The organism is Micromonospora marincola, from assembly GCF_056150385.1.
Map to the genome: position 1 here is coordinate 1 of NZ_JAXCFT010000010.1, position 112216 is coordinate 112216.

The following is a 112216-nucleotide window of genomic DNA, read 5'->3' on the forward strand; positions in this document are numbered from 1 at the left end:
AACCACGAGACTCAGCGGTGCCTGCTCCACGCCCACGGACAAACCCCCCCCGCTCCAGCAGGTCAGAACGGATCTCCTGCTGGAGTATTAGGAGGGGCCTCTTTTTATCGCCAGGGCGATAAAAAGGGGCCCCTCCTTATCTCTCGGCGTGCACCCAGAGCGTCAACTCGTCGGGGCGGCGTCGGGCCAGCCGGCGCCGCAGCGTCCGGGTGGGATGCGCCACCACCCGCAGCCGACAGCCCGCGTAGGGCACCCCGCCGCGCAGCCGCCGACCCACCGCCAGCCACGCGCACACTCCGCGTTCCAGCAGCCACATCGGGGCGGCGAGCGTGGTGTGCGCCGGGAAAACCCGGGCTCCGCCGGCCCGTCGCCGGCCCAGCTCCGCCACCGCGACCGTGACCAGCCCGGCCCGCAGCAGCAGCCCCGGGCGTCGGGCGGCGAGCGCGACCGTCGCGGCCGGCAGCACCGCCAGCGCGGCCAGCAGCCACCCGGGTCGGGCCGTCTCGTCGTACGCCTGGCGGACCCGCTGCCCGAGGAAGTGCGCGGTGGTGGGCGGGAGCCGCCGCACGTACAGCCAGGCCGGTGTCGCCGTGCTGCCGCCGTACGCGCGAACGGTCCGGTGCAGCTCCAGGTTCTCGAAGAGCACGTCCGGGTCGTAGCCGCCCATGGCCAGGAAGGTGCTGCGGCGCACCGCCAGGGTGCCCGGCCAGTCCCCGCCCAGCGCCCGGTTCAGCAGCGTCCGGCCGGTGTCCCACCAGGCATGCCAGGGCAGCGGGTCGAAGTGGTTCTGCGGCCGGACCAGGTCCACCCGGTCGAGCAGCTCGTGCACGGCGCGCAGCGCCGGGAGGTCGTACCGGACGTCGTCGTCGGCGATCACCACGTGTTCGTGGCGGGCCAGCGCGACGCCGGTGAGCACCCCGAGCGCCTTGCCGTTGCGGCCACGCAGCGCGGGGTCCGGCGGGACGTGCCGGACCAGTTCCCGCCAGGCGGCGGCGTGCCGGGCGAACAGGTCCGGCGGCGAGCCGTCGACCACCACCACGTCGACCCACAGGCGCAGCTCGCGCAGGTAGCCGGTCAGCTCGTCGAGGTCACTGTCGTCGGCGGCGCGCAGCGGCAGGACGTACGCCATCGGGAGCCGGTCCGGCGCGGACGCGGCGGCGGTCCGGCCGGGGTTCCGCAGCTGGGGGACTGTCGCTCGGGTCACGTCGCCTCCGGTCGGGTCGGATCGGGTCACGCGACTTGCCCGGAATGCGGTCCCTGAAACCGTTTCGGCGGTCCCGCGCCGGGTCGGGGACGGTTGCGTCCGTAGGCGGCGTGACCAGGGCCGGGCGCGGCGGACGGCCGGCTCAGGCGGTCCGCCGGACGCCGTCGACGACCAGGCCGCTGGGCGGCAGCGCCGGCATCGTGCCAAGGTCGAGCGCGAGGTCCTGCGGCGGAACCCGGTAGCTCATCGCGCCGGTCAGGTTGGCCACCGCCCGCTTCATCAGTTCGATCGTGATCCACTCGCCGGCACACCGGTGCCCCGCGTGATGGTCGCCGCCGCCCTGCGGGACGAAGCCGAACGGATCGTCCCGCCAACCGGCGAAGCGTTCCGGCCGGAACCGCTCCGGCTCCGGCCAGAGCCCCGGGTGGTGGTTCGTGCCGTACAGGTCGAGCAGCACCCGGCGGCCCTGCGGGAACGCGTATCCCCGCCACTCGAACGAGCGGCGCACCCGGGCCGCGGTGACCGCGAAGAACGGGTAGTAGCGGCGTACCTCCTGCACGAACTGTTCGGTCGCGGTGTCGTCGCCGCGTAGCCGGTCGCGCCAGCGCGGGTGGTCGTGCAGCGCCAGCGCGGCGAAGACCACGTAGCGGTCCACCGCCACCGTGGGGCGGAGCACGTTGAGCAGTTCCACCGCGGCGATCCGGCGGGGCAGTGGCCGGCCCCGCTCGTCCCGGTGCCCGGCGACGACCCGCAGCGCGCTGCCCTCGGGCGCGGGCAGCGTGCCGGCGCGTACCTCTTCGATCAGTTCGCCGGCCCACCGTTCGGCCCGGCGGCGGGCGAGCAGGCCGCGCCAGTGTTTCGGGCCCAGCACGGCCGGCCCCTCGATCATGGCGTGCATCTCGGCGGTCCGGCGGCTGACGTCGGCCCCGGCCAGCGGCACGCCGGCCCAGGCCCAGACCGCCCGGGTCAGCATCCGGCCCACCTCGTCGTAGAGCACGACCGGGCCGTGCTCCGCCCAGGCCGGGATCCGCGCCTGCCACTCGTCGTCGAAGAGCTCGCCGAGGCGCCCGACGGCGGCCGGCGTCATAATCGACATGAACATCGCCTTGCGGGCACGGTGCGCCGGCCCGTCGAGGCCCTGCACGCCGCCGACCCCGGTCAGCGTGCGTTGCCCGCGCATCGGCATGGCGCCGCGCCGGACGAACCGCTCGTCGTCGTGGAACAGCTCGGCGGCGTCCCGGCCACGCAGGCAGATCGTCGGCTCCAGCAGCAGCCGGGCCTGCACGATGTCGGTGCCGAACCGGTCGCAGCGGGCGCCGACGAAGCGGTAGCCCTCACGCAGGAACGCCAGCGTGCTGTCCGGGCTCCGGTCGCTCGGCATGCTGCTCATCTCGGCTGCTCCTGACCCGGCTCGACGCTCGGTGCGACGTGTGCGCTGCCTACCCGGGGCGACGCGGCCGAATCCTCCATCCCACCAGCTCCACCCGGCCGGGGGAGGGGCCAGCCGGGACGGGCGCTGGCCCCTCCCCGGGCGCGGAAAAGCTGGTTGGCTCGGTGTGCGGATCGGCGGCGACCGGTCCGGCCCCCGCCGGCGCGGCGCCCGGCGGGGGGCACCGACGACGGGGAGGGCACGGATGCGTGACGATCGGGCGACACGACGGCGGCACCGCGACGCGGTGGCCGGGCTGCGCGGCGGCGGTCGCGAGGAGCCGCTGATCGCCGCACCCCGCCGGGCCGCGGCCCGCCCACCGCGGTTCTTCACCGTGCACCTCGGCTTCGCCGCCGCCGACGCCGCCGTCGCGCGGGAGCTGGCCGTGTCGTACGCGGAAGCACTCGGCCTGCTCCGCCCGGAGTTGGCGCTCGGCGCGGCGGCGTTGTCCCCGGCCGACGCCTGGCACCGCGCCGAGCGGCTGTTCTGCGGTGCGGCCGGCCCCGACGGCGAGCGGTGCGCCGACGTGGCCGACCATCCGGGCTTCCACCACGCGCCCGGGCCGGGTGGGCTCGGCTGGGGCGACGGTGACTGACCTCCGGCGCTCAGTCCAGGTCGAACTCGCCGTCCTGGGCGCCCGCGACGAAGGCGTCCCACTCGGCCTGGGTGAAGACCAGGACGGGGCCGTCCGGCTCGGCCGAGTTGCGCATGCCGATCAGGTCGTCGACGAAGGCCACCTCGACCGCGCCCTCGGACGTGTCGCCCTCCGCCCGCTGCCAGATCGCCCGAGAAAGGTCGAAATCGCCCTTGGGGTGCTGACCCATCGTTGTTCCTCCATCGCCACGCGTCACGGGAAGGCCCGTGCGGACCTCATCGGGCAGGATAAGCGGATGCCGAGCCTGACCCGTGCAGAGGCGACCGCGCGTGGCGCGTCGATCACGGTCGAGTCCTACCACGTGGACCTCGACCTGACCGGCGACGCCGAGCGGTTCCGCTCCACCACCACCATCCGGTTCCGGGCCACCCCCGGCGCCGAGACCTTCGTCGACGTCAAGCCCCGCCGACTCCGGCGGGCCCGCCTCAACGACCGTGACCTCGACCCGGCCCTGCTGGCCGACGACCGGCTGCCGGTGACCGGGCTGGCCGCGACGAACACGCTCACCGTCGAGGCCGAGATGGCCTACTCCAACACCGGCGAGGGGCTGCACCGCTTCGTCGACCCGGCCGACGGTGAGACCTACCTCTACGCCATGTCCTTCCTCGACGACGGGCCGCGCATCTTCGCCGCGTTCGACCAGCCCGACCTGAAGGCCCCGATGACGCTGGCGGTCACCGCGCCGCCGCAGTGGACGGTGGCGGCCAACGGCCCGCTCGCCGACCGGCCGGCGCCGGGGCGCTGGGAGTTCGCCGCCACCGCGCCGCTTGCGACCTACTTCGTCTCGCTTGTGGCCGGGCCCTGGCACGTGTTGCGATCCGAGCACGACGGCATCCCGCTCGGCCTCTACTGCCGGCGGTCGCTTGCCGCGCACCTCGACGCCGACGCCGCCGAGATCTTCACCATCACCGGGCAGTGCCTCGACCGTTTCCACGAGCTCTTCGACGAGCGCTACCCGTTCGGCAAGTACGACCAGGCGTTCGTGCCCGAGTTCAACGCCGGCGCGATGGAGAACCCCGGCCTGGTGACATTGCGCGACGACTACGTCTTCCGCTCCGCGGTCACGGACACCCAGCGCGAGCTGCGCGCCACCACCATCGCGCACGAGATGGCGCACATGTGGTTCGGCGATCTGGTCACCATGCGCTGGTGGGACGACCTGTGGTTGAACGAGTCGTTCGCGGAATACCTGGGCACCCGGGTCACCGCCGAGGCGACCCGCTTCGACCAGGCGTGGACGACGTTCGCCAGCCGTCGTAAGGGCTGGGGCTACACCGCCGACCAGCGCCCGTCCACCCACCCGGTGGCGCCCGACGAGGTCGCCGATGCCGCGCGGGCCCTGCTCAACTTCGACGGCATCTCGTACGCCAAGGGCGCCAGCGTGCTCCGCCAACTCGTCGCGTGGCTCGGCGACGACGCCTTCCTCGCCGGGCTGAACGCCCACTTCGCCTTGCACCGGTTCGGCAACGCCACCCTCGCCGACCTGCTGGCGAGCCTCGGCGCGGCAAGCGGTCGCGACCTCGCCGACTGGGCCGAGCGCTGGCTGCGCCGCGCGCAGGTGAACACGCTGCGGATGGAGACCGCGGTGGACGCCGACGGCCGGTGGACCGACGTCGCCGTGGTGCAGACCGCGCCGGCCAGCCACCCGGTGCTGCGGCCACACCGCATCGGCGTGGCCCATCACAGCCCCGGCAGCCCGACGCGCCGGTTCGAGGTCGCCCTCGACGCGGATGCCGACGGTGGCCGCACGCGGGTGCCCGAGCTGGTCGGTCAGCCCGCCACCGGCCTGCTGCTGCCGAACGCCGGCGACCTCACGTTCGCCAAGATCCGGCTCGACCCGGCCTCCGCCGCCGTGGTGCCGACGCTGCTCCCCGGGCTCGACGACCCGCTGGCCCGGGCGCTGCTCTGGGGCGAGGCGCTGGACGCGGTCACCGACGGGGAACGGCCCGCCGCCGCGCTGGCCGGGCTGATCGCCGCGGCGCTTCCGGCCGAGACCGAGGTGACAATCGTCGAGGACGTGCTGCTGCTCAGCCGGCGGCTCATCGACCGCTATCTCGATCCGCTCGCCCGCGAGGCCGCGCTGCTGCGGGTGGCGGGCGCCTGCGAGGCGCTGCTGGCCGGCGCCGCCGCTGGTGGGTCGTTGCAGCTCGCCGCCGCGCGGGGGCTGATCGCCGCCACCACCGACACCAGGCTGCTGGCCGGTTGGCTGGCCGGCAAGGAGGTGCCGTCGGGGCTCGCCGTCGACACCGACCTGCGGTGGGCGGTGCTCCGCCGGCTCGTGGTGCTCGACGCGGCCGGCACGGCGGAGATCGACGCCGAGGCCGCCGCGGACCGCAGCGCCACCGGCGCCGAGCAGGCCGCCGCCTGCCGGGCGGCGCTGCCCGACCCGGACGCGAAGCGGACCGCCTGGGAGATCATCACCCGCAGCACCGAGTTGTCCAACCGGCTTGTCGAGGCGACCGCCGAGAGCTTCTGGCAGCCCGAGCAGGCCGAGCTGACCGCCGGTTACGTCGAGCGCTACTTCACCGACATGCCGGAGGCGGCACGGCTGCGTACCGCCTGGGTGGCCGACTCGATCACGGTCGGGGCATACCCACGGTTCGTCGTGGCGCAACCCACCCGGGAGTTGGCCGCGGCGCTGCTGGCCCGCGACGACCTCACGCCCGGCCTGCGCCGCTGGGTCACCGACCTGGACGACGACATGCGTCGCGCGCTTGTGGCCCGGACGGCGGTGGCCGCGGCGGCGGCCTGACCGGCACCACGCCGGGCGGGTCAGGCGGCCCGCCCGGCGTGGTCCCCGGTGGCTCCCCGGCCGGCGGGGCGCGGCCTAGGATCGCGGAGTGGAGGACGACATCCGGCGGATCGGCATCATGGGCGGCACGTTCGACCCGATCCACCACGGCCACCTGGTGGCGGCGAGCGAGGTGGCCGATCGGTTCGGCCTGGACGAGGTGGTCTTCGTGCCGACCGGACAGCCGTGGCAGAAGGCGGACGAACCGGTCAGTCCGCCCGAGGACCGCTACCTCATGACCGTGATCGCCACCGCCTCCAACCCGCGCTTCCAGGTGAGCCGCGTCGACATCGACCGCGGCGGTCCCACCTACACCGTCGACACGCTGCGCGACCTGCACGCGGAATTCGGCCCGAAGGCGCAGCTCTTCTTCATCACCGGCGCGGACGCGCTGGAGCGGATCCTCTCCTGGAAGGACCTGGGCGAGGCGCTCGAACTGGCCCACTTCATCGGGGTGACGCGGCCCGGGTTCGAGTTGTCCGACAAGCACCTCCCGGCGGACTCGGTCAGCCTGGTGCAGGTGCCCGCGATGGCCATCTCCTCCACCGACTGTCGCGCCCGGGTGGGCCGGGGCGAGCCGGTCTGGTATCTGGTGCCGGACGGTGTGGTGCAGTACATCGCCAAACGGCGGCTCTACCAGCGCTGATCTCGCCCGTTACGTCCCCGTTCATGCCGGTAACCGACCAGAACTGGCAAGTCGCCGCACCGGAGGGTGTGAGAGGCTTGGAGGGTCGCACGGTTGATCGAAGGAGAACGGTGACCACCATTCCGGAACGCGCCTACGAGCTGGCGACGGCCGCTGCCCAGGCTGCGGCCGACAAGAAGGCACAGGACATCGTCATCATCGACGTGGGCGACCAGCTCGCGATCACCGACGCGTTCCTGGTGGCCTCCGCTCCCAACGAGCGGCAGGTCCTCGCCATCGTCGACGCCATCGAGGAGCGCCTGCTGGAGCTGCCGGAGAAGGCCAAGCCGGTTCGCCGCGAGGGCGAGCGGGGTGGCCGCTGGGTGCTGCTCGACTACGTCGACATCGTGGTGCACGTGCAGCACACCGAGGAGCGCGAGTTCTACGCGCTCGACCGGCTCTGGAAGGACTGCCCGCAGATCCCGTTCGTGGATCGCGACCTGGCCGACTCGGCCGCCGGCACCGCCACCGCCGAATGACCCGCCTGATCATCTGGCGGCACGGCAACACCGACTGGAACGCGCAGAGCCGGGTCCAGGGTCAGACCGACGTGCCGCTCAACGATCTCGGCCGCGAGCAGGCCCGCGCCGCCGCGCCGGTGCTTGCCGCGCTGCGCCCCGACGCCATCGTCGCCAGCGACCTGCGCCGGGCCGCCGACACCGCCGCCGCCCTCGCGGCGCTGACCGGGCTGCCGGTCCGCTCCGACGCCCGGTTGCGCGAGCGGCACTTCGGCAAGTGGCAGAGCCTGGCCCTCACCGAGGTCGCCGAACGCTTCCCGGACGAGTACGCCCGCTGGCGGGCCGGCGACCCCGACCCCGGCGCCGGCATCGAGAACCTGGACGACCTCGGCAGACGGCTCGGTGCCGCGTTCCGCGACGCCGCCGACCTGTCCGCCGGCGGCACCGTGGTGGTGACCACCCACGGCGGCGGCGCCCGGCAGGGCATCGGTCACCTCCTCGGCTGGGACCACACCGTGCTGCGCAGCGTCGGCTCGCTTGCCAACTGCCACTGGACCGAGCTGCGCGAAGACGACGTCCGCGGCTGGCACCTGCGGGCGCACAATGTCGGCCTGATCACCCAGCCGGCGCTCACCGACGCGGTCTGAGCCCACCGGCCCCGGCGCGCCGCCGCGACATCGGCTAGCGTGCCGGTCATGCCCGTAGCGGTCGTCACCGACTCCACCGCCTACCTGCCCCCCGACCTGGTCCGCGCGCACCAGCTCACAGTCGTCCCGCTGACCGTCGTGCTCAACGGCGCCGAAGGGCTGGAGGGCATCGAGACCTTTCCGGCCGACGCCACCCTCGCGTTGAGCGCGCGGCGCGTCGCGGTGAGTACCTCCCGGCCCGCTCCGGAGCAGTTCGCTCGGGTCTACCGTGCGCTTCTCGCCGAGGGCGTCGACGGTGTGGTCTCGGTGCACCTGTCCGCCGAACTGTCCGGCACCGTCGAGGCGGCCCGGCTGGCCGCCGCGGAGATCGGCGACGACCGCGTCACGGTGGTCGACAGCCGATCCACAGGGATGGGCCTGGGCTTCCCGGCGCTCGCCGCCGCCTCCGTCGCCGCCCAGGGCGCGGACCTGACCGGGGTACGCGCGGCGGCGCTGGACGCGGTCGGGCGGACCACCATCTTCTTCTACGTCGACACGCTGGAGTTCTTGCGTCGCGGCGGCCGGATCAACGCGGCCGAGGCGTTGCTCGGCACCGCCCTCTCGGTCAAGCCGATCATGCACATGCCGGACGGCGCGATCGTGGTGCGGGACAAGGTACGCACCGCCAGCCGGGGAGTGGCACGCCTGGTCGACCTGGCCGTCGAGTCGGCCGGCGACGCCGACGTCGACCTCGCCGTGCACCACCTCGCCGCCCCGCAACGCGCCGACCAACTGCTGGCGGCGCTCACCGAGCGGCTTGGCGACCGGCTGCACGACACGTACGTCAGCGAGGCCGGCGCGGTGGTCGCCGCGCACGCCGGACCCGGACTGGCCAGCGTGGTCGTCCACCGCCGCCGGTGAGCGCGCGGTCGTACGTCGTCACCGGCGGTGGGCGAGGGGTCGGGCGGGCGATCGTCGAGCGGCTCGCCGCCGACGGCGACGCGGTGGTCGTCGTCGAGCGCGACGCGAGCGCCACGGACTGGCTTGCCCGGCATCCGGCGGCGAACCGGCTGCACGCCGTCACCGGGGACGCCGCCGACGAGGTGGTCACCGGCCGGGCCGCCGACCACGCCGAGGCGCTCGCCCCGCTGGCCGGGTGGGTGAACAACGCCGCCGTCTTCCGCGACGCCGACCTGCACCGGGCGCCCGTGACCGAGGTGTTCGACCTGATCGCCGCCAACCTCCGCCCCGCCGTGGTCGGTGCCGGCACCGCCGTACGCCGGTTCCTGGCCGCCGGCGCCGACGGCGCGATCGTCAACGTCTCCTCCCACCAGGCCCGCCGGGCGGTGCCGGGCGCCCTGCCGTACGCCACCGCGAAGGCTGCCGTGGAGGGGCTGACCCGGGCGCTCGCGGTCGACTACGGCCCGCGCGGGATCCGTGCCAACGCGGTCGCGCTCGGCTCGATCCACACCGAGCGGCACGCCGCCTACCTCGCCGGGCTGGACGCGGCCGGGGTGGACCGCGTCGAATCGGAGCTGGCCCGGCTGCACCCGGTGGGCCGGATCGGACGCGCCGAAGAGGTGGCCGACGTGGTCGCCTTTCTGCTGTCGGCGGCGGCTTCGTTCGTCAACGGGGTGACGCTGCCGATCGACGGAGGTCGGGCCGCGCTCGGGCTGGACCCGGAGGCACGCTGACCGGCGCGCGGGACAACCAGCGCACACCCGCCGGCATCGTCCGCATCTCGGGACCGTCGGAGATCTTGGTATGAAAGTGCCCCTGGAGGGGCCATTTCGTACCAAGATCTCGCCCTGCTTCACAAGAGAGCATGGCGCAGCGCAGCCTGGAAACGTGGTGGCGTAGGTGAGCGAAGCGCGGCGAGCGCATCGACAGCACATCGTTGGCATGATCGGGGGGCTATCCACAAGCGCACCGATGTCCACAGGCGAGGAGTCGTGGACCGGCCCTCGGCCCACTGTCGTCGTAGCGTCCTGAGCCGTGCCAGAGGACGAGGAAGCGACGGTACGGCGGCGACTCGCCCGGCTGTTCACGCCGGTCGGTCAGACGGTTGCCGTCGCGGTGGCTTCGCCGGATCCGGTGTCCATGGTGGGCGGCGCCGACGGGCCCGAGGAGGCGCGGGAGCCCGCCCAGGGCTTGACCACCCGGCTGCCCGGGCCGGGCGCCTTCGACCCGGGTCGGCGGGGTGTCCGAGCCCTTGCCGCGGTCGCCGCGGTCGTGGTCCTGGTGGCCGCCGTGTGGGCGTGGCGGTCCCGGCCGAGCCCCGAACCCGTCCGGCCGGCCGCGCCGGTCGCGCCGGTAGGCGAGGCGCCGGGCGGCGCGGTGACCGAGGCGGTGGCGCCGGCCGGTTCGCCCGCCCAGGTGGTCGTCGCGGTGGCCGGCAAGGTCCGTCGCCCGGGCCTGGTGCGGCTGCCGGCCGGTGCCCGGCTGGCCGACGCCCTGGAAGCGGCCGGCGGCGCGCTGCCCGGGGTCGACGTGGCGTTGCTCAACCCCGCCCGCAAGGTCACTGACGGCGAGCTGATCCTGGTCGGCGTCACCGCCCCGCCGGGGCAGGCCGCCCCCGGGCCGGCGCCCGGTGGCGGTGCGCCAGGTGGTCCAGCCGCCGGGCCGGTCAACCTGAACACCGCCACGTTGGCCCAGCTCGACGCGCTGCCCGGCGTCGGCCCGGTGCTCGCCCAGCGGATCCTCGACCACCGGGAGCAGCACGGCCCGTTCCGGTCCGTCTCCGACCTGCGGCAGGTCGACGGCATCGGCGACGCCCGGTACGAGCAGCTCAAGGAACTGGTGACGGTGTGAGCGCCGACGGTGGGGACGCCGGGCCGGACCTGCGCCTGGCCGGCTTCGCGGTGGCGGCCTGGCTCGCCGCGCTGGCCGGGCTGCACTCCTCCGTCCGAGGAACCGCCTGGCTGGGCGCCGTCGCCGCCGTGCTCGCGCTTGTCACGGGCCTGAGCCTGCGCCGCGAGCGCCCCGCCGGGCGGGTCCGTCGCCACGGCTGGATCGCCGTCGCGGTCCTGCTCGGCGTGCTCTGCGGTGCGGCGGCCACCGGGGCCCGCCTCGCGGTCCGCGATGCCGCTCCGATCCGCGCGCTCACCGCCGAGCGTGCGCTTGTCACCGCCGACCTGGTGGTCCGCGACGACCCCCGCCGGGTACGCGGCGCGCCCGGCCGCCAGGCCATGCTGCTGGTCCGGGCCGACCTGGTACGCCTCACCGGCCCCGACAAAGGCCAGGTCACCGGCCCGGTACGCGGATTGGTGCTCGCCACCGATCCCGGCTGGCAGGGGCTGTTGCCGGGGCAGCGGGTCACCACTCGGGGGCGGCTCTCCGCGCCACGCGGCGGCGACCTGACCGCGGCGGTGCTCTCGGCCACCGGGTCGCCCACCCGGCACGGCGCGGCGTCGTGGCCACAGCGGGCGGCCGGCGCGCTGCGATCGGGGCTGCAACGGGCCTGTGCGCCGTTGCCGGACGCGCCGGGCGGGCTGCTGCCCGGCCTGGTGGTGGGGGACACCAGCCGGCTGCTGCCCGAGGTGGAGGAGGACTTCCGGGCCACCGGGATGACCCATCTCAACGCGGTGTCCGGTTCCAACGTGGCGATCATCGTGGGGGCGGTGCTGCTGCTGGCCCGCTGGGGCCGCGCCGGCCCGCGTACCGCGGTGGCGCTCTGCGGCCTCGCCCTGGTCGGCTTCGTCATCCTGGTGCGGCCCTCGCCGAGCGTGGTGCGGGCCGCGGCGATGGGCGCGATCGGGCTCGCCGCGCTGGCCTCCGGACGGCCCCGGGCCGCGCTGCCCGCGTTGGCCACCGCGGTCGCCGGGCTGGTGCTGCTGGACCCGGACCTGTCCGCTGATCCGGGTTTCGCGTTGTCGGTCTGCGCCACCGGCGGGCTCCTGCTGCTCGCGCCGGGGTGGCGGGACGCGCTGCGCCGCCGGGGCGTACCGCCCGGGTTGGCGGAGGCGCTTGCGGTTCCGGCCGCCGCGCAGCTCGCCTGCGGTCCGGTGATCGCCGGCCTGTCCGCGACCGTCAGCCTGGTGGCGGTGCCGGCGAACCTGTTGGTCGTGCCCGCCGTCGCGCCGGCCACCGTGCTTGGCGTGCTCGCCGCGGTGCTGTCGCCGGTGTGGCCGGCCGGGGCCGAGTTCCTCGCCTGGCTGGCGAGTTGGCCGGCGCGCTGGCTGGTGGCGGTGGCGGCCCACGGGGCGGGGCTGCCGGCCGGGAACCTGCCGTGGCTGGGCGGGGTGGCCGGCGCGCTGCTGCTGGCCGCCGTGAGCGTGGCGCTGCTGCTCGCCGCCCGGCGACGGCGGGCCCGGCGGCTGGTCGCGGTGGTCGTGGTCGCCGTGGTGCTGGGCGCGCTGCCGATCCGCCTGCTCGCCTCCGGGTGGCCGCCGCGCGACTGGGTGGTGGTGGCGTGCGCGGTGGGGCAGGGGGACGCGGTGGTGCTGCCGGTCGCCGCCGGCCGGGCCGTGGTGGTCGACGCCGGCCCGGAGCCTTCAGGCGTGGACGGCTGCCTGCGCCGCCTTCGCGTACGCGAGGTGCCGTTGCTTGTGGTCAGCCACTTCCACGCCGACCACGTGGGCGGGGTGGCCGGGGTGTTCCGGGGCCGGCGGGTGGGCGCGGTGGTGGGCCCGCCCTGGCCCGAGCCGCCCTTCGGCGTCGCCCAGGTACGCGAGGCGGCCCACCGGGGCGGCGCCACGTTGACGTCGGCGCCGGCGGGTTGGCGGTGGCGGGCCGGCGCGGTGGAGTTGGCCGCGATCGGGCCGCCGTACCCGCTGCGCGGCAGCCGCTCCGACCCGAACAACAACTCGCTGGTGCTGACCGCCACCGTGGCCGGGGTGCGGATCCTGCTCGCCGGGGACGCCGAGACCGAGGAGCAGCGGGCGTTGCGGGAGACGATGCCGGCCGGCGCGTTCCGGGCGGACGTGTTGAAGGTGGCGCACCACGGGTCGGCGTACCAGGATCCGGAGTTCCTCGCCGCGGTCCGTCCGGCGGTCGCGCTTGTCAGCGTCGGCGTCGACAACGACTACGGGCACCCTAACGCGGGCCTGCTCAGCCGGTTGACCAGGGGAGGGGCGCGGGTGATGCGTACCGACACCGACGGCGACGTGGCAGCGGTCCGGGCCGGCGCCGGCCTGGCGGTGGTGGCGCGTGGCGCCGATCGGGGGCGGTCGCGGTGAACGTGCCGGCGGGAGCGGGGATCTTGATAGCAAAGATCGTGGATCGAGGCAAATGTCTATATTTGCGTTGAGTGCGGGCTACGCCGTCACAGTCCCTGGTGAGCAGGCACGATCCGGCCGGAGGGCGTGCGAGTATGTGCGACGTGAGCCCCGCCAGCCTGCCCCCTATTCTGCTCGTCCTCGGCGACGAGGAGCTGCTCGCCACGCGCGCGGTCGCCGAAACCGTGGCCCGGGCCCGCGCGGTGGACCCCGATGTGGACGTGCGGGAATACCAGGCCGGCTCGCTTGCGGTCGGCGAGATCGACGAGATGCTGAGCCCGTCGCTGTTCGGTGGCCGGCGGGTGCTGGTGCTCCGCTCCGGCCAGGACGCCCGCAAGGACCTGTCCGCCGCGCTGCTGGCGTACGCGAAGAATCCCGACCCGGAGGTGCAACTCGTGGTGCTGCACCTGGGCGGCGCCAAGGGCAAGGCGTTCGCCGACGGGTTGCGGGCGGCGGGCGCCACGGTGGTGCCGGCGGGCAAGCTCAAGGGGCACCGCGACCGGGTCGCGTTCGTGCGGGACGAGATCCGCCGCAGTGGCGGTAAGTGCGCCGACGACGCGGCCGAGGCGCTGATCGCGGCGGTCGGCAACGACCTGCGTGAGCTGGCCGCCGCCTGCTCGCAGCTCGTCGCCGACACCGACGGGCGGATCGACGCCGACACGGTTTCCCGCTACTACCGTGGTCGGGTCGAGGTGACCGGCTTCACGGTGGCCGACGCGACGATGGTCGGCGACGTCCCCGGCGCGCTGGAGGCGCTGCGGTGGGCGCTGCACGTCGGGGTGGACCCGGTGCCCATCGCCGACGCGCTCGCCGACGGCGTCCGGACCGTGGCGCGGGTGGCCTCGGCCGGGCGGGGCAGCGCCTACCATCTCGCCAGCAGCCTGGGCATGCCGGCGTGGAAGATCGAGCGCGCCCAACGCCAGAGCCGGGGCTGGACGCCGGAGGGCCTGGTCGAGGCGATGCGGGCAGCCGCCGAGTGCAACGCGGCGGTCAAGGGAGGCGCCGACGACCGCGCGTACGCGCTGGAACGGGCCGTCTTCTCGGTGGCCGCGGCCCGTCAGGGGGGCGCCAGGTGACCCGAGCGTGGTCGACCGTGCCGACGGACGAGGAGCGCTACCGGCCCCTCTACGCCCGGGTGCTCGGCCTGCGCTTCGTCAACCCGGGCGGGGTGCTCTGCTTCGTCTTCTTCGAGGGCGCGGTGGCGCTGGCCGTGCTGCTCGCGCTCGCCGAGCTGGTGAGCTGGTGGGCGGTGCTCGTGCTGCCCACCGCGGTGGCGGCGATGGTCAAACTCAACGACGTGGTGGCCGAGATGGTGATCCGCACCGCGGCGCAGGTGCCCGAGCAGGAGCGGGATCGCTTTCGCCGGCAGATGGAGCCGGTCGTCGGCCGGGCCCGGGTGCCGACCACGGCCCGGGCGCTTCCCGGCGGCCTGACCCTGGCCGGTGACCCACGGCCCACCCGGGCGGCCGTCTCATACCACCAGCCGGGGCGTTCCGTGCTGCCGTTCGATCGGCCCGACGAGGGTGGCCGCCGGACCGACCCCGGCATCACCTGGCCCGATTCCATCCGCTGACCGCCCCCCGCCCCCGCCCCCCGCCCCCCGCCCCCCGCCACCTGGCCGGGACCCGAGTCCGCAGGCTCCGGTAGGCAGATCCTGCGTCCTCGCCGCGACGCGCCAAGGCGTGATCATGAGGTTGGCGGTTCGATTCGCCCGTTCCGTCCCCGCCACCCTCATGATCGCCCTGGTATCCGACCCTCGGGCGGTCGCAGGGGCAGGGGAAACGCGGACAGCCGGAAGCCCCGGGGTGGTGCCCCGGGGCTTCCGGTCGGGTCTACGGTCTCGTCAGGACGAGAACGAGGCGACGCGCTTGGCGATCGCCGACTTCCGGTTGGCCGCCTGGTTGGCGTGGATGACACCCTTGCTGGCAGCCTTGTCCAGCTTCCGGGTGGCCTCCAGCATGAGGGTGGAGGCCTTCTCGGTGTCGCCAGCCTCGGCAGCCTCGTGGAACTTGCGGATGGCGGTCTTCAGCGACGACTTGACCGACTTGTTACGCAACCGGCGCTTCTCGTTCTGCCGGTTGCGCTTGATCTGGGACTTGATGTTCGCCACGCGACAGCCTCGTCTTGATAGCTCGGGTTGGTCAGCTTGCGCACGCGACGAGCATGCGTCATCGCCGCGCGAATGGCCAGGTTACCAGGTTGCCCGCGGCCGAGCCAAAACGCCTCCCGAACCCCGTCCCGCCTGCGGGTTAGGCGGGGCCCCCGCCTAACACCTCCGAGCCAAGCGGGGCGCCCGCCTCTACCGGAGGCGTTAAGCCGGGCCCCCTCCTAACAACAAGCGGGAGCAGCGGTCAGGTCCAGTTCTGTCGGGCGGTCAGCCAGGCCAGCGCCTGCTCGCCGCTCCACCGCTTGTGGGACCGCAGGTGCGGGGAGGAGCTGGACGGTCCGGCGGTGGCGCCGGTGAGGAAGTAGCCGGCGAGTGCGGCAAGGCTTACATCGAGGGCGTCGGCGGGCGCCCCGGCGGTTGCCGGGTGGCGGGCGAAGGCGGTGTCCGCGTCGAGGCCGCTGGCGTATGCGGTGAGCAGCAGGCCGGCCAGGTCGAACCAGGCCGGCCCGTGGCAGAGCCAGGTCCAGTCGCAGAGCCAGGCGCGGCCCCTGGCGTCGAGCAGGAGGTTGTCCACCCGCAGGTCGCCGTGGGCCAGCCCGGTGCCGGCCTCGGCGTACCCGGGGAGGCGGGACTCCAGCGCGACCAGTTCCGGCAGCGGCGCGCCGGCCGCCGGTTCGGGCAGCGGTTCGCGGCCGGCGGCCACCTCGCCCCACCACAGGATGTCGTCCCGGGCCAGGTCGGCGAGGCGGGGCAGACCGAGCGCGACGAGCTGCGCGGGGGGTTCGGCGAGCGCGGTGGCCACTTCGGCGTACGTGGTGAGGACCGCCTCCAGTTCGGCCGGGTCCCAGGGCAACCGGGGGGTGCGCCCGTCGATCGCGTCCAGCGCGAGGGCGTACCAGCCGGACTCGGTCAGGGCCCAGCGCGGCCGGGGCACCGGCAGGCCGGCGGGGAGCCGGGCCAGGATCGCGGCCTCGTGGGCGCACCAGTCGACCAGGTGCCGCTGCCCGTCCAGCGGGGCCGCCTTGACGAACACCCGCTCGCCGGTCGGGCCGGTCAGGACGGCGGCGAAGCCGCGGGTGAAGCCGCCGCCGGCCACCTCGACCGCCGCCGGTGGGCCGCCGAGCCGCGCCGCCAACGCCGCACGCAGTCCGCTTGGCAGGTCGGCCCAGCCGGGCCGCACGGCCGTCGCCCCGTAGGGCACGGGCGGTAGCGAGACCTGGCGCACGGCACCATGCTGCCGCACCGCCGCACCGCCGGGTGCGGGCGGGCGTCGGTGGGCTCTGCGAGACTGCCGGCCATGAGGACCGAGGACTTCTGGCAGTTGATCGACCAGGCCCGGGCCGGGGCCGGGGAAGAGGCCGACGCCGTCGCCGCCCGGGCGGTCGCGCTGCTGGCCGAGCGCTACCCCGAGGAGATCGTCGGGTACGCCGAGCACCAGCGGCGGGTGATCGCCGCCTCCTACCGGGTCGACCTGTGGGGCGCGGCGTACCTGATCAACGGGGGCGCCTCGGACGACGGCTTCGAATACTTCCGGGGCTGGCTGATGACGCAGGGCCGGGCGGTGTTCGCCCGGGCGGTGGCCGAGCCCGACTCCCTCGCCGAGCTGCCCCGGGTCCGGGCCGCCGCGCTCAGCGGCGAGGAGTTCGAGTGCGAGGACATGCTGGCGGTGCCGTGGGACGCCTACCGGAAGGCGACCGCGACCGAGCTGCCCTCGGGCCGTGAGCGGGCCCCCGAGCCCGACCTGAACGACTTCTGGGACTTCGACGACGAGGATGAGGCGCGGCGGCGCCTGCCAAAGCTGGCCGCGCTCTTCGTCGAGCCGCCCGAGGAGTGACGCCGACAGCAGTGACGCCGACAGCAGCGACGCCGACAGCAGCGACGCCGACAGCAGCGACGCCGACAGCAGCGACGCCGAGGGAGTGACGGGGGAGCCCGGGCGCGCCCCGGCCGGCGTGGGAGCATAGAGGGGGCCGGCGCCGCGTCGGCCCGCTCACGTCAGCCGACCAGAACGGACCGCTGTGCCACCGACGCTCGATCCCGGCGCGAACGCTCCCGGTGCCACCGACCCGGCGCGCATCCGGAACTTCTGCATCATCGCCCACATCGACCACGGGAAGTCGACCCTGGCCGACCGGATGTTGCAGCTCACCGGCGTGGTCGACCCCCGGCAGATGCGCGCGCAGTATCTGGACCGGATGGACATCGAACGCGAGCGCGGCATCACCATCAAGAGCCAGGCCGTCCGGATGCCGTGGACGATCCGGGAGGGTGACCGGGCCGGCGAGACCGCCGTGCTCAACATGATCGACACCCCGGGTCACGTCGACTTCACCTATGAGGTGTCCCGCTCGCTTGCGGCCTGCGAGGGCGCGATCCTGCTCGTGGACGCCGCGCAGGGCATCGAGGCACAGACGCTCGCGAATCTCTACCTGGCGCTCGAGAACGACCTGCACATCATCCCGGTGCTCAACAAGATCGACCTGCCGGCCGCCCAGCCGGAGAAGTACGCCGAGGAGTTGGCCCACCTGATCGGCGGCGACCCGGCGGACTGCATCCGGGTCTCCGGCAAGACCGGCGAGGGCGTGCCCTACCTGCTCGACGAGATCGTCCGGCAGTTCGTGCCGCCGGTCGGCGGGGCCGACGACCCGGCCCGCGCGATGATCTTCGACTCGGTGTACGACGTCTATCGCGGCGTGGTCACGTACGTGCGGGTGATCGACGGCCGGATCTCGGCCCGGGACCGGATCAAGATGATGTCCACCGGCGCGGTTCACGAGCTGCTGGAGATCGGTGTCATCTCGCCGGAGATGGTGAAGGCCGACGCGCTCGGCGTCGGCGAGGTGGGCTACCTGATCACCGGCGTGAAGGACGTGCGCCAGTCCCGGGTCGGTGACACGGTCACCATCAACGGCAACCAGGCCAAGGAGGCGCTCGGCGGCTACAAGGACCCGAAGCCGATGGTCTACTCGGGCCTCTATCCGATCGACGGCTCGGACTACCCGAACCTGCGCGAGGCGCTTGACAAGCTCAAGCTCAACGACGCGGCGCTCACCTACGAGCCGGAGACCTCCGGCGCGTTGGGCTTCGGCTTCCGCTGTGGCTTCCTCGGCCTGCTGCACCTGGAGATCATCCGGGAGCGGCTGGAGCGGGAGTTCAACCTCGACCTGATCTCCACCGCGCCGAACGTGGTCTACCGCGCCATCACGGAGGACGGCGAGGAGATCGTGGTCACCAACCCGAGCGAGTACCCGACCGGCAAGATCGCCGAGGTGTACGAGCCGACGGTGCGGGCCACGGTGCTCACCCCGAACGACTACGTCGGCGCGGTGATGGAGCTGTGCCAGGGCCGCCGGGGCAGCCTGCTGGGTATGGACTACCTCTCCGCCGACCGGGTGGAGCTGCGCTACACGCTGCCGCTGGCCGAGATCATCTTCGACTTCTTCGACCAGCTCAAGAGCCGCACCAAGGGCTACGCCTCGCTTGACTACGAGACCTCCGGCGAGCAGGCGTCCGACCTGGTGAAGGTCGACATCCTGCTGCACGGCGAGCCGGTGGACGCGTTCAGCGCCATCGTGCACAAGGACAAGGCCTACACGTATGGCACGACGATCGCGGCGAAGCTGCGCTCGTTGATCCCGCGCCAGCAGTTCGAGGTGCCGATCCAGGCGGCCATCGGTTCCCGGGTGATCGCCCGGGAGACGATCCGCGCGATCCGCAAGGACGTGCTCGCCAAGTGCTACGGCGGTGACATCAGCCGTAAGCGCAAGCTGCTGGAGAAGCAGAAGGAGGGCAAGAAGCGGATGAAGATGGTGGGCCGGGTGGAGGTCCCCCAGGAGGCTTTCATCGCCGCGCTCTCCTCCGACTCCGACGGCAAGACCGCGGGCAAGAAGTAGCCGCACGGCCGCCCCGACCGGCCGGTCCCTCCTCGTCGGAGGGGCCGGCCGGTTCGCGTACTCAGGAATTTTTCAGCTTCTGGCAGTGCTCCCACCTGCGGATTTGGGCCGTCGAGGCGGCCTGGTGCGCCCCGGCGTGGATCTGACCGGTTTCGGTTTTCGGCCGGTCGGGAACTTACCGGTCACGACAGCAATCGCACAGAACGTGCGAAACCGCTTATAGGAGGACGACCGTGGAGTTCACCGTCTGGGGCATCATCACCGCCCTCATCGTCGGTCTGATCGTCGGCGCGCTGGGCCGGCTGGTGGTGCCGGGCCGGCAGAACATGCCGATCTGGCTGCACATGGTGATCGGTGTCGGCGCCGCGCTGCTGGGCACGATCGTCGCGCGGGCCTCGGGCTTCGCCGAGACCGCCGGCATCGACTGGCGTGAGCTGATGCTGCAGGTGCTCTTCGCCGCCATCGGTGTGGCCCTGGTGGCCGGCGTCGGCCGTCGCCGCGGCGTCACCCACCACTGATCGCGCACCACACGCGCCTCGACGGGCGCCCGGCCGAGTGGCCGGGCGCCCGTCGGCGTTTCCGTATTGAAGCCGGTCCGTCCGCCGGCAATCGCGGGCAGTGACGTCCCGCGCCGGAGTTTGGACGAGAAACCCCAGCTCACTGTCGGTCTGAACAAATCGTCACCGAAGTCGGTTTGGATTTTTGGCCGGTCGGGAACTTAGCGGTCACGACAGTTACCACACGAAATCGTGTGACCGGATCCGAAGGAGGAGGGCGACCATGGAGTTCACCGTCTGGGGAATCATCACCGCGCTGGTCGTTGGTCTGATCGTCGGCGCGCTGGGCCGGCTGGTCGTGCCGGGCCGCCAGAACATGCCGATGTGGCTGCACATGCTGATCGGTGTCGGCGCCGCGCTGCTGGGCACGATCGTCGCCCGGGCCTCCGGCTTCGCCGAGACCGCCGGCATCGACTGGCGTGAGCTGATGCTGCAGGTGCTCTTCGCCGCCATCGGTGTGGCCCTGGTGACCGGCGTCGGCCGTCGCCGCGGCGTCTCGCGCTACTGACCCCCGCACCACAAGCCACGACGGGCGCCCGGCCACCGGCCGGGCGCCCGTCCGCGTACCCCCGCTTCGACCTGCCCGGACGGTGTTTCTGCCGTCCGGGCTCTCGGCTGCGATACCGTCGCCTCGGCCGGCCGCCGCGAACGCCCCCTGTTGTAAAGGAAATTTTCCTACTAAGGTGCGGCGCAGAAGGTTAGTGCCAAACGGCCCTGAGGGAGATATGGCGTGAACAGGTGGAAGCGGCTGGCCCCGGTCACCGCCATCGTGGCGTCGGCCGCGCTGGCGCTGACCGGATGCGGTGGCTCCGGCGACGACGAGGCCGCCGACAACAGCAAGCTGACGGTCTGGATGATGGGCGAGGGCGGCGACGCCCAGACCGCGTTCCTCGACTCAATCGAGACGGAGTTCAAGAAGAAGCACCCCGAGACCGACGTCGTGGTGCAGTACATTCCCTGGCTCGAGGCGCCGAAGAAGTTCCAGGCCGCGCTCGCCGGTGGAGAGGGCCCCGACGTCACCGAGCTGGGCAACACCGAGACCCAGGGCTGGGCGGCGCAGGAGGCCCTCGCCGACGTCACGGACAAGCTCGCCGGCTGGTCCGAGGGCAAGGACATCCTGCCCGACCTGGTGAAGAACGCCCAGCTCGACGGCCGGCAGTACGGCGTGCCGTGGTATGCCGGCGTGCGCGCCGTCTACTACCGCACGGACTGGTTCGCCGAGGCCGGCGTGAAGCCGCCGACGAACTGGGACGAGATGATCTCCGCCGCGAAGGCCGTCCAGGCCAAGAAGCCCGGCACCTACGGCATCGCCCTGCCCGGCAACTCCGAGCTGCCGTTCTACTCCTTCCTCTGGGGCGCCGGCGGTGAGATCGCCACCAGGGACGGCGACACCTGGAAGTCCGGCTACACCACGCCCGAGGCGCAGCGGGCGGTCAAGTTCTGGACCGACCTGGTGACCGTGCACAAGGTCGCCCCGCCGGCCGCCGCCGGCTGGAACGAGGTCGACGCCCGGACCCAGTTCGCCACCGGCAAGGCCGCCATGGCGTTCGCCGGCAGTTGGCAGGGCGGCGCGATGAAGGAGGCCAACCCCGACATCGAGAAGGTCTGGGGCACCTTCCCGATCCCCGGCCCGGACGGCAAGGCCGCCCCGGCGTTCGCCGGCGGCTCCGACATCGCCATCTGGAAGGACAGCGAGCGGCAGTCCCTGGCGTGGGACTACACGACCGTGCTGCTGGCCAAGCAGAAGGACAAGGAGTTCGCCGACAGCCTGGGCTTCTTCCCGGTCTACCAGGACCTGCTCAGCGGCGGCAGCTACGCCGACGACAAGGTCATGGCCGCGTTCGCCACCGCCATGCAGAACACCAAGCTGACCCCCCTCACCCCGAAGTGGGTAGAGGTCAGCCGGACCAAGACGGTGACCCAGGCGATGAACAGCTCGGTCATCAAGGGCCAGAAGACGGTCGAGAAGGCAACCGCCGACGCCGCCGCCGAGATGGAAGGCATCTTGAACAGCAAGTGAGCTTACTGACGAAGAGCCCCGACGGGGCCACCGCGCGGGAGACCCCCGAGCGGCGGCCCCGCCGCCGGGCGGACAAGCTCCCGTACCTGCTGCTCCTGCCCTGCCTGGCGATCATCGCCGTGCTGCTGCTCTGGCCGCTCGGCCAGGTCGTGACGATGTCCTTCTTCAAGCTGGACAACGTCCGCCAGCTCCGCGGGGACCGCGAGTGGCCGTGGGTCGGCCTGGCCAACTACGCGCAGATCCTCGGCGACCCGTTCTTCCGTACGGTGCTGCGCAACACCGTGCTCTTCGCGGTCGCCAACGTGGCGCTCACCATGGTCCTCGGCACGCTTGTCGGGCTGCTGCTCAACCGGCTGGGCCGGAAGATGGCCACGTTCGTGGCGAGCTGCGTGATGCTCGCCTGGGCCACCCCGGCGCTCACCGGCACCATCGTCTGGAAGTGGATCTTCGACGATACGAGCGGCCTGGTCACCTGGCTGTTCAACAAGCTCCCGGACGGGCTCTCCACGACGGTGTTCGGGCGCAGCGACTGGACCGGGTACGGCTGGTTCAACGACCCGCTGCTCTTCTTCGGCATCCTGACGCTCGTGGTGGTGTGGCACTCGTTCCCGTTCATCGCGGTGAGCGTGCTGGCCGGGCTCAAGAGCGTGCCGAGCGAGTTGCAGGAGGCGGCCCGCGTCGACGGCGCCGGGCCGTGGCGCGTCTTCTGGTCCGTCACCTTCCCGATCCTGCGGCCGGTCTTCGGCATCCTCGTGGTGCTCTCCACGATCTGGGACTTCAAGGTCTTCACCCAGCAGTTCGTGCTGGCCGGCGGCACCCAGGACCGGTCGACGTTCATGCTGTCGATCTACTCGTACGCGGAGGCGTTCTCGCCGCCGCCCAAGTACGGCCTCGGCTCCGCGATCGCCGTCATCCTCACCGTGATCCTGCTCGTGGTGACCTCCCTGTACGTCCGCATGGTGCTCCGGCAGGAGGACGAGTCGTGAAGAAGCTCGCGCTCAACGGGGCCGGCCTGCTGGTCGCCCTGTTCGCCGCGTTCCCCGTCTACTGGATGATCGCGACCTCGCTCAAGCCCAACCGGGAGATCTTCTCCGCCACGCCGCGCCCGGTGCCGGCCGAGCCCACCCTGGAGCACTACCGGGAGATCCTCACCGGCAACCTGATCCCCGGCGTGACGTTCGTCGACTTCTTCCTCAACAGCGTGCTCGTCGCGGTGGCCACCGTGCTGTTGAGCGGGCTGGTCGCGCTGCTCGCCGCCACCGCGGTCGCCCGGTTCCGGTTCAAACTGCGCACCAGCTTCCTGATCCTGCTGCTTGTGGTGCAGATGATCCCGCTGGAGGCGCTCGTCATCCCGCTGTTCCTGATGATCCAGCGGCTCGGCCTCTACAACACGCTGCCCAGCCTGATCCTCACGTACCTCGGATTCTCGCTGCCGTTCGCGGTCTGGATGCTTCGCGGCTTCGTCGCGGCGGTGCCGAAGGAACTGGAGGAGGCGGCGGCGATCGACGGGGCCAGCCGGGCGCAGACCTTCCGCAAGGTGCTCTTCCCGCTCGTCGCGCCCGGCCTGGTGGCCACGAGCATCTTCTCCTTCATCACCGCCTGGAACGAGCTGATCTTCGCGTTGACCTTCATCAACGACCAGCAGAAGTACACGCTGCCGGTGGCGATGACGTTCTTCTTCGGCCGGGACGACACCGCCTGGGGCTCGGTGATGGCCGCGTCCACCCTGTTCACCCTGCCGGTCATCGTCTTCTTCCTGCTGGTCCAGCGCCGGATGGTCTCCGGGCTGGTCGCCGGCGCGGTGAAGGGCTGAGTGCACCTAGGGTGGTCGCCATGACGGGCAGGGTGGTGGCGGTGAACCTCGGCGAGATCACCGAGGCGGCGTGGGCCGGTGACGCGAGCGGTCGCAGTGGCATCGACAAGCGGCCGGCCGGCGGCCGGGTGGAGATCCGGCCCGGCGGGGTGACAGGTGACTTCATCGGCGAGCGGGCCCACCACGGCGGCCCCGACCAGGCGGTTTACACGTACGCCGAGGAGGACGCCGGCTGGTGGGCCGGTGAGCTGGGCCGGCCGCTGCGGCCCGGTGTCTTCGGCGAGAACCTGACCACCTCGGCGGTGGACGTGACAGGCGCGGTGATCGGCGAGTGTTGGGCGATCGGCTCCACCCTGCTCCAGGTGACCAAGCCGCGCACCCCGTGCCGCACCTTCGCCGGCTTCTGGGGCGTACCCGATCTGATCAGGCGGTTCACCGCGTACGGCGCGCCGGGGGCCTACCTGCGGGTGCTGCGCCCCGGCGACGTCGGCGCCGGCGACCCGGTCGAGGTGGTCGACCGGCCGGACCACGGGGTGACCATCGGCGAGGTGTTCCGGGCCGTCACGCTGGAGCCGGAGCTGCTGCCCCGGCTGCTCGACGCGCCGGAGCTGCCCGAGTCGCTGGGGGAGAGGGCCCGCCGCCGTCTCGGCTGACGGGCCACCGAATCCTGAGCGGTGCGCGCGCTCCTGTCAGGCCCACTTCGCGGGCCGGGTGTAGCTTCTGCCGGTTACCGGATCAGCCACGATGCTGGGTAGCTGGGCGTTGCGTAAGGCCCGCTCATTGATGAAGAACTGGCCGAGGCCGCCCACCCGGGTGAGATGGTTGGACGCCCGGGTGTTACCGGGCGGCATGGCGAGGTAGATCAGTTGGGTGGGGTTGACCTGCTTGACGATGGCGAGGGCGGGGGCGAGATCGGTGTCGGCGCTGATCAGCAGCGTGGTGTCGGCGAGCCGGAGAGCAGCATCGGCGACCATCCTGGCACCGAGGGCGACGTCGGTACCCTTCTCCTCGTAACTCTTGTAGGGCCGGTTAGGCGGCGACTGTGGCCACGTTCACCTCTCTCCGAGTTCCGTGTGGTGTATGGTGGTGCCATACGACGCCGAGAGATACGGCAGGAACGGCTCCCTTCGGGGGGCCGTTTTTTTTGCGCACGGAGCCCAGCAACGGCTCCGGAGGCCCAACGGCTTGAGGGGGCACTCGGCGACGGCAGCGGGGCCCTTAAACTGAGAAGAATTTCGGGCCAGGGGCCGGGGTCAGGGCGCGGCGAAGACCTCGGCCAGCACCTGCGTCGCCGGGTCGCCCTTCACCCGCGTCCAGGTGCCCTGCTCGGCCGTCCACTCCAGATTGGCGAAGCGGACCCGCTTCACGCCCCGGTCGTCGGCGTGCGAGACCAGCCAGTGCGCGTACCGCCAGCCGTTGCGGTCGTCGCTGGCCGGCACCGTGAGCCCGGTCAGGTCCGTTCCGGCGGTCAGCCGGGGCAGCCCCCAGTCGAGCGTCAGGCCCTCCAGCACGGCGCTGGCCGCGGCCGGCCCACGCATCGTCGGCGTCGACCCGACCGTGCAGGCCACCGCGCCGGTCGCCTGGCCGAGCAGCGCGCGGGTGAGGACCTCCGACTCGTCCGCCCACTTCTGGTACGCCTCGGGGTAGGCCGAGCGCTGCACCCGCTGGGCGGCCTCGGTGACCCGCATCCGTTCCCAGCCCTTGACCTTCTTCAGCGCGCCGTAGAACTTCTTCGCCGCGTAGCGCGGGTCCTGGATCTCCTCCGGCGTGCCCCAGCCCTGGCTCGGGCGCTGCTGGAACAGGCCGAGCGAGTCCCGGTCGCCGTGGGCGATGTTGCGCAGGTGCGACTCCTGGTAGGCGGTGGCGAGCGCCACCACCACCGCCCGCTCGGGCATCCGGCGCTGCACGCCGATGGCGGCGATGGTGGCCGCGTTGGCCATCTGGTCCGCGCCGAGCACCACCTCGCCGTCGGCCCGCACGGTGCAGGTCCGACTGGCCGTCGGCAGGCGCAGGTGGTGGCCGAACTGCTTGCTCACGAACCAGACCGCGAGCAGGGCCAGCACGCACACCACCACACCAGATGCCACGATCGATGCTCGCGTCCGCACCCACACCCCTTTCACACCCCGCCCAGCGTACGTCGCGATCGCCGCCGGCCCGGGCGTGGCTGTTAAGCGGGGGCCCCGCCTATACCGGAGACGTTAAGCGGGGGCCCCTCCTTACACCACCCAGGCGGCGGGGCGCTTCTCGCGGAGCGCTTGCACGCCCTCGCGGCCCTCGGGGGAGAGGAAGTAACCGGTGGAGAGCGCCGACAACTCGGCGATCTCGGTACGCAGGTCGGCCGCGGAAGGGCGGCGCAGCAGCTCCTTGGCCCCGGCCAGCGCCGACGGCGCGCCCCGGACCAGCGACGCGCGGTAGCGCTCGACGGCGGCGTCCAACCCGTCCGCCGGCACCGCGGCGGTGACCAGACCGATTTCGGCGGCCCGCCGGCCGTCGAACGTGTCGCCGGTCAGGTAGAGCTCGGCGGCGGCCCGGGGGCTCAGCCGGGGCAGCACGGTCGCCGAGATGACCGCCGGGATCACCCCGATCCGCACCTCGGTGAACGCGAACGTGGCCTCCTCGGCGCAGACCGCCATGTCGGCGGCGGCGATCAGGCCCAGCCCGCCGGCCCGCGCCGCCCCGGCCACCTTCGCCAGCACCGGCTTCGGGCACTCCCGGACGGCGACAAGCACGTCGCCGAGCATCCCGGCCGGCACCGTCCCGCTGGCGTACGCCGCGGCGGTCTCCTTCAGGTCGGCGCCGGAGCAGAAGACCGGACCGGTGTGGTCGAGCACGACCGCCCGGACCGCGTCGTCGGCGACCGCCGCGGCCAGCCCGGACAGCAGCTCGGTCATCAGCGGGGTGGAGAGCGCGTTGCGGTTGTGCGGGCTGTCCAGGGTGAGGGTGGTCACCCCACGGGCCGTGGCGACCCGCACGAGAGCGTCCGGAGAGGTCATGCCGGGCACACTAGTGGCCATGCCCGGCGTCCTTCCAGAAGGTGAACCCGTCCCGCGTGACGGGTCGCTGCCCGCCGCCGCCCGCCGCGCCGTCGGCGCCCGCGGCTTCGGGGTGTACGTGCACGTCCCGTTCTGCGCCAGCCGGTGCGGTTACTGCGACTTCAACACGTACACCGCCGCCGAGCTGGGCGGTGGGGCGAGTCGGGAGACGTACGCCGACAGCGTGCTGGCCGAGCTGGCGCTCGCCGCCCGGGTGCTCGGTGACACCCCGCCGCCACGGGTGGACACCGTCTTCGTCGGCGGCGGCACCCCCACCCTGCTGCCCGCCGACGACCTGGCCCGGATCCTCGACGGCATCGACCGCACCTGGGGGCTGGCCGGCGACGCCGAGGTGACCACCGAGGCAAACCCCGAGTCGGTCACCCCGGAGTCGCTGAAGGCGCTGCGGGCGGCCGGCTACACCCGGATCTCGCTCGGCATGCAGTCCGCCGCGCCGGGCGTGCTGGCGGTGCTCGACCGGCGGCACAGCGCGGGCCGGGCCACCGCCGCCGCGTCGGAGGCGCGGGACGCCGGGTTCGACCACGTGAACCTGGACCTGATCTACGGCACCCCGGGGGAGACGGCGGACGACTTCGCCGCCTCGCTGGCGCGGGTGGTCGAGGCCGGGGTGGACCACGTCAGCGCGTACGCGCTGATCGTGGAGGACGGCACCCGGCTGGCCGCGCGGATGCGTCGGGGCGAGTTGCCGTACCCCTCCGACGACGTGGCGGCGGACCGTTACCTGGCCGCCGAGGAGGCGCTGCGCGCGGCCGGTTTCTCCTGGTACGAGGTGTCCAACTGGGCCCGCTCGGCGGCCGGGGCGTGCCGGCACAACCTGCTCTACTGGACCGGTGCCGACTGGTGGGGCCTGGGCCCGGGGTCGCACAGCCACGTCGGCGGGGTGCGCTGGTGGAACGTCAAGCACCCGAGCGCGTACGCGGCGCGGCTTGCCGGCGGCGCGTCGCCGGCGCTGGCCCGGGAGCGGCTCACCGCCGACGAGCAGCACATGGAGGACGTGATGCTGCGGCTGCGGCTCGCCTCCGGGCTGCCGCTCGACGTGCTTGACGAGACCGGCCGGGCGGGCGCGGAGCGGGCCCGGGCGGGCGGGTTGCTCGACGCCGGGGCGTACGCCGAGGGCCGGGCCGTGCTCACCCTGCGCGGCCGGCTGCTTGCCGACGCGGTCGTCCGCGACCTGCTGCCCTGACCGGATCCGGCCGGTCCCGCCGCGCGGGACCGGCCGGAGCGGGTCACTTGATCAGACTGGCCGACATCGGATAGCGGTAGAGCTGGCCCTCGTTGGCCTTCACCCCGGCCAGGATGCCGAAGATGATCCCGACGATCATGGCGCCGAAGCCGATCACCAGGCCGATCAGGATGCAGGTGAGGATCCAGCCGACGAGCGCGATGACCGACCAGATGAGCTGGAAGTTGAGCGCGGCGACCGCGTGCGCCCGGACGGTCGGGGACTGGTTGCCCCGCGCCAGCAGGGCCACGAGCGGCGCGACCCAGCCCAGGACGCCGCCGCCGATCAGCATCCCGGCCGCCCCACCGAAGTGCGCCACCAGGGCCCAGGTCTTGTCGTCGTTGTTGGCGTAGCCGACCGGCGGGCCGTACGCGCCACCGCCGGGATAGCCGGCGCCGGGCGCGCCGTAACCCGGCGCACCGCCACCCGGCGGGGGATAGCCACCCGGCGGCGGGTAGCCACCCGGCGGCGGGTAGCCACCCGGCGGGGGATATCCGCCGGCCGGAGGTTGGCCGCCCGGGGGCGGATAGTCACCGGGCGGGGGATAGCCGCCCCCGCCCGGTGCCCCGGACAGTGGTGCGGTGGGGGGCTCGTGGGCCGGCGACGAGCCGTAGGGCGCCGACGGCGCGGTCGGGTCGGGCTGGGGGCCGGGGTCCCCCGCTCCGGGCGGGCGAGGAGGTTCAGTCATGCACGTCACGGTAGGTCCCACGGGCAAGCGGCACCAGGGCTGTTCGGACCCGCCCCGGCCGACTGTGCGGCGGGCCGCACCCGGGGTCCGTCGGGCGATCATCGCGTCGGCGGGACTGCCGACGTAGACTGGCACTCGCTACAGTCGAGTGCCAGCCGCCCGGCGGATGCCGCGGGTCGCCCGGCCGAGGTGCGTCAGGAGGTGGGGAGATGGGTCTCGACGACCGCAAGCTCGCCGTGCTGCGCGCCATCGTCGAGGACTACGTCCACACGCAGGAGCCGGTGGGCAGCAAGGCCCTTGTCGAACGGCACCAGCTCGGCGTCTCGCCGGCGACCGTGCGCAACGACATGGCGGTGCTGGAAGAGGAGGGCTACATCCGGCAGCCGCACACGAGCGCCGGCCGGGTGCCCACCGACCGCGGCTACCGCCTCTTCGTCGACCGGCTCTCCCGGGTCAAGCCACTCAGCCCGGCCGAGCGCCGGGCGATCGAGCGTTTCCTGGTCGGCGCGGTCGACCTCGACGACGTGGTGCATCGCACCGTCCGGCTGCTGGCCCAGCTCACCCGGCAGGTCGCCGTGGTGCAATATCCCAGCCTGGCCCGGTCCAAGGTGCGGCACCTGGAGCTGGTGCCGATCTCCACCACCCGGCTGATGGTCGTCATGATCGCCGACACCGGCCGGGTCGAGCAGCGGCTTGTCGAGCTGCCCGCCCCGATCCCCGCCGAGGACGTCACCGACCTGCGCCGGCTGGTGAACGAGAAGCTTGTCGGCAGTCAACTGGCCGAGACGCCGCCGCTTGTGCAGGCGCTCGTCGAGGAGTCCCCGCCACAGTTGCGTCCGGCCATGACCACGCTCTCCACCGTGCTGCTGGAGACGCTCGTCGAACGGCACGAGGAGCGGATCGCGCTTGCCGGCACCGCGAACCTCACCCGGGGTGGCCTGCTCGACTTCCAGGGTTCGTTGCGCCCCATCCTGGAGGCGCTCGAGGAGGAGGTCGTGCTGCTCAAGTTGATCGGCGAGACGGAGCCGAGCAATGCCACCCGGGTGCTCATCGGCGACGAGAACGAGATCGACAACCTGCGGGCCGCCTCGGTGGTCAGCACCGGCTACGGCCCGGGTGCGACGATCGTCGGTGGGCTCGGGGTGCTCGGGCCGACCCGGATGGACTACCCCGGCAATATCGCCATGGTGAGGGCCGTGGCACGCTACGTGGGCGAACTGCTGGCCCAGAACTGACCAGTCAGGGCCGACGGCCGGCTGCGGCCGACGACCGGCGAACGCGAGACGAACATGAGGACACCGAACGCAGTGGCCAGGGACTACTACGGCATTCTCGGCGTGAGCCGGGACGCCTCCGACGACGAGATCAAGCGTGCCTACCGCAAGCTGGCGCGGCAGTACCACCCGGACGTCAATCCGGACCCGGAGGCACAGGAGAAGTTCAAGGACATCAACGCCGCGTACGAGGTCCTCTCGGACGACCGGAAGCGGCAGATCGTCGACCTGGGCGGCGACCCGCTCGCCCCGGGCGGCGGTGGCGCCGGCGGTCCGGGCGGTCCGGGCGGCGCCGGCCCGTTCGTCGGCTTCCAGGACATCATGGACGCGTTCTTCGGCGGCGCGGCGGGCGGCAGCCGGGGTCCCCGGCCGCGTACCCGGCCGGGCGCCGACGCGATCCTGCGGCTGGAGCTCGACCTCAACGAGACCGCCTTCGGCGTCGAGGCGCCGATCACCGTCGACACCGCGGTGCTCTGCACCACCTGCTCCGGCGCCGGCACGGCCGCCGGCACCCACCTGGCCACCTGCGAGGCGTGCGGTGGTCGCGGCGAGGTGCAGTCGGTGCAGCGGACGTTCCTCGGTCAGGTGGTCTCCGCCCGGCCGTGCACCGTCTGTCAGGGCTACGGCACCACGATCCCGCACCCCTGCCCGACCTGCGCCGGCGACGGCCGGGTGCGCACCAGGCGCTCGCTGACCGTCAAGATCCCCGCCGGGGTCGAGGACGGCATGCGGATCCGGCTGGCCCAGCAGGGCGAGGTCGGCCCGGGCGGCGGCACCGCCGGCGACCTCTACGTCGAGATCCACGAGCGGACCCACGACGTCTACTCCCGCAAGGGCGACGACCTGCACTGCCGGGTGACCGTGCCGATGACCGCCGCCGCGCTCGGCACCCGACTGACCATCAAGACGCTCGACAGCGAGGAGGTCGTCGACGTCAAGCCGGGCACCCAGCCCGGCAGCACGCTGCGGCTGCGCGCCCGTGGCGTCCCGCACCTGCGCGGCACCGGCCGGGGCGACCTCTACGTCCACCTGGACGTGCGCACCCCGACCAAGCTCGACGCCGACCAGGAGCGGATGCTGCGCGACTTCGCCAAGACCCGTGGCGAGGAGGTCGCCGAGCTGACCAAGCAGGGCGGCTTCTTCTCCCGGATGCGCGACGCCTTCAACGGGCACGCCTGAGGTGTCGGCGCCGCTGTTCCTGGTCGAGGCGCTGCCCACCGGCGACACGGTGACGCTCGACGGCCCGGAGGGCCACCACGCGGCCACCGTGCAGCGGCTGCGCGTCGGCGAGGAACTGCTGTTCGCCGACGGCCGGGGCGGCACCGCCGCCGCGCTCGTCACCGCCGTCGGCCGGGGCACGCTCGACGCGCGGATCACCTCCCGGGGGTACGCCGACGCGAGCGTCCCCCGGCTGGTCGTGGCGCAGGGGATCGCCAAGGGCGACCGGGGCGAGCTGGCCGTGCAGGCGATGACCGAGGTCGGGGTGGACGAGATCGTGCCCTGGGCGGCGTCCCGTTCGGTGGTCCAGTGGCGCGGCGACCGGGGCGTACGGGCCCGGGAGAAGTGGACGGCCACCGCCCGGGAAGCCGCCAAGCAGGCCCGTCGCCCGTGGCTGCCGGTGGTGGCCGGCGCCCCGGACGAGTCCACCGCCACGGTGGCCCGGCGCATCGCCGGCGCCGGTGCCGCCTTCGTGCTGCACGAGGAGGCAGACGAGCGGCTGACCACTGTCGAGCTGCCGTCGACAGGTGAGATCGTGCTCGTGGTCGGCCCCGAGGGCGGCGTCGCCCCGGCCGAGCTGACCGCGTTCGCCGAGGCCGGCGCGCGTACCGTCCGCCTCGGCCCGTCGGTCCTGCGCACCTCCACCGCCGGGGTGGCCGCGCTCAGCGTGCTCGCCGCCCGCCTGGGCCGCTGGTAGGTCAGGGGCGCGGGAAGATCGGCACCGGCTGCTCCTCGGGGCCCAGGTCCAGCCCCGCCGGGCCGATGATCAGCGGGTCGGGCGTGCCGACCACGTCGACGTCCTTGCCGTCGTAGTCGAACCGGTGCAGCACGTGGCGCATCGCCTCCAGCCGGGCCCGCTTCTTGTCGTTGCTCTTCACCACCGTCCACGGCGCGTCCGCGGTGTCGGTCCAGAAGAACATCGCCTCCTTGGCCTCGGTGTACTCGTCCCAGCGGTCGAGCGAGGCGAGATCCATCGGGGAGAGCTTCCACTGCCGGACCGGGTCGACCTTGCGCACCACGAACCGGGTCCGCTGCTCGTTGCGGGACACCGAGAACCAGAACTTCACCATCCGGATGCCGGACCGGACCAGCATCCGTTCCAGGTCCGGGGCCTGCCGCAGGAACTCCAGGTATTCGTTCCGGGAGCAGAAGCCCATCACCCGCTCCACGCCGGCCCGGTTGTACCAGGACCGGTCGAAGAGCACGACCTCGCCGGCGGTCGGCAGGTGCGCCAACCACCGCTGGAAGTACCACTGCCCGGCCTCCCGCTCGTCCGGCTTGACCAGGGCGACCACGCTCGCGCCCCGCGGGTTGAGGTGCTCCATGAAGCGCTTGATGGTGCCGCCCTTGCCGGCGGCGTCCCGCCCCTCGAAGAGGATCACCAGGCGCTCGCCGCTCTCCTTCACCCAGTCCTGGAGCTTGAGCAGCTCGATCTGGAGCAGGCGCTTCTGGCGGTCGTACTCCTCCCGGTCGAGGCGCTGCTCGTAGGGGTAGTCGTCACGCCACGTCTCGACCGGGCTGCCGTCGGGCCGCAGCAGCACGGGATCGTCGTCGTGCCCGTCGACCACCCGGTAGTCGGCGGTGAGGTCAAGCAACTCGGTGTCGGCCATACCGCACGTACCTACCCCGCCACGCGGGGTCCGACGCGCCGGATGGGGAGGTCAGCTCCGCAGGTAGGAGGCGCCGTTCAGGTCGACGATCGTGCCGGACGCCCACTCGGCCTCCGGGCTCGCCAACCAGTGCACCGCCGCGGCGATCTCCTCCGGACGGGCCACCCGGTGGAACGGCGACTGCGCCCGCACCGCCTCGCCGTGCTCGCTCTTGAGGTGCTCGTTCGTCATGTCGGTCTCGACGAAGCCGGGCGCCACGCAGGCCACCCCGATCCGGTACGGGGCCAGGGCCACCGCGAGTGACTGCGCCATCGCGTTCATCCCCGCCTTGCTGGCCCCGTACGCGGGATTGGCCGGCTCGCCCCGGAACGCGCCCCGGGAGGAGACGTTGACGATCCGCCCACCCCGCTGCCGCATGTGCTGGGCGGCGCACCAGGCCGCGTTCGCGGCGCCCACCAGGTTGGTGTCAAGCACCTCGCGCCAGCGCGCCCGCCACTGCTCGTAGCTGCTGTCGAAGACCGGGTGCGGCGGGTCGGCCGGCCCGAACACACCGGCGTTGTTGACAAGCACGTCGAGGCCACCGAGCAGCCGGGCCGCCTCGTCCACCATGGCGCGGACGGCGTCCGGGTCGGCCAGGTCGGCGCGGACCACCACGTGCCCGTCGCCCGGCAGCTCGACGCGCAGCGCCTCGGCCAGCTCGGCCGAGTCCCGGTGGTGGACCGCCACCCGGTCCCCGCCGGTCGCGAACGCCCGCGCCACCGCCCGTCCGATGCCCCGCGAGGCTCCCGTCACCAGCACCGCCCGTCCCGCCATGCCGGCCATCCTGCCGCATCTTCCTTACACTGCTGCGATGGGAGTCGACTGCCTGTTCTGCCGGATCGTCGCCGGGGAGATCCCGGCCACCATCGTCCGCGAGACCGCCACCACCCTCGCCTTCCGCGACATCGACCCGAAGGCGCCCACCCACATCCTGGTGATCACGAAGGAGCACTACGCGGACGTGGCCACGCTGGCGCAGGGCGACCCCGCGCTCGCCGGTGAGCTGCTCAACACCGCCGCCGTGGTGGCCGAGGAGGAGGGCCTGACGGTGGACGGGTTCCGGCTCATGTTCAACACCGGCCCGTACGGCGGCCAGGAGGTCTTCCACGTGCACGCCCACCTGCTCGGCGGCGCGCCGCTCGGCCCGATGCTCTGCCGGTGACCACGATCTCCGACCGGCTCGACCGGATGGTGCGGCAGGCCCAGGCGACCGGGCGGATCCCGGCGGTGTCGGCGGCCCTGCACCGCGCCGACCGGCCGCTCTGGACGTGCGCGGTGGGCGGGACCGGCAACGACACCCCGCTCGACCCGGACACGGTCCTCCGGATCGGCTCGGTCACCAAGACCTTCACCGCGGTGCTTGTCATGCAGTGCCGCGACGACGGGCTGCTCGACCTGGACGACCCGGTCGGGCGACACCTCGACCTGCCCGCGCACGGCGACCTGACCGTGCGCCGGCTGCTGTCGCACACCGCCGGCCTGCAACGCGAGCCGCACGGCGACGTGTGGGACACCCTGCGCGTCCCGCCCGTCGACGAGCTGCTCGCCGACCTGGCCCGGGCGGAGCGGGTGCTGCCCACCGGCCGCCGCTTCCACTACTCGAACCTCGGCCTGTCGCTGCTCGGCGAGATGGTCGCCCGGCGACGCGGCGGCACCTGGGCCGAGGCGCTCACCGACCGGGTGCTCGGCCCGCTCGGGCTGGCCGCCACCGGCGTCGAGCCGGGGGAGCGGGCGGCCACCGGCCACCTGGTCGACGCGTACTCCGACGAGGCGCACCCGGAGCCGCCCACCGACTTCGGCGCGGTGGCGCCGGCCGCCCAGCTCTGGAGCACCGCGCCGGACATGGCCCGGTGGGCGGCCTTCCTGGCCGACCCGGCCGCGCTCGACCCGGACGGCGCGGTGCTCGCCGCCGCCACCGTCGAGGAGATGCGCTGGCCGCTCACCACCACCGACGAGTCGCTCTGGGCGGCCGGCTTCGGCCTCGGGCTGATCCTGGTGCCACGGCCGGAGCGGGTGACCCACGTCGGGCACGACGGCGCGATGCCCGGCTTCCTGGCCGCCGTCTACGGCCGGCGCGGCGGGGAGGGCACCGCCGGCGCCATGGGCTGCGCGGTGCTCGGCTCGTCCGGCACCGGCGTGGAGGTGCTCGACCTGCCGCACGCGCTGCTCGCCGCCGCCGCCGAGCACGACCCGGCGGAGATCGAGCCGTGGCGTCCGGGCCCGCCCGCCCCCGCACACCTGCGCGGCATGCTGGGCCGCTGGTGGGGCGAGGGGTTCGAGTCGATCTTCTCCTGGCACGACGGGGCGCTGCGGGCCCGGGGCGCGAACGACCCGGCCGGCCGGCCGCCGGCGGTGTTCGCGCCGCTGCCGGACCGGCCGGACGTGTTCCGCACCGTCTCCGGCCGGGAGGCCGGCGAGCTGCTCCGGCTCACCCGGGACGAGCGGGGCGTGGTGGTCCGGATGCACTGGGCGACCTACCGGTTCACCCGGCGGCAGGAGACGTTCGACGGTTACGACTTCCGGGCCGGCGGCTGACCGTCGGGCACCGGAAATGGGCACGGTGCGTGCGGTGTCGACCCGATACGATGGAGGCAACCGTACGCCGCGCCAGCAGGGCCCGGCGCCGAGATCGGAGAGCAGGTGGCGCAGGGCCCGACGGCCCGACCTATGACCGGCACCCCACCTCCCGGCCCGCCCCGGGTGCAGACCAGGATCACGGTCCCCGACCAGAAGATCATGGTGAACCTGCTCGGCGCGGGCGACGAGATCCTGCGTCTCGTCGAACGCTCGGTCAACAGCGACGTCCACGTGCGCGGCAACGAGATCACCATCACCGGTGCGCCCGCCGACAACGCCCTCGCCGAGCGTCTCTTCAGTGAGCTCCTCGAACTGATCGAGAAAGGCGAGACCCTGACCACAGACGCCGTCCGGCGTACCGTCGGCATGCTCGAGCAGGGCGGCGCCGAGCGGCCCGCCGAGGTCCTGACGCTCAACATCCTCTCCCGGCGCGGACGCACCATCCGCCCCAAGACGCTCGGGCAGAAGCGCTACGTCGACGCGATCGACTCGCACACCATCGTCTTCGGGATCGGTCCGGCCGGCACCGGCAAGACCTACCTGGCCATGGCGAAGGCCGTTCAGGCGCTCCAGGCCAAGCAGGTCGACCGGATCATCCTGACCCGGCCGGCGGTCGAGGCGGGCGAACGGCTGGGCTTCCTGCCCGGCACCCTGAACGAGAAGATCGACCCCTACCTGCGCCCGCTCTACGACGCGCTGCACGACATGCTCGACCCGGAGTCCATCCCGAAGCTGATGGCCGCCGGCACGATCGAGGTCGCGCCGCTGGCATACATGAGGGGCAGAACGCTGAACAGCGCGTTCATCATCCTGGACGAGGCGCAGAACACCACGCCCGAGCAGATGAAGATGTTCCTGACCCGGCTCGGCTTCAACTCCAAGATCGTGGTCACCGGTGACGTCACACAGGTGGACCTTCCCGGCGGGACGACGAGCGGCCTGCGGTTGGTCCGGGACATCCTGGGCAACGTCGAGGATGTCCACTTCGCCCAGCTCTCCAGCTCGGACGTGGTCCGCCACAAGCTGGTGGGTGAGATCGTCGACGCGTACGCCCGCTGGGACGCCGAGCGGGAGAACCAGCAGGCGCAGAGCGTGCACGCCGTGCCGGGGCGCACCGCCCAGGGCGGCCGGGCCGGCCGGCGCCGCTAACCCACCAGAGGAAGACAGTTGTCCATCGAGATCGCCAACGAGTCCGGTGTCGAGGTCGACACCGACGCCGTGCTCGCCGTCGCCCGGCACGCCCTCGACGAGATGGGGGTCAACCCCCTCGCCGAGCTGTCCGTGCTGCTCGTCGACATCGAATACATGTCGGAGCTGAACCACCGCTGGATGGGTGGTGACGGCCCGACCGACGTGCTCGCCTTCCCCATGGACGAGGGCAGCGTCGACCACGGGCCGGGGGAGAGCGCCCCGGCCGGCGGCGAGCCGGCCCTGCTCGGCGACATCGTGCTCTGCCCGGAGGTGGCGGCGAAGCAGGCGGCCACCGCCGGGCACTCCTCCGGCGACGAGCTGCACCTGCTCACCGTGCACGGCGTGCTGCACCTGCTCGGCTACGACCACGCCGAGCCCGAGGAGGAGCGGGAGATGTTCGGTCTCCAGGCCCGGCTGCTGGCCAGCTGGCGGTCGACCCGGTCGCGGTGATGACATCCCTCGCGGCGTCAGGTGCTCCGGCCGGTCTGCCCGATTTTCAGCTCCTGTTCTTCGGCGCCGGGCTGGTGGTGCTCGCCGGCCTGATCGCGATGACCGAGGCGGCGCTGGCGGCGGTCTCCCCGGCGCGCGCCGCCGAGCTGGCCCGCGAGGGCGCACGCGGCGCACGTGCCCTCCAGGTGGTCGCCGGTGACGTGGTCCGCCACCTCAACCTGCTGCTCCTGCTCCGCCTGCTTGCCGAACTGACCGCGACCACGCTCGTCGCGCTTGTGGCGGTCGACACGTTCGGCGCCGGCTGGTGGGCGGCCCTGGTCACCGCCGGGGCGATGACCGTGGTGAGTTTCGTGGTGGTCGGGGTCGCCCCGCGCACGCTGGGCCGGCAGCACGCCTACGCGGTCGGCCGCGCGGTCGCGCCGCTGGTGCGGTGGCTGGGTCGGGCGCTCAACCCGCTGGCCTCGCTGCTGATCCTGATCGGCAACGCGGTCACCCCGGGCAAGGGGTTCCGCGAGGGGCCGTTCGCCACCCAGGTGGAGCTGCGCGAGCTGGTCGACCTGGCCGAGCAGCGCGGGGTGGTGGAGCACGGCGAGCGCCAGATGATCCACTCCGTGTTCGCGCTCGGTGACACCATCGCCCGCGAGGTGATGGTGCCGCGCACCGAGATGGTGTGGATAACGGAACGCAAGACGTTGGCGCAGGCGCTGGCGCTGTTCCTGCGGTCCGGTTTCTCCCGCATCCCGGTGATCGGTGAGAACGTCGACGACGTGCTCGGCGTGCTCTACCTCAAGGACCTGATCCGGCGTACCCAGGGCGACCGGGAGGCGCGGGAGATGCCGGTGGCGGAGCTGATGCGCCAGGCGACGTTCGTGCCGGAGTCCAAGCCGGTGGACGATCTGCTCTCCGAGATGCAGGCGGCCCGCAACCATTTGGTCATCGTGGTCGACGAGTACGGCGGCACCGGCGGGTTGGTCACCATCGAGGACATCCTGGAGGAGATCGTCGGTGAGATCACCGACGAGTACGATGTCGAGCGCCCGCCGGTGGAGCACCTGCCGGACGGCGCCGTGCGGGTGACCGCCCGGCTGCCGGTGGAGAATCTGGGCGAGCTGTTCGACACCGAGCTGCCCACCGACGAGGTGGAGACGGTCGGCGGGCTGCTGGCGCAGGCGCTCGGCCGGGTGCCCATTCCGGGCGCGGAGGCCGAGGTGGCCGGCTTGCGGCTGATCGCCGAGGGCACCACCGGCCGGCGCAACCGGATCGACACCGTCCTGGTGAGCCGGGTCGATCCGGGGTCCGCGCCGGAGGGCACGGGCCGGGGCGAGCCGGTCGAGTCCCGTGGCAACCACAACCGTTCCGAGGAGAGGCAACCCGCCGATGCCTGAGTCACCCGCCGTGCCGGCCGCACTGCCCACCCCCGCCGATCCGGCCGAGCTGAGCGCCGAGGACGGCAAGCTCGTCGTGCTGGCGCGGGGCGCGCGGGGTCGGGTGGGGGCCGTGGAGGGCGCGGCCGTCCGCGACCAGGACGGCCGGACGTACGCGGCGGCAAGCGTGGCGCTGCCGTCGCTGACGTTGACCGCGCTCCAGTTGGCGGTCGCCTCGGCGGTGGCGGCCGGGGCGAGTCGGCTGGAGGCCGCGGTGGTGGTGACCGAGGCGTCGACGCTCGACGGCGCCGGGCACGCCGCGGTCCGGGATCTCTCCGCCGACGCGCCGATCCACGTGGCCGCGCCGGACGGCGCCGTCCTCGGCACGGTGGTCGAGTGACCACGCCCGAGGCGCGTCCCTACCGGGCCGGTTTCGCCTGTTTCGTCGGCCGGCCCAACGCCGGCAAGTCGACGCTCACCAACGCGATCGTCGGCACCAAGATCGCGATTACGTCGAGCAAGCCGCAGACCACCCGGCACATCATCCGGGCGGTGCTGCACCGGCCGGAGTCGCAGCTCGTGCTTGTGGACACGCCCGGCCTGCACCGCCCGCGCACGCTGCTCGGCGAACGCCTCAACGACCTGGTGCGGGAGACCTGGAGCGAGGTCGACGTGATCGGGCTCTGCGTCCCGGCGAACGAGCCGGTCGGGCGGGGTGACCGGTTCATCACCGGCGAGCTGTCCAGCCTGAAGGCCACCGTGCTGGCCGTGGTGACCAAGACCGACCTGGTGGACAAGAAGCGGCTGGCCGAGCAGTTGGTCGCGGTGAGTGAGCTGGGCGAGTTCGCGGCCGTGGTGCCGGTGAGCGCGGTCTCCGGTCACCAGGTGGACACGCTCGTCGACGTGATGACCGGCTACCTGCCGGAGTCGCCGCAGCTCTACCCGGACGACATGCTCACCGACGACCCGGAGCAGGTGCTCGTGGCCGAGTTGGTCCGGGAGGCGGCGCTGGAGGGGGTGCGGGACGAACTGCCGCACTCCATCGCCGTGGTGGTCGAGGAGATGATCCCGGAGGGCAACCTCACGAAGATCTACGCGGATCTCTACGTGGAGCGGTCGAGCCAGAAGGCGATCGTAATCGGTCACCGGGGCAGCCGGCTCAAGCACGTGGGGACCACCGCGCGCCGGCAGATCGAGGAGCTGCTGGGCACCCGGGTCTATCTCGATCTGCACGTGCGGGTGGCGAAGGACTGGCAGCGAGACCCGAAGCAGTTGCGCAAGCTCGGTTTCTGAGGCGCCGCGCCGGGCGCGGCCGGAGGCCGGTGGGCAGGACCAGTCAGACCTATGGGACATCTCACGTTCGGTAGGCGTCTTTACGCGTTTCACAGGTTGCCCGAGCAGGGTAGGGACCGTTGTCTCTGCCCCCGGACCCTGCTGCGAGCTGATGCGAAACCGCTATCTCGACCTGCTTCGCTTCCTGGCCATCCTGCGCGTCGTCACCTACCACGTCACCGGCTACGCCACCCTCACGCTGGTGTTCCCCGCGATGGCGGTGATGTTCGCGCTGGCCGGGTCGCTGATGGCTGCGTCGCTGGATCGCAGCGGGGTGCCCGCCGTGGCGCGCCGGCTGCGGCGGCTGCTGCCCTCGCTCTGGGTGCTCGCCGCGGTCTTCGTGCCGGCGATGCTGCTCACCGGGTTGACGTTCAGCCCGCGGGTGCTGCTCTGGCTCTTCCCGATCGCTGACCCGCCGGCCAACTACTGGGGCGGGCTGGCGCTCAGCCCGATCTGGTACCTGCGCGACTACCTGTGGTTCGTGCTCGCCTCACCGCTGGCGCTCTGGCTGTTCCGCCGGGCGCCGCTGCCCACGCTTGCCGCCCCGTACGCGCTGCTCGCCGCGATCGAGTTCGGCGTCCTGCTGAACCCGCCGGCCGTGCTGCGCGAGTTCGGTCTCTACTTCGGCGCCTGGCTGCTCGGCTTCGCCCACCATGACGGCCTGCTGCGACGGATGCGTAACCGGGTGCTGCTGCCGCTCGCCGCCGTCGTCGGCGCGGCCGGGCTGGCCTGGATCGCCACCCATCCCGGCCCGCGTGGCTACGACATCAACGACATCCCGCTCGGTAACGCGCTCTGGGCGACGGCGTTCATCCTGGTGGTGATCGGGCGGGCGCCGGCCGGCGTGGCCTGGGTCGACCGCGTTCCGGCGTTCGGGCGCGCGGTGACCGTGGTGAACCGGCGGGCGCTCACCATCTATCTCTGGCACATGCCGTTCGTGGTGGCGCTCACCCCGCTCGTGGGCCTGGTGGGCTGGTCGCCGCGCGACCCGGTCGGCCTGTGGCTGCGGGTGGGGCTGGTGCTCGTGCTCGTCGGTGTGGTGACGTTGCTCGTCGGCTGGGTCGAGGACGTGGCCGCCCGGCGTACCCCCGAACTGGTGCCCGGCAAACGGCGCACCGCGTCCGAGCAGGCGGCGCTCGTACCGGCCGGCGCGGCACCGCCGAGCCCGGCCCCGGCCGGCGCTGCCCCGGCCGGCGCGGCGGGCGCGCTCGTCGGCGCCGGGACGCGGGCGCCGGCGCCGCGCGGAAGCCCCGAGCGGTCCGCCGGCCAGGTCGTCCAGCCGGACCGCGCCGCCGACTGAGCGTGGGCCGGCTCGGCCCACGCGGCGGTCGAGCTGGCCGGGCTGGCCGGGCGGCGGTCGGGTCAGCGGCTGGACACGCTGACGTCGCCGCTGGTCGCCGAGACGTCGAGCAGCACGGACGCGCTCGGATCGTTCGTCACCTGTAGGGAGACGTCGCCGGATTTCGCGTCGGCCCGCACCCGGTAACGGCCCTCCGGCACGGCCAGGTCGACGTTGCCGCTTGAGGCGTGCAGCCGGGCCGGGGCCGGCTGGTCCAACTCGACGCTGAGGTTGCCAGAGGTGGCCTCCGCGTCGATCGCGGAGGTGAGCCGGCGCGCCTCGATGTCACCGGAGCGGGCCCGCAGCCGGACCGGACCGGCGGCCTCGGTCAGGTGGATGTTGCCCGAGGTGGTCGACGCTCGGACCTCGCCGCTCGCCCCGCTGACCGTGAAGTCGCCCGAGCTGAGCGTGAAGTCCACCGCGCCTACCTCGCTGAGGTCGACGTTGCCCGAACCGGTGCCGCCGCGAACCGCCACGCCCGGCGGCGCGGTCACCTCCCAGGAGACGCTGCACCGGTTGCCGCAGTCGGTTTGCAACACCAACTCGTCGCCCTTGATCTCGTACCGGCTGTCCGGCTCGCCGCCCTGGTAGCGGACCACCCGTTTGATCCGTACCTGGTCGGCCGGCCCGTTGGCCCGGACCACGACGTCGCCCGAACCGTCGCCGTCCACGCTGATCCGGGTGATGCTCGTGCGTTCGGTCTGGTCGTAGTCGAGGCGGCGGAACGACAGGGTGTCACACCCGGCGAGGACGATGAGCGTGGCGGTCGCGGTCGCGGCCACCACCATGCGGGGCCGGACAGCCGTTCGGAGCGAAGCCATGGCCCAGACCCTAGGGCCGGCGGGACGGCCGGCACATCGGGGATCGTCCGCCGGTCCACCCCGAACCAACCCTGAGATCGCACCCCGAGGAGAATGGGCCGGTGGCCGGCTACCGTCGACAGCTCTACCGCGACGACGCGGTGGTGCTGCGCGTGCAGAAGCTTGGCGAGTCCGACCGGATCATCACCCTGTTCACCCGCCGGCACGGCCGGCTGCGCGCGGTGGCCCGGGGCGTCCGGCGCACCACAAGCAGGTTCGGTGCCCGGCTGGAGCCGTTCGGGCACGTCGATCTCCAGCTCGCCGGTGACCCCAAGGGCAACCTGGGCAGCTCGTTGCACACCGTCAGCCAGGTCGAGGCGATCGAGCTGTACGGCAAGCGGTTCCTCGGCGACTACCCCCGCTACACGGCGGCCAGCGCGATCGCCGAGACCGCCGAGCGGCTGACCCCGGTCGAGCGGGAGCCGTCGCTGCGGCTGTTCCAGCTCACCCTCGGCGCGATGAAGTCCCTGGCCCGCGGCGACCACGCCACCACGTTGGTGCTCGACGCCTACCTGCTGCGCGGCATGTCGTTCGCCGGCTGGGCGCCGGCGCTGTCCGCCTGCGCGGTCTGCGGCGAGCCGGGCCGGCACCGCGCCTTCTCGGTGCCGGCCGGCGGCGCTGTCTGCCCGGACTGCCGGCCCCCGGGCGCCGCCCATCCCGCGCCTGCCACGCTCCTGCTGATGTCCGCGCTGACAAGCGGCGACTGGGCGCACGCCGACGCCGCCGACACCGGCGTACGGCGGGAGTGCAGCGGGCTTGTCGCGGCGCACCTCCAGTGGCATCTGGAGCGCGCGCTACGCTCGCTGCCGCTTGTCGACCGGGACGGCACCCCGGCGACCGGCGCGGTCCCGTCGCCCGGCGGCGCGGGGCCGGGTGCGGTCGCGCCGCGCACCGCCGCCGGACCCGCCGCCGGTGTGAACAGGGAGATGACCGAGTGATCCGTTCGACGAGGGCGACCCGCCGCGAGCCGACGCCGCCGACGCCGCACCCGTCCGGCGCCCGGCCACCGGCGCTGCCGGCCGCCGCGCTGCCCCGGCACATCGCCATCGTGATGGACGGCAACGGCCGCTGGGCCAAGGAGCGCGGCCTGCCCCGCACCAAGGGGCACGAGCAGGGCGAGCACAGCCTCTTCGACACCATCGAGGGCGCGATCGAGCTGGGCGTCCCCTACCTGTCGGCGTACGCGTTCTCCACCGAGAACTGGCGTCGCTCGCCGGACGAGGTCCGCTTCCTGATGGGCTTCAACCGCGACGTCATCCGCCGCCGCCGCGACCAGCTCGTCGACCTGGGCGTACGGGTGGTCTGGTCGGGCCGGGCCGGGCGGCTCTGGAAGAGCGTGATCTCCGAGTTGCAGACCGCCGAGGAGATGTCCCGCGACAACTCGACGCTGACGCTGCAGTTCTGCGTCAACTACGGCGGCCAGGCCGAGATCGCCGACGCCGCCGCCGCGATCGCCCGCGATGTCGCCGCCGGCCGACTCGACCCGGGCAAGGTGACCGAGAAGACGGTGGCGCGTTACCTCTACCACCCCGAGGTGCCCGAGGTCGACCTGTTCCTGCGCCCCTCCGGTGAGCAGCGCATCTCCAACTTCCTGCTATGGCAGACCGCGTACGCGGAACTGGTCTACCTGGACACGCTCTGGCCCGACTTCGACCGCCGTCACCTCTGGTACGCCTGCGAGCTGTACGCCCAGCGGGACCGCCGCTTCGGCGGGGCGCTGCCCAACCCGGTGGCCCCGGGAGTCTGAGCTCACGCTTACCGACGCGACACGCTGGGTATCGGTAGAGACACCAGCAAACGCGGAGGTGAACCACATGATTCAGAAGCGGATCGGGCAGTGGGCGGTCATGGCGGTCGCCGTGCCGCTGGCAGCGGCCGGTGCTCGCCGGCTCAGCCACACGCTTGAGGCCCGTCGTGGCCCGACCGGAGTGAGTCGGCTCCTGACCAGAGGCGCCGACCTGATCCGGCCGCAGAAGGCCAAGCGGCGTCGGTTCTTCTGACCCCCTCGACGGCCGGGCAACCCCGGCCGTCGAGCCGAACGCCCCGCGCCCCGGCCTCTCCGGCCGGACCGCGGGGCGTTCCACTGTCAGCGCTCCCGGGCGTCAGCCCTCCAGTTCGGAGCGGTCACCCGCCCACAGGGTGTGGAACGAGCCGTCCCGGTCCACCCGGCGGTAGGTGTGCGCGCCGAAATTGTCCCGCAGCCCCTGGATCAGTGCGGCCGGCAGCCGCTCGGCGCGCAGCGCGTCGAAGTAGGCGAGCGACGACGAGAAGGCAGGCGTCGGCACGCCCGCCCGGGCCGCGTCGGCCACCACCCGCCGCCAGCCCGGCACCCCGGCGCCGACCCGGTCGGCGAACCAGGGCGCGACGAGCAGCGTCGCCAGCTCCGGCTCACCGTCGTACGCCTCCCGGATCCGGTCCAGGAAACGGGCCCGGATGATGCAGCCGCCCCGCCAGATGGTGGCCGTGCCACCCAGGTCGATGTCCCAGTCGTACTCCCGGCTGCCGGCGCGGATGTGGTCGAAGCCCTGCGCGTACGCGACGATCTTGCTGGCCAGCAGCGCGCGGCGCACGTCCTCGACGAACGTGTCCCGGTCGTCCACCTGCCACTTCTCGCCGGCGTCGGGGAACACGCGGCGGGCGGCCTCGCGCTGGTCGGCGTGGCCGGACAGCGACCTGGCGAAGGTGGCCTCGGCGATGCCGGTGATCGGGATGCCCAGGTCCAGCGCGCTCTGCACGGTCCAGCGGCCGGTGCCCTTCTGCTCGGCCTGGTCGAGCACCACGTCCACGAACGCCTTGCCGGTCGCCGCGTCGGTGTGGCCGAGCACGTCGGCGGTGATCTCGATGAGGAACGACTCCAGCTCGCCGCCGTTCCACTCCCGGAAGATCTCCGCGATCTCCGCCGGGCTCGCGGACAGACCGGCCCGCAAGAGGTCGTACGCCTCGGCGATGAGCTGCATGTCGGCGTACTCGATGCCGTTGTGCACCATCTTGACGAAGTGCCCGGCGCCGTCCGGCCCGACGTGCCGGCAGCAGGAGACGCCCTCGACCTGCGCGGCGATCTTCTCGAAGATCGGCCCGAGCTTGCGGTAGGACTCCGCCGAGCCGCCCGGCATGATGCTCGGACCGAGCAGCGCGCCCTCCTCGCCACCGGAGACGCCGGTGCCGACGAAGTGCAGCCCGTGCGTACGCAGCGCCTCCTCCCGGCGACGGGTGTCGGCGAAGTGCGCGTTGCCGCAGTCGACGACGATGTCCCCCTCCTCCAGCAGCGGGATCAGCTCGTCGATCACGGCGTCGGTAGGCGCGCCGGCCTTCACCATCACGATCACCGCACGTGGCCGCTCCAGCGAGCCGACGAAGTCGGCAAGCGACTCGGACGGCACGAAGGTGCCCTCGTCGCCGTGCTCGGCGACCAGGCTGCGGGTGCGTGCAGGCGTTCGGTTGTGCACCGCCACGGAGAAGCCGTTGCGGGCCAGGTTCCGGGCCAGGTTGCGACCCATCACCGCTAGACCGGTGACCCCGATCTGCGCCGTCGCCTGTTCTGCCATGCGTACCGCCCCTCTCGTCCGCGCCGCGTACCGCGACCGTCCTCGTTGCCGTCATGCGACCGTATCGCGGTCGTACAGGGAGCGGACCACACCTCGACGGTGGGTGAGGAACCGGTGGCGGCCCGTCTCACCCCTCGGCCAGGCGCGCCTCGACGTGGGCGACCTTCGCGGTAAGCGCGTCGGTCACACCGGGACGTAGATCGGCCTTGAGCACGAGGCTGACCCGGGGCGCCTGCGCCGCGACGGTGTCGACGGCCCGCTTCACCACCGCCATCACCTCGTCCCACTCACCCTCGACTGTGGTGAACATGGCGTCGGTCCGGTTCGGCAGGCCGGATTCACGAACCACCCGGACGGCATCGGCGACCAGGTCGCCCACGGACTCACCCACGCCGAGCGGAGTGATGGAGAACGCGATAAGCATGCCGACGATGGTGCCAGTAATTCGGATGCGACCGCCTACCGCTTCGGGCTAGCGTGTCGGCATGCGTAAGTGACGCCCTTCCTCCGAGCCCGGTCCACCGGCCACATGTGCCGTGGACCCGTCCCGCTCCGGGCGTCCGCATCCTCTCCCCACCGCCGTTGTTCGCGGTGACTGTCGTGATCGGATCGCACCGGGGCACCCGCTCGGCGCGTCCCTGGTCGGCGCGCCCGACAGACAGGAGGCCCGCGGATGCCCGCGAAGCGCACCCCGAAAAAGTCCCGTACCTCGTCGCCGCTGGGGCTGACCCCGGCTGCTGCCGACGTGCTCGCCGTGTCCCCGTCGACACCGGTGAACCTGCCCGCGGCTGGTTCCATCGGTCCGGCTGTGCCGGCGTTACCCGATTCGGCGTCGTCCGGTTCGGTGTCGGCCGGTTCGGTGTCGGCCGGTTCGGTGTCGGCCGGTCTGGTGTCGGCTCGCCCAGCGCCGCCGAAGGCCGGCCCGCCCGCCGGCCGCGACGCCCGGCTGGCCGGCCGAAGCCAGCGAGCCGGGCAGAACCGGTTCTACGCCTTCCGGCGCAGCTGACCGCCATCGGCCCCGGCCTCCGCGCGTCCCTCGACGGGCGCGCGGAGAGACCGCCACAGATCTTGGAAGCTCCCGGCCCCTCCAGGGGCCCTTCCCTTCCAAGATCCGAAATCGATCCGGTCGATCATGAAGTTGACGGCGACAAAACGGACAGGGAGTGCCGTCAACTTCATGATCACCGCGGTGCGGTGCGGTGCAGTGCGGCGCGCCGGGCCGCGCTGAGCTGGGCTGGTTGGGGTGGGCGGGGGAGGGGGTCAGCCGATCAGGGGGCGGAAGGCGCCCAGGGCGATGCTCGTGGTGAGGGCGCCGGCTGCCAGTGCGGCGGCGGCGACCACGAGCAGGGCGTCCGCCCGGGTGAAGTGCTGCCGGCGGGCGACCGTACGCGGGGTGCCCGCGTCGAAGCCTCGGGCGTCCATCGCCACCGCCAGCCGGGTACCCCGCCGGATCGCGCCCACCAGCAGTGTGAACGCGGTGGACGCGAAGAGCCGTAGCTGGGCCACCGGGTTGCGGCCGGCGTCCACGCCCCGGGCTCGCCGGGCCATGCTGATCATCCGCCACTCCTGTTCGAGGAGCGGCACCATCCGGAACGCGGCAAGCGCGCCGATGGCGAAGCGGGCCGGGGCCTTGGCGTTCTGGATCAGAGCGTCGGCGAGTTCCGTCGGGTCGGTGGTGGCGAACACGATGATGCCGGGCAGCGCCACCGCGAGCATCCGCAGCACCAGCCCGAGCGCGGTGACAAGCACGCCCTCGGTGACCAGCACCGGACCGGCCTCGACGAGCACCCGGCCGGACCGGTCGGCGGCGAAGAGCACAAGCGTGACCAGGATGCCGACGGCGGCGGCCAGCAGCGGCCACGCCCGGCGGGCGAGCACCCGGTAGCGGACGCCGAACAGCGGCAGCACGGCCAGTTCGACGGCGATGGCGATGGCCGGCGCGACCGGGTCCAGCGTCGCCACCAGCACCATGGTGAACACCATCGCGGCGGCCAGCTTCGCGACCGGGTTGCGCCGGGCCAACGGGGCGCCGGGCGTCGCCACCGGTTCCAGGCCGATCACGGCGCACCCGACCGTCGGCCGTTCGGCGAGGGAGGCCGGCCCGGTCCGCTGGATCCGGCCGGGCGGTCCAGGGTGAGCGTCCGGTCGGCGAGCGCGGCCACGAAGTCCGCGTCGTGGGTCACCGTGACCACGCCGTGGCCGGCGTCGCGCAGCTCGGCGAGCACGTCGACCAGCTCCAGCCACGTCCGCCGGTCCTGGCCGAACGTGGGCTCGTCGCAGATCAGCAGGCGGGGCGCGGTGGCCAGGGCGGTCGCCACGCTCAGCCGCCGCGCTTCGCCGCCGGAGAGGGTGTACGGGTTGGCGCCGGCGAGCCGGTCCAGCCGCAGGCGGTGCAGCAGCGCGTCCACGGTGCCGGTGACCTCGGCCTCGGACCGGCCGGTCCGGCGCGGCCCGAGCGCCAGCTCGTCGCGGACGGTGCCGGTGACGAACTGGTGCTCCGGGTCCTGGAAGACCGAGCCGATCCGGCGGGCCAGCGCGGGCGCGCGCCAGCGGTGCGGGGGAGTACGCGCGTCCCGGCCGGCCAGGTCGGTGGAGGCGGTGACCGTGCCGGTGCCGGGGCGCGTCAGTCCGCCGAGGAGCAGCGCGAGGGTGGACTTGCCGACGCCGTTGGGGCCGAGGACGGCGAGCGCCTCGCCGGCGCGTACCCGAAGGTCGGTGGGGGCCAGCCGGGGTGGCAGGCCGAGCCGGTCGGCGGTGAGCAGCACGTCGCCGGGTGGCGCGGTGGCGTGCCGGGGCGGCGCGGTGTGCCCGGGCACCCAGACCCCGGCGGCGGCAAGTGCCTCGCCGTGTGTGGCGAAGACCGCCTCGGGTGGACCGTCGGCGCGCACGCCGCCGCCGGGTTCCAGCACCACCACCCGGTCGACGAGCGGGAGCGCCTCGGTGACCCGGTGCTCGACCAGGATCAGTGTGGTGTCCGGGTCGAGCGCGTCGGCGACGGCGCGGCGGATCAGCGCGGCGCCGGCCGGGTCGAGGTTGGCGGTGGGCTCGTCGAGCAGCAGCAGCCCGGGCCGCAGCGCGAGCGTGCCGGCGAGGGCCAGTCGCTGCTGCTCGCCACCGCTGAGCGCGGCGGTCGGGCGGTCCCGGTGGTAGGGGAAGCCGACCCGGCGCAGCGCCTCGTCCACCCGGGGCCAGATCTCCTCGGCCGGTACGCCCCGGTTCTCCAGCCCGAACGCGACGTCGTCACCGGAGCGGGCCATCACGAGCTGGGTTTCCGGGTCCTGGAAGACGACGCCGACGCGCTCGCGGGCCTTGCGCGGGTCCAGCCCGTCGATCTCGACGGTGCCCTCCTGCTCGCCGGAGTCCTCGGGCAGCAGCCCGGCCAGCGCCGCCAGCAGCGTGCTCTTGCCCGCCCCCGAGGCCCCGAGCAGCAGCACCCGCTCCCCACTCTCGACGCGCAGGTCCACCCCCCGCACCGCCCAGCGCTTCCGTCCCCCGTGCCGCCACCCGAACCCCCGAAGAGCCACCCCGCTCACCGCTCCACCCCCTCTGCCTCGTCGATCATGAAGTTGACGGCACCACAACGCGCCGAAATCACCGTCAACTTCATGATCGACAGCGGGATACCCGTCAGACCAGGGCTCGGTCGCGGCCGGCGGGGAATCGGTCCAGGACGCCTGTGTTGGCCAGGGCCCGGGTGAGGAAATGGGCGCCGACGCCGGCGACGATCGTGGCGCTGACGATCGTGATCAGCGCGTAGGGGATGCGGTAGGTGGTCAGCTCGTAGGTCTTGTTCCAGTAGACGAAGTCGAAGATGGCCGCGCCGAGGCCGGTGAGCGCGCCGGCAAGCGTCGCCACCGGCAGCCGGAACGAGCGGTAGCGGAACGCGGCGAACGCCAGCTCGGCCCCGATGCCCTGCATCAGGCCCTGGAGGATCACGATGCCGGCCCACTGGCTGCCCAGCAGCGCGGAGATGATCGCGGCCACCGTCTCGCAGTAGAGCGCGGCGCCCGGCTTGCGGATGATCAGGCCGGCGAGCACCGCCGGGATCAGCCACACGCCGTAGAGCACCGCCTGCGCCGGCGGGAAGAACGCGAACGCCGCGTCGGTGGCGCTCCAGAGCAGGCCCCAGGCCCAGAAGACGACGCCGAAGGCGACGGCGATCACCGAGGCGACGACGATGTCGACGGTACGCCAGCGGTTGCTGTCGGTGTGGTTCATGACGGACTCCCAGTTCGTGGTGCGGAACCAGGAGAAGACGCACGCCGCGCCCGGAACGTGCCCGGACGTCGACGCGGCTGGAGGTCGACCGAACTCCCTGCGCTGGCATTACCCAGATCAGGTTCGAGGGTCTGCGGGCACCGGCCCGCACTCTCAGCGCTGTGCGCTCCCCTGTCGGATGTGAAGTTGTCTCAATGGCAGACGCTAGCACCGATGTCGGGCCCCGGCCCAGCAGGGCGACTGTCGGTATGGTGGCGATCATGCGGGTCGAGGCGCGGAATCTGACATTCGAGGTACGCACCGGCGGCCCCGAGGGCGGCGACCCGGTCCTGCTGCTGCACGGCTTCCCGCAGCACGCCGGCGAGTGGGACGCGGTGACGCCCGCGCTGCACGCCGCCGGGCTGCGCACGTACGCGCTCGACCAGCGCGGCTACGCGCCCGGCGCACGGCCGGACGCCGTCGAGGCGTACCGGATTCCGGAGTTGGTGGCCGACGCGGCGGCCGTGCTTGACGCGCTCGGGGTGACCACCGCGCACCTGGTCGGCCACGACTGGGGCGCGATCGTCGCCTGGGGCCTGGCGGCGGCGCACCCGGAGCGGGTGCGGACGTTGACCGCGGTGTCGGTGCCGCACCCGGCCGCGATGGGGCACGCGCTCGCCACCGACCCGCGGCAGAAGGCGAAGTCCGCCTACATGGCGTTGTTCCGGATGCCGGGCAGGGCGGAGACGGTGCTGCTGGCGTTGCGCGGGGCCGCGTTGCGCCGGCTGCTGCGCGGGGTCGGCGACTCCGACGCGGTCGCCCGCTACGCCGAGCCGATGCGCGAGCCGGGCGCGCTCACCGCCGCGCTCAACTGGTACCGGGCGATGAGCGGATCGGACATGAAGGCGGTCGGGCCGGTGGCGGTGCCGACCACGTACGTGTGGAGCGACCGGGACGTGGCGATCGGCCGGACCGCCGCCGAGGCGTGCGCGGCGCACGTCACAGGCGACTACCGCTTCGTGACGCTCCCCGGCGTCAGCCACTGGATCCCCGACGAGGCCCCCGGCCCGCTGGCCGAGGCGATCCTCGCCCGGGTGCGAGGGACGGAGCAGGCATGACGGTGAACGCCCAGGCGTACCTGGCCACGGTGACGGAGATGATGGGTCGGGTGGCCGCCGAGCAGCGGGAGAACGTGGCCGCGGCGGCCGACCTGATCGCCGCGGCGGTACGCGCCGACGGGGTGGTGCACGCGTTCGGCACCGGGCACTCCGAGGCGCTCGCCATGGAGATCGCCGGCCGGGCCGGCGGGCTGGTGCCCACCAACCGGATCGCGCTGCGTGACCTGGTGCTTGTCGGCGGCGAGCCGGCCGACGTGCTCGGCCCGAAGCTGGAACGCGAGCCGGCGGTGGCGCACCGCCTCTACGAGCTGGCCCCGATCCGGCCGCCGGACGTGTTCGTGCTGGCCTCCAACTCGGGCGTGAACGGGGCGATGGTCGAGTTCGCGTCAGTGGTGAAGGAGCACGGGCATCCCCTGGTGGCGATCACCTCGGCACGGCACTCGGCCCGGATGACCTCGCGGCACCCGTCCGGCCGTAAGCTCGCCGACTTCGCCGACGTGGTGCTCGACAACGGCGCCCCGTACGGCGACGCCACGCTGCCGCTACCAGGCGGCGGCGCGGTCGGCGCGGTCTCCTCGATCACCGCCGCGTTGCTGGCCCAGCAGATCACCGTCGAGGTGGTGGCCCGGCTGCTGGCGGCGGGGGAGCGACCGCCGGTCTACCTGTCGGCGAACATCGCCGGCGGGGACGAGCACAACGCCGAGTGGGAGGCCCGGTACGCGGGCCGGATCCGCCGGGGTTCCTGAACCGGTTTCGTGATCATCTGAACCGGGCACAGGCGCTGCTGCCGGTGGGCGTTCACCCGCCGGTCGTGCCGTCTTCACCGGAGGTTCACGAGTGTCCAAGGAATCCGAGCGGCAGCGTTGGCAACGCAACTTCGCCGACCTGCTCCAGGAGCTGCGCGTCGCGCAGACAGGTGTGCAGATCCTCTTCGCCTTCCTGCTGACGCTGCCCTTCAGCAACGGGTTCACCCGGACCACCGAGTTCCAGCGTGACGTCTACATCCTGGCGCTGCTGACCGCCGCCGCGTCCGCCGCGATGATCATTTCGCCGGTCGCGTTCCACCGGGCGCTGTTCCGCCAGGGTCGCAAGCCGGAGCTGGTCCGCTTCGCCCACCGGATGGCCACCGGTGGCCTGTTCTTCATGCTGATCGCCATGGTCAGCTCGGTCCTGCTGGTGAGCGACTTCGTGCTGGACCGGCCGATCGCGTTCCTGCTCAGCGCGCTCACCGGGATCTGGTTCCTGCTCTTCTGGGCGATCCTGCCGTTCAGCCGCCGCAACTGGGGCGACGACGACATCGACGATGACGACGACGACCCGGCGACGCTCACCGCCGACTGACGGTCCGCCAAATCGGGCGTGCACGCGAGGCTACCCCTGGGTAACACCCGGGGGTAGCGTCGTTTTCGTCGCATCCGGACCGACCATCCAGGAGGCAGCTGTGACCACGACACAGAACAACGCCGACGGGGTGGGGCCGCTGCCCACCGAGGCCGGCCAGGTCTCGGAGAAGGAGGCCCGTCAGGTCGCCGAGGCGGCCCGCGAGGCGGCCTGGGACCGGCCCAGCTTCGGCAAGGAACTCTTCCTCGGCCGGTTCCGGCTCGACCTGATCAACCCGTGGCCCCGGTCCGACCCGGCCGACGCGGCCCGGGCGGAGGAGTTCCTCGGCGCGTTCGGGGCCTACCTGGGTGCCGAGGTGGACGGCGCGGCGATCGAGCGCGACGCGCACATCCCGGACGAGGTGTTCCACGGGCTGGCCCGGCTCGGCGCCTTCGGCATGAAGATCGACCGGAGGTACGGCGGTCTCGGGCTGAGCAACCTGCACTACTGCCGGGCGCTGATGCTCGCCGGCTCGGTGAACCCGGCGATCGGCGCGCTGCTCTCCGCGCACCAGTCGATCGGCGTGCCGCAGCCGCTGAAGATGTTCGGCACGCCCGAGCAGAAGCAGCGTTTCCTGCCCCGGCTGGCCGCCGGCGAGGTGTCCGCGTTCCTGCTCACCGAGCCGGACGTCGGCTCCGACCCGGCCCGGCTCGCCACCACCGCCAAGCCGACCCCCGACGGCGCCGGCTACCGGCTCAACGGTCTGAAGCTGTGGGCCACCAACGGCACCGTGGCCACGCTGCTCGTGGTGATGGCCCGGGTGCCGGCCGCGGAAGGGCGGCGCGGCGGGATCACCGCCTTCGTGGTGGAGGGCGACAGCGAGGGCATCACGGTGGAGCGGCGCAACGCCTTCGTCGGGCTGCGCGGCCTGGAGAACAGCCTCACCCGGTTCCACGACGTCTTCGTGCCGAAGGAGAACGTGATCGGCGGCGAGGGCAAGGGCCTGAAGATCGCGTTGACCACGTTGAACACCGGTCGGCTCTCGCTGCCGGCGATGTGCGTGGGCGCCGGCAAGTGGGCGCTCAACGTGGCGCGGGAGTGGGCCGCCGACCGGGTCCAGTGGGGCCGGCCGGTCGGCGAGCACGAGGCGGTGGCGAAGAAGCTGGCGTTCATCGCCGCCACCACCTACGGCATGGAGTCCATGCTTGATCTGTCCTGCCTGCTCGCCGACGACGACCGCAACGACATCCGGATCGAGGCGGCGCTTGTCAAGCTCTACGCCAGCGAGATGGCCTGGCGGATCGCCGACGAGCTGATCCAGATCCGGGGCGGGCGCGGCTACGAGACGGCCGAGTCGCTCGAAGCCCGGGGGGAGCGCCCGGCCGCCGTCGAGCAGCTTCTGCGCGACCTGCGGATCAACCGGATCTTCGAGGGCTCCACCGAGATCATGCACCTGCTGATCGCCCGGGAGGCGGTCGACGCGCACCTGTCGGTGGCGGGCGACATCATCGACCCGGACGCCGGGCTGGGCCGCAAGGCGGCGGCCGGCGCGCGGGCCGGCGCCTTCTACGCAAAGTGGCTGCCCACGCTCGCCGTCGGCAGGGGCCAGGCGCCCGGGGCGTACCAGGAGTTCGGGCCGCTGGCCGGGCACCTGCGGCACGTCGAGCGCACCTCGCGCAAGCTGGCCCGCTCGACGTTCTACGCGATGTCCCGCTGGCAGGGAAAGATGGAGCGCAAGCAGGCGTTCCTCGGCCGGGTGGTGGACATCGGCGCGGAGCTGTTCGCGATGTCCGCGGTCTGCGTGCGGGCCTACGCCGAGCTGGCCGAGCACCCGGAGAACGTCGAGCTGGCGGACCTGTTCTGCCGGCAGGCGCGGCTGCGCGTCGACGAGCTGTTCACCGGCCTGTGGTCGAACACCGACTCGGTGGACGTGGCCGCCGCCCGGCGGATCGTCGCCGGCCGGTACGCCTCGGTCGAGGCCGGCGTGCTCACCCCACCCACCGACCTCCCCTGGGTATCCCGCTGGCAGCCCGGCCCGTCCACCGCCGACGACGTCCGCCGCCGGATCTGAAAGGAGGGGCCCCTGCTTAACGCTTCAGGTATAGGCGGGGGCCCCTTTTAACCCCGCTCACGCGCGGGCGACCGCCCAGGCGATCACCGCGGCGAGGATCAGGCCGTTGAGCGCGGCCAGCACGAGGTACGCCGCCGGCGGGATCTTGCGGCCCTTGCGGACGAAGCTCACCAGCACGCCCGCGTAGACGAGCAGCAGCACGGCGACGACGATCAGGAAGTACAGCACCGGCACACCCTACCGGCCGGTGCGCAGCCCCAGCCCGCGCAGCTCCAGCGCGGCGAGCGCGTCGACTGTCGCGTCGTCGCCGCGCCGCCACGCCTCGGCCACGTCCGGCGCGATCCGGTTGAGCTTCGACAGCGGCTGGCCGGCGAGCGCGCGCAACGCCAGCAGGTCCCGACCGGCCGGCGCGGTGGACATGGCCTTCGCCGCGCCCGCCCGGCGCATCCACCGCACCCGCAGCGGCAGCCAGCCGAAGAGCACCAGCCCGAGGGGGAACACCAGCACCGCGACGGTGAGCGCCAGGGCGAGCTGGCCGACCAGCTCCTGCTGGTCACGGCCGGCGTCGGCCATCGCGCGCGCGGCGTCGGCGGCCCGGGTGAAGGGCGCGGTCAGCTCGTCGCCGACAATCGGCACCCGCCCCACCTTGCCGCCGGCGTCGGCCAGGTTGTCGGCGAGTCCGGCGCCCGCCCCCTCAAGCTTCTGCCCGGGTACGGCGAGCTTCTCCACCAGGTCGTGCACCCAGAACGCGAAGCGGATCGCCGCGTACACCCAGACGACCACGAGCAGATCGGTGAGGAGCTGGCGGAGAGCGGTCGGAAAGCGGTCGGCGTAGATCTTCACGCCGGACAGCCTGCCACGGCGCGGCCACGGCGGCACCGGTCGGTTTTACCGGCCGGCGCAGGCCGGACAGGTGCCGAAGATCTCGAAGGTGTGGCTGACCTCGGTGAAGCCGTGCTCGGCGGAGATCCGGTCGGCCCACTTCTCCACCGCCGGGCCGGCCACCTCCACGGTACGACCGCAGCCCCGGCACACCAGATGGTGGTGGTGGCCGCCGCTGCACCGCCGGTAGAGGTGCTCGCCGCCCGGCGGGCGCATCACGTCGATCTCGTTCGCGTCGGCGAGCGCCTGCAACGTCCGGTAGACAGTGGTCAGCCCGATCCGGTCGCCGCGCCGGCGCAGCATGGCGTGCAGGTCCTGGGCGCTGTGGAAGCCCTCGACCTCGTCCAGCAGGGCGCTCACCGCGCTGCGCTGCCGGGTGGTGCGCGGGGTGCCGGTGGTCATGCCGGTCCCTCCCCGGCGTGGCTCACCGCGTCCGACACGATGTGCGCGACGTGCTCGTCGACCAGGGCGTACGCGATCTCCCGACCGCGCCGCGAGCCGCGCACCACGCCGGCCCCGCGCAGCACTCGCAGGTGCTGGGAGACAAGCGGCTGGGTCGCGCCGAGCTTCTCGACCAGCTCGTGCACGCAGCGCTCGCCCTCGGCCAGCTCGCTCACGATGGCGAGCCGGATCGGAGCGGAGAGGGCGCGTAGCAGATCCCCCGCGCCCTCGAAGGCGTCGTACCCGTTGGTGCCGGTCACCCCGTAATGATAACCAGTGTCGGCTGTGCCGGGCTCATCCGAGCAGCACCTCGTGCTCGGCCGGCTCGACCGCCGCCGCCTGCGCCGTCGTCGGCCGGCCGCGCCGCCGCACCACCCGCCCGCCGGCCGCCAGCAACGCCACCACCAGGAACGAGCCGATCGCCACAAGCACCACCGAGGCGCCGGGCGCGGTGTTGGCGGTGGCGGCCACCCAGATCCCGGCCCCGGCGGCGAACAGGCCCAACGCCATGGCCGCCGTCATGGTGGACCGGAAACCGCGCGTCACCTGCTGGGCGGTGGCCACCGGCACCACCATCAGCGCGCTGATCAGCAGCACCCCGACCGCCCGCATGGCGATGGTCACCGTGACCGCGGTGCCCACCGCGATGAGCAGGTTCAACGCCCGCACCGGTAGGCCGGACACCCGCGCGTACTCCTCGTCGTGGCAGACCGCGAACAGCGCCGGACGCAGCACCAGCATGGTCACCAGCAGCACCGCGCCGAGCACGCCGATGGTGACCAGGTCGCCCGGCGACGTCGTGGTCAGGGACCCGAAGAGGTACGCGTTGAGCGACCCGCTGCTGGCGTCGGAGAGCCCGACAAGCATCACGCCGCCGGCGATCCCGCCGTAGAACAGCAGCGCCAGCGCGAGGTCGCCGGAGGTGCGCCCGTACGCGCGGACCAGCTCGATGACGACCGCGCCGAGCGTCGCGGCGAGCACCGCCACCAGTACGGGGGAGCGGTTGAGCAGCAGCCCGGCGCCGACGCCGGTGAGCGCCACGTGCCCGATCCCGTCGCCGATCAGCGCCAGCCGGCGCTGCACCAGGTAGATGCCGAGCGCCGGGGCGGCCAGCCCGATGACGAGCGCGCCGACGAGCGCGCGGAGCATGAAGTCGTACTGGAAGAGGTCCATCTCAGATGCCCGTCCAGAGCCCGGCGGGCTCCTCGTCGCAGTGCGGGTGGACGTGTTCGTGGTCCGGGTCGGCGTGGTGGCCGGCCGGCTCGGGCACCGCGCCGTCGTGGGCGATCCCGCCCCGGTGCACCACCACCGCCCGGCTGATCAGCGGGCGCAGCGGCCCCAACTCGTGGGCGACAAGCAGCACCGTGCCACCGCCGTCGCGGAACGTCCGCAGGGCCCCGGCGAACGCCTCCTGGCTGGCCGCGTCCACCCCGGCGGTCGGCTCGTCGAGCACCAGCAGCTCCGGCCCACCGGCAAGCGCCCGGGCGATCAGGACGCGCTGCTGCTGACCGCCGGAGAGGGTGGCCACCGGATCACCGGCCCGGTCGGCGAGCCCGACCGCGCGCAGCGCCTCCGCCACCGCCTCCCGGTCCGCCCGCCGAGCCGGCCGGAGCACCCCCCGGCGGGCCAGCCGCCCGGACGCCACCACCTCGGCCACCGTGGCGGGTACGCCGCCGCCCGCGCCGAGCCGCTGCGGGACGTACCCGATGCGGTGCCACTGCCGGAAGCGGCGCTGTGGGGTGCCGAACAGGGTGACCGACCCGGCGCCCAGCGGCACCAGGCCGAGCGCGGCGCGGACGAGCGTCGACTTGCCGGAGCCGTTGGCGCCGAGCACGGCGACCACCTCACCGGCGGCCAGCGTCAGGGAGACGTCGCGCAGCACCGGCCGGCCGTCGTAGCCGACGGTGGCGTGCGTGACCTCGAGCACGTGTGCGGTCATGAGCAGTCCAGGGCGGTTCGCAGGGTCTGGAGGTTGGCGCGCATCGCGGAGAGGTAGTCGCCCTCGGCGGGTGGTCCCTCGATCGGGTCCAGGACGGCGGTCCTCGCGCCGACCTCACGGGCGATCGTCTCGGCGACCTTCGGGCTGACGAGCGTCTCGAAGAAGATCGTGCCGGCCTGGTGCTCCCGCGCCTCCTTCGCCACCTCGGCGAGCCGCTGCGGGGACGGCTCGGACTCGGGGGTGAGGCCGGTGAGGCCGATCTGCTCCAACCGGTAGCGGTCGGCCAGGTAGCCGAAGGCGGTGTGGCTGGTCACGACCTCCCGGCGCTTGCAGGTGCGCAGGCCCTCGGCGTACTCGGTGTCGAGTGTCGTCAGCTCGCCCCGCAGCGCGCCGGCGCGTGCGGTGTAGTCGGCGGCGTGGTCCGGGTCGACCGCGCCGAGGCGCTCGGCGAGCTTGTCGCCGACGGTGGCCAGCCGGGTCGGGTCGAGCCAGAGGTGCGGGTCCTTGCCGCCGCCCTCCTCGTGCCCGGCCTCCTCCCGGTGCCCGCCCTCGCCCTCGTGCTCGTGGCCCCCGGCGGCGGCGTCCCGCAGCGGCGCCACGCCCGCCACGTCGAAGGCGCGGTCGCCGCCGTTCTGCTCGACCGCCTCGTCCACGGCCGGCTGGAAGCCGGTCAGGTAGACGATCAGCTCGGCGTCGACCACCTGGCCGACCTGGCGGGGGTTCAACTCCAGGTCGTGCGGCTCCGCGCCGGGCCTGGTCAGGTTGCCGACGACCACCCGGTCGCCGCCGATCCGCTCCGCGAGGAACTGGAGCGGGTAGAACGCGGCCACCACGTCGACCCGGTCCGGGTCGCTTCCCCCACCCCCGCCGTCCGAGCAGGCGGCCAGGCCACCGAGCGTGAACAGGGCGGCGGTGGCGGCGGCCAGGGCGCGGGGCGTGGCACGAACGGTCATGGGACCAACTGTCCGCGATAACGAAAATTATTGTCAAAAACGCATGATTGCATGTCTGCGCAGGTCAACCGGTGCTGCTCAGGCGACAAGCAGCTTGGCCAGCGCCACCGCGATCAGCAGGGTGAGCATCAGCAGCCGCAACATCCGGGTCGCCGGCGCCTGCACCGGCCAGGTGACCGACATCAACCAGACCAGCCCGGCGGCCAGCACCAACAGCAGGACGCCGCCGGCCGGGCCGGGCGCGAAGAGGCCCACAAGCACCAGCACCAGCGCGGCGAGGAACACCGTCGTCGGGTTGAGCCGGGCCAACCGGGACAGCACGGGACTCTGCGTACGCTGCATGCCACAGACTCTACGAGGAGGAACGCCGTGCTTGTCACCAACCGGTTCGTGGTGGAAGCCGAAACGGTGGACGAGTTCACCCGGGAGGCGCACGCCGCGCTTGCCGCGCTCGCCGCCCGACCCGGCTACCTGCGCGGCGAACTGCTGCGGGCACTCGACGACCCGGCCCACTGGTGCCTGATCACCGAGTGGGAGTCCGTCGGGGCGTACCGGCGCGGGCTCGGCGGATTCGACGTCAAGGTCACCGCCGTGCCGCTGCTCGCCCGATCGGTGGACGAGCCGTCGGCGTACGAGACGCTCGCCAGCGCCGCCCCGCAGGGTGAGATCGTCGTCGCCGCAAGCGATCGTGCCGCAGGTCCTTACCGCTGACTCCCGGGGCACTACCCTGGCGCGTATGACCGCTCCCGGACCGGCCGCGCCACCCCCGCCACCCGTGCCGCCCGGCGCGCCGCCGGCGGACCCGGGCGTGCCCGCGCCGCCGCCCGGTCCCGGCGTCGCCCCGCCGTTCGCCGCCCCACCGACCGAGGGGCGGCGGGCCCGGCTCTGGCTCGCCCTCGGCGTCGGCGCGCTTGCCGTGCTGCTCTGCTGCGGCGGGGGCGGCGCCGCGGTGATCGGCCTCGCCGTGAGCAACGTGCAGGCGGTCGGGGAGCAGGGCCGGGCGGTCACCGACGACTACTACCAGGCGCTCGTCGCCCGGGAGTGGGCCAAGGCGTACGCCCAGCTCTGCGACGACGCCCGGCGGCGCGAGTCCCGGCCCGAGTTCGCGCAGCGGGTCGCCACCGAGCCGCAGATCTCCGGCTACCGGGTCGGCAAGGTCGACACCACCACGCTCACCGTGCCGGTGGACGTCACGCTCGCCGGCGGCCGGCGGGAGGCGCAGACCGTCACGCTGGCGCCCGACCGGCAGACCGGCGGCATGGAGGTCTGCGGGGTCAGCTGACCGGACCCCGGTATTCTGCTGGGCTCGGGGCCGAGGCGGTCGTACCGTGGTCCCATTCCATCCAACTCGACCGCGCCGACCGCCAGCCGGCGTAGGAGGAAACATGCCAGCCGACCGAATTGACGCCGTCGTCAGCCTCGCCAAGCGCCGAGGCTTCGTCTTCCCCTCCAGCGAGATCTACGGGGGCACCCGGTCGGCGTGGGACTACGGCCCGCTCGGCGTGGAGCTGAAGGAGAACGTCCGCCGGCAGTGGTGGAAGACCATGGTCCAGCAGCGCGACGACGTCGTCGGCCTCGACTCCGCGGTCATCCTGGCCCGTAAGGTCTGGGAAGCGAGCGGCCACATCGCCGAGTTCGTCGACCCGCTGACCGAGTGCCAGTCCTGCCACAAGCGGTTCCGCGCCGACCACCTGGAAGAGGCGTACGAGGCCAAGCACGGCAAGCCGCTGACCTCGCTCACCGAGCTGAACTGCCCCAACTGCGGCAACAAGGGCACCTTCACCGAGCCGAAGATGTTCAACGGCCTGATGAAGACCTACCTGGGCCCGGTGGAGAGCGACGAGGGCCTGCACTACCTGCGCCCGGAGACCGCCCAGGGCATCTTCGTCAACTACAAGAACGTGGAGACGGTCGCCCGCAAGAAGCCGCCGTTCGGCATCGCGCAGACCGGCAAGTCGTTCCGCAATGAGATCACCCCGGGCAACTTCATCTTCCGGACCCGCGAGTTCGAGCAGATGGAGATGGAGTTCTTCGTCGAGCCGGGCACCGACGAGCAGTGGCACGAATACTGGCTCTCCGAGCGCTGGAACTGGTATCTCGACCTGGGCCTGTCCGAGGAGAACCTCCGCTTCTACGAGCACCCCAAGGAGAAGCTCTCCCACTACTCGAAGCGCACCGTCGACATCGAGTACAAGTTCCAGTTCGGCGGCACCGAGTTCGCCGAGCTGGAGGGCATCGCCAACCGCACCGACTTCGACCTGTCCACGCACAGCAAGCACTCCGGCGTCGACCTGTCGTACTTCGACCAGGGCAAGGGCGAGCGCTGGATGCCGTACGTGATCGAGCCGGCCGCCGGCCTGACCCGCGCGGTGCTGGCGTTCCTGCTTGAGGCGTACGACGAGGACGAGGCGCCGAACACCAAGGGCGGCGTGGACAAGCGCACCGTCATGCGGTTCGACCCGCGGCTGGCGCCGGTCAAGGTGGCGGTGCTGCCGCTGTCCCGCAACGAGGCACTCTCGCCCAAGGCCAAGCAGCTCGCCGCCGACCTGCGCAAGCGGTGGGTGGTCGAGTTCGACGACTCGCAGGCGATCGGCCGCCGCTACCGCCGGCAGGACGAGATCGGCACCCCGTTCTGCGTCACGGTCGACTTCGACACGCTCGACGACGACGCGGTGACCGTCCGAAACCGGGACACGATGGCTCAGGAGCGCGTCGCCCTCGACCAGGTGGAGCGCTACCTGATCGAGCGCCTCCCCGGCTGCTGAGGGTGTAAGGCGGGGGCCCTTCTTAACGCATTTGGTAGAGGAAGGGCCCCCGCTTAACACCCCGCCGGCGGGGTGGCCCGCACCGCGACGGTTGCGGCGAGGCCCCGGCGGGAAGCGTGCGACTGCTCCACCATCTGGCGTACCCGCCGTGGCTCGCGTCGGATCTGCGCCGGGGTGAAGTGCAGGATCATCACCCCGAGCCGGCTCAGCTCGTTGTGGCGGTCGAGCGTGCGCGCCCAACCGTCCGGGCTCAGGTGGTACTCCCGCGAGTCGACCTCCAGCGCCAGCGCCGACTCGGCAAGGTAGCCGTCGGGTGTCGGGAGGGTGCACCCGTCACCTGTCGTCAGTCGTGGGTTCCAGAGGATCTCCGGGAGCAGCCGGCTCCCGGCGAGACAGTCCCGCAACTCGGCCTCCGGCGCGGAGCGGGCGCCGGCGGTCACCTCGTGGAACGCCTTCCGGATCAGCGCCGTACGGCTGCGCCGGGCCCGGATGATCTCCTCGTCCAGGGCGGCCAGGTCGGTGAAGCTCCGTTGGACGGCCTCGGCCACGATCGCCCGTACCGTCCGCAGGTCGCGCAGGTCACGGGCGGCGTCGACGACGGCCCGCGCGGGCGAGCAGACCGGGTAGTGGGCGGTCATCCGCGCCTTCGGATCGAGGGACAGGGCCCGGGACACCAGCACGTGACCTGTCGACTTGCGGCTCGTCTCATGTGGGACGAGCAGATGTACGTCGGTGGTCCGCGGACTGTATCGGAAGCCGTACCAGGAGAGCGCGGACAGCCCGGTCAGCTGGGCGCCCCGGCCGGCGTACAGGGCCGCGGAGATCCGCCGCTGCTCGTCGGTCAGCACGCCGGTGACCAGGGCGTACGTTGCCGGCAGCACGCGCTGCCAGCGGCCCCGGCGGGTCTGCCGGTAGATGAACATGTCGTCGTAGCCGGCTTGCAGCAGTTGGACGCGCGTGACCAGATCCTGCTGGTGGTGCGCGACATCCGCCAGCCGGGGTGGGTGATCGACCATGCGGCAAGCGTGGGCGACGGGCGGGCGTTCGTGCTGCCCGCCGCCCACGTCCTGTGGACAACCGCCCGCTTGTGGAAAGCCCGCAGCTCACCTGGCGCTGTGATATGCGCCGTGTTAAGCGGGGCCCCCGCCTATGCAGAAAGCGTTAAGCGGGGGCCCCTCCTTACACTTGGGCGGTGAGTGAGTTGAGGATCGGGCCGTATGCGGTGTGGCCGCCGGTGGTGCTCGCGCCGATGGCCGGCATCACAAACGTCGGCTTCCGGCGACTCTGCCGCGAGCAGGGCGGCGGCATCTACGTCTGCGAGATGATCACCACCCGGGCCCTGGTCGAGCGGAACCCGAAGACGCTCCGCATGATCGCCTTCGGCGCCGAGGAGAAGCCCCGCAGCCTCCAGCTCTACGGCACCGACCCGGAGATCACCGCCGCCGCCGTGCGGATCGTGGTCGAGCGGGACCTCGCCGATCACATCGACCTGAACTTCGGCTGCCCGGTCCCGAAGGTGACCCGCCGGGGCGGCGGTTCGGCCCTGCCGTGGCGACGCCGGCTGTTCGCCCGGCTGGTCCGGGCCGCGGTGGACGCCGCGTCCCCCGCCGGGGTGCCGGTCACGGTCAAGATGCGCAAGGGCATCGACGACGACCACCTGACGTACGTCGAGGCCGGGCTCGCCGCCCAGGACGCGGGCGTCGCGGCGGTCGCCCTGCACGGGCGTACGGCCGCGCAGCGCTACTCGGGCACCGCCGACTGGGACGCCATCGCCACGCTCAAGGCGGCGCTCGACGTTCCGGTGCTCGGCAACGGCGACATCTGGGAGGGCGAGGACGCGCTGCGGATGGTCGCGCACACCGGCGTGGACGGCGTGGTGGTGGGGCGCGGCTGCCTGGGCCGGCCGTGGCTCTTCGCCGACCTGGAGGCGGCCTTCGACGGCCGTACCGACCGGCGGCTGCCCACCCTCGGCGAGGTGGCGGTGACCATGCGCCGGCACGCCGAGTTGCTGGTGGAGCAGTTCGTGGCCGGGGCACGCACCCCGGCCCGGGGCGAGCGGGACGGCTGCACCGACTTCCGCAAGCACGTGGCCTGGTATCTGAAGGGCTTCCCGATCGGCGGCGAGCTGCGCCGCTCGCTCGCCATGATCGAAAGCCTGGCGCAGCTCGACGACCTGCTCGGCAAGCTCGACCCGGCCGTGCCCTTCCCGGTCGAGACGCTCGGCCAGCCGCGGGGCCGCACCAACTCCCCGGGCAAGGTCTTCCTGCCCGACGGCTGGCTGGCCAGCCGCGACGACGACACCCCGCCGGAGGGCGCCGAGCTCGACGACTCCGGCGGCTGATCCCGGTACGCGAAAGGGCCCGACCCCCGTTGCGGGGTCGGGCCCGTTCGCCTGTGTCAGGAGGTCGAGTAGCCGCGGGTGGCGATCCAGTCGGCGAGGTTGTCGACGCTCATCCGGTAGGAGGCCATGTTCGGGTTGGCGCTGTCGGCGATGGTCACGACCTTGCCGTTGTCGCGGTAGCCGATGACGCTGATGTAGTGGCCGCCCTCGAAGGAGTGCGTGTTGCCGTCGGTGTCGGTGGCGGTGCCGACGATGTTGGCCACGACCGCTCGACCGTTGTCCACGGTCTTGACCACGTCGGCGCGCAGCGTCTCGGTCTGCTTCTCGTCCGCCTTCGAGCTGCGGATCTCCACCGAGCGGTAGGCGTCCTTGGCGCCGGTCTCCTTGTTCAGCACCGGGGTGATGTCGTTGATGCTGTTGGTGCCGCTCTCGGTGGTGCCCATCTCGCGGGCCATGGCGTCCACGTCGATGTTCTTGCCCTGCACGGACAGGGCGTTGCGGGCGGCGGCGGGACCGCAGAAGTAGAAGTTGGGCTGCGCCTCGTAGCGCACGTCCAGCTCGCGCTCGCCGTGGCCGCCCTTGCGGTCGGCGACGACGACGGCGGCCTTCTGGGCCGGGGCGGCGTGGGCGGCGATGGCGGGTCCGGCGATGCCTCCGGCGGTGGCGGCGATACCGGCAGCGGTCAGAACGGTCTTACGCAGCAGAGTGGTAGCCATGATCGGTTGCCTCCCTGGTCGGGGGTACGCGGCAGGGGGTGCCGCGTGGGGGAACGGACCGGCTCGGCGGCTCGGGGGTGTAACGACCGGCGGCCCGGGGTCATTCCCCACCGGCTCCGGCCGGGGCGCGGGCGGGCGGCGGGCGGGTGCGGCGCGGTCAGCCATGTACAACGCCCCGACCCCGACAGCGATTCCACCGCCACGGTGACGCCCACCACCCGCCCACCCGTCCACGTTGCGACGAATGTCCCCCAGCGTCCGTTTCGCGGGCCGTCCGGGCGGGGCGGTGGGATGGTCAGGGGGTGGTGGGTGTGGTTCCGCGGGTGGGCTGGGTGGGGATGGGGGTGTGGGTGTGGGGCCAGGGGATCTCGGGGGAGGGGTGGAAGGTGATCCCGGCAGTTCTCCAGCGGGGGCCCTGGCCGGCGAGCCGCTCCCGGAAGCCGGCCCAGTCGTGTGTCGAGCGGGGTGACCAGCCCAGCTCGGCGATGGCGGGCAGGCGTGGGAAGAGCATGAACTCGACCTCGGCGCGGGTGGTGACCGACTCGGTCCACAGCGGCGCCTCCACGCCCAGCACGGCCTCGGCCGGTACGCCGTGGACGTGACCGTCGGGATCCCAGTCGTACGCCCGGCGTACGTCGATGAGGCCGGCCCAGTCGTGTCCGATCGGCGTGTCCGGGGCGTACTTCATGTCCAGGTATGCGTGGTTGGCCGGGGAGAGGATCAGTCGAGCGCCCCGGCGTACCGCGTCGGCCGTCTCCGGGTCGTCGCCGTTCGTGCCCCACCACTGGAGGACGCGCCCGTCGGCGTGCCCGGCGGGGGCGAGCTGGTGCCAGCCGACGACTGTCTTACCGGTGGCCGCGACCAGGGCCTGGGCCCGCTCGACGAAGGCCCGGTAGCTCTCCGCCGGCACCTTGAACGCCTCGTCGCCGCCGAGGTGCAGCCACGGACCGGGAGTCAGCGCGGCCACCTCCCCGAACACGTCGGCGAGGAAGGCGTACGTCCGCTCGTCGGCCGGGTCGACGTAGCTGAAGCCGACCTCGGTGTCCGTGTACGGCGGCGGCGCGATCTTGCTGGGTGCCAGCTCGGGGTATGCGACAAGCGCCGCGTTCGTGTGCCCCGGCAGGTCGATCTCGGGCACCACTGTCACGTGGTGGCGGGCGGCGTACGCGACGATGCGCCGGTAGTCGTCCCGGCTGTACCAGCCCCCGGGGCCGCCGCCGACCGCGGTGGCGCCACCGACCTCGGCGAGTCGGGGCCAGGAGTCGACGGCGATCCGCCAGCCCTGGTCGTCGGTGAGGTGCAGGTGCAGGTGGTTGAGCTTGTAGCGGGCCAGGTGGTCGATCACCCGCAGCACGTCCGCCACCTCGAAGAAGTGCCGGGCGACGTCGAGCATGACGCCCCGGTAGGCGAAGCGCGGCCGGTCGACGATCGTGCCGCCGGGCACCGTCCAGCGCTCTCCGGCCGGGGTAGCGCTCTCGATCGCCGTGGGCAGGAGCTGCCGCAGCGTCTGCGCGCCGTGGAACAGGCCGACCGCCGTGTCGGCCGTGATCCGGACGCCGCCGGCCGTGACGTCGAGGCGGTAGCCCTCGTCCCCGAGCCCACCGCCGCCGTCCGGCCCCGCGACGAGCCCGCCGTCCGGCCCCGCGACGAGCCTCGGCCCCGCGACGAGCCCCGGCCCGCCGCCGTCCGACGCGAGGGTGAGCGTCAGCGGACCGTCCGCGTCGGGAGTCGTGGTGTCGGTCACCGGGAGCGGGTAACCGGTGGCCGGTCGCAGCCAGCCGGCGAGGTGCTCGGCCACGTCCCGGCCGGCGGGGTCCACCCGCAGCGCCGCGTCGGCGCGCAGGGTGAAGTCGCCGGTCGGGTCGGGCCGGACCCGCTCGGGGGCGGGCACCACGTCGTGGAGGCGGACCGGCGCGGGCGGGGCGAGCAGGTCGGCGGCCTGGCCGCTGGCGACGCCGGCCAGCTCGGCGGCGTCCGTGGGGACACCGGGCAGGCGGTCGACAGGGGTCGGACCAGCCGACGTCGGGCCGGTCTCGGGGCTGGTGGGGCTGGTCGGCACGGCAACGCTCCGAGGGGTATTCGCGCGGGATATGGCAAAGGTGAGGTTCGGCGATATCCAGTGCCGTCAAGAGTACGAGGTGAATCGGAATTGCGTGTTCCTGCTCATGGAAGCGTTCCCAAAAACCGGTACGGACGCGGGCAGGGGTGACTGTTGTGCCAATAGTCACCGAACGGTCCCAGGTCCCGCGAAGTTCGCTTAACCTTCGCCCACCGATCGCTGACGAGCCGGGATTGCCGGTGGTCGCTCCCGGGGTATGTCCGAACTGAACCTTCGTTAAGTGTCAATGGCGCGCGTGGGAGGCTCTGGTGGCATCGCAAGAAACGGTCGAGCACAAGTACGTCTACGACTTCGCCGAGGGCAACAAGGACCTCAAGGACCTGCTCGGTGGCAAGGGGGCCAACCTGGCCGAGATGACCAACCTCGGCCTGCCCGTCCCGCCCGGTTTCACCATCACCACCGAGGCATGCCAGGCGTACCTGACGACCGGGCGCGAGCCGGACGGGCTGGCCGGGCAGATCGAGACGCACCTGGAGGCGCTGGAACGCGAGATGGGCCGCCGCCTCGGTGACCCGGACGACCCGCTGCTGGTCTCCGTACGCTCCGGCGCCAAGTTCTCCATGCCCGGCATGATGGAGACCGTCCTCAACGTCGGCCTCAACGACCGCAGCGTGATCGGCCTGAGCAGCCAGGCCGGTCAGAACGACAGGTTCGCCTGGGACTCCTACCGGCGGCTGATCCAGATGTTCGGCAAGACCGTCTGCGAGGTGCCGGGCGAGGAGTTCGAGCACGCGCTCGACGAGGCCAAGCGCGCCAAGGGTACGCACGACGACCTGGACCTGGACGCCGACGACCTGCGCGGGCTCGTCGACACGTACAAGAAGATCTTCGCCAAGCACACCGGGCGGGAGTTCCCGCAGGAGCCCCGGGAGCAGCTCGATCTGGCCATCCGCGCGGTGTTCGAGTCGTGGAACGCGGAGCGGGCGGTGCTCTACCGCCGGCAGGAGCGCATCCCGGCCGACCTCGGGACCGCCGTCAACGTGGTCTCCATGGTCTTCGGCAACCTCGGACCGGACTCCGGCACCGGCGTCGCGTTCACCCGCGACCCGGGCAGCGGCGCGCAGGGCATCTACGGCGACTACCTGGCCAACGCGCAGGGCGAGGACGTGGTCGCCGGCATCCGCAACACCGTGCCGTTGCAGGAGCTGGAGCAGCTCGACAAGACCTCGTACGACGAGTTGCTCGGCATCATGGCCCGGCTGGAGGAGCACTACAAGGATCTCTGCGACATCGAGTTCACCATCGAGCGCGGCAAGCTCTGGATGCTCCAGACCCGGGTCGGCAAACGTACCGCCGCCGCCGCGTTCGTCATCGCCGGGCAGCTCGTCGACGAGGGCCTGATCGACCTGGACGAGTCGCTGCACCGGGTCAACGGCGCGCAGCTCGCCCAACTGATGTTCCCGCGCTTCCAGCTCGACCACGAGTTCGAGCCGGTGGCCAGCGGCATCGGCGCGTCACCGGGCGCCGCGTCCGGCAAGGTGGTCTTCACCTCGGCCCGCGCCGTCGAGCTGGCCGCCGAGGGGGAGGCGGTGATCCTGGTCCGCCGGGAGACCAACCCGGACGACCTCACCGGCATGATCGCCGCCCAGGGCATCCTCACCTCGCGCGGCGGTAAGACCAGCCACGCCGCAGTGGTGGCCCGGGGCATGGGCAAGACCTGCGTCTCCGGCGCCGACGAGCTGGAGGTGAACGTCCCGGCGAAGAGGTTCACCGTGGGCGGGCACACCGTCGGCGAGGGTGACGTGATCTCGATCGACGGCACCACAGGCAAGGTCTACCTGGGCGAGGTGCCGGTCATGCCCTCCGAGGTGGTGCAGTACTTCGAGGGCAGCCTCGACCCGGAGCACATCGACAACCCGCTGGTCCGGGCCGTACACCGGATCATGACGCACGCCGACTCGGCGCGGCGGCTGCGGGTCCGGACGAACGCCGACACCGGCGCGGACGCGGCGCGGGCCCGGCGCTTCGGCGCCGAGGGCATCGGCCTGTGCCGGACCGAGCACATGTTCCTCGGTGACCGTCGGGAGCTCGTCGAGCGGCTCATCCTCGCCGGCGGCGGCCGGGAACGGGAGGACGCGCTGGCCGCGCTGCTGCCGTTGCAGCGCGACGACTTCGTGGAGATCTTCCGGGAGATGGACGGACTGCCGGTCACCGTGCGGCTGATCGACCCGCCGCTGCACGAGTTCCTGCCGCCGTTGGAGCAGCTCGCGGTGAACGTCGCGGTCGCGCAGGAGCGCGGCGAGGACGTGGCGAAGGAGGAGGCGCTGCTGTCCGCCGTCCGGCGGATGCACGAGGAGAACCCGATGCTGGGCCTGCGCGGGGTCCGGCTCGGCCTGGTCATCCCGGGCCTGTTCGCGATGCAGGTCCGCGCCATCGCCGAGGCCGCCGTCGCGGTGGCCCGCGACGGCGGGTCGGCCCGTCCGGAGATCATGGTGCCGCTGGTCGGGGCCGTGCAGGAGCTGGAGACGGTACGCGCCGAGGCCGAGCGGATCATTGCCGAGGTGGTCGGGGACAGCGGCGTCGAGGTGCTGATCGGCACGATGATCGAGGTGCCCCGGGCGGCGCTCACCGCCGGGCAGATCGCCGAGGCGGCCGAGTTCTTCTCCTTCGGCACCAACGACCTGACCCAGATGGCCTGGGGCTTCTCCCGCGACGACGTGGAGGGCGCGTTCTTCTGGCGCTACCTGGAGCTGGGCATCTTCGGCATCTCGCCGTTCGAGTCGATCGACGCCGACGGGGTCGGCCGGCTGGTCCGGATCGCCGCCGAGGAGGGCCGGGCGGCCCGGCCCGGGTTGAAGCTCGGCGTCTGCGGCGAGCACGGCGGTGACCCGGACTCGGTGCACTTCTTCCACTCCGTCGGGCTGGACTACGTCTCCTGCTCGCCGTTCCGGGTGCCGGTGGCCCGGTTGGAGGCCGGCCGCGCGGCCATCAGCACGACCGGCTCCGACTCACGCTGAGCACGTCCGGGCGGGCCGTCGGTGACCACCGGCGGCCCGCTGGCGCGCCAATCCGGGCACTCCGGCGTAACCTGAGCTTCCGCCACGTGTTGATCGGGAGGGATGGCCGCATGACCGCCGTCTGGGAGAACCTGACCGTCGACGCCCAGGACCCGTCCCGGCTCGCCCGTTGGTGGGCCGAGGCGCTCGGCTACCAGGTGATCACCGACAAGCCGGACGAGGTGGAGATCCGCCGGACGCCCGACTCCCTCCCCGGCATCGTCTTCGTCCCGGTCTCCGGGCCGAAGCAGGGGAAGAACCGGCTGCACATCGACCTGCGCCCGACCGATCTGGAGGCTGAGGTGGAACGGCTCGTCGACATGGGCGCGCGGCACGTCGACCTCGGGCAGGGCGACGTGGAGTGGACCGTGCTGTCCGACCCGGAGGGCAACGAGTTCTGCGTCCTGCGGGCGCGTGCACGCTGACGACGCGGCCCGGCTGGTCGCCGAGGCGCCCAAGGACACCGGGTACGGCCGGTCGCCGTTCGAGCGGGACCGAGCCCGGGTGCTGCACTCGGCGGCGTTTCGTCGGCTCGCCGCGAAGACCCAGGTGCACACCGCCGGCACCGACGACTTCCTGCGTACCCGGCTGACCCACTCGCTCGAGGTGGCGCAGGTCGCCCGCGAGATGGGCGCCCGCCTCGGCTGCGACCCCGACGTGGTGGACACCGCCGGGCTGGCGCACGACCTGGGCCACCCACCGTTCGGCCACAACGGCGAGTACGCCCTGGACGAGCTGGCCGGCGCCGTCGGCGGCTTCGAGGGCAACGCGCAGACGCTGCGCGTGCTCACCCGGCTGGAGGCCAAGGTGCTCACCCCGGCCGGGCGGTCCGCCGGGCTCAACCTCACCCGGGCCACGCTCGACGCGGTAGGTAAATATCCGTGGCCGCGCCGGCCCGGTGAGCGCAAGTTCGGGGTGTACGCCGACGACGGTCCGGTCTTCGACTGGCTGCGCGCCGGCGCCCCGCCAGGTGGCCGGCGCTGCCTGGAGGCCCAGGTGATGGACTGGGCCGACGACGTGGCGTACTCGGTGCACGACGTCGAGGACGGCATCCACGGCGGGTACGTCGACCTGCGCCCGCTGCTCGCCGACCCGGACGAGCGGCGGGCGCTCTGCGCCGACGTGGCGTCCGCCTACTCCGGCGAGGGGCCGGAGGACCTGGGTGAGGTGCTGGCCGAGTTGCTCGCCGAGCCGGCGCTCGCCCCGCTCGCCACGTACGACGGGAGCCATCGGGCGATGGCCGCGCTGAAGGCCACCACGAGTGTGCTCACCGGCCGGTTCGTGTCGACGGTGGTGGCCGCCACCGAGGCGCGCCACGGCGCCGGGCCGCACCGCCGCTATGCCGCCGACCTGGTGGTGCCGCGTCGGATCCGGGCGCAGTGCGCGCTGCTCAAGGGCATCGCCCTGCGCTACGTGATGCGCCGCCCGGGCGCCCGGGGTCGTTACGACAGGCAGCGGGCGATCCTGGCCGAGCTGGTTGCCGCGCTGCTGGACCGGGCCCCGGACGCGCTCGATCCGGTCTTCGCCCCGCTCTGGCGCGACGCTCCGGACGACGCCGCCCGGCTGCGCGTGGTGATCGACCAGGTGGCGTCGCTCACCGATCCGGCGGCGCTGGCCTGGCACGCCCGCCTGGTGTCGCCGAGCTGACCGCCCGGCCGGCGGACCGGGCCGCTCGGTTAGGGTAGCCTAACCCGCATGACGGAACGCCCGAAGTCGCTCACCGCCGCCACTGTCGTCCGGACCGCGCGGCCCACCCCGCACCTGATCCGGCTCGTGCTTGGTGGCGCCGAGCTGACCGGCCTGCCGGTGGGCGCGTACACCGACCACTACGTGAAGTTCGTCTTCCCGCCGGACGGGGTGACCTATCCGCACCCGATCGACATGGCGACCATCAGGCGCGAGTTCCCGGCCGAGCAGTGGCCGCGGCTGCGCGCGTACACGGTGCGGGCCTGGGACGCGACGGCCGGCGAGCTGACCGTGGACGTGGTCTATCACGGCGACGAGGGCCTGGCCGGCCCGTGGGCGGCCGGGCTGCGCCCGGGCGACCGGGTCCTGTTCGCCGGGCCCGGTGGCGCGTACGCGCCGGACCCGATGGCCGACTGGCACCTGCTGGCCGGCGACGAGAGCGCGCTCCCGGCGATCGCCGCCGCCCTGGAACGGTTGCCGGCTGGCGCGCCGGCGAAGGTCTATGTCGAAGTGGAGGGTCCGGCCGACGAGCTGCCGCTGACCAGCGCGGGCGCGGTCGAGCTGCGCTGGCTGCACCGCGCCGGACGGCCGGCGGGCGAGCCGCTCGTCGAGGCGGTCGCCGCGTTGGAGTTCCCGCCGGGTCGGGTGCACGCGTTCGTGCACGGCGAGGCCGGCGCGGTCAAGGAGTTGCGCCGGTTGCTGCGGGTCGAGCGCGGCGTGCCCCGGGCCGACCTGTCCATCTCCGGCTACTGGCGACGCGGCCTGGACGACGAGGGCTGGCGCTCCACCAAGCAGACGTGGAACGCCGAGGTCGAGGCCGAGGAGGCCGCCGCCGTCCCGGCCTGACCGCCCCGCCCCCGCCCCCCGACCCCGACGTCGATCTTGGACTTGTGGCACCGAAGAAAAGGTGCACAAGCCGCAAACGTTGGCACCACAAGTCCAAGATCGACGGGGCCGGCCTGGGCTGGAGGAGCTACCCGGGGGCGCACCGTTCGAGCATGGAGCGGGTGTGTATCTGCATGTAGTAGAGGTGCTACATTCTGGGGCATGACTGCGACCGACTCTCTGGATGCCGTCGCGCCGACCGGGCCACCCGACGAGGATCTCGTCCTCGACGTGCGGGATCTGCGCATGCGCTACGGTGCCGTCGACGTGCTGCACGGTGTCGACCTCACCGCCCGGCCCGGCGAGGTGGTCGCGCTGCTCGGGCCCAACGGCGCCGGCAAGACCACCACCATCGAGATCCTGGAGGGCTTCCGGCTGCCCTCGGCCGGCACGGTCCGGGTGCTCGGCGTCGACCCGGCCCACGGCGACGAGCGGTGGCGGGCCCGGCTCGGCGTCGTGCTCCAGTCCTGGCGCGACCACGGCAAGTGGCGGGTCGGGGAGCTGCTGGCCCACCTCGGCGACTTCTACGCGCCGTACGCGACCGACCGGTTCCGGCGGCCCTGGCCGGTCGACGACCTGCTGGCCACGGTGGGGCTGACCGCGCACGCCGACACCCGGGTGGCCCGGCTCTCCGGCGGGCAACGCCGCCGGCTCGACGTGGCGGTAGGCATCGTGGGCCGGCCGGAGCTGCTCTTCCTGGACGAGCCGACGGTCGGCTTCGACCCGGCGGCCCGGCGCGAGTTCCACGAGCTGGTGCACCGCCTCACCGACACCGACGCGACCACCATCGTGCTGACCACCCACGACCTGGCCGAGGCGGAGAAGCTGGCCGACCGCATCCTCATCCTCGCCGGCGGCCTGATCATCGCCGAGGGCTCACCGGACCAGTTGGCCCGCCGCGTCGCCGGGGACGCCGAGATCCGGTGGACCCGCGACGGCGAGCGCTACGTGCATGCCACCGCCGACGCCACCGGCTTCCTGCGCGACCTGCTCCGCGAGCACGGCGACCGGGTGCGGGAGCTGGAGGTGCGCCGGGCCAGCCTGGAGGACGCCTACCTGGCGCTCGTGCACGAGGAGGAGACCGGGATCCGCACCGGCCGGGCCGAGCGGGTGTGGCAGCAGGAGGCGACGCGATGAACCCGACCACCAACGCGCTTCGGGCCGGCGTGCGGCGCGGCCTGATCGAGCTGCGCGCCACGTTCACCAACGGCCAGGACCTGTGGAACTACCTCTTCCCGACGGTGGTGCTGCTGGTCGCCATGTTCTGGATGCGCGGCTCGACCGTGCCGGGCACGGACTTCTCCCTCGGCGCCCGGACCCTGCCCAGCGCGCTCGGCATGGGCATGCTCTTCGGCGGCTTGCTCGGGCTGGCCCAGCAGCTCATCGTGGACCGGGAGGACGGCACGCTGCTGCGCGCCAAGGCGATCCCGGACGGCATGCTCGGCTACCTCGTCGGCAAGCTGGTGCTGATCTCGGCCGTCTCGCTGATCGGCCTGGCCATCCAGCTCACCCCCGGCCTGTTCCTCCTGGACGGGCTGCGGCTCGGCGACCCCGGCGCCTGGCTCACCCTGGCCTGGGTGGTGCCGCTCGGGCTGGTGGCGACGCTGCCGCTGGGCGCGGTGATCGGCTCGGTGATCGAGAACCCGCGCAACATGGGCCTGGTGGTCCTCCCGATCTTCGGCCTGATCGCGCTCTCCGGCATCTTCTATCCGATCAACGACCTGCCCGGCTGGGTGCAGGGCGTGGCCCAGGTCTTCCCGCTCTACTGGCTAGGCTTGGGCATGCGCTCGGCGATGCTCCCGGCCGACCTGGCGGCGGTCGAGCTGGGCGGCTCCTGGCGGCACCTGGAGACGCTCGGCGTGCTCGGCGCCTGGGCGGTGCTCGGGCTCGTGCTGGCCCCGGTGGTGCTGCGACGGATGGCCCGCCGGGAGTCCGGCTCGCGGGTCGCGGCCCGGCAGGAGCGGGCCATGCGGCGGGTCGGATGAGAGGGCGTCGATGAGCGAGACCGTGCACAACCGCATCTCGGTGCTGCGCGCCGAACGGGGCATCTCCCGCCGGCAGCTCGCCGACGCGCTCGGTGTGCACTACCAGACCGTCGGTTACCTGGAACGCGGCGAGTTCCGGCCCAGCCTGCACCTGGCGCTGCGCATCGCCGCGTACTTCGAGGTGCCGGTCGAGGTGGTCTTCTCCATCGAGCCGTTCCCGCGGATCGGCGACGCCCCGGCCGTCCGCTCGGCCTGAGCCCGGGTGCGGGCGTCGTGGGCCACACGCCCGTGCCCCCGGCCGCCGGATCGTCGGTCCGGCAGGGCAGGATGTACGCCGAGGGGGTGGCGGTCATGGCGGGGCGGATCCGGGACGAGGACATCGCGCTGGTCCGCGAGCGCACCGCCATCGCGGACGTCATCTCCGATGTGGTGACGCTCAGGTCGGCCGGTGGCGGCAACCTCAAGGGGCTCTGCCCGTTCCACGACGAGAAGAGCCCGTCGTTCAACGTCTCGCCCGCCCGCAACGTGTTCTACTGCTTCGGCTGCGGGGTCGGCGGTGACGCGATCAAGTTTCTGATGGACGCCGAGCACCTCGGGTTCATCGAGTCGGTCGAGAGCCTCGCCGCCCGGGCCGGCATCCAACTGCGCTACGTCGAGGACGACAGGTCGACGCCGCGTGCCCGCCCGCAGCAGGGGCAGCGGCAGCGCCTGGTGGCCGCGCACGCCGCCGCCGTCGAGTTCTATCGCGCCCAGCTCACCACCGCCGGCGCCCGGCCGGCCCGGGAGTTCCTCGCCGGGCGCGGCTTCGACCGGGCCGCCGCCGAGCGCTACGGCTGCGGGTTCGCCCCCGACGGGTGGGACCTGCTCACCAAACACCTGCGCCAGCGGGGCTTCAGCCACGACGAGCTGGTCACCGCCGGCCTGTCCCGCCCGGCCCGGTCCGGCTCGCTGATCGACAGGTTCCGGCGTCGCCTGATGTGGCCGATCCGGGACATCACCGGCGACGTGATCGGCTTCGGCGCCCGCAAGCTGTTCGACGACGACGACGGCCCGAAATACCTCAACACCCCCGAGACGCCGATCTACAAGAAGTCGCACGTCCTCTACGGCATCGACCAGGCCAAGCGGGAGATCGCCAAGCAGGGCAAGGTGGTGGTGGTGGAGGGCTACACCGACGTGATGGCCTGCCACCTCGCCGACGTCCCGACCGCGGTGGCGACCTGCGGCACCGCGTTCGGCTCGGACCACATCTCGGTGCTGCGCCGGGTGCTCTTCGACAGCGACGAGCGGGCCGGGGAGATCATCTTCACGTTCGACGGGGACGCCGCCGGCCAGAAGGCCGCGCTGCGGGCCTTCGAGGACGACCAGCGCTTCGTCGGGCGTACGTTCATCGCGGTCAGCCCGGACAACATGGACCCGTGCGACCTGCGGCTGGCAAAGGGCGACCTGGCCGTCCGCGACCTGGTGGCCCGCCGCGAGCCGCTCGTGGACTTCGCCCTCCGGCACGTGATCACCCGGTTCGACCTCGACACCGTCGACGGCCGGGTCGAGGCGATGCGCCGGGCCGCGCCGCTGGTCGCGAAGATCAAGGACCGGGAGAAGCGTCCGGAGTACGTCCGCAAGCTGGCCGGCGACCTCGGCATGGAGATCGAGCCGGTGCAGCGCGCCGTGCTCACCGCCGCGCACGCCGAGCCGGGCGGCGGCCGTCCCGCGCCGTCCCGCCCGGGGCCCACCACGCCGGCCGTGGACAGCCCGCGGTCGATGGTGGAGCGGGAGGCGCTGAAGCTGGCGCTCCAGGAGCCGGTGCTGGCCGGCCCGATGTTCGACGCCGTCGAGGTCACCGACTACCAGCACCCGGTGCACGCCGCGGTCCGCGCCGCCGTCGCCGAGGCCGGTGGGGCGGCCGGCGCCACCGGCGGCGCGGTCTGGATCGGGCGGGTCCGCGACGCCTGCGCCGACCTGGCCGCCCAGGCCCTGGTGGGCGAGCTGGCGGTGGAGCCGCTGCGCATCGACGGCGAGGTCGACCCGAGGTACGTCTCGGTCACCATGGCCCGGTTGCAGTGGAGTTCGGTCACCGGCCGGATCCGGGACCTCAAGTCGAAGATCCAGCGGATCAACCCGGTGAGCAACAAGGACGAATACTTCGCCCTCTTCGGCGAGCTGCTCTCGCTTGAGCAGCACGCGCGGGCGCTACGCGAGCAGGCCGCGGGAGGACTGTGATGGGGCTGTTCCGCCGCCGCCCGAAGCTGCCGCCGGCCGACCGGCCGCCGCTCGCCGCCGACGAACGGGTGCTCGCCTGGGCCGCCGCCGGCAACGGCGAGGGCGACGGCGTGCTTGTCGCCACCAACCGTGGGCTGTGGCTGCCCGGTCGCGGCCACCGCCTGGGGTGGCACGACATCCTCAAGGCGATCTGGTCCGGCCGCGAGCTGACCGTCACCCCGGCCGAGCCGGTCGGGGAGCGGGACGGCTACCTCGTGGTCGCCGACGCCCCGGCCGAGACCTACCTGCTGCTCGATCCGGGCGACCTGCCGCACCAGGTGCGGGCCCGGGTGACCGGCTCGGTGGCGTACACCGCGCACCATCAGGTGCCGGGCGGTGCCGGCCGGATCGCCGCCCGGCGGGTGTCCGGGGTCGACGGTCTGACGTGGACGGTCCGCTACGACCCGGGCACGCCGGCCGACGACGAGGCGGTGGTCGCCGAGACGGGCCGCCTGGTCGGCGAGGCCCGCGCCGCGACCACACCCGCCGACGCCTGAGCGCGACCGGCGCGGGTTCGAGCTGCGCTGAATTCGGGTCGTCGGAGTTCCATACCGGCTGTTAGCGTCGCGGGATGTTCGCCACCGACCGGGTCCGGTTGCGCCCGCCCACGCCCGACGACGCGCCGAACATCTTCCGGCTCGACGGTGACCCCGAGCTACACCTGCTCACGGACGGCGAGCCGTTCCTGCCGCGCCACGTCGGCCAGGTCCGCGCCCGGCTGGAAAAGCAGGGCAGCGAGCCGCCCGACGGCCGCACCTCCGTGTCGCTGCTGGCCGAGACCGTGGCCGACGGCACGTTCCTCGGCGGCTGCTCGCTGTGGGGGATCAGCGCGTTCGAGCGGTACGCCCACCTCGGCATCTCGCTACTCCCCGAGGCGCGTGGCCAGGGCTACGGGACCGAGGTGATCCGGTTGCTCTGCCGGTACGGCTTCCGCAACCGCAACCTGCGCCGGCTGGAGATCGAGACGCTGGCCGGCAACACGGCGATGCGGCGAACCGCCGAGACGTGCGGCTTCACCCACGAGGGCACCCAGCGGGAGCGCGCGTACGACGGTGACGGCTTCGCGGACCTGGCGATCTACGGTCTGCTGCGGCGCGACTGGACGCCGTAGCCGATGCCTGTGTCGGCGAAGTCCTCCCCCTCCGGCAGTCGCGCAATGCCATAGCGGATCTCGGCGACAGTGACGGCTGTGGTGTACAGGCCAGTGCTTGAACTCTGCCGAAGCCATGTCAGCACCACGGGCTCGGGCTCGGCCCGCATGAGTTCCGAGACGACGTTGGTGTCAAGAACGATCATCACTCGGGCAGGCTCGCCGCGCGGGCTCGAGTGGAGCGGGCGGGCAGATCCAACTCGACGCCACCTAGCCGGTTGAACCGGTCGGTGAGCGCACCGAACAGATCGGTCCCCGGAGAGTCCTCGGCGACTGCTGCGCGGAGACGCAACTTCTCTCGGACTGCGTCGTCGAGGTCTCTGATGCTGAGGGCTGCCACGTTCTCCTCCCATCTGAGCAGATGAGAGCAATGCTAGCGCCGTATGGCTGACGGTTACCGTAGGTCGTCGGCCGGGACGCTCGGGGTAAAAAGAAAGGCAAGGAGTCGACCGCTCCCTGCCACTATCAACGTATATCGCACCCCGGGTCTTGTGGCAAGACCCGGGTGCTGTTGAAGAATCTCCGTTCGACGCCGACCTGGCGACATCGAAACGGGGGATTCCATGATCGACGTGATCATCGTGGGTGGCGGGCCGACCGGCCTGATGCTGGCCGCCGAGCTGCGGCTGCACGACGTGGGCGTGGTCGTGCTGGAGCGGGAGCCGGAGCCGAACGTCGTGGTCCGCTCGCTGGGCATGCACGTCCGCAGCATCGAAGTGCTGGCACAGCGTGGCCTGCTGGAGCGGTTCCTCGCGTCCGGGCAGACGTTCCAACTCGGCGGCTACTTCGCCGGCATCGCCAAGGCGTGGCCGCAACGGATGGACACCGCGCACAGCTACATCCTCGGCATCCCGCAGCCCGTCACCGAGCGCCTGCTGGCCGAGCACGCCACCGAGGCCGGCGCCGAGATCCGGCGGGGGAGCGACCTCGTCGGGCTGAGCCAGGACGAGGGCGGAGTGACAGCCGAGCTGGCCGACGGCACCCAGCTGCGCGCGCGGCATCTCGTCGGCTGCGACGGCGGTCGCAGCACGGTGCGCAAGCTGCTGGGCGTCGGTTTTCCCGGTGAGCCCACCCGATACGAGACGCTGCTGGGCGTGATGGAGCTGACCGCGCCGCGGGACGAGGTGATCGCGGTGATGACGGAGGTGCGCAAGACGCAGCTTCGGTTCGGCGCCGGGCCGGTCGGGGACGGGGAGGGGCTGTACCGCGTGGTCGTGCCCGCGGCCGGCGTGGCGGAGGACCGCACCGCACCGCCGAGCTTCGAGGAGTTCACGCAGCAGTTGCGGGCGACCGCCGGCACCGACTTCGGGGTGCACTCGCCGCGCTGGCTCTCCCGCTTCGGTGACGCCACCCGCCTTGCCGATCGCTACCGGGTCGGTCGGGTGCTGCTGGCCGGCGACGCGGCGCACATCCACCCGCCACTTGGCGGACAGGGGCTCAACCTCGGTCTCCAGGATGCGTTCAACCTGGGCTGGAAGCTGGCCGCGGAAGTCGGTGGGTGGGCGCCGGCGGGTCTGCTCGACACGTACGAGACCGAGCGGCGGCCGGTGGCGGCGGACGTGCTCGACAACACCCGGGCGCAGACGGAGCTGATGTCCCTGGAGTCGGGCCCGCAGGCGGTCCGGCGGCTGATGACGGAGCTGATGGACTTCGAGGAGGTGAACCGCCACCTGATCGAGAAGATCACCGCGATCTCGGTCCGGTACGACTTCGGCGAGGGCCACGAGCTGCTCGGCCGCCGGTTGCGGGACGTGCGACTGAAGCGGGGCAGCCTGTACGGGCTGATGCACTCCGGACGTGGGCTGCTGCTGGACCAGACGGGCGGGCTCTCGGTGGCCGGCTGGGCGGATCGGGTCGACCACGTCGTCGACGTCAGCGAGGAGTTGGACGCGCCGGCCGTGCTGTTGCGGCCCGACGGGCACGTGGCCTGGGTCGGTGACGACCAGCGGGAGCTGCTCGACCGGCTGCCGCAGTGGTTCGGGGCCGAGGCCTGATCGACCGGCGGGCGGTGTAACACCATGGGCGCCAGAGCGAGTCAGCGGTGCCCATGGTGTTACACCCGCCGCTCAGACCTCCGCCACCAGGACGTTGGGCAGGTCTCCGAAGCGGGCTTTCGCGTCCCGGCTCAGGATGGCTCGTCCGGTTTCGGCCGCGTGGGCGGCGATGATCAGGTCGTGGGCACCGCGCGGTGTCCCGGCGCGGCGTACGTGTGCGATGAGTCGTGCGTGGTGGGCGGCCGTCGCCTCGGTGTAGTCGAGGACATCGACAGCGCTGACGATCGCCGCTAGGGCTCGCGCCCGGTCGGCCGCGCGGGCGACGGTGTCGGCCAGTTCGATGCCGACCCGGTATTCGGCGACGGTGACGGCGGCGATCGCCAGCTCGTCCTCGTCGAGCGAGGCACGGTCGGGTGTGCCGCGTTCGTAGGCGATGAGGACGTTTCTGTCGAGGATCAGGCGTCGGCCCACGGATCCGTCCGTTCGCTCGTCACGTAGCCGAGGGCGTCGGCGATGTCCCGTTCGAAGTGATCATCGGGCGACGGGACGTCGGTCAGTGCGGCTCGAAGGTCGCGACCGGTGCGACGGTGTGCTGGATGGATCTCCGCGATCGGGCGGTTTCCGCGCGTGACGACGACGCTCTCGCCGCGCTCGATCGCGTCGAGGAGATCGGAGAATCTCCTCGACGCTTCGGTGGCCGAGATGGCACGCATGCCGCAAGTGTATCTGATAATCAGACTTCTTGGCCGCCGCCGCGGCTCACGACGCTGTCGCGGTCCGCACCGGCACCTGCATCTCGGTCACCCACCTGTCGAACTCGTCCGGCGGGCAGTCCAGGTAGACCTCGCGGGCGAAACCGGGCTCGACCGCCCGGTGACCGTTGTCGTCGATCCAGTTGGCGAGCTTCTCCCCGGTCCGGAACGCCTCCGACATCGGGCCGTGGTGCAGCGCGGTGGCCGCGTACTCGATGGGGGGAAGCGTGACCACCTCGAACTCGGCGGCGGGGTGCCCCTCGGCCGTCCCGATCGGGAACGCCGCGTGCACCCGGATCGTCTCGTCGCCCGGCTCGGACGGCGCCGGCTCGTACCAGGCGATCGGCGCGCCGGTGATGGCCACCCCGTGCCGCTCCAGCGACTCCATCAGCCGGGGATAGAGCGGCGTGAGGTTCTCGGTGATCGACGTCGGGTGGTCGTAGCCGGCGGCCGTGCCGGACAGTTGCGCCACCCGGATCGCCGGGATGCTCTTCAGGACGACGTCTCCGGTGTCCATGTGTCCCTCACTCTCGATCATGCGGAGTCGCGCGTCGACCTGGGCCAGGCGGGCGGTGTCCTGCCGCATCCGCGCGGCCAGTTCGGTCCGTCGCAGGCGCAGCATGCCGCGCAGCTCGGCGGGATCCACCTCTTCGTCGATGAGTGTCTGCACCTGCTGGAGGCTGAAGCCCAGGTCCTTCAGGGCGGTCACCCGGTTGAGCAGGCGCAGTTGCACGGCGGTGTAGAAGCGGTAGCCGCTGTGCGGGTCGACGTGGGCGGGACGCAACAGGCCGATGGCGTCGTAGTGGCGCAGCATGCGCACCGACACCCGGCCCAGGCCGGCGAACTCTCCGATACTGAACATGGTCTGCTCAGCATCGGCCCTGACACGGTGTGAGGGTCAAGAACGTCAGCGGTTGCCGCCGCTGCGGTAGAACCGCCGCGCGCCCGGATGCAACGGGATCGGATCGCTGAGCGCGGCGCTGGAACGGGTGAAGTTCGCCGCCTCCGGGTGCACCTGGGCCAGCTCGTCCTGCCACGTGAAGAGCACCCGGGTCAGGTCGTACGCGAGTTGGTCGGGCATGTCCGCGGCCACCAGGATCACGTTCGCCACCGTGATGGTAGGCGTCGGCTCCGGCGTGCCGTAGACCTCCTTGGGCAGGATCGCGGTGGTGTAGACGGGGCCGAAGCGGGCGCCGAGCGGCTCGATCAGGTCGCTCAGCGGCAGCAGCCGGAACTTCCCGGGCGCGACGGAGAGCAGGTCCTTGATGCCCGGGGTGGGCAGCCCGCCGGAGAAGAACATGGCGTCCAGAGCGTTTGCCCGCATCCGCTTGACGGTCTCCGGCAGCGACAGGTTGACCCGTTGGATGTCCCGGTCCGGGTCGATGCCGGCGGCGGTGAGCAGGCGTCCGGCGACGATGTCGGTGCCGGACTTCGGCGAGCCCGTGGAGATCCGCTTGCCGCGCAGGTCGGCGAAGCTGCCGATCTTGCCGTCGGCGCGGACGATCACGTGGGTGTAGTTGCTGTAGACCCGGGCCAGCGCCCGCACCGGCTGCGGCTGCTTGTCGAAGATGCCCCGCCCGCTGACCGCGTCCGCGGCGGTGTCGGCCAGGCTGAACGCGATCTCCATGTCGCCGCTCGCCACCCGGGTGATGTTCTCCACCGACGCGCCGGTCGGCTCCGCCCGCGCCTCGTAGCCGGGCAGGTGCCGGCTGATCAGGTCGGCGTACCCGCCGCCGAGCTGGTAGTAGACGCCTGTGGTGTTGCCGGTGGCCAGGAAGATCCGCCCGCCGTGCCACGCCTGGGTCTCCGGCTCCCCGGCGCCGCACCCCGCCGCCACCAACACCACCGACAGCAGGGCGGCCACGAACCCCAGCGGGCGGCGGGTCACTGCCGGACCGCCGGTTCCAGCGCCTCCGCCACCCGCTGCACGAGCGTCGCCGTCTCGTAGCCGATCTGGCCCAGGTCGCACCCGGGCGCGGCGAGCACGCCGAGCAACGCCCGCTCGCCGACCGCCATCACCAGCATCACCCCGCCGTCCATGTCCACGATCTGCTGACGTACCCGGCCGGCCGACATCAGCCGGGCCGCGCCGACGGTCAGGCTGGCCAGGCCGCTGATCACCGCGGCGAGCTGGTCGACCTGGTCGGCGGAGAGGTCCGGGGAGGAGGCCAGGCGCAGCCCGTCCTCGGAGACCGCGAGCGCGTGCGAGACGTCCGGCACCTGCTCGGCGAAATTCGCCAGCAGCCAGTCGAGTCCGGCGGTAACGGGTGTGGTCATGGCGTTCTCCCGGTGGGTGTGGTGGTGTTCGAAGCACGGCGCGTCGCGCTTGCGACCCCCGCGGCGAGCGCGGACAGCCGGGCGCGTACGACCTCGGGGTCGAGCAGGTCCGTCGCCGGCGGCGGCGTGGTGGTGCTGGGCATCGGCGCGGGCAGGTGTCCGCCCCGGGTCCGGCGCGGCAGGCCCGCGCCGGTGGTCGACACCGGCGACGGAGGGGCGCTCACCGGCCGGATCCGCGCCTCGACCGGCACCGGCAGGGCGTTGCCCGGCGGGCGTACCGGGGCGACGCCGCGCACACCGCGCACGCCGGGCGGCCGGCCGGCCGTCGGCGCGGCGGTGACCAGGCCGCCGGCCGCGGCGACCGGTTCCGCCGTGGCCCCCGGCTTGAACCAGGGCGCGGCGGGCCCGTGCGGCGGCCGGCGGTCGGCGGCCGGCCGGCGGGTCACCGCCTCGACCCGGGTCAGCGCCGACTCGGGCACCTCCACCTGCGCCACCGTTCCGCCGCCGAGGTGGTGCAACTGCACCCGGATGCCGTGCCGGGCGGCCAGGTGGGCCACCACGTGCAGGCCCATGCTCCCGGCGGCGGCGCTTGACAGGGTGGCCGGCGCGGCGAGCCGTTCGTTGATCTCGGCCAACCGGCTGTCGCTGATGCCGATGCCCTGGTCGTGCACGCGCAGCACCAGCCCGTCCACGGTGCGCCGCCCGTCGACGAGCACCCTGGACTCCGGCGGTGAGTAGACCGTGGCGTTCTCCAGCAGCTCGGCCAGCAGGTGCACCAGGTTGCCGGCCGCCGCGCCGTGCACCGCGGCGGCCGGCACGTCGATCTCCACCCGCGGGTAGTCCTCGATCTCGGACGCCGCCGCCCGCACCACGTCGTCCAGGAGCAACGCGCCCTCGTGCCCCCGGCCGGGTTCGCCGCCGGCGAGGACCAGCAGGTTCTCGCCGTTGCGGCGCAACCGGGCGGCGAGGTGGTCGAGCGCGAACAGCCGGGCCAGCGCGTCCGGGTCGGTCTCCTCGCGTTCGAAGTCGTCGAGCAGCCGGAGCTGGCGGGTGATCAGCGTACGGATGCGCCGGGCCAGCGCCTCGGCCATCCGGGTGACGTCCAGCCGCAGCTCGGCCTGCTGACCGGCGAGGCGCAGCGCGGCCCGGTTGACCGTGTCGAACGCCTCGGCGACCTGCGCCACCTCGTCCTGCCCCCGGCGGATCCCGTCGGTCATCCGGGTGGCCGGACCCGCCACCGGCGCGCCCTCGCCCGCCGCGATCGCGGTGATCCGTTCCGGCAGCTCCCGGTTCGCCATGGTGAGCGCCGCGACCCGCAACCGGCGCAGCCGGCGGCTGGTGCGTACCGCGAGCAGCACGGCTGTGACAAGCGAGCCGAGCGCGACGGCGCTCGTCGCGGCGGCGGTCAGCAGCGCGCGCAGCCGGGCGTCACCGGCCAGCTCGGCGGCGTCGGTGTCCAGGTCGTCGGAGAGTTCCCGGCCGAGCAGGTTGTACCGGCGGATGGCGCCGCTCTGCGCCACGTACCAGGCGTCGCCGTCGGTGCGCAGCGACTCCGGCGTGCCGTCGGTGTCCAGCACCGCGTCGCGCATCCGCCGGGCGGCCGTCACGTCGGTGCCGTCGACCACCCGGTACCAGGCGGCGTTCGCCGGGCCGGAGGCGATCCGGAGGAATTCGGCCTGCCGCTGCTCCCGGGCGCCCCGCAGCCGGCCCAGCCGGGCCAGCTCGCCACGCTCCAACGCGCCCCGGACGAACACCGCGCGCAGCAGGTCGCGTTCCAGCGCGGAGAGGTGCTCCTGGGCGGCCACCGAGGCGACCTCGCGTGCCTCGTTGGCCAGGCCGGCGTCGCGGAGTTGGCTGGGCAGCGCGTCCGCGACCGCGAGCAGCGACTCCACCAGGGACCCGTACGCCGGGTCGGCGCGCTCCCCGGTCACCGCCAGCGCGCGGGCCGGGTCGAGCTGGTCGAGGTGACCGTTGGCGTCGTCGAGCACCCGGGCCAGGTCCGGGGCGGCCCGCCGGGCGTCGCCGCCGGCCGAGCGGTACCTGTCGACCGCGGCGTCCACCCGGCGTCGCTGGGCGTCGACGAGCGGCCGGCCGGCGTTACCGCCGCGCTGGCGCAGCGCGGCCGTCTCGGCCAACTCGCGTTCCAGCTCGTGCACCAGCCGGACGGTCGCGGTCGCGGTGCCGGCCAGCACGCGCGCCCGGTCGGCGTCCGCGGACGCGTCAAGCGCCGCGCCGGCCTGCGCCGCGCCGAGCACCACCAGACCGGCGGTGGCCACCAGGATCGGCGCGAGCAGTTGGACGCGCACCGATCGGAGGCGCCCGGCACGGTCCGCGGAACGGTGGTGCCGGCGTACGCGGGTGGGGTGGGGCAGCGGCACGGGGCTCTCCGGGTCGGGTGTGGGTCGGCCGGGCCCGGACGCGGGGTCCGGGCCCGGCCGGTCGGGTCAGCTCGCGCCGAGGTCGGTGAGCGCCCGGTCCGCGCCCCGGTGCAGCGGCACCGGGTCCGTCTTGCGGGCGTTGCCCAGCTCGATGCCCTTGGCGGCCGGGTTCGCCTGGGCCAGCGCGTCCTTGCGGTCGAAGACCGTCCGGGTGATCGCGCAGGCGACGTCCGCGTCGAGGTTGTCCCGCACCAGCAGCACGTTCGGCACCACGATGGTGGGCACGTCGGCAGGCGTCCGGTAGATGTCCTTGCCGATGGTCCCGGCCTGGTACGCCGGGTTCAGCTCGGCCATCTTCGGCAGCAGCGGGCTGAGGTCGAGGAACGTCACCTTGTCGCCGGAGGTGGTGAACAGGTCGGTGACCCCGCCGGTCGGGATGCCGCCGGACCAGAAGAACCCGTCGATGCTGCCGTCCTTCATGCCGTCGACGGTCTTGGTGAGGTCGAGCCGCTGCGCCTGGACGTCCTTGGCCGGGTCCAGCCCGGCGGCGGTGAGCAGCCGGTTGGCGATGACCTCGGTGCCGGACTTGGGCGAGCCGGTGGAGATCTTCTTGCCCCTCATGCCGGCGACCGAGGTGATCCCCGAGTCGGCCCGCACGATCACCTGCGTGTAGTTGTCGTAGATCCGGGCCAGCGCCTTGACCGGCTGCGGCGAGCTGAAGCTGCCCTTGCCCTGCACCGCGTTGACCGCGGTGTCGAACAGCGAGAACGCCACGTCGTACTGGCCGGCGACGAGCTGCTCGACGTTCTGCACCGAGGCGCCGGTCTCGGCGGCCGTCCCGGTGAGCTTGCCGTCGGTCGTCTTCGTGAGTTCACCGGCGAGCGCGTTGCCGACCACGTAGTAGACGCCCGTGGCGTTGCCGGTGGCGATGCCGACCCGGGTGTCCTTGGTGACCTTGCAGGTGACGTCGCGGGCGGCGTCGTCGGTCGCCGCGCCGTCCTGCCGGCCTCCGCACCCGCCGGTGGCGACCAGGGCCAGCGCCCCGACACCCGCCGCTATTCGCGTGTCGATCCGTCTCACGTGCTCTCCTCCCCAGGGGATTCCTCTGCCGACGGGCGGCCGGCGCCACGTCGGGCGTACACGCCCGCGACGGCCGACGCGGCGAGCACCACGCCGATCGCCATGGGCAGCGGTTCCAGCCAGAGCAGCACCAGCCCGGCGACCGCGCCGAGGAGCCGTTCCGGCGGGCCGGCCGGGCCGACGCCGGGTAGCCACCCGCCGGCCGCCACGGCCAGCACGGCGACGCCGAGCGCGGAGACCAGGCCGGCAAGCGCGATCCGCCCCGCCCCGCCGATGCCGAGCAGCCCGAGGCCGGTCGGCGTGATCACGAAGGCGAGCGGGATGAGGTACGCCGGCAGCGCGTACCGCAGGGTCTGCCACATGGTCGGCACCAGCCGGCCGCCGGTGATCGCGGCGGCGGCGACCGCGGCCAGCGCGGTCGGCGGCGACACCTCGGACAGCACCGCGAAGTAGAAGACGAACATGGCCGCGGCGGGCGCGGCGACGCCCAGGTGCAGCAGCGCCGGGCCGATGATCACCCAGCCGATCACGAAGGACGCGGTGACCGGCACGGCGAGGCCGAGCAGGCTGAGCGCGACCGCGGCGAGCACGGCGGTGAGCGCCAGCACCACCGCCGGTTCGGAGCTGACCGACTGCGCGCCGCCGATCAGCAGCGCCGCCGCCTGCGGGCCGAGGCCGGTCTTGGTGGTGGTGGCGGTGATGATGCCGGCCGCGGCGCACACCGCGCTCACCGCGAGCACCCCGCGTACGCCGTCGCGCAGCGCCGCCACCAGCCGGGCCGGGGTGAGCCGGTGCCGCCGGTCCAGGAAGGACAGCGCGGCGGCCAGCCCGGTGGCGAGCACCACCGCCCGCATCGCGGAGGCGCCGAGCGCCAGCACCACGATGATCACGAGGAGCGAGAGGAAGTGGTAGCCGAAGCGGGCCAGCAGCCGCCACGCCGAGCCGGTGTCGAGGATGACCGGGCGCACGTCCGAGCGCCGGGCGTCGATTTCGACGGAGAGCAGGATGCCCAGGTAGTAGAGGACTGTCGGCACGGTGGCCCAGCCGAGCACCTGGAGGTATGAAACGCCGAGGTATTCGGCGATGATGAAGGCCGCGGCGCCGAGCGTGGGCGGGGAGAGGATCGCGCCGACCCCGGCGGCGGCGAGCATGCCGCCGGCCCGCTCGGGCGGGTAGCCGGCGCGGCGCAGGATCGGCCAGGTGACCGCCCCGATGCTGACCGTGGTGGCGGCGCCGGAACCGGAGACCGTGCCGAGCAGGAACCCGGAGGCGACCGCGGTCCGGCCGGCGGCGGTGCGGGATCGGCGGAACGCGGCGGCGGAGAGTTCCACGAAGAACCGGCCGGCCCCGGAGAAATCGAGCACCGCGCCGTAGATGGTGAACAGCACGATGTAGGAGGCGGCCACGTCGAGCGGGGTGCCGTAGAAACCGCTGTCGGAGTTGTAGAACGCGTCGACGAGCTGCCCGAAGTCCAGGCCGGCGTGCGCCACCGGCCACGACTGCGGGAACAGCCCGCCGTAGTAGCCGTAGCCGAGGAACAGCACGCACACCGCGGGGAGGATCCACCCGGTGGTGCGGCGGCACGCCTCAAGCAGCAGGAGCAGCAGGCCGGTGCCGAACGCCACGTCAAGCGGGTCCAGCAGGCCCTGCCGGTCGAGGAACGCGTCGTAGCCGCCGCCGGCCGCGCCGAGCGTGACCGGCAGCACCGGGTAGAGGCAGACCCCGAGCGCGGCGGCGGCCAGCAGCCAGTCGACCGCCGTCGGCCGCGTCGTGTGCCGTGTCCTCGCGGGGTACGCGAGGAAAACCATCGGCAGTACGCCGGCGAGAAAGATGATGAGGTAGTACTTGCTGCCCTGCGAAAGCGGAAAGAACACCTGCCGGAGGGTCAGCAGCGCGACCGCGACGGTGGCTCCGGTGAAGAGGATTCCGACCGGCCCGGAGAGCACCCGGCCCGGTTTCTCCTCCTCGAAACGGGCGGCCAGTTCGCGGGTGCCGGGGTGTGCCGGATCGCGCGTGTGGTGGTCTCTCGCGCCCGGTCCGTCGTCCGCCCACGCCGGGTCGGTGACGTCACCCTCGTCCGGCGGGAGCGGCACCTCGGCGGCGTCCACTTCGGACTCACCCGACTCGCCGGCGGACGGCCGGGGCGGCGGGGGAGTGGCGTCGGAGGGGCGAACGGGTGGCACGAGGGGGGACGATACGCGAATGGCGGACACGTTGGGAACATTGCCGATGGTGATTGCGTTGAGTGACGGATCACGGCTCCGATCACTCACCGCGCACTCATTCTGAATCGCTTTCGCAATTGTCTGGTGCCATGCGTACTGGTCACTTGCGGTAGGCATGATGACCGAGCGTGTCCGCTTCCGCGGCATGCCGCCCTTATCCGCATCCTGAGAGCACTTGCTTCGGGCTGCCGTGCAGGGCGGAAAAAGGTGCAAAAGGTGCGAGCCGGGCCTGTTCCGATCGGATTTCGGACAGGGCGGGGCGGGTGGCGGATTCTGGTCAGATCTCGGTCGGGCGGGGTGTGCGGGCCCATGCGACGAAGCGTTGTGCCAAGTCCTGGGGAGCGGTGCCGTCACGTACGGTGGCGAGGTCGGTCGTCGCCTCGCACAGGAGCGTGCCGAGGTACACCAGCAACGCGATCCGATCCTCGCGGTACTCAGCGAGCAGGGCGAGCCGGGCGGGCGAGCACGGCCACGCCGCGCCGCAGATTCGGCAACGCCAGGACGGACGCGCCGCGACGTGGGGGCGGTGCCGGGGCATCAGGATGTGCACTTCCCGTCGCAGGTGAGCAGGGCTGGTGTTGCCGGGCGCCGGCAACACCGGGAGTCGACGCGCATGGGTGAGCCCTCCGTGGTGGTGACTGGAATGGGGGCGTCGGTGGACCTCGTCGTGCGCCGACGCCCCCGGCCTGGTTCCGCCCGCCGTCCGATCCCGTGAGCGGTTCCGCTGCGTGACAGTCTGGTGACGACGCGACTACGGTGGGAGATCCGGCACGGCGACGACAAGCGCGTACGGCGGCCGGCTCCCGGGTGTGTCGAGGATGTACGGAGGCGGTCCGTGGAACTGTCGTCCATGCTTGAGCACTTCGCCGAGGAGCTGCGGCACGCCCGCGCGGCCAACGGCATGTCCCAGACGTCGTTGGCCGAGGCGTTGACCTACTCCGGCGCGCTGGTGGCCAAGGTGGAGACCTGCGAGCGCCGCCCGAGCCTCGATTTCGCGCGCCGCTGCGACACGGTGCTCGGCACGGACGGGCGCTTCGAGCGCATCCAGCGGCGGATCGGCCGGGAGAGCGTGGTGCCGTGGTTCCGCGACTGGCCCGGCATCGAGGCGGACGCCACCGCGCTGCGGTCGTTCGAGCCGGTCTGCGTGCCGGGCCTCCTCCAGACCGAGGGCTACGCCCGCGCGCTGCTCAGCGGCGGCGGGCTGTTCGCGCCGGAGGAGGTGGAGCAGCAGGTGGCGACCCGGCTGGACCGCCAACCGGTGCTGACCCGGGAGCGACCCCCGCTGCTCACGTTCGTGGTCGACGAGCACGTGCTGCGCCGGAGCATCGGCGGGCCGGAGGTGATGCGCGAGCGGGTGCGCCACCTGGTGAAGGTCGGCACGACGTTGCCCCGGGTGCGGATCCACGTCGTGCCGTTCACCGTCGGCGCCTACCCTGGCGTCAACGGCCCGTTCGTGATCGCCACCCCACCGCACGGCGAGGACGTCGTCTACCAGGAGGGCCAGCTCCACGGTCAGGTCGTCGACCGCGCCGACCACGTGCGGCGGATGGTCGAGGTGTGGGAGTCGGTCCGCGGTGAGGCACTATCGCACCAGCAGTCCCTCGATTTCATGACGGAGGTGGCGGAGACATGGACCTGAGCAGTGCCCGGTGGCGCAAGAGCAGCCGCAGCAACGGCCAGGGTGGCAACTGCGTGGAGGTGGCGGACGGCCGGCCCGGCGTGGTCGCGGTGCGCGACTCCAAGGACCCGGGCGGCCCGATCCTGGCCTTTGGCCCCGACGCCTGGCGCGCGTTCGTCGACCGGCTCCCCGCCCGCTGACCGACGCCGGCCGTCTCCCGCTGACCGGCTCCGGCTCGGCGGGGCGGCGGTGGTCCCGACACCTCCCCCGGCGTCCGGATCAGGTCGTGCGAGCCCGGGCCCGCCCCGGGTGGCGGTGAACGGGTGCGCTGGCCTTCCTCGGTCGTTCACCCGGTTACCACGCCCCACCCCCGCGACCATTCCGCCGTCAGAGTGCCACCCACCACCCCCGAACCGGACACATGGCGACCGGATTCCGCACGCCGTCAACACCCCCAGGCCCACGACTGGAACGCCATGGACGCCTCAGCGCGTCCGGGACGGCCGTAGCGTTCCACCCGCGCTCTGTTGAGGCGACGACTGGAACGCTGTGGACGCCTCAGCGCGCCCGAGACGGCCATAGCGTTCCACCCGCGCTCCGCCTTTGGGGGGTATCGGGGCGTCGGAGACAGCCAAGGGGGCGACGAAAGGTGGCGTGGCCCTCCTGAGAAACGCCTGGTTATCCGTCCCCGCCTCGGGGCAAGTCGTGGGTGACGACACGACGACGAGGGGGTGCGATGGCCGGCGAGGAGTCTTCCGTCCGCGACGGGCGCGACCGCATCGAGCCGGTGGGGCCGGACGACCGCATCGAGCCGGTGGGGCCGGACGACCGCACCGGGCGGGTGGGGCCGGACGACCGCACGCAGCCGGTGGGGCCGGACGACGGGCCGGACAGCCCGACCGACCTGTCGGGCACGGGTTGGATGGCGACGCTCAAGCGGACCGCCCGGGAGTTCCAGGACGACAGCCTGACCGACTGGGCCGCCGCGCTCACCTACTACGGCGTGCTCTCCATCTTCCCGGGCCTGCTGGTGTTGATCTCCCTGCTCGGCCTGCTCGGTGACCGGGCCACGAACGGGGTGCGGGACACGGTCGGCCAGGCGGTGCCGGAGGAGAACATCCGGAAGATCATCGAGAGCGCGATCGACCAGGCCGGGCAGTCCGGCGGGCTGGCGAGCGTCGCGGCGGTGATCGGTCTGGTCGGCGCGTTCTGGTCGGCGTCCGGCTACGTCGCCGCGTTCATGCGCGCCTCGAACAGCATCTACGACGTGCCGGAGGGCCGGCCGATCTGGAAGACGCTGCCGATCCGGCTCGGCGTGACCGCGGTGATCGGCGTGATGCTGCTGCTCAGCGCCGTGATCGTGGTGTTCACCGGTGGGCTGGCCGAGCAGGCGGGCAGCGCGATCGGGCTCGGCTCGACCGCGGTCACGGTGTGGAACATCGCCAAGTGGCCGGTGCTGCTGCTTCTGGTCAGCCTGATGTTCGCGATCCTCTACTGGGCCTCGCCGAACGCCAAGCACGGCGGCTTCCGCTGGGTCAGCCCGGGCGGGATCCTCGCGGTGGTGCTCTGGCTCGTGGTGTCCGGCCTGTTCGCGTTCTACGTCAGCAGCTTCGGCTCGTACAACAAGACGTACGGCGCGGTGGCCGGTGTGATCATCTTCCTGGTGTGGCTCTGGCTGAGCAACGTCGCCATCCTGCTCGGCGCGGAGTTCGACGCCGAGTTGGAGCGCAGCCGCGCCATCGCCGCCGGGCTCCCCGAGGACGAGGAGCCCTACGTCGAGCTGCGCGACGACCGCAAGCTGCGCAAGAAGCGCAACGCCCCCACTTCCCGCTGAGCCGAACCGCTGAGCCGAACCTCTGCCGCCCCGCCCGGGCCATCCGGGCGGGGCGGCGCGTTTTCATGATCCGGAACGCTCTTTTGCTCGTATGGACAAAAGTTTCCGTCGGATGTGCCGAAGCTATGGACACCTGACCCGGAACGCTCCTACTGTGTCGGACACAACACCGATTCCGATGCGAGGTGACTGCCGGTGCGGACGGTCGACCCCCTGCACGTGCGGCTCCTGCGGGTGCTCCGGGACGAGGGCCCGATCTCCCGCGCCGAGCTTGGCGACCGGCTCCAGATGCCCCGCCCACGGCTGCTCGCCGAGCTGGACCGGCTTGTCGCCCTCGGCTACGTGGCCGAGGCCGGGCTGGCCGCCTCCCGTGGCGGTCGCCGTTCCACCCTGGTCGAGCTGAGTCCGCGCCTCCGGTTCGCCGCGGTCGACCTGGGCGCCAGCTCGATCGACGTCGAGGTGGTCAACGGCCGGCTGGAGCCGGTGACCGCGTACGCCGAACCGGCCGACATCCGCTCCGGCCCCAAGGTGACCCTGCACCGGGTCAACGACCTGCTGCACAAGGCCAAGGCGGACGGCGCGTACGAGCGGCTCGACGCGATCGGCATCGGCGTGCCGGGGCCGGTGAGCTTCCGCGACGGCGTGCCGGTCTCCCCGCCGATCATGCCGGGCTGGGACCGCTTCCCGGTCCGCGAGCTGCTCACCCGCGAACACGGCTGCCCGTCCGTGGTGGACAACGACGTCAACATCATGGCCATCGGCGAGCGGCACGGCGGCGTCGCCCACTCGGTCGACGACTTTCTCTTCATCAAGATCGGCACCGGCATCGGCTGCGGCATCTACCTGCACGGCGAGGTCTACCGGGGCACCGACGGCTGTGCCGGCGACATCGGCCACATCCAGGTCGACCCGAACGGGCCGATGTGCTCCTGCGGAAACGTCGGCTGCCTGGAGGCGGTGTTCAGCGGCGCGGCGCTGGCCCGGGAGGCGACCGCCGCGGCCCGCGCCGAGGTGTCGCCGGCGCTTGTCGAGCGGCTCGCCGCCCGGGGCTCGGTGACCGCGCTCGACGTGGCGCAGGGGGCGATCGAGGGGGACGTCACCTGCATCCAGCTCATCCGCGACGGCGGCCGGCGGGTCGGCAGCGTGCTCGCCGGGCTGGTCAGCTTCACCAACCCGTCGATGATCGTGATCGGCGGCGGGCTGGCCCAACTCGGCCACATCCTGCTCGCCGAGATCCGCAGCGTGGTCTACCGCCGCTCGCTGCCGCTTGCCACCGGCAACCTGCCTGTCGTCCTCTCCGAGCTGGGTCCGCGTGCCGGCGTCGCCGGCGCGGCCGTGCTTGCAAGCGACGTCGCGTTCGGCGAAGCCAATTGAACCCGTCCGAGGAGGTCGAGATGACCGGGAAGGAACCGCTTGTCGAGGCGCCCGCCGACGCCGTCGCGGGTGAGGTGGTGTTGCGCCTCACCGACGTGGTGAAGACGTTCCCCGGCGTACGCGCGCTCGACGGCGTGCAGCTTGAGGTGCGGGCCGGCGAGGTGCACTGCCTGCTGGGGCAGAACGGCGCCGGCAAGTCCACCCTGATCAAGGTGCTCGCCGGGGTGCACCGGCCGGATTCCGGCGAGGTGGTGTGGCGGGGCGAGCCGGCCGCGTTCGCCAACCCGCAGGCCGCCATGCGCGCCGGCATCGCCACCATCTACCAGGAACTCGACCTGGTCGACGACCTGTCGGTGGCGGAGAACGCGTTCCTCGGTCACGAGCCGCGCCGGCTGGGCTTCGTCAGGCGCGGGCAGATGGCCCGGCGTACCCGGCAGATCCTGGCCCGGCTCGGTCACCCGGAGATCCCACCCGGGCGGCTGGTCCGGCACCTGCCGGCGGCCGGCAAGCAGATCGTCAGCATGGCCCGGGCGCTGTCGCACGAGGCCCGCCTGATCATCATGGACGAGCCGAGCGCGGTGCTGGCCCACGACGAGGTGGGCAACCTGTTCCGGATCATCCGGGAACTCGCCGCGCAGGGCATCGCGGTCATCTACATCTCGCACCGGCTGGAGGAGATCCGCGAGATCGGCGACCGGGTCACCGTACTCAAGGACGGCCGGACCACGGCGGCGAGCCTGCCGGCCCGCGACACCCCGACCCGCGACCTGGTCGCCCGGATGACCGGGCGGACCATCGAGTACGTCTTCCCGCAGCGCCCGGCCGACGACGGGGGCGGCGCGGAACTGCTGCGGGTGGACGGGCTGACCCGGCACGGCGAGTTCGCCGACGTGTCGCTCGGCGTCCGGGCCGGGGAGATCGTCGGGATCGCCGGGCTTGTCGGCTCCGGCCGCTCGGAGCTGCTGGAGACGATCTTCGGGGCCCGCCGGGCGCACACCGGGACGGTCCGGCTGGACGGGAAGGCGTTGCGCCCCGGCAGCGTGGGCGCGGCGGTGCGGGCCGGCATGGGCATGGCGCCGGAGGAACGCAAGAGCCAGGCGCTGCTGCTCGGCGAGCCGATCTACCGCAACGTCACGCTTGCCACCTTCGGCCGGTACGCCCGCCTCGGCTTCACCGACGCCGGGCGGGAACGGACCGAGGCGGACCGGGTCGCCGCCTCGCTGGAGTTGCGGCCCCGGGACGTACGCCGGCCGGTGCGCACCCTCTCCGGCGGCAACCAGCAGAAGGTCGTGGTCGGCCGGTGGCTGCTCGGGGACACCCGGCTGCTGCTGCTCGACGAGCCGACCCGGGGCGTGGACGTGGGCGCGCGGGCCGAGCTGTACCAGGTCATCCGCGACCTGGCCGCCCGGGGCGTCGGGGTGCTGCTGGTCTCCAGCGAGGTGCCCGAGGTGCTGGGCCTGGCCGACCGGGTGCTTGTGATGCGGGAGGGCCGGGTGGTCCGGGAGGCCCCGGCCGGCGAACTCGACGAGAACACCGTGCTCGACCTCGTCATGGCGGGGTCCCTCATGGAAGGCGCACCGGCATGAGCGAAGCGACGGACACCACGCTCCCCGCGCAGTCGCCACCCGTGGACCGGGCGGAGACCGCGAAGGCCGACGCGGCGGCCCGGCTCTCCTGGTGGCGCGGCGACGGCGGGGAGGGCGCCAAGCGCAACCTCGGGCTGCTGGCCACGCTCGTGGTGCTCGTCGTCATCGGCATCCTGACCCGCCCCGACCTCTACGGCGACCCGAACTGGGTGTGGGGCAACACGCTCACCATCCTCAAGCTCGCCTCGGTGGTCGGCGTGGTCACCGTCGGCATGACGTTCGTGATCATCGGCGGCGGCATCGACCTGTCGGTCGGCGCGATCGTGGCGCTGGCCGGGGTCTGGTGCACCACCGTCGCCACCCAGAGCTACGGCGCCGGCGGCATGATCTTCACCGCGCTCACCGTCGGGCTGGCCGTCGGCGTGGTCAACGGGCTGCTCGTCTCGTACGGGCGGCTGGTGCCGTTCATCGCCACGCTTGCCATGCTCGTGGCCGCCCGGGGGCTGGCCGCGGAGATCTCCGACAAGCAGACCCAGGTCTCCACCAGCTCGTTCATCAACGGCATCGCCACCACGAAGGTGCTCGGCATCCCGCTGCTCGTCTACATCCTGGTCGCCGTGGTGGCGGCCGGCTGGGTGCTGCTCAACCGGACCACGTTCGGCCGCCGCACGGTGGCGGTCGGCGGCAACCCGGAGGCGGCCCGGCTCGCCGGGATCAACGTCCGCCGGCACACCGTGCTGCTCTACGCGCTCTCCGGTCTCTGCTGCGGCATCGCCGCGGTCATGCTCACCGCGCAGGCCACCTCCGCCCAGGCGGCGATGGCCAACCTCTACGAGCTGGACGCGATCGCCGCCGCGATCATCGGTGGCACGCTGCTCAGCGGCGGGCGGGGAACCATCATCGGCTCCCTGCTCGGGGTGATCATCTTCTCCACGATCACCAACCTGTTCGCCATCAACAACCTCTCCGCCGAGGCCCAGAACATGGTCAAGGGCGGCATCATCGTCGCCGCCGTCCTGGTCCAGCAGGTGCAGTTCCGCAGCCTGACCCAGTTCCTCGCCCGCAACCGGGCCACCACCACCTGACCCCACCGCGCCGCCAGGCCGCCGTCTCCCGACGGTGGCCCGGCCCGCCACACCCGAAAACCACCCCACCACCTGCATCCAGGAGGTCGTCATGAGAAGTGACCTGTCACGTCGCCGGCTGCTGTTCGGCGGAGCCGCAGTCTCCGCCGGGGTGCTGCTCGCCGGCTGTACGAGCAACGAGCAGTCCCCGACCGAGGCGCAGACCAAGGCCGCCGCGACCGGCGCCGCCGCCGAGCCGGGCAAGAAGGTGACTATCGGTTTCTCCGCCCCGGCCGCCGACCACGGCTGGATCGCCGCCATCACCAACAACGCCAAGGCGCAGGCCGGGGCGTACGGTGACGTGGAGCTGAAGTCGGTGGAGGCCGGCGCGGACGCGGCGGCCCAGCGGGCGGCGCTGTCCACGCTGATCTCCCAGAAGCCGGACGTGATCGTGCTGCTGCCGCACGACGGCAAGGAACTCAACGCGTTCGGCCTGGAGGCGATGAAGGCCGGCATCCCGGTGGTCAACCTGGACCGGGCCTTCCCGGACGCGCGGGCCTACCGGTTGCAGATCAAGGGCGACAACTACGGCATGGGGGTGGCCGCCGCCACCTACATCGCCGAGCAGCTCAAGGCCAAGGGCGTGAGCAACCCGGTGATCGGCGAGATCCCCGGCATCGAGTCGCTGGAGCTGACCCAGGAACGGTCGAAGGGCTTCTCCGACACGCTCGCGTCGTACGGGATGAAGGTGGCCAACAGGCGTCCGGCCGAGTTCACCGTGGACTCCGGCCAGCAGGCCGCGACCGGGCTGTTCCAGGCCCTGCCGAAGATCGACGCGGTCTGGAACCACGACGACGACCAGGGCATCGGTGTGCTGGCCGCGGTCAACCAGGCCAACCGCAAGGAGTTCTTCATGGTCGGCGGCGCCGGCTCGAAGAAGGCCATGGAGGACATCGCGGCCGACAACACGGTGCTCAAGGCGACAGTCACCTACAGCCCGTCGATGGCATCGTCGGCCATCTCCCTGGCCCGGCTGATCGGGCAGGGCAAGGGCATGTCCGACCTGGTGGAACTCCAGGTGCCGAAGGAGATCGTGCTCTCCTCCGAGACGATCACCAAGCAGAACTCGGGCGACTACCTGAAGCTCGGGTTCTGACACAAGGGGGGAGACCGGGTTGTCCAGTCACGACAGGATCCTTCGGGTCGGCATGGTCGGCTACGCGTTCATGGGCGCCGCGCACTCGCAGGCGTGGCGCACCGTGAACCGGGTGTTCGACCTGCCGGCGCGGGTGCGGATGTCGCTCGTCTGCGGCCGGGACGAGTCGAAGGTGGCCGAGGCCGCCGACCGGCTCGGCTGGGACGGGTACACCACGGACTGGCGGCGGCTCGTCGAGTCCGACGAGATCGACGTGGTCGATATCTGCACGCCGGGGGACAGTCACGGTGAGATCGCCCTCGCCGCGTTGGCCGCGGGCAAGCACGTGCTGTGCGAGAAACCGCTTGCGAACACCGTCGCGGAGGCGCGGGAGATGACCGCTGCCGCCGCGCGGGCCCGGGAGTCCGGGGTACGCGCGATGTGCGGCTTCAACTATCGGCGGGTGCCGGCGGTCGCCCTGATGCGGCAGTTCGTCGCCGAGGGGCGGCTCGGCGAGATCCGGCACGTCCGGGCGACCTACCTCCAGGACTGGATCGTCGACCCGCAGTTCCCGCTCGTGTGGCGGTTGCAGAAGGAGCGGGCGGGCTCCGGCGCGCTCGGTGACATCGGCGCGCACATCATCGACCTGACCCAGTACGTCACCGGGCAGCAGATCACCGGGGTCAGCGCGCTCACCGAGACGTTCGTCAGGCAGCGGCCGTTGCCGTCCGAGTCGAGTGGCCTGGCCGCGCAGGCCGGCGACAACGGTCAGGGCACGGGGCCGGTCACGGTGGACGACGCGGCGGTCTTCGTGGCCCGGCTCGACGGCGGTGGACTCGCCACGTACGAGGCGACCCGGTTCGCCACCGGCCGCAAGAACGCCCTGCGGGTCGAGATCAACGGCTCGCGCGGCAGCGTCGTGTTCGACCTGGAACGCCTCAACGAACTGGAGTTCCTGGACGGCACCCGGCCCGCCCCCGAGCAGGGCTTCAGCCGCATCCTGGTGACCGAGCCGGAGCACCCGTACCTGGCGGCGTGGTGGCCGCCCGGCCACATCATCGGCTACGAGCACTCCTTCACCCACCAGATGCGCGACTTCGTCGAGGCGGTCGCCACCGGCGTCGACCCTACGCCGTCGTTCGCGGACGCGCTCCAGGTGCAGTTGGTGCTTGATGCGGTTTCGCGGTCCGCTGCCGACTCCGCCTGGGTCGAGGTGGGGAAGGAGGGGGCCCCGCTTAACGCCTCCGGTAGAGGAGGGGGCCCCGCTTAACACCCGCGCGGTGCGCAAGCGCCGCCACACACCGTCCCGACGCCGGCCGGCGAGGGCCCGCCGCGGTTGCGCCCCGCGGCGGGGACGAGGCCGGCGCCGGGAGGCGTGGGGGGCGGGCGGGCGGGGGGGCGCCCCCCCCCCGCCCCCGCGGGGGGGGCGCCCGGGGGGGGGGCGGCGGCCGGCGCGGGGCGGGGGGCCGCCGGGACCCCGGGGCCACGACACGCACGGACCACCGGTGCGGCCGGACCGGGATTCCCCAACCGCACCGGTGGACCGGCAGCCGCTCCGGCGGCGTCCCTTCCACCATCCGGCAGAGGGGAGACGAGTTGACACCCGACCGACTTCGCGCCGCGCTGCGGGGCGTACCCGATCCGCGCTGGCTGGACGCGGCGCTGCGCCGCGTGGCGACCGAACCCGCCGCGATCCCGCGCTACTTCGCCGTCGCCGCCCGGCGGTGCGGGCGCGGGCTGGTGCCCGACCCGCCCGGCTGGACGGTCGACGAGGCGGCCCGGGCGCTGCTGCTCACCGCGCTCCCGACCGGTCATGCCGCCGCCGCCGAGACGCTCTACCGGGAGGGCGACGCCGGGGAGAAGCGGGCGGTGCTGCGCGCGTTGCCGCTGCTGCCGATCGGTGCGGCGTGCGTGCCGCTGCTGCACGACGCGATCCGCACCGACGACACCCGGCTGGTCGCCGCCGCGCTCGGCCCCTACGCCCGGCACCTGGAGCAGCCGGCCTGGCGGCAGGCGGTGCTCAAGTGCGTCTTCACCGGGGTGCCGCTGGCCGTGGTCGACGGCCTGCCCGGCCGGGCCGACGGCGAGCTGGCGCAGATGCTCGCGGCGTTCGCCGCCGAGCGGCACGCCGCGGGCCGGAGCGTGCCCGCCGACGCCACCGACCTGCTCGACCGGTTGACCACCACGGAGGCGTGACATGCGCATCTTCGACCCGCACATCCACATGACGTCGCGGACCACCGACGACTACGAGCGGATGGCCGCGGCCGGGGTGCGCGCGGTGGTCGAGCCGGCGTACTGGCTGGGCCAGCCGCGCACGAGCGTGGACAGCTTCGTGGACTACTTCGACTCGCTGCTCGGCTGGGAGCCGTTCCGGGCCGCCCAGTTCGGCGTGCGGCACCACGCGACCGTGGCGCTGAACCCGAAGGAGGCGAACGACCCGCGCTGCCGCCCGGTGCTCGACGTGCTGCCCCGCTATCTGGACAAGGACGGGGTGGTGGCGGTCGGCGAGATCGGCTACGACGCGATGACGCCGGCCGAGGACGCCGCGTTCGCCGGGCAACTCGCCCTGGCCGTCGCGCACGACCTGCCCGCGCTCGTGCACACCCCGCACCGGGACAAGGCGCGCGGGGTGGCGCGCTCCCTGGCCGTGATCGCCGAGTCCGGCATCCCACCCGGGCGGGTGCTCGTCGACCACCTCAACGAGGTGACCGTGGGGCTGGTCCGGGACACCGGCTGCTGGTTGGGCTTCTCCATCAATCCGGAGACCCGGATGTCGCCGCCGCGGATGGTCGAGCTGCTGCGGACGTACGGGACCGAGCGGATGCTCGTCAACTCGGCCGCCGACTGGGGGCGTTCCGATCCGCTGCTCACCCGGGTGACGGGCGAGGCGATGCTGCTGGCCGGGTTCGACGTCGACGACGTGGACCGGGTGCTGTGGCGCAACCCGGTGGAGTTCTACGGCCAGTCCGGCCGGCTCGACCTTCCCTGACCGAACTTTTGTCGAAGCGCGTCAAAAGTAAGAGCCGATCGATCACGGACCTGGCGACCCGGGACGCGGCGCTCAACCCGCCGGGGGAGTGGAACACCTACGAGATCCTGGTCGAGGGGGAGCGGTTGCAGGTCTTCCTCAACGGCGTACGCATCAACGACTTCACCAACACCGACCCGGTCCGGTCGCTCGCCGGGCACGTCGGCCTCCAGAACCACGGCACCGGCGACGACGTGTCGTTCCGCAACGTCCGGATCAAGGAGTTGGGCGGCACGCCACCGCCGGGCGGCACCACCACCGTGCAGGCCGAGGCGTTCAGCACGGCCAGCGGCGTCAGCGCGTTCGCCAAGGCCGGCGCCAACGGCGGACAGACCCTGGGGTACGTCGACCCGGGCGACTGGGCCGCCTACCAGGGCCTGGACCTGACCGGTGTGACGTCGCTGCGGGCCCGGGTGGTCTCCGGCGGCCCGGGCGGCACGATCGGAGTGCGCACCGGCTCGCCGACCGGTCCGCTGCTCGGTCAGGTGGCGGTGCCGAACACCGGGAGCTGGACCACGTTCGCCGACGTCACCACCGCGCTGAGCGGCGTGCCGTCGGGAACCCAGACGGTGTACCTGACGTTCACCGGCAGCGGGTCCGGGCTGTTCGACGTGGACGACTTCACGCTGGTGCGGAGCGGTAGCACCGGCGGGACCGGGCCGGTGAAGGGCCTGGCCGGCAAGTGCCTGGACGTACGCAACGCGGCCACCGCCGACGGCACCCAGATCCAGCTCTACACCTGCAACTCCTCGGCGGCGCAGTCGTGGACGGTGACGCCGAACGCGACGGTGAAGGCGTTGGGCAAGTGCCTGGACGTGTCCGGCGGGGCGAGCGCGGACGGCACGAAGATCCAGCTCTACACGTGCAACGGCAGCGGGGCGCAGAACTGGTCGGCGCGGGCCGACGGCACGGTACGCAATCCGCAGTCGGGCAAGTGTCTGGACGTGTCGGGCAACAACCCGGCCGACGGCACGTCTGTGCACCTGTGGACGTGCACCGCCGCCGCGAACCAGCGCTGGACCCTGCCCTGAGGCAGGCCATAGAGTGGGGACGGCGACCGCGAGGTGGCCGGTGGCCCGTCGGGAGGCGCAACCCGGTGGGCACAGGCGCTCCCGCGCCCACCGGTGCCGAGCCGTCGCCGTTCCGGTCACCCTCGCCCCGGTCCGCAACGGAATCCCCCAGCACACGACAGGGGAGAAGGACAATGGCGCGACCCATCACGCTCTTCACCGGCCAGTGGGCCGATCTTCCGTTCGACGAGGTCTGCCGGCTCGCCGCCGAGTGGGGGTACGACGGCCTGGAGATCGCCTGCTGGGGTGACCACTTCGAGGTCGACCGGGCGCTCGCCGACGACTCGTACGTCGAACGTAAGCGGGAGACGCTCGCCAAGCACAACCTCCAGGTCTTCACCATCTCCAACCACCTGGTCGGGCAGGCGGTCTGCGACCACCCGATCGACGAGCGGCACCAGGACATCCTGCCGGCCCGGATCTGGGGCGACGGCGAGCCGGAAGGGGTGCGACGCCGCGCCGCCGAGGAGATGAAGGACACCGCGCGGGCCGCGGCGAAGCTCGGCGTACGGACCGTGGTCGGCTTCACCGGCTCGTCCATCTGGCACACGCTTGCGATGTTCCCGCCGGTGCCGCCGGCCATGATCGAGCGCGGCTACCAGGACTTCGCCGACCGGTGGAACCCGATCCTGGACGTCTTCGACGCCGAGGGCGTGCGGTTCGCGCACGAGGTGCACCCCAGCGAGATCGCGTACGACTACTGGACCACCAAGCGGACCCTGGAGGCGATCGGGCACCGGGCGGCGTTCGGGCTGAACTGGGACCCGTCGCACTTCGTCTGGCAGGAGCTGGACCCGGTGAACTTCATCTTCGACTTCGCCGACCGGATCTATCACGTGGACTGCAAGGACGCGAAGGTCCGCACCGGGGACGGCAGGCGTGGCCGGCTCTCCTCCCACCTGCCCTGGGCCGATCTGCGACGCGGCTGGGACTTCGTCTCCACCGGCCACGGCGACGTGCCGTGGGAGGACTGCTTCCGGGCGTTGAACGCGATCGGCTACGACGGCCCGATCTCGATCGAGTGGGAGGACGCCGGCATGGACCGCCTCGTCGGCGCGCCGGAGGCGCTCCAGTTCGTCCGCCGCCTGGCCTTCGACGCCCCGACCGCCGCGTTCGACGCCGCGTTCAGCACCACCCGCGACTGACGCCCCGCCCTCGCCCCCGCCCGCCCGCTTCGGCGATCTTGGATCGGTGGGGTTGGGTGGGGGGAGGGGTCAGCGGGGGGTGTAGACTTGGTCGCTTACCAGGTGGGCCGCGCCGATGAGGGCGGCGCGGTCGCCCAGGTCGGACAGGACGATCGGCATGCTGCCGGTGGCCAGCGGGGTGGAACGCCGGTAGACCACGCCGCGGATCTCGGCCAGCAGGACCGGCCCGAGGCCCGGCGTCGCGCCGCCGATGATCACGATGGCCGGGTTGACGAAGCTGACCAGCCCGACCAGCACCTGCCCGAGCCGGCGGGCGGCGTCGCGGACAAGCGTCTGCGCCGCCGGGTCGCCCTCGGCGGCCACCGTGGCCACGTCGGCCACCGTGATCGCGCCGGCCGTCGCGAGCCGGTCCGCCAGCGCCGTCGAGCGTCCGGCCCGGGCGGCCGTCACCGCCTCCCGCACCAGGGCGGCATCCCCGCAGTACGCCTCGACGCAGCCGGTATTGCCGCACCCGCAGAGCGGCCCGTCCTCGGCGAGCTGGAGGTGCCCGATGTCGCCGGCCCCGCTGGCCGCGCCCCGGTAGAGCGTGCCGTCGAGCACCAGGCCGCAGCCGACGGCGTCACCGAGCTTGACGTAGAGGAAGTCGTCGAACGGCCGGCCGGTGCCGGCGTGCCGCTCGCCGAGCGCCATCGCGTTCGCGTCGTTGTCGACGTGCACCGGGCAGCCCAGTTCGGCGGCGATCGTGTCGCGTACCGGAAATCGGTGCCAGCCGGGCAGGGCGGGCGGGGAGACGGGTGTGCCGTCGCGGACCGCGACCGGCGCGGGCAGCGCGACCCCGACGCCGCTGAGCCGGGCCAGCCCGGCCTCGGCCCGCAGCTTGCCGAGCAGCTCGACCGCCCGGCCGGTGACCGCCTCGGGGCCGAGTCGCACGTCGACCGGCTCGTCGTGCCGGGCGAGCGGGTTCAGCTCGCCGTCGGTGAGCGCGACCCGCAGCCGGCCGTCGCCGACGAGCACCGCGCCGAAGCGCACATGCGCGCCGATCCGCAGCAGCGACGAGCGGCGCCCGCCCCGGGACGCGGCCGGTCCCGCGGTCTCCACCAGGCCCAGCTCGGCCAACCGGTCCGCCTCGGCGGCGAACCGCGCCCGGGGCAGCCCGAGGACGTCGACAAGCTCGACCCGCGACCGCGGGCCGTCGTCGCGCAGCAGCCGCAGCAGCCGTGCCTGGTCCTCGGTCTCCGGTCCGACCATAGCCATGTGATCATCCCCCTCCCCACCGGAGAATGTGCCACACCGGCATGCGGAAGCGGGCCGGCCACCCGAGGGTGGTCGGCCCGCTGTCCGCTGATGTCAGAGGGTGCTGCTCGTGCCGTTGGGCTTGGTGCTCGTGCCGGTCGTGGTCGAACCGGTCACGCCGGTCGATCCCGTACCGCTGGTGCCGGCCTTGCTGCCGACGGCGGCCGGCGTGCCGGCGAACGGCTTGTCGGCCTCGGTCAGCCCCGACTTGCTGCCGTTGCCGGTCGAGATCTTCTCGCCGATCCTGCTCTGCCCGAGCTTGTCCTTGCCCTCGGAGTAGAGCCGGGTCGCCTGTGCCTGCGCGACGCCGGCCGCCTCCTGGACGGTCGGGTGGTCGAGCACCTTGCGCCCGCGCACCACCAGCTCCTCGTACTTCTCTCGGCCGGCACGGGCGCCCAGGACGAATCCCGCAGCCAGCCCGCCAAGAAACATGATCTTTCCGCGCATGGCGGCTCCTTCCGTACCTGACTCTGTTGACCGCTAACTACCCATCCTGCTCTCCGCTCATACCTCCCTGCGCCGAGATGACGATTTGTCCCGATTCTGGGGTGCCCGCAACCCACTGGCGCGCCACCCCCCGATGTCCTGTATTCTTTTCTCCGTCGCACGGCGCGGAGAGATCTTCGCCCGGGCGGTGCACGGTCCCCTGTAGCTCAATTGGCAGAGCAGCCGGCTGTTAACCGGCAGGTTATTGGTTCGAGTCCAATCGGGGGAGCTTCGCTCCACACCACGCGCCCGTCGGCCACGCCGACGGGCGTTTCTCGTTGCCGGTACGGTACCGCCCGCCCGGTTTCCACCCGCGAACGCCGCTTCGACCGGCAGGATTGTCGACGTCGACTTAGACTCCCGCTGCGTCGATCCGCGCGTCGATTCGAGGGTGGTGAGGATGGCCGCAGGACGCACCCGCTGGACCGCGACGCTTGTCGCGGTGGCGGTGGTGCTCGGCTGGCTTGTCGTCGGCGGGATCGCCGGTCCCTACGCCGGCAAGCTCGGCGACGTCGCCACCAACGACAACGCCTCCTTCCTCCCGGCCGACGCCGAGGCCACCCGTGCCCAGGACCTTTCCGCCGGCTTCGTCGACCGGGAGACCACCCCGGCCCTCGTGGTCTACGAACGCGCCGGCGGCATCACCCCGGCCGACGAGCAGCGCATCCAGGGCGACGCCGCCCGCTTCGCCCGGGTGCCAGGCGTGGTGGCCCCGCTGCCGCCACCCGTGGTCAGCCAGGACAAGCAGGCCGCCCAGGTGATCGTGCCGATCGACAGCGCCGAGGGCGAACAGATCCGCGCCGTCGTCGACGAACTGCGGACCATCGCCGGCCCCGACCGCGACGGGCTCACCGTCGACGTGGCCGGCCCGGCCGGCCTGCTCGGCGACCTGATCGAGGTGTTCTCCGCGATCGACGGACCGCTCCTGCTCGTCACCCTGGTCGTGGTGCTGATCATCCTGCTGATCGTCTACCGCAGCCCGGTGCTCTGGGTCTTCCCGCTGCTGGCCGCCGGAATGTCCTACTCGCTGGCCGCCGTCTTCGTCTACCAACTCGCCAAGCACGACGTGGTCAAGCTCAACGGACAGGCACAGGGCATCCTCACCGTGCTCGTGTTCGGCGCCGGCACCGACTACGCGCTGCTGCTCATCGCCCGCTACCGGGAGGAACTGCACCGGCACGAACGCCCCTGGGACGCGATGACTGCCGCCTGGAAGGGCGCCGCCCCGGCCATCATCGCCTCCGGCGCCACGGTCATCGTCAGCCTGCTCTGCCTGCTGCTGTCCAGCCTGAACTCCAACCGGGCGCTCGGCCCGGTAAGCGCCGTCGGCATCGCCGCGACACTGCTGGTGATGCTCACGTTCCTGCCCGCACTGCTGGTGCTCGGCGGCCGGTGGGCGTTCTGGCCCCGGCGGCCCCGGCACGACGACGCCGACCCGCGCACCGAGCACGGCATCTGGGGGCGCATCGCCGGCTTCGTGGCGCGCCGCGCGCGTACCCTCTGGATCGTCACCGCGGTGGTCCTGGCCGCGCTCGCGATCGGGGTGACCCAACTCGGCGCCACCACCCTCGGCCAGTCCCAACTGTTCACCAATCGCACCGACTCGGTGGCCGGCCAGGAGGTAATCGACAGGCACTTCCCGGCCGGCACCGGCAGCCCGGCCACCATCTTCACCGAACAGGCCACCGCCAAGCGCGTCGCCCAGGTGGCGCAGGGCGTCAAGGGCGTGGACTCGGTGGCCCCGCTCGGCCAGCAGGGCGAGCTGGCGCCACCGAACCCGAACGCGCCGCCGAAGGTGGTCGACGGCCGGGTGCAGCTAAACGTCACGCTCGCCGACCCACCCGACAGCAACGGCGCCGAACAGGCCATCCGCGACCTGCGCGAGGCGGTGCACGCGGTGCCCGGCGCGGACGCCGTGGTCGGCGGCTTCACCGCCATCAACGTGGACACCGCCGACGCGTCCGTCCGCGACCGCAACGTCATCATCCCGGTGGTGCTGCTTGTCATCGCGGTCATCCTGGCGCTGCTGCTGCGCGCCCTGGTCGCCCCGGTGCTGCTGATCGCCACCGTGGTGCTGTCGTTCCTGGCCACGCTCGGCCTCTGCGCGCTGCTCTTCAAACACGTCTTCGACTTCCCCGGAGTCGACCAGTCCTTCCCGCTGTTCGCGTTCGTGTTCCTGGTCGCGCTCGGCATCGACTACAACATCTTCCTGATGAGCCGGGTCCGCGAGGAATCGGTGCGACGCGGCACCCGGGCCGGGGTGCTCGCCGGCCTGGCCGTCACCGGCGGCGTCATCACCTCCGCCGGCATCGTGCTCGCCGCCACGTTCTCCGCGCTCGCCGTACTGCCGCTCGTGGTGCTTGTCGAGCTGGGCGTGGCGGTCGCCGCCGGGGTGCTGCTCGACACCATCGTGGTCCGCTCGCTGCTGGTGCCCGCGCTCGCGTACGACATCGGCCCGAAGGTCTGGTGGCCGGGCCGATTGTCGCGGTCGCACCGCGGCGGCGACCGCGTCGGGGCGGGGGTGGACCGTGCCTGACACCGACGTGGTCATCGTCGGCGGCGGCCTGGCCGGCCTCGCCGCCGCCCGGCGGCTGCACCGCGCCGGCGTGCCGTGGCGGCTGCTGGAAGCAGGCGACCGGCTCGGCGGCCGGGTCGCCACCGACGAGGTCGACGGCTTCACAGTGGACCGCGGCTTCCAGGTGCTCAACACCGCCTACCCCCGGCTCGGCGCGCTGCTCGACCTCGACACCCTCGACCTGGGCTGGTTCACCTCCGGGGTGCTGGTGCGCCGCGGCGACCGGCTGGAACGGCTCGTCAACCCGCTGCGCGAACCCACAGGCGCGCCCGGCACGCTCACCGCAGGCGTCGGCTCACTACGCGACCGGCTGCGCCTGGCCGCGCTCGCCGGCGGCTGCGCCACCCTGCCCGTCGGGCGGCTGCTCACCGCGCCCGAGACCAGCACCGAGACGGCGCTACGCCGGGCCGGGCTCTCCGACGCGATCATCGAGGAGCTGCTCCGGCCGTTCCTGGCCGGCGTGCTGCTCGACCGCGAGCTGGCCACCTCCAGCCACGTGTTCGCGATGATCCTGCGCTCCTTCGCCCGGGGCCGGATCGGCCTGCCCGCGCAGGGCATGGGCGCGCTGCCCCGGGCCGTCGCCGCGCCCCTGCCCACCGAACTCATCGCCCTCCGCACGCCTGTCACCGCTGTCGCACCCGGCCGGGTCCGCACCTCCGCCGGCGAGATCACCTGCCGCGCCGTCGTGGTCGCCGCGGACCCGCCCGCGGCGGCCACGCTGCTGCCCGGAATCGAGCGGGTACGCATGCACGCGTACACCACCTACTACCACCGCACCGATTCCCCGCCACTCGACGAGCCGATCCTGCTGCTCGACGGCGAGCGGCGGGAACTTGTCACCAACACGGTGGTGCTCAGCATGGCCGCACCCACGTACGCGCCGACCGGCCAACACCTGGTGGCCACCTCGGTGGTCGGCCCGCAAGCCCCGCCCGAACCGGTCATCCGGCGCGAGCTGGACCGCCTCTACGGTCGCCCCACCGCCGACTGGACCCACCTCACCACAGTCACGGTGCCGGACGCGCTGCCGGCCGCCCCGCCTCCGCAGGGCCGGCTGCGCAAGCCGGTCGCGCTCGGCGACGGCCTGTTCATGGCCGGCGACCACCGGGACAGCCCGTCCATCCAGGGCGCACTGGCAAGCGGCTGGCGTACCGCAGGCGCGGTGCTCGACGAACTGCGGGGCTGAACCGGCGCGGCACTGCGCGCTGATATTCTCGCATTGCCCATCGTGCTGTCGTGGCGGCGTACGTCGCCGGGTCGGTGGTGGCCGGTGATCGATCGGCAGGTTACGATCCGGCGCGGTAACGGGGCGGTAGCTCAGCCGGTTAGAGCAGGGGACTCATAATCCCTCGGTCGCGGGTTCGAACCCCGCCCGCCCCACCCGCAAGAACACCGGGTCGAAGATCACTAGATTGACGTTCTGGGTGCACCGTGGATGCACCAGGTGGCCCACGAGGTGCACCACAACGACTAATCGCGCCCTATCGGCCCTCCCAGGCAACCGGGACGCCCGCGTCTCTGCAACTGCGGCGCTGGAACAGCCGAGCCGTCCCCATGCCCGAGTCCGTGCAGACCACGCGCAGCTTGGATGGCCGCCATTCGTCGTGGCGGTGGTTAGGTCGTAAACCCGATCTTGATCAAGTCAAGGCAGCCGGCGTAGTGGATGACTGACGCGGCGGTACTCTCCCACGGAGCCAAGTCTAGCCCGCTTTACTGTCGTCATCTATTACACTAGACTTGCTGCGTGAAGCGAACCGACCTGATCAATCGGATCGGCAAGGCCGCCGCCGACGCAGGCACCACCTTCGAGATGGTCCGCGAAGGAGGCAATCACACCATCTACCGGTATGGCTCGCAGAACGTCGTCATACCCCGACACAAGGAGATCAACGAACTCACCGCGCGGGGCATCCTGCGCTCTCTCGGCTTGAAGTAGAAGGGACTACCGCCGATGAAGTACACCGCAACGTGCGTCCGCTCCGGCGGCTGGTGGGCCATCACCGTCCCGGAGATCAAGGGCGTCTTCTCGCAGGCCCGCCGCCTGGACCAGGTCGAAAAGATGGCACGGGAAGCAATCGCGCTCATGCTCGACGTCAAGCCGAACAGCTTCGATGTTGAGGTGCAGCCCGAAGTCCCGAGGGAAGTCATCAAAGCACGCAAAGCGCGCATCGCGCTGCGCGAGGCCGAACAGTCCGCCGACGAGGCCACCGTCGCTGCTGCCCGAACGCTGCTCGACAATGGCTACACAGTCCGCGATGCAGGTTCGCTGCTCGGCATCTCTGCTCAGCGGGTGTCACAGTTGGCGCCAAAGAAGACAGCAGCCAAGGTGACAAGCCGCAAGGCGGTAACTGGACGAGCAAGTAAGGGCACCAGCAAGAAGCCTGCCGTCAAGCCGAACCGCGAAGTCGTCGCAGCCTGACCTCCGAGCGACACGGACCTGCGAGAGGTCCGTGTCGCCTGTCAGCCTCGGTGCAGCGCCTAACCCGCTCCAACTCCGTTCGGTCGGCGTAGTCGTGCAACGAATCGGCGAGGTGCTGCTTAAAGGCAGCAGAGCCTCCCCAGGTTGGCCGATGCACGTCTGATCGCGCCCGGCCCGACGAAGCGTCGAGCCGGGCGCGTCTACCTCGTGGACCACAGGCGGCTGGGCCGCGCAACTGGGCGCGTGTGCGGCATGCTGTCCGCCATGGCGATCTTCGACCCGAAGGCGGACCTCCTCGACTATCTGCGCGGGGCGCGCGAGGCGGTGGTGTGGAAGCTCGACGGGCTGAGCGAATACGACGCCCGCCGTCCGCTGACGCCCACTGGGACGAACCTGCTGGGCCTGGTCAAGCACCTGGCACGTGGCGAGTTCGGATACTTCGGTGAGACCTTCGGCCGCCCAAGTGATGCCGTACCGCGATGGCCCGAGGGGGAGGAGGCGTGGGAGGCATGGGCGCTGCCGACGGAGTCGCGCGAATCCATCGTCGACCTGTACCGGCGGGCCTGGGCACACGCGGACGCGACGATCGAGGCGTTGCCACTGGACGCGGTCGGGCGGGTACCGTGGTGGGGCGACGGCGGCGAGGTGACGCTGCATTACGTCCTGGTCCATGTGACCGCCGAGACGCAGCGTCACGCCGGCCACGCCGACATTGTCCGGGAGCTGATCGACGGCGCGGTCGGTCTTCTTCCCACGACCACAAACGTGCCGGCGTCGGATGACGGGACCTGGGCCGCGCATCGGGACATGGTGGAGCGGAACGCGCGTGAGGCCGCCGGCCGATGAGGCTTACCGGTCAATTGCGGGTCATGGGGATGCGCGTCGGGTGGTCCGCTTGATCGAATGGGGCTTGTCTGCCCGCTGTCCGCTCGGTCCGCAGCCGGGCCGTCGACATCCGCAGAAGCCGCCGTACGGCACCAACTCCTTGTCGCCTGCGCATCGGTGCTCGGTGACGATGATCCCTCGACGCAATCCATGCACTGCGTCACCGGTTTCCAGGGCTCGGTCATCCGGTAGGTCATCCCCGTCGGCTCTCAGCGGCGTCGAGCGACTCGCCCAACCGGTACCGCAACGCGCGAGCCTGACCGATCGACAACGACAACGACACTTGATCGGCTTCCGCGTCGTCGGTCGCGTCCACCATCACGACTGGTTCGGCAGCCGCGTGCAGGGCCTGCGTCAGCGCCACGGTGACGATGAACGCCTCTGGCCGTTCGGTGTTGATCTCTGAAGCTCGCGACCGGTGTCCGGCTCGCCGATCGCACCCGTCCCGGTCACACCATCCTGGGTGCCGGTCGTGAGCCGCCAACATGCCCGTGGCGAAGACGTTAACGTGTCCGCACTTACGCACGATGTGCGGCGGCACGCTCCAGGACGTGGACGTGGTCAAACCGGCTGCCGCGATAGCTCGTGCCGCCGCCTCGGGGTGGGCATGGCAGACGTAGGCGACGCCGTCGAGCGACTCGGTCACGAGGTCGCTGTAGATCTCGATTCGGCCGGCTGCCGGCTCGCCGCAGTCGTCCAGCTCGAACGGTAGATTGCGCACGGGTCACACCTCCAATGCGATCAGGTCCCCGTCAGCGTTCGGGGCGAGATCTCGCTTTCAATGCCAACTTCTGTGAGAGCGAGTAGGCCAAGTGCAATAGTAGCTCGTTTGGCCTAACTTATGCCCCGGTTGGATTGGCCCAAGTGTCTGCCGGCGAAGATGGCCAAGTGGATCTCGATGGGGCGATGCGAGCATTGCGGGCCGCCGAAGAGGCGCTACCCGATGCGGACGAGCGCGCCGCGCAGGTCGCTCGGCAGATCAAGGCCGACGCCCGCGCCCGAGTCGAGAACGCTCGCGCCGAGTTGCACCGCGTCATGGTGGCGGAGTACCGGGCCGGCGCTCGTCAGGTCGACCTCATCCGGCGCACCGGCTACAGCCGCGAACGCGTGCGGCAGATCTTGCGGGCTGCCGGCATCGAAGGCGATTGACGCTTGATTCATAGGCCCCCACCTGGATCAAGGCGGCGGGGCGAACTCATACGCACCAGGTAGTCCCCGCTACCACTAGTGGAGATGACGGTAGGTAGCGGCAGTCGTCGCTGCGGGTACGCGGCGTACCCGGTGACGTGGTGTACCTCTACGCCGGAGCCCCGATCCGGTGGGCCAGATCCGCTGCCTCGGCCCGGATCGCCGCCGGTGCATCCCGGGCGAGTCGGCCGGCCATGTCCTGCGCTGCCGGCGAGTAACGCACCGTCTCCGGTGAGGTCGCCTCGGCGCGGGTCAGCAGGTGCAGCGTGGCTTCCTGGGCGCCTTCGAGGTCGGCCGAGCGGGCCAGCTCGACGTAGTGCCGGCCGCGCCGCTCCGTCGAAGGGATCGACTGCGGATCGAGGGCATGGGCGCGTCGCTGGGCCTCGTCGGGGTCGCCGAGGTCGACGGCGCACATCACCGCGTACACATCGACCAGGGGGCGGGACACTCGTGTCCGGAGGCCGACGTAGCCCTCGGGCAGAGCACGGTCGACGACCTGGCGTGCAGTGTCCCAATCGGACCACGCACCCTGGTCGCCGTTACGGGCGCGGGTGAGGGCCATGCAGAGGTGCAGGTCGGCGAGCATCTCCGCGTACTCGACTCCGCCCTCGCCCACCCGGGGCTCGACCAGGGCGCGCGCCTCGCGCAGCCGGTCCAGGGCTTCGTCGCCACGGCCGACCGCGCGGAGGACGTGCGCGGCGTACCAAATGCTGCTGGCGATGGCGAGAGGGTCGTCGGCGTCGAGCGCGGCGGTCATGCCCCGGTCGACGGTGAGCCAGCACAACTCGCGGTCACCGTGCCAGGCGAGGTATGCCTGGGCGAGATGGTATGCCTGGGCGAGCAGCGCCAGGGAGGCTCGCCGGTCGTCGCCGGTGTGGAGCCGGACCGCTTTCTGGGTGGCGTCGAGGAGGCCGGGAAGAACCAGGCCGGCTTCCGTCCGCTGGTGACGGCTGGTGTGCCACGTCTGCCAGGCGGAGTCGACGGCACCACGGAGGTAGTCGGGGGATTCCGGCTCACCGGTCACGGTTATGTGCCAGGCGGTGAGCGCCTTGCGGACGTCGTTGACGGCGGGGTGGCTGGGCCGGCCGTCCAGGGAGAGCGCGACGTGCGGTCCGAACAGGTCACCGAGATCGTGTACGCCGAGATGCGGTGCGAGCTGCTGGGCCGCACGCAGGGTGAGTGAGCGGCGGCCGTTCTCGATGAACTTGACGGTTGTGGGGGACAGCCCGGCGAGCCCGGCCAGCCGGTCGCGGGAGAGGCCGGCGGCGCGGCGGAGCCGCTCGACGCGTTGGCCGGGAGTGGGAGCGGACTGGTCGACCATCGGGCACCTCCGCACAGGTACATCGTGTACCCCTCACCGTACGCGCGTCTTGCCGAGATCGGTCCACCCAAATGTCGGCGTCGCCGCCGACGTGCCTGTCCTCTTCCTCATCTTCATCCGGCTCCGGGCGGAGAACAAGACTGGTTCTTCGCCCGTGACGTCGGCATTGTCGTCGGCATGGCCACCAAGAAGCGCGACGTGGACCTGGGTCGCCGGCTGTCGCATGTGCGCTGGCTCGCGGGAGGCACCGGAACGGGCAAGAGCACCCTCGCCCGCGCCCTGGCCGAGCGCCACGACGTGCTGATCTACGACGGTGACCACGCGGAGCGCGGCTACGTCAGTCGGTGTACCGCCGCGGAGCAGCCCCACCTGTGGGCGTTACTGCACGCCTCGGGGGCGCGGCGGTGGAACGGCCGCAGCGCGCGGGAGGTCTTCGCCTCGATG

General features: G+C 72.6%; 115 protein-coding genes, 2 tRNA genes, 1 pseudogene and 1 riboswitch (1 of these 119 cut by a window edge). Of the genes and pseudogenes, 75 read left to right on the forward strand and 43 right to left on the reverse strand.

The features are described from left to right. Positions 1 to 136: 136 nt before the first annotated feature. Together SM450_RS20475 and SM450_RS20480 are read right to left on the reverse strand one after the other, a co-directional pair. Entirely contained in the window at positions 137 to 1204 is a 1068-nt protein-coding gene (locus SM450_RS20475; RefSeq protein WP_474621354.1) for a glycosyltransferase family 2 protein, read from the reverse strand. 142 nt (positions 1205 to 1346) lie between these two features. Beyond that, positions 1347 to 2594 (reverse strand): cytochrome P450, encoded by a 1248-nt coding sequence (locus SM450_RS20480; RefSeq protein WP_474621355.1) that lies wholly within the window; start codon positions 2592 to 2594, stop codon positions 1347 to 1349. 244 nt (positions 2595 to 2838) lie between these two features. On the opposite strand from SM450_RS20480, the gene SM450_RS20485 reads away from it, so the two are divergent. Next, positions 2839 to 3228: a hypothetical protein gene (locus SM450_RS20485; protein ID WP_474621356.1), complete on the forward strand. Its 390-nt coding sequence runs from the start codon at positions 2839 to 2841 to the stop codon at positions 3226 to 3228. 10 nt (positions 3229 to 3238) lie between these two features. On the opposite strand, the gene SM450_RS20490 is transcribed toward SM450_RS20485, so the two are convergent. Continuing rightward, positions 3239 to 3457 (reverse strand): DUF397 domain-containing protein, encoded by a 219-nt coding sequence (locus SM450_RS20490; RefSeq protein WP_474621357.1) that lies wholly within the window; start codon positions 3455 to 3457, stop codon positions 3239 to 3241. A 66-nt stretch (positions 3458 to 3523) separates the two neighbouring features. Here SM450_RS20490 and pepN point away from each other — a divergent pair, with 66 nt between their 5' ends. The 10 genes from pepN (at position 3524) to SM450_RS20540 (ending at position 14637) form a co-directional block, all read left to right on the forward strand. Continuing rightward, positions 3524 to 6040 (forward strand): aminopeptidase N, encoded by a 2517-nt coding sequence (pepN, locus tag SM450_RS20495; protein ID WP_474621358.1) that lies wholly within the window; start codon positions 3524 to 3526, stop codon positions 6038 to 6040. A gap of 88 nt (positions 6041 to 6128) precedes the next feature. After that, positions 6129 to 6725, forward strand: coding sequence for a nicotinate-nucleotide adenylyltransferase (nadD, locus tag SM450_RS20500; protein WP_474621359.1), 597 nt, complete (start codon positions 6129 to 6131; stop codon positions 6723 to 6725). A 110-nt stretch (positions 6726 to 6835) separates the two neighbouring features. After that, positions 6836 to 7243, forward strand: a complete 408-nt coding sequence (gene rsfS / locus SM450_RS20505; RefSeq protein ID WP_474621360.1) for a ribosome silencing factor — start codon at positions 6836 to 6838, stop codon at positions 7241 to 7243. Next, complete coding sequence (locus tag SM450_RS20510) at positions 7240 to 7869, forward strand: histidine phosphatase family protein (RefSeq protein WP_474621361.1); 630 nt, start codon at positions 7240 to 7242, stop codon at positions 7867 to 7869. Before rsfS ends, SM450_RS20510 begins: the two co-directional genes overlap by 4 nt. Before the next feature lie 48 nt (positions 7870 to 7917). Then, entirely contained in the window at positions 7918 to 8769 is an 852-nt protein-coding gene (locus SM450_RS20515) for a DegV family protein (protein WP_474621362.1), read from the forward strand. After that, the gene (locus SM450_RS20520) at positions 8766 to 9542 is read left to right on the forward strand and encodes an SDR family NAD(P)-dependent oxidoreductase (protein WP_474621363.1); all 777 of its coding nucleotides are present in this window, start codon (positions 8766 to 8768) and stop codon (positions 9540 to 9542) included. The genes SM450_RS20515 and SM450_RS20520 overlap by 4 nt, the downstream gene beginning before the upstream one ends. 301 nt (positions 9543 to 9843) lie before the next feature. Beyond that, complete coding sequence (locus tag SM450_RS20525) at positions 9844 to 10659, forward strand: ComEA family DNA-binding protein (protein WP_474621364.1); 816 nt, start codon at positions 9844 to 9846, stop codon at positions 10657 to 10659. Continuing rightward, a complete protein-coding gene (locus SM450_RS20530) occupies positions 10656 to 13025 on the forward strand; it encodes a ComEC/Rec2 family competence protein (RefSeq protein ID WP_474621365.1) in 2370 nt (789 codons plus the stop codon). The genes SM450_RS20525 and SM450_RS20530 overlap by 4 nt, the downstream gene beginning before the upstream one ends. 134 nt (positions 13026 to 13159) lie before the next feature. Next, entirely contained in the window at positions 13160 to 14140 is a 981-nt protein-coding gene (gene holA, locus SM450_RS20535; RefSeq protein WP_474621366.1) for a DNA polymerase III subunit delta, read from the forward strand. Continuing rightward, entirely contained in the window at positions 14137 to 14637 is a 501-nt protein-coding gene (locus SM450_RS20540) for a hypothetical protein (protein ID WP_474621367.1), read from the forward strand. Before holA ends, SM450_RS20540 begins: the two co-directional genes overlap by 4 nt. 270 nt (positions 14638 to 14907) lie before the next feature. On the opposite strand, the gene rpsT is transcribed toward SM450_RS20540, so the two are convergent. Next, entirely contained in the window at positions 14908 to 15174 is a 267-nt protein-coding gene (rpsT, locus tag SM450_RS20545; protein ID WP_474621368.1) for a 30S ribosomal protein S20, read from the reverse strand. A gap of 241 nt (positions 15175 to 15415) precedes the next feature. After that, positions 15416 to 16396: a phosphotransferase family protein gene (locus tag SM450_RS20550; RefSeq protein WP_474621369.1), complete on the reverse strand. Its 981-nt coding sequence runs from the start codon at positions 16394 to 16396 to the stop codon at positions 15416 to 15418. Positions 16397 to 16468: 72 nt separating this feature from the next. Here SM450_RS20550 and SM450_RS20555 point away from each other — a divergent pair, with 72 nt between their 5' ends. From SM450_RS20555 to SM450_RS20590, 8 genes are all read left to right on the forward strand, one after another. Next, positions 16469 to 17005 (forward strand): DUF4240 domain-containing protein, encoded by a 537-nt coding sequence (locus SM450_RS20555; RefSeq protein WP_474621370.1) that lies wholly within the window; start codon positions 16469 to 16471, stop codon positions 17003 to 17005. Positions 17006 to 17189: 184 nt separating this feature from the next. Continuing rightward, complete coding sequence (lepA, locus tag SM450_RS20560) at positions 17190 to 19064, forward strand: translation elongation factor 4 (protein WP_474621371.1); 1875 nt, start codon at positions 17190 to 17192, stop codon at positions 19062 to 19064. A 233-nt stretch (positions 19065 to 19297) separates the two neighbouring features. Continuing rightward, positions 19298 to 19582, forward strand: coding sequence for a GlsB/YeaQ/YmgE family stress response membrane protein (locus SM450_RS20565; RefSeq protein ID WP_474621372.1), 285 nt, complete (start codon positions 19298 to 19300; stop codon positions 19580 to 19582). 262 nt (positions 19583 to 19844) lie between these two features. Next, the gene (locus tag SM450_RS20570) at positions 19845 to 20129 is read left to right on the forward strand and encodes a GlsB/YeaQ/YmgE family stress response membrane protein (protein ID WP_474621373.1); all 285 of its coding nucleotides are present in this window, start codon (positions 19845 to 19847) and stop codon (positions 20127 to 20129) included. A 222-nt stretch (positions 20130 to 20351) separates the two neighbouring features. Further along, complete coding sequence (locus SM450_RS20575) at positions 20352 to 21641, forward strand: sugar ABC transporter substrate-binding protein (RefSeq protein WP_474621374.1); 1290 nt, start codon at positions 20352 to 20354, stop codon at positions 21639 to 21641. Continuing rightward, positions 21638 to 22627, forward strand: a complete 990-nt coding sequence (locus SM450_RS20580; RefSeq protein WP_474621375.1) for a carbohydrate ABC transporter permease — start codon at positions 21638 to 21640, stop codon at positions 22625 to 22627. The genes SM450_RS20575 and SM450_RS20580 overlap by 4 nt, the downstream gene beginning before the upstream one ends. Beyond that, entirely contained in the window at positions 22624 to 23454 is an 831-nt protein-coding gene (locus SM450_RS20585; RefSeq protein WP_474621376.1) for a carbohydrate ABC transporter permease, read from the forward strand. Before SM450_RS20580 ends, SM450_RS20585 begins: the two co-directional genes overlap by 4 nt. Positions 23455 to 23474: 20 nt before the next feature. After that, entirely contained in the window at positions 23475 to 24107 is a 633-nt protein-coding gene (locus tag SM450_RS20590; protein WP_474621377.1) for an MOSC domain-containing protein, read from the forward strand. Between the two features lie 36 nt (positions 24108 to 24143). On the opposite strand, the gene SM450_RS20595 is transcribed toward SM450_RS20590, so the two are convergent. From SM450_RS20595 to SM450_RS20605, 3 genes are all read right to left on the reverse strand, one after another. Continuing rightward, positions 24144 to 24428, reverse strand: a complete 285-nt coding sequence (locus tag SM450_RS20595) for a hypothetical protein (RefSeq protein WP_474621378.1) — start codon at positions 24426 to 24428, stop codon at positions 24144 to 24146. A 279-nt stretch (positions 24429 to 24707) separates the two neighbouring features. After that, entirely contained in the window at positions 24708 to 25568 is an 861-nt protein-coding gene (locus tag SM450_RS20600) for a hypothetical protein (RefSeq protein ID WP_474621555.1), read from the reverse strand. Between the two features lie 105 nt (positions 25569 to 25673). Continuing rightward, positions 25674 to 26450 (reverse strand): enoyl-CoA hydratase-related protein, encoded by a 777-nt coding sequence (locus SM450_RS20605; RefSeq protein WP_474621379.1) that lies wholly within the window; start codon positions 26448 to 26450, stop codon positions 25674 to 25676. Between the two features lie 19 nt (positions 26451 to 26469). Between SM450_RS20605 and hemW the strand changes: the two genes are divergently transcribed. Then, positions 26470 to 27693: a radical SAM family heme chaperone HemW gene (gene hemW, locus SM450_RS20610; RefSeq protein WP_474621380.1), complete on the forward strand. Its 1224-nt coding sequence runs from the start codon at positions 26470 to 26472 to the stop codon at positions 27691 to 27693. A gap of 43 nt (positions 27694 to 27736) precedes the next feature. Here hemW and SM450_RS20615 read toward each other — a convergent pair whose 3' ends face one another. Further along, a complete protein-coding gene (locus SM450_RS20615; RefSeq protein WP_474621381.1) occupies positions 27737 to 28420 on the reverse strand; it encodes a DUF4870 domain-containing protein in 684 nt (227 codons plus the stop codon). Positions 28421 to 28629: 209 nt separating this feature from the next. Here SM450_RS20615 and hrcA point away from each other — a divergent pair, with 209 nt between their 5' ends. The 3 genes from hrcA to SM450_RS20630 all read left to right on the forward strand — a co-directional run bounded on the left by hrcA (position 28630) and on the right by SM450_RS20630 (position 31609). Further along, complete coding sequence (gene hrcA, locus SM450_RS20620; RefSeq protein WP_474621382.1) at positions 28630 to 29655, forward strand: heat-inducible transcriptional repressor HrcA; 1026 nt, start codon at positions 28630 to 28632, stop codon at positions 29653 to 29655. 72 nt (positions 29656 to 29727) lie between these two features. After that, positions 29728 to 30873 carry a molecular chaperone DnaJ gene (gene dnaJ / locus SM450_RS20625; protein WP_282288955.1) on the forward strand — a complete coding sequence of 382 codons (1146 nt, stop codon included), beginning with the start codon at positions 29728 to 29730 and terminating at the stop codon, positions 30871 to 30873. Position 30874: 1 nt separating this feature from the next. After that, on the forward strand, positions 30875 to 31609 hold the full coding sequence (locus SM450_RS20630; protein WP_474621383.1) for a 16S rRNA (uracil(1498)-N(3))-methyltransferase: 735 nt from the start codon (positions 30875 to 30877) through the stop codon (positions 31607 to 31609). A 1-nt stretch (position 31610) separates the two neighbouring features. Here SM450_RS20630 and ppk2 read toward each other — a convergent pair whose 3' ends face one another. Together ppk2 and SM450_RS20640 are read right to left on the reverse strand one after the other, a co-directional pair. Continuing rightward, positions 31611 to 32522 carry a polyphosphate kinase 2 gene (gene ppk2 / locus SM450_RS20635; RefSeq protein ID WP_474621384.1) on the reverse strand — a complete coding sequence of 304 codons (912 nt, stop codon included), beginning with the start codon at positions 32520 to 32522 and terminating at the stop codon, positions 31611 to 31613. 51 nt (positions 32523 to 32573) lie between these two features. Continuing rightward, on the reverse strand, positions 32574 to 33335 hold the full coding sequence (locus SM450_RS20640; RefSeq protein WP_474621385.1) for an SDR family NAD(P)-dependent oxidoreductase: 762 nt from the start codon (positions 33333 to 33335) through the stop codon (positions 32574 to 32576). 37 nt (positions 33336 to 33372) lie between these two features. Between SM450_RS20640 and SM450_RS20645 the strand changes: the two genes are divergently transcribed. From SM450_RS20645 to SM450_RS20680, 8 genes are all read left to right on the forward strand, one after another. After that, entirely contained in the window at positions 33373 to 33723 is a 351-nt protein-coding gene (locus SM450_RS20645; protein ID WP_474621386.1) for a histidine triad nucleotide-binding protein, read from the forward strand. Then, the gene (locus tag SM450_RS20650) at positions 33720 to 35096 is read left to right on the forward strand and encodes a serine hydrolase domain-containing protein (protein WP_474621387.1); all 1377 of its coding nucleotides are present in this window, start codon (positions 33720 to 33722) and stop codon (positions 35094 to 35096) included. Before SM450_RS20645 ends, SM450_RS20650 begins: the two co-directional genes overlap by 4 nt. Positions 35097 to 35228: 132 nt before the next feature. Further along, on the forward strand, positions 35229 to 36287 hold the full coding sequence (locus SM450_RS20655) for a PhoH family protein (protein ID WP_474621388.1): 1059 nt from the start codon (positions 35229 to 35231) through the stop codon (positions 36285 to 36287). 18 nt (positions 36288 to 36305) lie between these two features. Next, on the forward strand, positions 36306 to 36779 hold the full coding sequence (ybeY, locus tag SM450_RS20660) for an rRNA maturation RNase YbeY (protein WP_281587133.1): 474 nt from the start codon (positions 36306 to 36308) through the stop codon (positions 36777 to 36779). Then, positions 36755 to 38164, forward strand: coding sequence for a hemolysin family protein (locus SM450_RS20665; protein WP_474621556.1), 1410 nt, complete (start codon positions 36755 to 36757; stop codon positions 38162 to 38164). The genes ybeY and SM450_RS20665 overlap by 25 nt, the downstream gene beginning before the upstream one ends. After that, on the forward strand, positions 38157 to 38543 hold the full coding sequence (locus SM450_RS20670) for a cytidine deaminase (protein WP_474621389.1): 387 nt from the start codon (positions 38157 to 38159) through the stop codon (positions 38541 to 38543). The genes SM450_RS20665 and SM450_RS20670 overlap by 8 nt, the downstream gene beginning before the upstream one ends. Further along, positions 38540 to 39436: a GTPase Era gene (gene era / locus SM450_RS20675; protein ID WP_474621390.1), complete on the forward strand. Its 897-nt coding sequence runs from the start codon at positions 38540 to 38542 to the stop codon at positions 39434 to 39436. The genes SM450_RS20670 and era overlap by 4 nt, the downstream gene beginning before the upstream one ends. 151 nt (positions 39437 to 39587) lie before the next feature. Beyond that, positions 39588 to 40775 (forward strand): acyltransferase family protein, encoded by a 1188-nt coding sequence (locus SM450_RS20680; RefSeq protein WP_474621391.1) that lies wholly within the window; start codon positions 39588 to 39590, stop codon positions 40773 to 40775. Between the two features lie 62 nt (positions 40776 to 40837). Here the strand turns inward: SM450_RS20680 and SM450_RS20685 are convergent, their stop codons facing one another. Next, positions 40838 to 41635 (reverse strand): DUF4097 family beta strand repeat-containing protein, encoded by a 798-nt coding sequence (locus tag SM450_RS20685; protein ID WP_474621392.1) that lies wholly within the window; start codon positions 41633 to 41635, stop codon positions 40838 to 40840. 101 nt (positions 41636 to 41736) lie between these two features. Between SM450_RS20685 and recO the strand changes: the two genes are divergently transcribed. The 3 genes from recO to SM450_RS20700 all read left to right on the forward strand — a co-directional run bounded on the left by recO (position 41737) and on the right by SM450_RS20700 (position 43674). Further along, entirely contained in the window at positions 41737 to 42612 is an 876-nt protein-coding gene (recO, locus tag SM450_RS20690) for a DNA repair protein RecO (RefSeq protein ID WP_474621393.1), read from the forward strand. Then, on the forward strand, positions 42609 to 43421 hold the full coding sequence (locus SM450_RS20695; RefSeq protein WP_474621394.1) for an isoprenyl transferase: 813 nt from the start codon (positions 42609 to 42611) through the stop codon (positions 43419 to 43421). Before recO ends, SM450_RS20695 begins: the two co-directional genes overlap by 4 nt. Positions 43422 to 43488: 67 nt before the next feature. Further along, positions 43489 to 43674 carry a hypothetical protein gene (locus SM450_RS20700; RefSeq protein ID WP_474621395.1) on the forward strand — a complete coding sequence of 62 codons (186 nt, stop codon included), beginning with the start codon at positions 43489 to 43491 and terminating at the stop codon, positions 43672 to 43674. 102 nt (positions 43675 to 43776) lie between these two features. On the opposite strand, the gene gndA is transcribed toward SM450_RS20700, so the two are convergent. Continuing rightward, on the reverse strand, positions 43777 to 45219 hold the full coding sequence (gndA, locus tag SM450_RS20705; RefSeq protein WP_474621396.1) for an NADP-dependent phosphogluconate dehydrogenase: 1443 nt from the start codon (positions 45217 to 45219) through the stop codon (positions 43777 to 43779). 127 nt (positions 45220 to 45346) lie between these two features. Continuing rightward, positions 45347 to 45643 (reverse strand): MTH1187 family thiamine-binding protein, encoded by a 297-nt coding sequence (locus SM450_RS20710; RefSeq protein ID WP_282284046.1) that lies wholly within the window; start codon positions 45641 to 45643, stop codon positions 45347 to 45349. A gap of 249 nt (positions 45644 to 45892) precedes the next feature. Here SM450_RS20710 and SM450_RS20715 point away from each other — a divergent pair, with 249 nt between their 5' ends. After that, entirely contained in the window at positions 45893 to 46225 is a 333-nt protein-coding gene (locus SM450_RS20715; protein ID WP_474621397.1) for a hypothetical protein, read from the forward strand. A gap of 254 nt (positions 46226 to 46479) precedes the next feature. Here the strand turns inward: SM450_RS20715 and SM450_RS20720 are convergent, their stop codons facing one another. The 3 genes from SM450_RS20720 to SM450_RS20730 form a co-directional block, all read right to left on the reverse strand. Beyond that, the gene (locus SM450_RS20720) at positions 46480 to 47280 is read right to left on the reverse strand and encodes an energy-coupling factor transporter transmembrane component T family protein (RefSeq protein WP_474621398.1); all 801 of its coding nucleotides are present in this window, start codon (positions 47278 to 47280) and stop codon (positions 46480 to 46482) included. After that, positions 47277 to 48752, reverse strand: coding sequence for an ABC transporter ATP-binding protein (locus SM450_RS20725; RefSeq protein WP_474621399.1), 1476 nt, complete (start codon positions 48750 to 48752; stop codon positions 47277 to 47279). Before SM450_RS20725 ends, SM450_RS20720 begins: the two co-directional genes overlap by 4 nt. Positions 48753 to 48846: 94 nt before the next feature. Further along, positions 48847 to 49437 (reverse strand): ECF transporter S component, encoded by a 591-nt coding sequence (locus SM450_RS20730; RefSeq protein WP_474621400.1) that lies wholly within the window; start codon positions 49435 to 49437, stop codon positions 48847 to 48849. 76 nt (positions 49438 to 49513) lie between these two features. Continuing rightward, positions 49514 to 49620: riboswitch (TPP riboswitch) on the reverse strand. A 77-nt stretch (positions 49621 to 49697) separates the two neighbouring features. Between SM450_RS20730 and SM450_RS20735 the strand changes: the two genes are divergently transcribed. From SM450_RS20735 to SM450_RS20750, 4 genes are all read left to right on the forward strand, one after another. Further along, complete coding sequence (locus SM450_RS20735) at positions 49698 to 50534, forward strand: alpha/beta fold hydrolase (protein WP_474621401.1); 837 nt, start codon at positions 49698 to 49700, stop codon at positions 50532 to 50534. Further along, complete coding sequence (locus SM450_RS20740) at positions 50531 to 51280, forward strand: sugar isomerase domain-containing protein (protein WP_474621402.1); 750 nt, start codon at positions 50531 to 50533, stop codon at positions 51278 to 51280. The genes SM450_RS20735 and SM450_RS20740 overlap by 4 nt, the downstream gene beginning before the upstream one ends. A gap of 91 nt (positions 51281 to 51371) precedes the next feature. After that, complete coding sequence (locus SM450_RS20745) at positions 51372 to 51875, forward strand: DUF6328 family protein (protein ID WP_474621403.1); 504 nt, start codon at positions 51372 to 51374, stop codon at positions 51873 to 51875. A 100-nt stretch (positions 51876 to 51975) separates the two neighbouring features. Beyond that, positions 51976 to 53925, forward strand: a complete 1950-nt coding sequence (locus SM450_RS20750) for an acyl-CoA dehydrogenase family protein (RefSeq protein WP_474621404.1) — start codon at positions 51976 to 51978, stop codon at positions 53923 to 53925. Between the two features lie 57 nt (positions 53926 to 53982). Here the strand turns inward: SM450_RS20750 and SM450_RS20755 are convergent, their stop codons facing one another. The 8 genes from SM450_RS20755 to SM450_RS20790 form a co-directional block, all read right to left on the reverse strand. Then, positions 53983 to 54153: a hypothetical protein gene (locus SM450_RS20755; protein WP_474621405.1), complete on the reverse strand. Its 171-nt coding sequence runs from the start codon at positions 54151 to 54153 to the stop codon at positions 53983 to 53985. Between the two features lie 9 nt (positions 54154 to 54162). Further along, entirely contained in the window at positions 54163 to 54768 is a 606-nt protein-coding gene (locus SM450_RS20760) for a hypothetical protein (protein WP_474621406.1), read from the reverse strand. Positions 54769 to 54813: 45 nt separating this feature from the next. After that, positions 54814 to 55209: a Fur family transcriptional regulator gene (locus SM450_RS20765; protein WP_474621407.1), complete on the reverse strand. Its 396-nt coding sequence runs from the start codon at positions 55207 to 55209 to the stop codon at positions 54814 to 54816. After that, positions 55206 to 55508, reverse strand: a complete 303-nt coding sequence (locus SM450_RS20770; RefSeq protein ID WP_474621408.1) for an ArsR/SmtB family transcription factor — start codon at positions 55506 to 55508, stop codon at positions 55206 to 55208. Before SM450_RS20770 ends, SM450_RS20765 begins: the two co-directional genes overlap by 4 nt. Positions 55509 to 55542: 34 nt before the next feature. Beyond that, on the reverse strand, positions 55543 to 56421 hold the full coding sequence (locus SM450_RS20775) for a metal ABC transporter permease (RefSeq protein WP_474621409.1): 879 nt from the start codon (positions 56419 to 56421) through the stop codon (positions 55543 to 55545). A gap of 1 nt (position 56422) precedes the next feature. After that, positions 56423 to 57187, reverse strand: a complete 765-nt coding sequence (locus SM450_RS20780; RefSeq protein ID WP_474621410.1) for a metal ABC transporter ATP-binding protein — start codon at positions 57185 to 57187, stop codon at positions 56423 to 56425. Continuing rightward, on the reverse strand, positions 57184 to 58140 hold the full coding sequence (locus SM450_RS20785; RefSeq protein ID WP_474621411.1) for a metal ABC transporter substrate-binding protein: 957 nt from the start codon (positions 58138 to 58140) through the stop codon (positions 57184 to 57186). Before SM450_RS20785 ends, SM450_RS20780 begins: the two co-directional genes overlap by 4 nt. Before the next feature lie 78 nt (positions 58141 to 58218). Continuing rightward, positions 58219 to 58482: a DUF6703 family protein gene (locus tag SM450_RS20790; RefSeq protein ID WP_474621412.1), complete on the reverse strand. Its 264-nt coding sequence runs from the start codon at positions 58480 to 58482 to the stop codon at positions 58219 to 58221. Between the two features lie 27 nt (positions 58483 to 58509). Here SM450_RS20790 and SM450_RS20795 point away from each other — a divergent pair, with 27 nt between their 5' ends. The 3 genes from SM450_RS20795 to SM450_RS20805 all read left to right on the forward strand — a co-directional run bounded on the left by SM450_RS20795 (position 58510) and on the right by SM450_RS20805 (position 60905). Next, complete coding sequence (locus tag SM450_RS20795; protein WP_474621413.1) at positions 58510 to 58851, forward strand: antibiotic biosynthesis monooxygenase family protein; 342 nt, start codon at positions 58510 to 58512, stop codon at positions 58849 to 58851. Between the two features lie 97 nt (positions 58852 to 58948). Beyond that, a complete protein-coding gene (locus SM450_RS20800) occupies positions 58949 to 59422 on the forward strand; it encodes an Rv0361 family membrane protein (protein ID WP_474621557.1) in 474 nt (157 codons plus the stop codon). A 103-nt stretch (positions 59423 to 59525) separates the two neighbouring features. Next, positions 59526 to 60905, forward strand: a complete 1380-nt coding sequence (locus SM450_RS20805; RefSeq protein WP_474621414.1) for a glycine--tRNA ligase — start codon at positions 59526 to 59528, stop codon at positions 60903 to 60905. Positions 60906 to 60958: 53 nt separating this feature from the next. Here SM450_RS20805 and SM450_RS20810 read toward each other — a convergent pair whose 3' ends face one another. After that, positions 60959 to 61921, reverse strand: coding sequence for a type IV toxin-antitoxin system AbiEi family antitoxin domain-containing protein (locus SM450_RS20810; RefSeq protein WP_474621415.1), 963 nt, complete (start codon positions 61919 to 61921; stop codon positions 60959 to 60961). Between the two features lie 176 nt (positions 61922 to 62097). Here SM450_RS20810 and dusB point away from each other — a divergent pair, with 176 nt between their 5' ends. Then, positions 62098 to 63246 carry a tRNA dihydrouridine synthase DusB gene (gene dusB, locus SM450_RS20815; protein WP_474621416.1) on the forward strand — a complete coding sequence of 383 codons (1149 nt, stop codon included), beginning with the start codon at positions 62098 to 62100 and terminating at the stop codon, positions 63244 to 63246. A 56-nt stretch (positions 63247 to 63302) separates the two neighbouring features. On the opposite strand, the gene SM450_RS20820 is transcribed toward dusB, so the two are convergent. Continuing rightward, positions 63303 to 63962, reverse strand: coding sequence for a C39 family peptidase (locus SM450_RS20820; RefSeq protein ID WP_474621417.1), 660 nt, complete (start codon positions 63960 to 63962; stop codon positions 63303 to 63305). Between the two features lie 295 nt (positions 63963 to 64257). Continuing rightward, positions 64258 to 66021: a family 20 glycosylhydrolase gene (locus SM450_RS20825; protein WP_474621418.1), complete on the reverse strand. Its 1764-nt coding sequence runs from the start codon at positions 66019 to 66021 to the stop codon at positions 64258 to 64260. Between the two features lie 308 nt (positions 66022 to 66329). On the opposite strand from SM450_RS20825, the gene ppdK reads away from it, so the two are divergent. The 10 genes from ppdK (at position 66330) to SM450_RS20875 (ending at position 77003) form a co-directional block, all read left to right on the forward strand. Beyond that, the gene (gene ppdK / locus SM450_RS20830; protein WP_474621419.1) at positions 66330 to 69038 is read left to right on the forward strand and encodes a pyruvate, phosphate dikinase; all 2709 of its coding nucleotides are present in this window, start codon (positions 66330 to 66332) and stop codon (positions 69036 to 69038) included. Between the two features lie 110 nt (positions 69039 to 69148). After that, complete coding sequence (locus tag SM450_RS20835) at positions 69149 to 69502, forward strand: VOC family protein (RefSeq protein WP_474621420.1); 354 nt, start codon at positions 69149 to 69151, stop codon at positions 69500 to 69502. After that, positions 69492 to 70724 carry a deoxyguanosinetriphosphate triphosphohydrolase gene (locus SM450_RS20840; protein ID WP_474621421.1) on the forward strand — a complete coding sequence of 411 codons (1233 nt, stop codon included), beginning with the start codon at positions 69492 to 69494 and terminating at the stop codon, positions 70722 to 70724. The genes SM450_RS20835 and SM450_RS20840 overlap by 11 nt, the downstream gene beginning before the upstream one ends. A gap of 48 nt (positions 70725 to 70772) precedes the next feature. Further along, complete coding sequence (locus SM450_RS20845) at positions 70773 to 71609, forward strand: siderophore-interacting protein (RefSeq protein WP_474621422.1); 837 nt, start codon at positions 70773 to 70775, stop codon at positions 71607 to 71609. A 285-nt stretch (positions 71610 to 71894) separates the two neighbouring features. Continuing rightward, positions 71895 to 72785 (forward strand): ABC transporter ATP-binding protein, encoded by an 891-nt coding sequence (locus SM450_RS20850; protein WP_474621558.1) that lies wholly within the window; start codon positions 71895 to 71897, stop codon positions 72783 to 72785. Continuing rightward, on the forward strand, positions 72782 to 73633 hold the full coding sequence (locus tag SM450_RS20855; RefSeq protein ID WP_474621423.1) for an ABC transporter permease: 852 nt from the start codon (positions 72782 to 72784) through the stop codon (positions 73631 to 73633). The genes SM450_RS20850 and SM450_RS20855 overlap by 4 nt, the downstream gene beginning before the upstream one ends. Before the next feature lie 10 nt (positions 73634 to 73643). Next, complete coding sequence (locus tag SM450_RS20860) at positions 73644 to 73889, forward strand: helix-turn-helix transcriptional regulator (protein WP_474621424.1); 246 nt, start codon at positions 73644 to 73646, stop codon at positions 73887 to 73889. 71 nt (positions 73890 to 73960) lie between these two features. Next, on the forward strand, positions 73961 to 75853 hold the full coding sequence (gene dnaG / locus SM450_RS20865) for a DNA primase (RefSeq protein ID WP_474621559.1): 1893 nt from the start codon (positions 73961 to 73963) through the stop codon (positions 75851 to 75853). Next, complete coding sequence (locus SM450_RS20870; protein ID WP_474621425.1) at positions 75853 to 76389, forward strand: hypothetical protein; 537 nt, start codon at positions 75853 to 75855, stop codon at positions 76387 to 76389. The genes dnaG and SM450_RS20870 overlap by 1 nt, the downstream gene beginning before the upstream one ends. Before the next feature lie 74 nt (positions 76390 to 76463). Next, positions 76464 to 77003: a GNAT family N-acetyltransferase gene (locus SM450_RS20875; protein ID WP_474621426.1), complete on the forward strand. Its 540-nt coding sequence runs from the start codon at positions 76464 to 76466 to the stop codon at positions 77001 to 77003. On the opposite strand, the gene SM450_RS20880 is transcribed toward SM450_RS20875, so the two are convergent. Continuing rightward, entirely contained in the window at positions 76970 to 77188 is a 219-nt protein-coding gene (locus tag SM450_RS20880) for a PIN domain-containing protein (RefSeq protein WP_474621560.1), read from the reverse strand. The genes SM450_RS20875 and SM450_RS20880 overlap by 34 nt on opposite strands. Beyond that, on the reverse strand, positions 77188 to 77382 hold the full coding sequence (locus SM450_RS20885; RefSeq protein WP_474621427.1) for a FitA-like ribbon-helix-helix domain-containing protein: 195 nt from the start codon (positions 77380 to 77382) through the stop codon (positions 77188 to 77190). The genes SM450_RS20880 and SM450_RS20885 overlap by 1 nt, the downstream gene beginning before the upstream one ends. A gap of 223 nt (positions 77383 to 77605) precedes the next feature. Here SM450_RS20885 and rox point away from each other — a divergent pair, with 223 nt between their 5' ends. Further along, positions 77606 to 79036 carry a rifampin monooxygenase gene (gene rox / locus SM450_RS20890; protein WP_474621428.1) on the forward strand — a complete coding sequence of 477 codons (1431 nt, stop codon included), beginning with the start codon at positions 77606 to 77608 and terminating at the stop codon, positions 79034 to 79036. Between the two features lie 72 nt (positions 79037 to 79108). Here the strand turns inward: rox and SM450_RS20895 are convergent, their stop codons facing one another. The 9 genes from SM450_RS20895 to SM450_RS20935 form a co-directional block, all read right to left on the reverse strand. Next, on the reverse strand, positions 79109 to 79507 hold the full coding sequence (locus SM450_RS20895) for a type II toxin-antitoxin system VapC family toxin (protein ID WP_474621429.1): 399 nt from the start codon (positions 79505 to 79507) through the stop codon (positions 79109 to 79111). Then, positions 79492 to 79749 (reverse strand): type II toxin-antitoxin system Phd/YefM family antitoxin, encoded by a 258-nt coding sequence (locus SM450_RS20900; RefSeq protein WP_474621430.1) that lies wholly within the window; start codon positions 79747 to 79749, stop codon positions 79492 to 79494. The genes SM450_RS20895 and SM450_RS20900 overlap by 16 nt, the downstream gene beginning before the upstream one ends. Positions 79750 to 79795: 46 nt before the next feature. Next, on the reverse strand, positions 79796 to 80650 hold the full coding sequence (locus tag SM450_RS20905) for a MerR family transcriptional regulator (protein WP_474621431.1): 855 nt from the start codon (positions 80648 to 80650) through the stop codon (positions 79796 to 79798). Positions 80651 to 80695: 45 nt separating this feature from the next. Then, the gene (locus SM450_RS20910; protein WP_474621432.1) at positions 80696 to 81676 is read right to left on the reverse strand and encodes a TAXI family TRAP transporter solute-binding subunit; all 981 of its coding nucleotides are present in this window, start codon (positions 81674 to 81676) and stop codon (positions 80696 to 80698) included. Then, positions 81673 to 82065: a roadblock/LC7 domain-containing protein gene (locus tag SM450_RS20915; protein ID WP_091071202.1), complete on the reverse strand. Its 393-nt coding sequence runs from the start codon at positions 82063 to 82065 to the stop codon at positions 81673 to 81675. The genes SM450_RS20910 and SM450_RS20915 overlap by 4 nt, the downstream gene beginning before the upstream one ends. Next, positions 82062 to 84371: a sensor histidine kinase gene (locus SM450_RS20920; protein WP_474621433.1), complete on the reverse strand. Its 2310-nt coding sequence runs from the start codon at positions 84369 to 84371 to the stop codon at positions 82062 to 82064. The genes SM450_RS20915 and SM450_RS20920 overlap by 4 nt, the downstream gene beginning before the upstream one ends. Before the next feature lie 138 nt (positions 84372 to 84509). Further along, positions 84510 to 85523 carry a TAXI family TRAP transporter solute-binding subunit gene (locus tag SM450_RS20925; RefSeq protein ID WP_474621434.1) on the reverse strand — a complete coding sequence of 338 codons (1014 nt, stop codon included), beginning with the start codon at positions 85521 to 85523 and terminating at the stop codon, positions 84510 to 84512. Continuing rightward, complete coding sequence (locus SM450_RS20930; protein ID WP_474621561.1) at positions 85520 to 87631, reverse strand: TRAP transporter permease; 2112 nt, start codon at positions 87629 to 87631, stop codon at positions 85520 to 85522. Before SM450_RS20930 ends, SM450_RS20925 begins: the two co-directional genes overlap by 4 nt. A 394-nt stretch (positions 87632 to 88025) precedes the next feature. Further along, entirely contained in the window at positions 88026 to 88298 is a 273-nt protein-coding gene (locus SM450_RS20935; protein WP_474621435.1) for a flavin reductase, read from the reverse strand. A gap of 285 nt (positions 88299 to 88583) precedes the next feature. Here SM450_RS20935 and SM450_RS20940 point away from each other — a divergent pair, with 285 nt between their 5' ends. The 12 genes and pseudogenes from SM450_RS20940 (at position 88584) to SM450_RS20995 (ending at position 101605) form a co-directional block, all read left to right on the forward strand. After that, the gene (locus SM450_RS20940; protein ID WP_474621436.1) at positions 88584 to 89387 is read left to right on the forward strand and encodes a helix-turn-helix domain-containing protein; all 804 of its coding nucleotides are present in this window, start codon (positions 88584 to 88586) and stop codon (positions 89385 to 89387) included. Then, positions 89378 to 89566 (forward strand): DUF397 domain-containing protein, encoded by a 189-nt coding sequence (locus SM450_RS20945; protein WP_474621437.1) that lies wholly within the window; start codon positions 89378 to 89380, stop codon positions 89564 to 89566. The genes SM450_RS20940 and SM450_RS20945 overlap by 10 nt, the downstream gene beginning before the upstream one ends. 536 nt (positions 89567 to 90102) lie before the next feature. Continuing rightward, positions 90103 to 91200, forward strand: coding sequence for a YihY/virulence factor BrkB family protein (locus tag SM450_RS20950; RefSeq protein WP_474621438.1), 1098 nt, complete (start codon positions 90103 to 90105; stop codon positions 91198 to 91200). A 195-nt stretch (positions 91201 to 91395) separates the two neighbouring features. After that, positions 91396 to 92574 (forward strand): ROK family transcriptional regulator, encoded by a 1179-nt coding sequence (locus SM450_RS20955; protein WP_474621439.1) that lies wholly within the window; start codon positions 91396 to 91398, stop codon positions 92572 to 92574. Between the two features lie 20 nt (positions 92575 to 92594). Next, a complete protein-coding gene (locus SM450_RS20960; RefSeq protein WP_474621440.1) occupies positions 92595 to 94160 on the forward strand; it encodes a sugar ABC transporter ATP-binding protein in 1566 nt (521 codons plus the stop codon). Further along, complete coding sequence (locus SM450_RS20965) at positions 94157 to 95245, forward strand: ABC transporter permease (protein WP_474621441.1); 1089 nt, start codon at positions 94157 to 94159, stop codon at positions 95243 to 95245. Before SM450_RS20960 ends, SM450_RS20965 begins: the two co-directional genes overlap by 4 nt. A gap of 91 nt (positions 95246 to 95336) precedes the next feature. Continuing rightward, a complete protein-coding gene (locus tag SM450_RS20970; RefSeq protein ID WP_474621442.1) occupies positions 95337 to 96380 on the forward strand; it encodes a substrate-binding domain-containing protein in 1044 nt (347 codons plus the stop codon). 52 nt (positions 96381 to 96432) lie between these two features. Beyond that, positions 96433 to 97629, forward strand: coding sequence for a Gfo/Idh/MocA family protein (locus tag SM450_RS20975; protein WP_474621562.1), 1197 nt, complete (start codon positions 96433 to 96435; stop codon positions 97627 to 97629). A 326-nt stretch (positions 97630 to 97955) separates the two neighbouring features. Further along, complete coding sequence (locus SM450_RS20980; protein WP_474621443.1) at positions 97956 to 98555, forward strand: EboA domain-containing protein; 600 nt, start codon at positions 97956 to 97958, stop codon at positions 98553 to 98555. Between the two features lies 1 nt (position 98556). Further along, entirely contained in the window at positions 98557 to 99351 is a 795-nt protein-coding gene (locus SM450_RS20985) for a TatD family hydrolase (RefSeq protein WP_474621444.1), read from the forward strand. Between the two features lie 47 nt (positions 99352 to 99398). Next, positions 99399 to 100421, forward strand: a pseudogene (locus SM450_RS20990) (RICIN domain-containing protein); the annotation flags it as partial. A 173-nt stretch (positions 100422 to 100594) separates the two neighbouring features. Continuing rightward, positions 100595 to 101605, forward strand: a complete 1011-nt coding sequence (locus SM450_RS20995) for a sugar phosphate isomerase/epimerase family protein (protein WP_474621445.1) — start codon at positions 100595 to 100597, stop codon at positions 101603 to 101605. Between the two features lie 69 nt (positions 101606 to 101674). Here the strand turns inward: SM450_RS20995 and SM450_RS21000 are convergent, their stop codons facing one another. Continuing rightward, positions 101675 to 102859, reverse strand: coding sequence for an ROK family transcriptional regulator (locus SM450_RS21000; RefSeq protein WP_474621446.1), 1185 nt, complete (start codon positions 102857 to 102859; stop codon positions 101675 to 101677). Positions 102860 to 102952: 93 nt separating this feature from the next. Beyond that, entirely contained in the window at positions 102953 to 103345 is a 393-nt protein-coding gene (locus tag SM450_RS21005; RefSeq protein WP_474621447.1) for a hypothetical protein, read from the reverse strand. 195 nt (positions 103346 to 103540) lie between these two features. Between SM450_RS21005 and SM450_RS21010 the strand changes: the two genes are divergently transcribed. The 7 genes from SM450_RS21010 (at position 103541) to SM450_RS21040 (ending at position 109224) form a co-directional block, all read left to right on the forward strand. After that, positions 103541 to 103613, forward strand: a tRNA-Asn gene (locus SM450_RS21010). Between the two features lie 171 nt (positions 103614 to 103784). Continuing rightward, on the forward strand, positions 103785 to 105920 hold the full coding sequence (locus tag SM450_RS21015; protein WP_474621448.1) for an MMPL family transporter: 2136 nt from the start codon (positions 103785 to 103787) through the stop codon (positions 105918 to 105920). Then, entirely contained in the window at positions 105913 to 107145 is a 1233-nt protein-coding gene (locus tag SM450_RS21020; protein ID WP_474621449.1) for an FAD-dependent oxidoreductase, read from the forward strand. The genes SM450_RS21015 and SM450_RS21020 overlap by 8 nt, the downstream gene beginning before the upstream one ends. Before the next feature lie 120 nt (positions 107146 to 107265). After that, a tRNA-Ile gene (locus SM450_RS21025) sits at positions 107266 to 107339 on the forward strand. A gap of 364 nt (positions 107340 to 107703) precedes the next feature. Further along, the gene (locus SM450_RS21030; RefSeq protein ID WP_474621450.1) at positions 107704 to 107895 is read left to right on the forward strand and encodes a type II toxin-antitoxin system HicA family toxin; all 192 of its coding nucleotides are present in this window, start codon (positions 107704 to 107706) and stop codon (positions 107893 to 107895) included. Positions 107896 to 107910: 15 nt separating this feature from the next. Then, positions 107911 to 108378: a type II toxin-antitoxin system HicB family antitoxin gene (locus SM450_RS21035; RefSeq protein ID WP_474621451.1), complete on the forward strand. Its 468-nt coding sequence runs from the start codon at positions 107911 to 107913 to the stop codon at positions 108376 to 108378. A gap of 264 nt (positions 108379 to 108642) precedes the next feature. Then, positions 108643 to 109224, forward strand: coding sequence for a DinB family protein (locus tag SM450_RS21040; protein ID WP_474621452.1), 582 nt, complete (start codon positions 108643 to 108645; stop codon positions 109222 to 109224). 232 nt (positions 109225 to 109456) lie between these two features. On the opposite strand, the gene SM450_RS21045 is transcribed toward SM450_RS21040, so the two are convergent. After that, positions 109457 to 109984, reverse strand: a complete 528-nt coding sequence (locus tag SM450_RS21045; RefSeq protein WP_474621453.1) for a hypothetical protein — start codon at positions 109982 to 109984, stop codon at positions 109457 to 109459. 167 nt (positions 109985 to 110151) lie between these two features. Between SM450_RS21045 and SM450_RS21050 the strand changes: the two genes are divergently transcribed. Then, entirely contained in the window at positions 110152 to 110412 is a 261-nt protein-coding gene (locus SM450_RS21050; RefSeq protein WP_474621454.1) for a hypothetical protein, read from the forward strand. A 148-nt stretch (positions 110413 to 110560) separates the two neighbouring features. Here SM450_RS21050 and SM450_RS21055 read toward each other — a convergent pair whose 3' ends face one another. After that, positions 110561 to 111772: a helix-turn-helix transcriptional regulator gene (locus tag SM450_RS21055; protein ID WP_474621455.1), complete on the reverse strand. Its 1212-nt coding sequence runs from the start codon at positions 111770 to 111772 to the stop codon at positions 110561 to 110563. A gap of 177 nt (positions 111773 to 111949) precedes the next feature. Between SM450_RS21055 and SM450_RS21060 the strand changes: the two genes are divergently transcribed. After that, a protein-coding gene (locus SM450_RS21060; protein ID WP_474621456.1) for a hypothetical protein crosses the window boundary here: on the forward strand, positions 111950 to 112216 show its beginning. The gene runs 315 nt beyond the window's last position; only the first 267 of its 582 coding nucleotides appear in the window; its start codon is at positions 111950 to 111952; its stop codon lies beyond the right edge, outside the window.

Bases quoted from the DNA above. Each gene is read 5' to 3' on its own strand.
- SM450_RS20480 (WP_474621355.1), bottom strand. From the start codon at position 2,594: ATGAGCAGCATGCCGAGCGACCGGAGCCCGGACAGCACGCTGGCGTTC.
- SM450_RS20485 (WP_474621356.1), top strand. From the start codon at position 2,839: ATGCGTGACGATCGGGCGACACGACGGCGGCACCGCGACGCGGTGGCC.
- SM450_RS20490 (WP_474621357.1), bottom strand. From the start codon at position 3,457: ATGGGTCAGCACCCCAAGGGCGATTTCGACCTTTCTCGGGCGATCTGG.
- pepN (WP_474621358.1), top strand. From the start codon at position 3,524: ATGCCGAGCCTGACCCGTGCAGAGGCGACCGCGCGTGGCGCGTCGATC.
- SM450_RS20510 (WP_474621361.1), top strand. From the start codon at position 7,240: ATGACCCGCCTGATCATCTGGCGGCACGGCAACACCGACTGGAACGCG.
- SM450_RS20515 (WP_474621362.1), top strand. From the start codon at position 7,918: ATGCCCGTAGCGGTCGTCACCGACTCCACCGCCTACCTGCCCCCCGAC.
- holA (WP_474621366.1), top strand. From the start codon at position 13,160: ATGTGCGACGTGAGCCCCGCCAGCCTGCCCCCTATTCTGCTCGTCCTC.
- SM450_RS20555 (WP_474621370.1), top strand. From the start codon at position 16,469: ATGAGGACCGAGGACTTCTGGCAGTTGATCGACCAGGCCCGGGCCGGG.
- SM450_RS20570 (WP_474621373.1), top strand. From the start codon at position 19,845: ATGGAGTTCACCGTCTGGGGAATCATCACCGCGCTGGTCGTTGGTCTG.
- SM450_RS20590 (WP_474621377.1), top strand. From the start codon at position 23,475: ATGACGGGCAGGGTGGTGGCGGTGAACCTCGGCGAGATCACCGAGGCG.
- SM450_RS20595 (WP_474621378.1), bottom strand. From the start codon at position 24,428: ATGGTCGCCGATGCTGCTCTCCGGCTCGCCGACACCACGCTGCTGATC.
- SM450_RS20605 (WP_474621379.1), bottom strand. From the start codon at position 26,450: ATGACCTCTCCGGACGCTCTCGTGCGGGTCGCCACGGCCCGTGGGGTG.
- hemW (WP_474621380.1), top strand. From the start codon at position 26,470: ATGCCCGGCGTCCTTCCAGAAGGTGAACCCGTCCCGCGTGACGGGTCG.
- SM450_RS20615 (WP_474621381.1), bottom strand. From the start codon at position 28,420: ATGACTGAACCTCCTCGCCCGCCCGGAGCGGGGGACCCCGGCCCCCAG.
- hrcA (WP_474621382.1), top strand. From the start codon at position 28,630: ATGGGTCTCGACGACCGCAAGCTCGCCGTGCTGCGCGCCATCGTCGAG.
- ppk2 (WP_474621384.1), bottom strand. From the start codon at position 32,522: ATGGCCGACACCGAGTTGCTTGACCTCACCGCCGACTACCGGGTGGTC.
- SM450_RS20640 (WP_474621385.1), bottom strand. From the start codon at position 33,335: ATGGCGGGACGGGCGGTGCTGGTGACGGGAGCCTCGCGGGGCATCGGA.
- SM450_RS20645 (WP_474621386.1), top strand. From the start codon at position 33,373: ATGGGAGTCGACTGCCTGTTCTGCCGGATCGTCGCCGGGGAGATCCCG.
- SM450_RS20655 (WP_474621388.1), top strand. From the start codon at position 35,229: ATGACCGGCACCCCACCTCCCGGCCCGCCCCGGGTGCAGACCAGGATC.
- SM450_RS20670 (WP_474621389.1), top strand. From the start codon at position 38,157: ATGCCTGAGTCACCCGCCGTGCCGGCCGCACTGCCCACCCCCGCCGAT.
- SM450_RS20680 (WP_474621391.1), top strand. From the start codon at position 39,588: ATGCGAAACCGCTATCTCGACCTGCTTCGCTTCCTGGCCATCCTGCGC.
- SM450_RS20685 (WP_474621392.1), bottom strand. From the start codon at position 41,635: ATGGCTTCGCTCCGAACGGCTGTCCGGCCCCGCATGGTGGTGGCCGCG.
- SM450_RS20700 (WP_474621395.1), top strand. From the start codon at position 43,489: ATGATTCAGAAGCGGATCGGGCAGTGGGCGGTCATGGCGGTCGCCGTG.
- gndA (WP_474621396.1), bottom strand. From the start codon at position 45,219: ATGGCAGAACAGGCGACGGCGCAGATCGGGGTCACCGGTCTAGCGGTG.
- SM450_RS20710 (WP_282284046.1), bottom strand. From the start codon at position 45,643: ATGCTTATCGCGTTCTCCATCACTCCGCTCGGCGTGGGTGAGTCCGTG.
- SM450_RS20715 (WP_474621397.1), top strand. From the start codon at position 45,893: ATGCCCGCGAAGCGCACCCCGAAAAAGTCCCGTACCTCGTCGCCGCTG.
- SM450_RS20730 (WP_474621400.1), bottom strand. From the start codon at position 49,437: ATGAACCACACCGACAGCAACCGCTGGCGTACCGTCGACATCGTCGTC.
- SM450_RS20735 (WP_474621401.1), top strand. From the start codon at position 49,698: ATGCGGGTCGAGGCGCGGAATCTGACATTCGAGGTACGCACCGGCGGC.
- SM450_RS20740 (WP_474621402.1), top strand. From the start codon at position 50,531: ATGACGGTGAACGCCCAGGCGTACCTGGCCACGGTGACGGAGATGATG.
- SM450_RS20765 (WP_474621407.1), bottom strand. From the start codon at position 55,209: ATGACCACCGGCACCCCGCGCACCACCCGGCAGCGCAGCGCGGTGAGC.
- SM450_RS20775 (WP_474621409.1), bottom strand. From the start codon at position 56,421: ATGGACCTCTTCCAGTACGACTTCATGCTCCGCGCGCTCGTCGGCGCG.
- SM450_RS20780 (WP_474621410.1), bottom strand. From the start codon at position 57,187: ATGACCGCACACGTGCTCGAGGTCACGCACGCCACCGTCGGCTACGAC.
- SM450_RS20785 (WP_474621411.1), bottom strand. From the start codon at position 58,140: ATGACCGTTCGTGCCACGCCCCGCGCCCTGGCCGCCGCCACCGCCGCC.
- SM450_RS20790 (WP_474621412.1), bottom strand. From the start codon at position 58,482: ATGCAGCGTACGCAGAGTCCCGTGCTGTCCCGGTTGGCCCGGCTCAAC.
- SM450_RS20805 (WP_474621414.1), top strand. From the start codon at position 59,526: ATGCCAGCCGACCGAATTGACGCCGTCGTCAGCCTCGCCAAGCGCCGA.
- SM450_RS20810 (WP_474621415.1), bottom strand. From the start codon at position 61,921: ATGGTCGATCACCCACCCCGGCTGGCGGATGTCGCGCACCACCAGCAG.
- SM450_RS20820 (WP_474621417.1), bottom strand. From the start codon at position 63,962: ATGGCTACCACTCTGCTGCGTAAGACCGTTCTGACCGCTGCCGGTATC.
- SM450_RS20835 (WP_474621420.1), top strand. From the start codon at position 69,149: ATGACCGCCGTCTGGGAGAACCTGACCGTCGACGCCCAGGACCCGTCC.
- SM450_RS20845 (WP_474621422.1), top strand. From the start codon at position 70,773: ATGACGGAACGCCCGAAGTCGCTCACCGCCGCCACTGTCGTCCGGACC.
- SM450_RS20850 (WP_474621558.1), top strand. From the start codon at position 71,895: ATGCGCTACGGTGCCGTCGACGTGCTGCACGGTGTCGACCTCACCGCC.
- SM450_RS20855 (WP_474621423.1), top strand. From the start codon at position 72,782: ATGAACCCGACCACCAACGCGCTTCGGGCCGGCGTGCGGCGCGGCCTG.
- SM450_RS20860 (WP_474621424.1), top strand. From the start codon at position 73,644: ATGAGCGAGACCGTGCACAACCGCATCTCGGTGCTGCGCGCCGAACGG.
- dnaG (WP_474621559.1), top strand. From the start codon at position 73,961: ATGTACGCCGAGGGGGTGGCGGTCATGGCGGGGCGGATCCGGGACGAG.
- SM450_RS20870 (WP_474621425.1), top strand. From the start codon at position 75,853: ATGGGGCTGTTCCGCCGCCGCCCGAAGCTGCCGCCGGCCGACCGGCCG.
- SM450_RS20875 (WP_474621426.1), top strand. From the start codon at position 76,464: ATGTTCGCCACCGACCGGGTCCGGTTGCGCCCGCCCACGCCCGACGAC.
- SM450_RS20880 (WP_474621560.1), bottom strand. From the start codon at position 77,188: ATGATCGTTCTTGACACCAACGTCGTCTCGGAACTCATGCGGGCCGAG.
- rox (WP_474621428.1), top strand. From the start codon at position 77,606: ATGATCGACGTGATCATCGTGGGTGGCGGGCCGACCGGCCTGATGCTG.
- SM450_RS20900 (WP_474621430.1), bottom strand. From the start codon at position 79,749: ATGCGTGCCATCTCGGCCACCGAAGCGTCGAGGAGATTCTCCGATCTC.
- SM450_RS20905 (WP_474621431.1), bottom strand. From the start codon at position 80,650: ATGTTCAGTATCGGAGAGTTCGCCGGCCTGGGCCGGGTGTCGGTGCGC.
- SM450_RS20915 (WP_091071202.1), bottom strand. From the start codon at position 82,065: ATGACCACACCCGTTACCGCCGGACTCGACTGGCTGCTGGCGAATTTC.
- SM450_RS20945 (WP_474621437.1), top strand. From the start codon at position 89,378: ATGGACCTGAGCAGTGCCCGGTGGCGCAAGAGCAGCCGCAGCAACGGC.
- SM450_RS20950 (WP_474621438.1), top strand. From the start codon at position 90,103: ATGGCCGGCGAGGAGTCTTCCGTCCGCGACGGGCGCGACCGCATCGAG.
- SM450_RS20960 (WP_474621440.1), top strand. From the start codon at position 92,595: ATGACCGGGAAGGAACCGCTTGTCGAGGCGCCCGCCGACGCCGTCGCG.
- SM450_RS20965 (WP_474621441.1), top strand. From the start codon at position 94,157: ATGAGCGAAGCGACGGACACCACGCTCCCCGCGCAGTCGCCACCCGTG.
- SM450_RS20970 (WP_474621442.1), top strand. From the start codon at position 95,337: ATGAGAAGTGACCTGTCACGTCGCCGGCTGCTGTTCGGCGGAGCCGCA.
- SM450_RS20975 (WP_474621562.1), top strand. From the start codon at position 96,433: ATGGTCGGCTACGCGTTCATGGGCGCCGCGCACTCGCAGGCGTGGCGC.
- SM450_RS20985 (WP_474621444.1), top strand. From the start codon at position 98,557: ATGCGCATCTTCGACCCGCACATCCACATGACGTCGCGGACCACCGAC.
- SM450_RS20995 (WP_474621445.1), top strand. From the start codon at position 100,595: ATGGCGCGACCCATCACGCTCTTCACCGGCCAGTGGGCCGATCTTCCG.
- SM450_RS21000 (WP_474621446.1), bottom strand. From the start codon at position 102,859: ATGGCTATGGTCGGACCGGAGACCGAGGACCAGGCACGGCTGCTGCGG.
- SM450_RS21005 (WP_474621447.1), bottom strand. From the start codon at position 103,345: ATGCGCGGAAAGATCATGTTTCTTGGCGGGCTGGCTGCGGGATTCGTC.
- SM450_RS21015 (WP_474621448.1), top strand. From the start codon at position 103,785: ATGGCCGCAGGACGCACCCGCTGGACCGCGACGCTTGTCGCGGTGGCG.
- SM450_RS21035 (WP_474621451.1), top strand. From the start codon at position 107,911: ATGAAGTACACCGCAACGTGCGTCCGCTCCGGCGGCTGGTGGGCCATC.
- SM450_RS21040 (WP_474621452.1), top strand. From the start codon at position 108,643: ATGGCGATCTTCGACCCGAAGGCGGACCTCCTCGACTATCTGCGCGGG.
- SM450_RS21055 (WP_474621455.1), bottom strand. From the start codon at position 111,772: ATGGTCGACCAGTCCGCTCCCACTCCCGGCCAACGCGTCGAGCGGCTC.